Source organism: Streptomyces kanasensis (assembly GCF_043077165.1).
Lineage (GTDB): Bacteria > Actinomycetota > Actinomycetes > Streptomycetales > Streptomycetaceae > Streptomyces > Streptomyces changanensis.
Genome location: NZ_JBIBSF010000002.1, coordinates 1 through 115343 on the forward strand (window position 1 = coordinate 1; position 115343 = coordinate 115343).

Consider the following 115343-nt stretch of genomic DNA (forward strand, 5'->3'; position numbering starts at 1 on the left):
GTTGATAGGCCGGATATGGAAGCCCAGTAATGGGTGGAGTTGACCGGTACTAATAGGCCGAGGGCTTGTCCTCAGTTGCTCGCGTCCACTGTGTTAGTTCTGAAGTAACGAACTCCCAATCTGCCGGTTGGTTGTAGGTCGATATCTTCATAGTGTTTCGGTGGTCATAGCGTTAGGGAAACGCCCGGTTACATTCCGAACCCGGAAGCTAAGCCTTTCAGCGCCGATGGTACTGCAGGGGGGACCCTGTGGGAGAGTAGGACACCGCCGAACAATTTGTTGGGGAAGCCCCGCACCGTATGGTGCGGGGCTTTCCTCATTTCCGGACCCTATTTTGCCGACGGCCAGCCGGCACGGGGGCCTGAGAATCCGCGGAGGGATTCCCAGGCCACCCGAATCAGAGGCGGCCCGCTGCCTTCAGCTCCAGATAGGCGTCGGCGAGAGCCGGAGCCAGGTTCTCCGGGGTGGCGTCCACGACGGTGACGCCGTGGCGTTGCAGTTGCTCCGCCACAGTGCGGCGCTGGGCCTGTGCCTGGGCGCCGGCAGCGGCCTCGTACACCGCGCGGGCCGAGCCGCGCGAGCGCGCCATCTCCTGCACGTGCGGGTCCCCCACGGACGCGACGACGACCGTGTGGCGCTGGGTGAGCTGTGGCAGTACCGGCAGGAGGCCCTCCTCGACAGGAGCGGCGTCCAGGCTCGTCAGGAGCACGATCAGCGAACGGCGCGGCGCGCCGGTGAGCGCCGCCGCGCCGAGGGCGCGTGCGTCCGTCTCGACCAGCTCCGGTTCCAGAGTCGCCATGGCGGCCACCATGGCCGGCAGGACGTCGCCGGCGGCGCGACCCTGCACCCGGGCTCGGACACGGCGGTCGTACGCCAGCAGGTCCACCCGGTCACCGGCGCGCGAGGCCAGCGCGGTCAACAGCAACGCCGCGTCCATCGCGGCGTCCAGCCGAGGAACGTCACCGACGCGGCCCGCCGATGTCCGGCCCGTGTCCAGGACCAGCAGGATGTGCCGGTCGCGCTCCGGGCGCCACGTGCGGACCGCGACGCTCGACTGCCGAGCCGTCGCCCGCCAGTCGATCGACCGGGTGTCATCGCCCGGCACGTACTCGCGGAGACTGTCGAACTCGGTGCCCTCACCACGCGTCAGCACGCTCGTGCGCCCGTCCAGCTCCCGCAGGCGCGCCAACCTCGACGGCAGGTGCTTGCGGCTGGTGAAGGGAGGCAGGACGCGGACGGTCCACGGCACCCGGTGGCTGCCCTGGCGTGCGGCCAGGCCCAGCGGACCGAAGGAGCGGACGGTGACCCGATCCGCCTGCCGGTCACCGCGGCGCGAGGGACGCAGCCGCGTCGTCAACCTGCGGCGTTCCCCCGCTGGGACGGTGACCTCATGCCGGGACGCCGCCTCCTTCGACCCGTCCCGCCAGCTACTCGGTGGCCACGCGTCGCGGACGTGCGCCCGCAGGCGGCGGCGCGAGGGGTTGCCCACCATCAGCTCCACCGCCGCAGCCTCACCGAGTCGAACACTCGTATCACCACTTCGGGTGAACTGGAGCGTTCGCACTGGCGCGGCCAACGCGTAGTCGCACAGAATTGCGAGCGAGAGGGGGGCGTTGACTGCCAGCATCCCCGTCCAGCTGGGGGCCAGGATCCCGACGGGCAGCGAGCCGATCGCCGCCAAGAGCGCGGTACGTCCGGTCAGGGCCATGGGTCACTGCCTCAGCGAGGGCGCGGGTACGTGGGCGAGGATCGCATTGATGACGGAGTCGGCCGTCACGCCTTCCATCTCCGCCTCCGGGCGCAGCTGCACCCGGTGGCGCAGTGTGGGCAGGGCCAGGGCCTTCACGTCGTCCGGGAGGACGTAGTCACGGCCCGTGAGCCAGGCCCAGGCACGGGCAGTGGAGAGCAGGGCGGTGGCGCCTCGGGGGGAGACGCCGAGGGCGAGCGAGGGGGATTCACGCGTGGCACGGCAGATATCGACCACATAGCCGGCGATCTCGGCGGACACCGAGGTCGTGGCGACCGCACGGCGGGCGGCCTCCAGATCCGCGAGGCCGGCGACGGGGCGCACCCCTGCGGCGCGTAGATCCCTCGGGTCGAAGCCGTCCGCGTGGCGGGTCAGCACGTTGATCTCGTCGTCGCGGGATGGCAGAGGCACCGTCAGCTTCAGCAGGAAGCGGTCCAACTGCGCTTCCGGCAGCGGATAGGTGCCCTCGTACTCGACCGGGTTCTGCGTCGCGGCGACCAGGAACGGCTCCGGGAGCGGACGCGGGGTGCCGTCCACCGTGACCTGCCGCTCCTCCATGGCCTCCAGCAGTGACGACTGGGTCTTCGGCGGGGTGCGGTTGATCTCGTCGGCGAGCAGCAGGTTCGTGAAGACCGGGCCCGGCTGGAAGGAGAACTCCGAGGAACGGGTGTCGTAGACGAGTGAACCCGTCACGTCGCTCGGCATGAGGTCCGGGGTGAACTGCACGCGCTTCGTGTCCAGTTCCAGGGACGCCGCCAAGGCGCGGACCAGGAGCGTCTTGGCGACACCCGGCACGCCCTCCAGCAGGACGTGGCCCCGGCAGAGCAGCGCGACGACGAGCCCGGTGACAGCGGGGTCCTGCCCGACCACGGCCTTGGCGATCTCGGTGCGCAGCGCCTCCAGGGAGGCACGGGCACGGTCCGAGTTCTCAGCGGTCTCGGGGGTCGGGGCAGTCATGAGGTGCGTACCTCTCTTTCGAGGGCGTCGAGTTGGTCGGCGAGGAGGACGAGCGCGGCGTCACTGACGGGAGCCGGGCCGAAGAGCAGATCCCGCGGATCCGCCCCACCAGCGGTGAGACGGGTCGACAGGGCGGGGAGCAGGGCGTCGGGGGAGTGGGCCTCCCTCGTCGGAACGCCCACGAGAGGTGCGAGCCGGACACGGGCCGCCGAGCGGAGCACGGCGGCGGCCCGGTCGCGGGCGTCGGCGCGGAAGTACAGGCGGGCGCGGCCCTCCGTCGCCTCCGAAGCGCGGACGGCCACCGGCAGCCGCTCGGTGACGAGCGGCCCGAGGCGCCGGGCACGCCAGACCGCGGCGAGGACGGCGGCCACGGCGAGCTGCAACGTGCCCCACAGCCAACCCGACGGGACCAGGCTGAGGAAGTCCCCTTCCTCCTCCACACGGTCTCCGTCACCCGGCCCACCGCCCTCGGCGGCGGACGGGTCCGACAGCGAAGGGAGGTACCAGACGAGATGCGTCCGGGAACCGAGCAGTTGCAGGGAGAGCGAGGCGTTCCCCTCGTGGGCGAGACGCTGGTTGAACAGCAGGTCCGCGGCGCCCAGCAGGACGGTGTCGCCGCCGGCGGAGTTCCGCACCCGCACCAGTGTGGGCAGGCCGTCACGGAAGTAGCAGGACTCCGCCGACACCGAGCCGGCCGTCACGTACCGCCGGCCGCCGAGGTGCACCGCGCCCGCGCGGCGGGCCTCCGGCAGGGCACAGCCCGGGTCCAGGACCCTGAGCGTGTCGGGAAGGTCCGTGGACACCCCCGGGGCCAGGGCGGCCAGCGCCGGCGCGTCCGGAGCCAGCAGGACGGTACGGCCGCCGGAGGTGTCGGCGAGACCGCGCAGCACCGTCCGCTGCCGGCCGCTCAGCAGGTTCGGAGCCGTGACCAGGACGGTCGAGTCCGGGCCCGCCGCGGCGGTGACCTCCGACAGGGTCGTGGCGACCTGGACGGAGACGCCCCGCTCCCGCAGCAGCTCGGCGACCGCCATGCTGCCGTTCGGATCCGCGGACCGCGGGTCCAGCCGGCCGTGCTGCCCACCCGTCTGCACCAGCGCCAGCGCGACACCCGCCACGATCAGCAGCGCCACGGCGAACAGCAGACCCCGCGCCCGCACCCACACGTGCCGGGGGTCCCGGGCGAGGGACGTACGGGCGGAGGTCACTCGGCACCTCCCCGGGCCGCGGCGCTCCACTCGGGCTTCGCCCGCTCCAGCGCGGCGTCGAGCTCCTTGACGCGCTGGTACGCGCGCCGGTCGGCGGTGCGCCCGCCGTACGTGACGTCGTCGAACTCGCGGGCCGCCGCGCGCAGCGCGTCGAAGTGGACGGGCAGGGCCCGACCCGCCTCCGCGGCGGCCTCGTCGGCCGTGCGGCCCGGCCTCGGGTCGAGGAGCGTGCGCTCCTCCAAGGAGCGCACCACGGCGCGCATCCGCTCCTGGACCGCCTGGTTCCAGCGGCCAGCCGCTGCATGCCGGTCCGCGGCGGCGCGATGGGCGGCCGCGGTGCGCGGCCCCTCCTCGAACAGCGAGTCCGCCACCGGAGCGACCCGGTACGGCCTGCCCAGCCGCCACCACAGGGCGGCCACCAGCCCCACCACGATGACGACGATCACCACGACGCCCAGCCACCCGCCCGGAGCGGCGCCCGCGGCGGCGTCGAAGAGACCGCCGATCCAGTCGAAGAAGGCGTCCATGGCACGCAGCAGGACGTTCGGCTCCTCCTGGCCGTACACCGGCCGGGACAGCTCCCGCTCCGCCGCCTCACGGGCGGGCAGCCGCGGCACGTCCAACGGCGGCCCGTCACCCGTGCCGGCCGCCCGCCACGCCGCCGCACCCCCCGTGATCGGCACCGCATCAGCTCCCAGGGGTCGCGTCGCCCGGTGCGGCCGTGCCGTAACCGGGCACACCCGCCGCGCGGGCCAGTTCGAGGTCCAGTGCCTCACGCCGGATGCGCTGGTCCACGTAGAGGAGGACCGCCACACCCGCCGAGATCGGGTACATGATCGCCGACGCGAGGACCGAACCGATACCCGTGATGATCAGGAACGACCAGCCGATCGGCTCGCCGCCGCCCGAGAACAGGGAGCTGATCCCGTCACCGTCCACCGCGTACGCGAGGATCCCGAACGGCAGGGCGACGATCATCGTCACCACGATCGTCAGGAGCGCCGTCAGGATCAGGATGCCGAAGATCCGCCACCAGGCGCCCCGCACGAGCTTCGCGGAGCGTCGCAGCGACGCCACCACGCCCTGGCGCTCCAGCATCAGCACCGAGTACGAGAGGCTGAAGCGCACCGTCAGCCACAGCGTCACCAGCATGGCGCCCAGGCCGCCCAGGAACACCAGCAGCGCGCCCACGCCGGACCCGATCAGCAGCCCCGGGACGATACCGACCGCCACGATCGCCACGACGATCAGCGGCACCAGCAGCGTCAGCCCCAGCAGCGGCAGCAAGCGCGGCCGGGCGTCCCGCCACACGTCGGAGAAGGACACGGGACGGCCCAGCACCGACCGGCTCACCACGAAGGTGAGGAGCGCCGTGGTCACGAAGGTCGCCATCAGCCCCAGCAGCGTCGCCGGCGCGGCGGAGATCATGCTCACCCGCAGCGACTCGCCCAGCTGCTCCAACTGCTCCGACGGGCTCGCCTCGGCGTTGATCTGCGGCTGCCGCGGCAGGACGAAACGCTGCAGGAGGATCTGCGTCAGCTGCACGAACGCGGACACCGTGAGGGTGATGCCCAGGACGGTCCGCCAGTGCGCGCGCAGGGTGGACACCGCTCCGTCGAGGATCTCCCCCACGCCCAGCGGGCGCAGCGGGATCACCCCGGGCTTCGGCGCCGCCGGCCGGCCCCAGCCGCCGTACGGCGCGCCACCCCAGCCCGGCGGGGGACCCTGCGGCGGGACCGGCCCACCAGGGACCGGCCCGGCGGGACCGAATCCGCCCGGACCCGGCGCGGCCGGCGGCGACCACTGGCCGGCCGGCGGCTGGTTCCCGGACCAGCCCGGAGCGGGATCCGGTTCACCGGCGGGACGCGGCACGCCGCCGTCACGGTCGTCGGACGGGGAGGGAGATCCGGGCGAGGCCCAGCCCGGAGAGTCGTTCACGGTCGTCCACCTCGTGGCTTGGTCGCGGGGCCCGCTGATCGAGCCGTCTCGGTCACGGCGCCTGGCCGCCGCAGCCGGCGGCAGGTCGGCAGCCATCGTGTCACGCACCACCTGCCCCGGGGCCAGAGCCCTGGCGACTTCAATGCCCCAGTCGAGACCTTCATTGTCGCCGACTCAGCGGGCAGACTGGGCGAATGGCTGATCAGTACGCAGGAACGGACCTCGGCGAACAGCCGCCCGCCCCGCCCGCGCTGCCCGTGTTGCGCTGGGCGGAGCCACCGGAAGGCCCCGTCGTGGTGCTCCTCGACCAGACCCGACTGCCCGCCGAGGAGGTCGAGACCGTCTGCACCGACGTGCCGGCGCTCGTGCGGGCCATCCAGACGCTCGCCGTGCGCGGAGCACCCCTCCTCGGCATCACCGGCGCCTACGGGGTGGCCCTCGCCGCCGCCCGCGGCTTCGACGTGGACGCCGCCGCCACCCAGCTCGCAGAAGCCCGACCCACCGCCGTCAACCTCGCCCACGGCGTCCGACGCGCCCTCGACGCCCACCGGGCCGCCACCGACAAGGGCGCCACGCCCGAAGAGGCCGCCACCGCCGCCCTCACCGAAGCCCGGCGACTGCACACCGAAGACGCCGAGGCCAGCGCCACCATGGCCACCGCGGGCCTCGCCCTCCTCGACGAGCTGCTGCCCGGAGGCAGCCACCGCGTCCTCACCCACTGCAACACCGGAGCCCTCGTCTCCGGCGGCGAGGGAACCGCCTTCGCCGTCGCCCTCGCCGCACACCGCGCCGGCCGGCTCCGCCGGCTCTGGGTCGACGAGACCCGACCCCTCATGCAGGGCGCCCGCCTCACCGCGTACGAAGCGGCCCGCAACGGCCTGCCGTACACCCTGCTCACCGACAACGCCGCCGGCAGCCTCTTCGCCGCCGGTGAGGTCGACGCCGTCCTCGTCGGCGCGGACCGCGTCACCGCCGACGGCTCCGTCGCGAACAAGATCGGCACCTACCCGCTCGCCGTCCTCGCCAAGTACCACCACGTACCCTTCATCGTCGTCGCCCCCGCGACCACGATCGACCCCCACACCCCCGACGGGGCGGCCACGGAGATCGAACACCGCCCCGGAAGCGAGGTGACGCAGTTCACAGTCCCCACCCCGGGAGCCCCCGCCGGCACGGGCACCGCCGGAGGAACACTCCTCGCCCCGCTCGGAACGCAGGCCTACAACCCCGCGTTTGACGTCACGCCGCCCGAGTTGGTCACCGCACTCGTCACCGAGGCCGGAGTGGTCTCACCGGTGACCCGAGGAGGAATCGAAGAGCTGTGTGCCAGGTCACGCCAGGTAACGATTAGCTAATGGGATGATGTCGATTATGAAGGGACGCGTCCTTGTCGTCGACGACGACACCGCACTCGCCGAAATGCTCGGCATCGTGCTCCGTGGTGAAGGGTTCGAGCCGTCGTTCGTAGCGGACGGCGACAAGGCACTCGCCGCTTTCCGGGAGACCAAGCCCGACCTGGTCCTCCTCGACCTCATGCTGCCCGGACGGGACGGCATCGAGGTGTGCAGGCTCATCCGCGCCGAGTCCGGCGTGCCGATCGTCATGCTCACCGCCAAGAGCGACACCGTGGACGTCGTCGTCGGCCTCGAATCCGGCGCCGACGACTACATCGTCAAACCGTTCAAACCCAAGGAGCTCGTCGCCCGCATCCGGGCCCGCCTCCGCAGGTCCGAGGAGCCCGCCCCCGAACAGCTCACCATCGGCGACCTCGTCATCGACGTCGCCGGCCACTCCGTGAAGCGCGACGGCCAGTCCATCGCCCTCACCCCCCTCGAGTTCGACCTCCTCGTCGCGCTCGCCCGCAAGCCCTGGCAGGTCTTCACCCGCGAGGTCCTCCTCGAACAGGTCTGGGGCTACCGGCACGCCGCCGACACCCGCCTCGTCAACGTCCACGTCCAGCGGCTCCGCTCCAAGGTCGAGAAGGACCCCGAGCGGCCCGAGATCGTCGTGACCGTCCGAGGCGTCGGCTACAAGGCGGGACCGAACTGACATGACCCGAGGCAGCGCTGCTCCGCAGCCCGGGAAGCCGGGAGTCCGCGCGGAGCGGGCTGCCGGACCGGAGAACGGCCCCACCCGCCGGGGCCGCCTCCTCCACGGCGGACGACTGCTCCAGGACGGAGCACCGGGAGGCCCGGTGCTCCGCCTCCTGGCGCGCTGGATCCGCCGCCCCCTCCTCCCCGCCCTGCGCCTGTGGCGCCGCAACATCCAGCTGCGCGTCGTCGTCGCCACCCTCCTGATGTCCCTCGGCGTCGTCCTGCTCCTCGGGTTCGTCGTCATCGGCCAGGTCCGCAACGGCCTCCTCGACACCAAGGAACGCGCCGCCCAGAGCCAGGCCGCCGGAGGGTTCGCCGCCGCCCAGGACGAAGCCGCCGCCGCCACCGGCTCCGGTCCCGCCGGCGGAGACGGCACCGGCACCTCCCGCTCCCTGCTCAACTGGCGCTCCGACCTCGTCGTCCAGCTCGCCAGCGGCGGCGCCGGCGCCTTCGACGTCGTCGCCCTCAGCTCCGACACCACCGGCACCGCGCCCAGCCGCGGCGCCCGCGCCTCCGGCGGCGTCAAGGTCGAGAGCATCCCCCTCGACCTCCGCCGCGACGTCGCCCAGGGCACCGGCACCTTCCAGACGTACACCCGCATCAAGTACGCGGACGGCCAGCACTCCGAAGCCGGACTCGTCATCGGCAAACGCCTCAACGACGTCGAGGGCAACACCTACGAGCTGTACTACCTCTTCCCCTTCACCCAGGAAGAAGCCTCCCTCGCCCTCGTCAAGACGACCATCGCCACCGCCGGGCTCTTCGTCGTCGTCCTCCTCGGCGCCATCGCCTGGCTCGTCGTCCGCCAGGTCGTCACCCCCGTCCGCATGGCCGCCGGTGTCGCCGAACGACTCTCCGCCGGACGCCTCCAGGAACGCATGAAGGTCACCGGCGAGGACGACATCGCCCGCCTCGGCGAAGCCTTCAACAAGATGGCCCAGAACCTCCAGCACAAGATCCAGCAGCTGGAGGACCTCTCCCGGATGCAGCGCCGCTTCGTCTCCGACGTCTCCCACGAACTGCGCACCCCCCTCACCACGGTCCGCATGGCCGCCGACGTCATCTACGAGGCCCGCGAGGACTTCGACCCCGTCACCGCACGCTCCGCCGAACTCCTCGGCGACCAGCTCGACCGGTTCGAGTCCCTGCTCGCCGACCTCCTCGAGATCAGCCGCTTCGACGCCGGAGCCGCCGCACTCGAAGCCGAACCCATAGACCTCCGCGACGTCGTCCACCGCGTCATCGGCGGCGCCGAACCCCTCGTCCAGCACAAGGGCGGCCGCATCCGCGTCGTCGGCGACGAACAGCCCGTCATCGCCGAAGCCGACGCCCGCCGCGTCGAACGCGTCCTGCGCAACCTCGTCGTCAACGCCGTCGAGCACGGTGAGGGCCGCGACGTCGTCGTCCGCCTCGCCTCCGCCGGCGGCGCCGTCGCCGTCGCCGTGCGCGACTACGGCGTCGGCCTCAAGCCCGGCGAAGCCACCCGCGTCTTCAACCGCTTCTGGCGCGCCGACCCCGCACGCGCCCGCACCACCGGCGGCACCGGCCTCGGCCTGTCCATCGCCCTCGAAGACGCCCGGCTCCACGGTGGCTGGCTCCAGGCATGGGGCGAGCCCGGCGGCGGCTCACAGTTCCGCCTCACCCTGCCCCGCACCGCCGACGAACCCCTCCGCGGCTCCCCCATACCGCTCGAACCCGAGGACTCCCGCCGCAACCGGGAACGCGCCGCGACCGACGAGCCCCACCCCACCACCCGGCAGACCGGCGCCCCCGGACAGACCCAGGCCGGCAGCGGCACCGCCCACACCCTGCCCGTACCGCCCCGCTCCGCCGTACCCCCACGCCAGACCCGCGCCGCCACCGCCGACCCCACCGCCCTCCCCGGCAACGGCACCCGCGTCGTCCCCCGCGGCCACACCGACCCCACGGACCCCGCCCAGCGGGCCGACCGGGCCGAGCGAGCCGAGCACGCGGCCGACCGGGTCGAGCACGCGGCCGGTACCGGCACCTCGCCCGACCACGACCCCACGAAGCGGAAGGACACCACCCGTGGCCGCTGACCGCCGCCGCTCCCACGGCCGTCACCACCACGGACGCACGGCACCCGGCACCCCCCGCGCCACCGCCGCACGCGCCACCGCCACCCTCGCCTGCGCCGCGCTCCTCGCCGGCTGCGCCTCCATGCCCGACAGCGGCGACGTCAGCAGCGTCAAAGCCACCCGGCAAGGCGACTCCCAGGTACGCGTCTACCCCGTCCCGCCCCGCGAGAGCGCCGACCCCGCCGAGATCGTCGAGGGCTTCCTCGAAGCCATGACCGGCGACGACCCCGACTTCGCGACCGCCCGCAAGTACCTCACCAAGCAGGCCGCCCGCACCTGGAAGCCCGAGGAACGCACCACCGTCCTCAGCTCCGCCCCCGTACCCCGGCAAGGCGGCCCCGCCCGGCAGGACCACGGCGCACCCGCCGACACGCAGACCCTCGTCTACCGCCTGTCCGGCCAGAAGGTCGCCACCGTCGACGACCGGCACGCCTACCAGCCGCTCGGCGCCGTCGCGTACAACGAGACCATCCGCCTCGTCCAGCAGCGCTCCACCGACGGCAAGCACAAGGAGTGGCGGATCGACGGCCTCCCCCAAGGGCTCCTCCTCAGCGAATCCGACTTCCAGCGCAACTACCGCTCCGTCAACAAGTACTACTTCGCCGCCGGCCGGACCTGGGTCGTCGCCGACCCCGTCCACATCCGCAAACGCCAGGACCCCGTCACCGGAATGGACTCCCTGACACAGACCGTGCAGGCGCTCCTCGAAGGACCGACGAACTGGCTCAAGCCCGCCGTCGACTCCCGCTTCCCCGCCGGAACGGCGCTGAAGAAGGACACCACCTCCCTCAGCACCGACGACCGGGACACCCTCAAGGTGCCGCTCAACGGCAAGGCCGACACGGTCGACCGCGACCAGTGCCGCAAAATGGCCGCCCAGATCCTCTTCACCGTCGGGGACCTCACCTCCACCCGCGTCCAGCAGGTCGAACTCCAACGCTCCGACGGCCGCTCCCTGTGCGTCCTCGGCGAGGACCAGAAGGCCGACTTCACGGCCGACCCCACCCCCGGCCTCCGCGAGACCCCCTACTACGTCGACGCCAACGGCAGACTCACCCAGCTCCACACCGCCACCAAGGACACCGTCGAGCCCCGCCACGTCTACGGCCCGTTCGGCACCGGAGCGGCCAAGGTCGAGACCGTCGCCGTCGCCCGCGACGAACAGCACGCCGCCGCCGTCTCGCAGAACGGCCGCAGCCTGCGCGTCGCCTCCATCGAGAGCGACGCCGAACTCCCCGAACCCCTCGTCACCAGCCGCGGCCCCCAGCCCGCCGACCGCCTGTCCGCCCCCAGCTGGGACGGACGGGGCGACCTGTGGATCGCCGACCGCAACCCCCAGGCGCCCCGCCTCCTCCTCGTCCCCGGAGGAACCGGCAAGGCCACCACCGTCACCACACCCTGGCTCACCGACCGCGTCCGCATCGAGGAACTCCGGCTCTCCGAAGACGGCGTACGCATCGCCCTGCGCCTCACCGAGAACGGCCGGACCACCCTCCAGATCGGCCGCGTCGAACGCCAAGGCACCGGCGACCGGCAGAAGGCCTCCGTCGTCGACCTCCAAGCCGTCGCACCCCACATGGAGTCCGTGACGTCCGTGTCCTGGGCCGGCCCCAGCCGCCTCGTCGTCCTCGGCAAACAGGCCGGCGGCGTCCAGCAGGTCCGCTACCTCCAGACCGACGGCTCCGCCTCCGCCTCCACCATCCCCGGTCTCAACCAGGTCAAGGCCGTCGCCGCCGCCAACGACGAACGCGCACCCCTCGTCGCCGCCGCCGACGACGGCATCGTCCGTCTCCACTCCGGCGTCAACTGGCAGCCCGTCGCCGACAAGGGCACCTCACCCGTCTACCCCGGCTGACCACTCCGACCGGCCCCCTGGCCGCGCCTCCCGGTGCCCTTCGGTGCCCTCCTCGGGCTGCAGCACCACGGTTATCCACAGGGGTGGCCGACCCCGCCCCCGTCACGACACAGTGGACCCATGCGGGGATGGTGGCAGGAGATCACCGGGCTCGTACTCCCCGTGGCCTGCGCAGGCTGCGGCCGACCGCGCACCACCCTGTGCGACACCTGCACCACGTCGCTCCACGGGCAGCCGGCCACACGAGTACGACCCGAACCGGAACCCGCCGGGCTCCCCGACGTGTGGGCAGCCGCGCCGTACGCCGACGCCGTACGTGCGGCCCTGCTCGCGCACAAGGAGCGCGGCGCACTCGCCTTGGCCGAGCCCCTCGGCCGCGCCGTGGCAGGCGCCGCCCGGGCCGCCACGGCGAACGACGGCGAGGAGCGGGAGGAGCGGGGGGAGGGGGCGGGTGGGGGAGGGGAGGGGGCCCCTCCCCTGGTGCTGGTTCCCGTGCCGTCGGCGCGCCGGGCAGTGCGGGCGCGGGGCCACGACGCGGTGCGGCGCGTCGCCTGTGCGGCGGCGAGGGAGCTGCGGCGTACCGGGACGGCCGCGCGGGCAGTGCCCGCTCTGCGGCACCGGCGCGCCGTCGCCGACCAGGCAACGCTCGACGCCCGGCAGCGCCAGGCGAACCTCGCCGGCGCCCTGGAGGTGGTCCCCGGCGCCGCCCGGCTGCTGATGGGCGCCCGGGTGATCCTGGTCGACGACCTCATGACCACGGGTGCGTCCCTGGCCGAGGCGGCGAGGGCGCTGCGCGCCGCGGGCATCGGTGCCGCTCCGGCATTGGGCGCCGCGGGTGTCGACGGTGCCGCGGGACCGGGCGGCGCGGGTGGCGGTGCCGCTCCGGGACCGGATGCCTCCGGTGTCGAGGGTGCCGTGGGGCCGGGCGGCGCGGGTGGGTTCGCCCTCGGATCAGGCGGCGCGGACGGGGCTGCTTCGGGCCGGGGTGCCGCCGGAGCCGGCGCCGCTCCGGGACCGGGCCCCTCGGGTGTCGACGGCGTTCCAAGAGCGGGTGCCGCGGGTGTCGGCGGCGCTTCACGGCCACCCGGTCCGGTCGGTCCCGTCGGTCCGGTCGGTGCGGGAGTCGGGGCTACGGGGGCGGGGAGCGCGCCCGTACCGGCCGGTGTCCCACGCCCTCCCGGCACTTCGGCGGCCTGCGCGGGCAGGGAAGGCCCTGGTGGTTCGGTGCGCCGCGGATCCTGTGGCGCGGCCGGTGGCGCCTCCGGGGCACGGGACGGGGCCGGCGTGCCGGTTGTTCCTCCCGTCTCGGGGGCGCACGGGACGTACGGGGCGCGCGGGGTGGTTCCGGCCGGAGGGTACGGCGCTCGCGCGGAACGGGACGGGCTTGGCGTTCCCGGGTGTCGTCGGACCGCACCGGGGGTACCCGAGCGGGGCTCGAACGCGTCAGTCGTCGGGACGCGGGCGGGCAGGGCATCCGGTAGGAAAATGCGCCGATCGGAGGTGGGCGGAGTGGTCGGCCATTCAGTGACGGATCATGCCGCAGTCGCGAATCGGCGCGCGGAAGTGGCGCTGCGGGTCAGCGCCGTTGTCGTTGCTGCTTCTCCACAATCGTTTGAAATAAACCGGAACTCGCACGGAAGTTGCAACGTTGCAGGTAGTGAGGGCGCGTGAAACGCCTGAACGGAGGTTTGTGCTGGTAGCGGGTGCCGACATCCGTCCGAACGAGCTATGTTCGGTGGTACAGGAATGGCGAATGCCGCCCTTCACCGAATGCGCAGTCCTGCGTCCGCACTGAATCCGGAGCCGGTCGGCACATCGACGTTTGCGGGGTGGGGATCTTGTCGATTGGGGAGGAGGACGTCTAAGTCGCCAAGTCCGAGGCTCCGGCGCTCACCGGGGCCTGGTGCAAAAGGGAAATGCTCACCAGCGGCTGCGCTGGTTGGAGCGATCCGGGAACGGAGTTCTGCGTGGACATCGTCGTCAAGGGCCGCAAGACCGAGGTGCCCGAGCGGTTCCGCAAGCACGTGGCCGAGAAGCTGAAGCTGGAGAAGATCCAGAAGCTCGACGGCAAGGTGATCAGCCTCGACGTCGAGGTGTCCAAGGAACACAACCCGCGGCAGGCCGACAGGTCTGACCGCGTGGAGATCACCCTTCACTCCCGCGGCCCGGTGATCCGGGCGGAGGCGGCAGCGGCCGACCCGTACGCAGCGCTCGACCTCGCGACCGCCAAGCTCGAGGCGCGGTTGCGCAAGCAGCACGACAAGCGTCACACCCGCCGCGGTGCCGGCCGTACCACGGCCGCCGAGGTGGCTGACGTGGTGCCGGGCGTCGCCCGGCTCAACGGGGCGGGAGTCGCCGTCCTGGAAGAGGAGCAGGAGACGGTCCCCACGACCAGGATCGGGTCGCTGGAGGTCCAGGGCGAGGGCCCGCTCATCGTGCGCGAGAAGACGCACAGCGCGGCCCCCATGTCGCTCGACCAGGCGCTGTACGAGATGGAGCTGGTCGGGCACGACTTCTACCTGTTCGTCGACGCGGACACCAAGCAGCCCAGCGTCGTGTACCGGCGCCACGCCTACGACTACGGCGTCATCCACTTGGAGAACGACCCGCTGGCCGGGACCGAGGGTGGCGGCGCGGGCGGAGCGCTCGGCGGCTGACGGGCCACCAACCGTCGAGGTGCCCCCGGAAAGCGCCCCCTGCGCCCCCGGGGGCACCCCCGTGCCACCGAAGGATCACCGCGCGGGGGCCGGGGCATGGAATCATGGCGGCGCGTGGTCAACCCGTCCCGTGTGGGGCGGGGTTGGTGTGACGACCGTGAACTTCAGGGCCCCGGCCTGCAGGGGGAGGAACGATGGCGGACAGCTTCGGCCCGGTGCATCATCCGGGCGGCTCCGGCGCCCCGGACCGGGGGGGCGCCGGGGGCGGCGACCCCGGCGACAGGGGGAGCGGCGCGCCCCGGAAGGAGCCCATCAGGGTCCTCGTCGTGGACGACCACGCGCTCTTCCGTCGTGGACTGGAGATCGTCCTCGCCCAGGAGGAGGACATCCAGGTCGTGGGAGAGGCCGGTGACGGTGCGGAGGCCGTCGACAAGGCGGCCGACCTGCTGCCCGACATCGTGCTGATGGACGTCCGCATGCCGAAGCGGGGCGGGATCGAGGCGTGCACCTCCATCAAGGAGGTCGCTCCGAGCGCGAAGATCATCATGTTGACGATCAGCGACGAGGAGGCCGACCTCTACGACGCGATCAAGGCGGGTGCCACGGGCTACCTGCTCAAGGAGATTTCCACCGACGAGGTGGCGACGGCGATCCGGGCGGTCGCCGACGGACAGTCGCAGATCAGCCCGTCCATGGCGTCGAAGCTGCTCACCGAGTTCAAGTCGATGATCCAGCGCACCGACGACCGGCGGCTCGTGCCGGCGCCGCGGCTCACCGACCGTGAGCTGGAGGTGCTGAAGCTGGTCGCCACGGGGATGAACAACCGCGACATCGCCAAGGAGCTGTTCATCTCCGAGAACACCGTGAAGAACCACGTGCGCAACATCCTGGAGAAGCTCCAGTTGCACTCCCGGATGGAGGCCGTGGTGTACGCGATGCGGGAGAAGATCCTCGAGATTCGGTAGCCGGGCGCGAGGAGCCCGCCGGAGCCCTGGGGGCTCGGGCGCGTCCCGACATCCCGAGGTCCCGGCACCCCCGGGTCACCCCGTGTCCCGGCTTACCCGGAGCCCGGAGCGGAGCCCGGAGCTCTGAACCTCGGGGCCCCGGGCCTCGGAGCCCGGAGCCCCGGCGCCGCGCGCCCCCGCGCCCGGCGACCCCTGAGAGCCCTGTCCCCCCGCCCGAGCGCGGGGGCGCGGGGCGAGCCGGCCGGGGTCTCAGGCGCCGAGTGCCGCCGTCAGTGCCGGGGTCAGGTCCGGGCGGTCCGACCGCTCCACCCGTACCGTGTCGCAGCCCACCCACTCCGCGGCCTCGCGCAGCGCCCGGGCCATCGGGTCCACGGCCTTGGGGCCGGCCAGGGACAGCTGCCGGGCCACCAGGGTCGTGCCCTCGCGGGCCGGGTCGACGCGGCCCAGGAGCCTGCCGCCCGCCAGCAGGGGCATCGCGAAGTAGCCGTGGACGCGCTTCGGCTTCGGTACGTACGCCTCCAGCCGGTGGGTGAAGCCGAAGATCCGCTCCGTGCGGGCCCGCTCCCAGATCAGCGAGTCGAACGGCGACAGCAGCGTCGTGCGGTGCCGCCCGCGCGGCTCGCTCGCCAGCGCCTCCGGGTCCGCCCACGCCGGCTTGTCCCAGCCCTCGACGCGCACCGGTACGAGTCCGGAGTCGGCGACGACCGCGTCGAACTCCTCGCCCCGGATGCGGTGGTAGTCGGCGATGTCCGCCCGGGTGCCCACGCCGAGGGCGCGCCCGGCCAGCAGGACCAGCCGCCGCAGGCACTCGTGGTCGTCCAGCTCGTCGTGGAGGAGGTCCTGCGGGACGGCGCGCTCGGCCAGGTCGTACACGCGCTTCCAGCCGCGCCGCTCGGTGCAGACGACCTCGCCGTACATCAGGGCCCGTTCGACGGCGACCTTCGAGGCGGACCAGTCCCACCACTCGCCGCCGTTCTTCGCGCCGCCCAGCTCCGTCGCCGTCAACGGGCCTTCGGCGCGCAGCTGGGCGATGACCGCCTCGTAGGAGCCGTCCGGCAGGTCGTGGGACCACTGCGGGCGGCGGCGGTAGGAGCGGCGGCGGAACGCGAAGTGCGGCCATTCCTCGATGGGCAGGATGCACGCGGCGTGTGACCAGTACTCGAAGGCGTGCCGGTCCGTCCAGTACGCGGTCTCGACGGTGGTACGACCCACGGCGCCGAGGCGGGCGTACGGGACGAGTTCGTGCGAGCGGGCCAGGACCGAGATGGTGTCCAACTGGACGGCGCCCAGGTGCCGCAGGACGCCGCGCACCCCGGCGCGCCGGTCCGGGGCGCCCAGGAACCCCTGGGCGCGGAGCGCGATGCGGCGGGCTTCGTCGGCGGAGAGCTCCGTCATGGGACGCGGCGTCGTCGTCATGACCCGCACGATAGAACCCCCCACTGACACCCCTGCTGACACCCCCACCGACACCTCCCCCGATGCCCCGGCGACACTCCCGCCGGACGTCTCCACCGGGCCCCTCCGGCTACCCCGTGGCGCTCGGCCCGCGCCGAGCCGGACCCGCCGGCGGAGCGGGTGAGGGGGAGGAGGCGAGAGGGGGAGGGGCGGGGGAGAGGGGCAGAGGCGGGGGGCAGAGGCGGGGGGAGGGTATGGAGGCGGGGCGCCAGGCCGGCCGTGGAGGGGGAGGGGCCTGTTCTGTCGGCGGCCGGTCGGCCGGTTCCCGGTCGGAGAGGCGGCCGGTCGGTCCCCCGTACCCGCTCGGCGGGTCGGCGGGTCCCCGGTCGGCCGGTCGGGTGCCGCGGTGCGGGCGTCACGGGTCTCAGGGGCCGGGCGGCGGCAGATGCGGTACGGGGCCGGGGAGGCCGAGGTCGGAGGGGAGGAGGGCGGCGACCCAGCAGTCACGGCGGGTGCCGCGGTGGTCCAGGCCCGCGCGCAGGACGCCCTCCACGGTGAACCCGGCCTTCTCGGCGACGAGGCGGGAGGCGGTGTTGCCGACCTCGGCGCGCCACTCCAGGCGGGAGCAGCCGAGGGCGGTGAACGCCCAGTGCGCCAGGGCGAGGGTGACCTCGGTGGCGTAGCCGTGGCCGCGGTGCTCGGCGACCGTGTAGAAGCCGATCTCCCAGGTGCCGGAGCGGGGGTGGTGGAGGCTGGTGGAGGCGACGAGCGGGGCGTCGTCGCGGTCCCGGGGGCGGGCGGCGAAGGTGTACTCGGTGTCGTCGCGCCACGCCTGGGGGACGTACCGGCCGACGAAGTCCTCGGCCTCGGCGGGGCCGTACGGGTCGGGGAGGGGTATCCAGCGGCGGATCTGCGGGTCCTGGACGGCGGCCCGCACCTCCTCGGCGTCGGAGGGCGTGAAGGTGCGCAGCTCCAGGCGCTCGGAGAACAGGGTGACGGGTTCCATGACGGGATTCTGGTGGGTCCCGGGCGCCGGGAACGAACACTTTTCGTGAGAGGCGGCACCTTCGGCGCGTCCCGCGCGTTCTCCTTGAGGGCGGCGCCGGCCCCGGCAATCGTTCCTCGGAGGTGTGGACCTCCCGGCGTGGCGGGGTCCTCGCTTACGATGACCGTTGCGGTGGGGTCCACCTGCCGTGCCCGTGCCAGTGTCCATGACAAGACCCAGTGCCAGGCCCGACCGGCAAGGAGACCAGCCTCAGTGTCCGTCTTCAACAAGCTCATGCGTGCAGGCGAAGGCAAGATCCTGCGCAAACTGCACCGCATCGCGGACCAGGTCAACTCCATCGAAGAGGACTTCGTCAACCTCTCCGACGCCGAGTTGCGCGCCCTCACCGACGAGTACAAGCAGCGGTACCAGGACGGTGAGAGCCTCGACGACCTCCTCCCGGAGGCCTTCGCGACCGTCCGCGAGGCGGCCAAGCGCGTCCTCGGCCAGCGTCACTACGACGTGCAGATGATGGGTGGCGCCGCCCTGCACCTGGGGTACGTGGCCGAGATGAAGACCGGTGAGGGCAAGACCCTCGTCGGCACGCTCCCGGCGTACCTGAACGCGCTGTCCGGCAAGGGCGTGCACCTGATCACGGTCAACGACTACCTCGCGGAGCGCGACTCCGAGATGATGGGCCGGGTCCACCAGTTCCTGGGCCTGACGGTCGGCTGCATCCTGGCGAACATGTCGCCGGCGCAGCGCCGCGAGATGTACAACTGCGACATCACGTACGGCACGAACAACGAGTTCGGGTTCGACTACCTGCGCGACAACATGGCGTGGTCGAAGGACGAGCTGGTGCAGCGCGGCCACAACTACGCGTGTGTCGACGAGGTCGACTCCATCCTCGTCGACGAGGCCCGTACGCCGCTGATCATCTCCGGTCCGGCCGACCAGGCGACCAAGTGGTACGGCGACTTCGCGAAGCTCGTGCAGCGCCTGAAGCGCGGCGAGCCGGGCAACCCGCTGAAGGGCATCGAGGAGACCGGCGACTACGAGGTCGACGAGAAGAAGCGGACCGTCGGCATCCACGAGTCGGGTGTCGCCAAGGTCGAGGACTGGCTGGGCATCGACAACCTCTACGAGTCGGTGAACACCCCGCTCGTCGGGTACCTGAACAACGCCATCAAGGCCAAGGAACTGTTCAAGAAGGACAAGGACTACGTCGTCATCGACGGCGAGGTCATGATCGTCGACGAGCACACGGGCCGTATCCTCGCCGGCCGCCGGTACAACGAGGGCATGCACCAGGCGATCGAGGCGAAGGAAGGCGTCCCGATCAAGGACGAGAACCAGACGCTCGCCACGATCACGCTGCAGAACTTCTTCCGCCTCTACGACAAGCTGTCCGGCATGACCGGTACGGCGATGACCGAGGCCGCCGAGTTCCACCAGATCTACAAGCTGGGCGTCGTGCCGATCCCGACGAACCGGCCGATGGTCCGCATGGACCAGTCCGACCTGATCTACCGCACCGAGGTCGCCAAGTTCGCGGCGGTCGTCGACGACATCGCGGAGAAGCACAAGAAGGGCCAGCCGATCCTCGTCGGTACGACGTCGGTCGAGAAGTCCGAGTACCTGTCGCAGCAGCTGTCGAAGCGGGGCGTCCCGCACGAGGTGCTGAACGCGAAGAACCACGAGCGTGAGGCGTCGATCGTCGCCCAGGCGGGCCGCAAGGGCGCCGTCACGGTCGCGACGAACATGGCCGGCCGCGGTACGGACATCAAGCTCGGCGGCAACCCCGACGACCTCGCCGAGGCGGAGCTGCGCCAGCGCGGCCTGGACCCGGTGGAGCACGCCGAGGAGTGGGTCGCGGCCCTGCCCGCCGCCCTGGAGAAGGCGGAGCTGGCCGTGAAGGCCGAGTCCGAGGAGGTCAAGGAGCTCGGCGGCCTCTACGTGCTGGGCACGGAGCGGCACGAGTCGCGCCGCATCGACAACCAGCTGCGCGGCCGCTCCGGCCGTCAGGGCGACCCGGGCGAGTCCCGCTTCTACCTGTCGCTGGGCGACGACCTGATGCGGCTGTTCAAGGCGCAGATGGTCGAGCGCGTCATGGCGATGGCGAACGTGCCGGACGACGTGCCGATCGAGAACAAGATGGTCACCCGCGCCATCGCGTCCGCCCAGTCGCAGGTCGAGCAGCAGAACTTCGAGACCCGCAAGAACGTCCTCAAGTACGACGAGGTCCTCAACCGGCAGCGCGAGGTCATCTACGGCGAGCGCCGCCGCGTCCTGGAGGGCGAGGACCTGCACGAGCAGATCCGCCACTTCATGGACGACACCATCGACGCCTACATCCAGGCGGAGACGGTGGAGGGCTTCGCCGAGGAGTGGGACCTGGAGCGGCTGTGGGGCGCGTTCAAGCAGCTCTACCCGTGCAAGGTCACCATCGAGGAGCTGGAGGAGGCCGCGGGCGACCGCGCCGGCATCACGGCGGAGTTCATCGCGGAGTCCGTCAAGGACGACATCCACGAGCAGTACGAGGCGCGCGAGAAGCAGCTCGGCTCCGAGATCATGCGTGAGCTGGAGCGGCGGGTCGTCCTGTCGGTCCTGGACCGCAAGTGGCGCGAGCACCTCTACGAGATGGACTACCTCCAGGAGGGCATCGGCCTGCGCGCCATGGCGCAGAAGGACCCGCTGGTCGAGTACCAGCGCGAGGGCTTCGACATGTTCACCGCCATGATGGACGGCATCAAGGAGGAGTCCGTCGGCTACCTGTTCAACCTGGAGGTCCAGGTCGAGCAGCAGGTCGAGGAGGTCCCGGTGGAGGCGGCCGCGCAGCGCCCGTCGCTGGAGAAGGAGGAGGCCGTCCCCGCGGGCGCCGGCCGCCCCGAGATCCGCGCCAAGGGCCTCGACGCCCCGCAGCGTCCGAACCGGCTGCACTTCTCCGCGCCGACCGTCGACGGTGAGGGCGGTGTCGTCGAGGGCGACTTCGACAACGGCGGTGCCCCCTCCGAGGCGGACGGCATGACGCGCGCCGAGCGCCGCAAGGCCCAGAAGGGCGGCCGCCGCCGCAAGAAGTGACCACCGGCCGTCCGGACGGCCGCGGTCCACGTCGTGAGGCGGGGCCGGTACGCGCACCCGAGCGCGTACCGGCCCCGCCTTCCGCGTGTACCGGGGCGGGCCGCCGCCCGCCGTGCCCGTGCCGCCGCCCGCCGCCCGCCGCGCCGCCGTGCCCGCGCCCGTGCCGCCGTGTCCGAGAGCGCCGCGCCCGTGTCCGTGCCGGGGCTGTCCGTGGCGAGGCTGTCCGTGGCGGGGGCTCACGTGCGGGGAGTCGGGGCCGGAGGCCGTGCCGTCGCCCGTCCCGGCCGGGCGCGGCCCGATCCGGGGCCTGCCGCGGCCTGTCCCCGGGGACTGCCGCAACCCGCTCCCCGCCCTGCCGTACGCCTGGCTCCGGAGCTGCCCGGGGGCGGTCCGGGAGCCAGGACGGCGTTGTGGGCCCGGGAGGGGCGCCATGCGGGCGGCACGGGGCCGGCCGGAGTGGGTCAGGCGGTCGGGCCCAGTTCGACGGCCGCGCAGCGCCAGCGGCGGTCCGCGCCCAGCTCCAGCCGGAACGCCATCGCCCGGACCCGGCCACCCGCCGTCACGCTGGCGTACGCCTCCACCACACCCGGCCGGAGCGGCGAACCCGCGCAGTGGCGCAGCACCGGGCGCGCGTGGCGGCCCGGTGAGGGGCCTGCGACACCGGTGGCGCGCAGGGGGTTCGCGGGAGCGAGGCGGATCAGCTGCTCGTACGCCTCGCCGATCGTCTGCCCCAGCATCCAGTGCACGGGCCGCTCCCCGGTGAGGACGGCCAGCAGGCGCTCCGCGAACAGCACGTGCGGCGGCAGCGCGCGAGGACGGGTGTCACCCGGCCGCGTCCCTTCCCCCGGGCGCACGCCCCCGCCGGGCCGGGAGCCCCCACCGGGCCGCACGCCCCCAGCGGACCGCACGCCCCCGCCGGGCCGGGTGCCCCCGCCCGGGCGGCGGGCGTCGCCGGGGCGGCGGGCGTCCCGGCGACCACCCGGCCTGCCCGCCGCGCGGGACGGGCGCGCCCCCGCGCCGGCCTCCCGCGCCCGGGGAACCCGGGGCTCCTCGGCCGCCGGGCCCCCGGACCCGCGCGCCTCCGCCGGGTCGCTGTCGTCGGGGCGGGGGCGTACGGGAACGGGCACGGCAGCGTGTGCGGACACGGGGGTGCTGGTCATCGGCGTGGTCCTTCCGTCGACCGGACTACCCGGAGGTAGTACCGGGAGGTAACTTCGCGGTGGGCCACTTCTACGGGGGCCGCAGACCGCGTCGCAACGCGTCTCGGCACCCGTCCCGACCTCGTGCGACGATCACCTATCCGGGTGATGCGGGCCCCGGCACGACGGGCCCGACGCGTGTCGCGCGGGGCGCGGAGTGGACCGCGGGGGAGGGGGACACCGGCCCCCGAAGGGGTACCGGCGCACGTATCCTGAGGGCGTCTTCCGACTACGAAAGCGGCCTGTCATGCGCGTGTACGTTCCCCTGACCCTCCCCGGTCTCGCACAGGCGCACCGTACGGGCACCCTCGGCAGCGGTCCCCTGACCGCCTACGCCGTCACCCCCGGGCTGCGCGAGTGGTACGTCTCCGACGACATCGAGGAGCTCGAGTACGCGGCCCTCAGCCGCGCCGCCGCCGCCTCGCTGCGTCTGCTGGCCGCCGACCCGGCCGCCGCGCGCCGCCGCGTCGTCGTCGCCGTGGACGTCCCCGACGGCGCGGCCACCGCCGACCCCGACGGCGGCCTCGACCCGGACTCGGTGGGCGAGGTGCGCGTCGCCGGCCCCGTGCCGCTCTCCAAGGCCGCCGCGGTGCACGCCGACTCCGACGAGGCCGAACCGGACGTCACCGCCGCCGCGGCCGCGCTCGGCGCGGCCGACATGGGCGACGACGACGCGCAGTTCACCGTGGACGGCGCGGAGGACCACGAGCTGCTCTGGTACGGCCTGCAGGAAGTCCCGCACCTCATCGGCTGACGGCGGTCGGGAGCGCGCGCCGCATGATCCGCCCTGGCCGGGGGCATCACCCGTGTCCGGGACCGTGCCGTCGGGCGCGGCCCCGCCGCCGGGGGCGCAGGCGTTGCGCACAGCACGACAGCACGACAGCACGACAGCACGACAGCACGACAGCACGGCAGGGCACAGGCACGGTCCGACGCAGGCACGGCACGGTACGAGACAGGACACAGCAGGGCCCGGCGCGGCACGACACACGGACAGGGCCCGGCACGCGGGCAGCGGCACGGGGGAGAGCATGGACAGGCGCAGGACGCATCTCGTCTGGGACTGGAACGGGACGCTGCTCGACGACATCTCCGCCGTCATCGAGGCGACGAACGCCGCGTTCGAGGAGCTCGGCATCGCGCCGATCACGCTGGAGCGCTACCGCGAGCTGTACTGCGTCCCCATCCCCGTCTTCTACCAGCGGCTGCTCGGACGGCTGCCGGACGAGGCCGAGTGGGAAATCATGGACGGGACGTTCCACCGGCACTACTGGGCCCGCGCCGAGGGCTGCGGGCTGACCGACGGCGCCGCGGAGCTGCTCGCCGCCGCGAGCGGACTGGGCCGGACGCAGTCGCTGCTGTCGCTGGCGCCGCACGAACGGCTGCTCCCCCTGGTGCGGCGGCACGGCATCGAGGAGTGGTTCGTCCGCGTCGACGGCCGGACGGACCGGTCGACGGCGGGCAAGGCCGAGCACATGGTGCGCCACCTGCGGGCCCTCGACGGTGTCCCGCCGGAGCGGATCGTGGTCATCGGGGACGCCGCGGACGACGCGCTCGCCGCGGCGCACGTCGGGGCGCGGGCCGTCCTGTACACGGGCGGCTCCCACAGCAGGGCCAGCCTCCAGTCGGTGGGCGTCCCGGTCGTGGACACCCTCGCGGAGGCCGTCGCCGTCGCGGAGGACCTGATCGCCTGACCCGCCCGACCCGCCCGACCCGCCTGACCCGCCTGACCCGCCGGCCGCCCAGTCCGGCGAGGCCGTGGCGGGCCCGCGAGGTCCCGCCCCCGAGCCACCCTCGCCGCGGACCGCCGGAAGAGCCCGCGTCCTGCTCGCCACCCGGTACCGCCGACCCCGGCCACCCCCGCCACCCCGGCCACCCCGGCCACCCCCGCCGCCCCGGCGCGACCGGCCCCGCCACCCCGGCGCGGCCGGGGTCCTCCCGCCCCCGGCGTCGCGCCCCGGTGCGCCCCGCCCGTCCTCCGCCGCCCCGCCGGCGGGCCCCCGCGGGCCCCCTGTCCCCTGCCGCCCCACCCCCGCCACCCCCGCCCGTCCCCGCGTGAGCGTGGTCCCGGGCGTTCTGTCGCTGTCCGAAGTGTCAAATTCGGCCACCGTCTTTTGTACTCCACCGGCCCATGACGACCGGGGGGTGAGGAGCGATAGCCTGGACCCGTGATCAGCGCTATACGCCGTGGGGGCAGCGGAGCCCCCGGCCGGCGCCCGGTGTGCCACCGTGCCCGGGCGGACGCTGGTCCTTCCTGCCCGGTTCCCCCGCCGCACGCGGCGTCCTCGCCGAGAGTGGCCGAGATGGGACCGGGATTTTCACGTAGAGGCATGACGACCCCTCCGAGCGGATACCCCGCGTGGGGGCGCAGTCCCGCCACACCTTTCCCCCTACGTCACGCAATGGCGCGCGACAGGAGCCGAGGACATGCAGACCAAGCTGGACGAAGCCAAGGCCGAGCTGCTCGAACGGGCCGCCCGGGTAGCTGAGAACGAGCCCGGCGACCGGCCCGACCCGGAGACCGTGCTCGAGTACCTCCAGCGCTACTACCTGCACACGGCTCCCGAGGACCTCACCGACCGTGACCCGGTCGACGTGTTCGGCGCGGCCCTCTCCCACTACCGGCTGGCCGAGAACCGCCCCCAGGGGAAGGCGCGGGTGCGCGTCCACACGCCCACCGTCGAGGAGAACGGCTGGACGTGCAGCCACTCCGTCGTCGAGGTGGTCACGGACGACATGCCGTTCCTCGTCGACTCCGTCACCAACGAGCTGTCCCGGCAGAACCGCGGCATCCACCTCGTGGTGCACCCGCAGGTCGTCGTCCGCCGCGACGTGACCGGAAAGCTCATCGAGGTCCTGCCCTCCGCCCCCGGTCCCGCGGGCCGGGAGCGCCCGCACGACGCGCTCGTCGAGTCCTGGATCCACGTGGAGATCGACCGCGAGACCGACCGCGCCGACCTCCAGCAGATCACCACCGACCTGCTGCGCGTCCTGTCCGACGTCCGCGAGGCCGTCGAGGACTGGGAGAAGATGCGGGACGCGGCGCTGCGCCTCGCCGACGACCTCACCGACGAGCCCGTCGCCGAGGACCTGCACCCCAGCGAGCCGGAGGAGGCGCGCGAGCTGCTGCGGTGGCTCGCCGACGACCACTTCACCTTCCTCGGCTACCGCGAGTACACCCTCGTCGACGGCGACGCCCTCGCCGCCGTCCCCGGCACCGGCCTCGGCATCCTGCGCTCCGACCCGCACCACGCCGGTGACGACGACGCCCACGGCCACCCCGTCTCGCCGTCGTTCAACCGGCTGCCCGCCGACGCCCGCGCCAAGGCGCGCGAGCACCGGCTGCTCATCCTGACGAAGGCCAACAGCCGCGCCACCGTCCACCGGCCGTCGTACCTGGACTACATCGGCGTCAAGAAGTTCGACGCCGCCGGCAACGTCGTCGGCGAGCGGCGCTTCCTCGGACTGTTCTCCTCCGCCGCCTACACCGAGTCCGTGCGGCGCGTCCCCGTCATCCGCCGCAAGGTGGCCGAGCTGCTGGAGGCCGCCGGGTTCTCGCCCGCCAGCCACGACGGGCGCGACCTGCTGCAGATCCTGGAGACCTACCCGCGCGACGAGCTGTTCCAGACGCCCGTCGACCAGCTGCTGGCCATCGTCACCAGCGTCCTGTACCTCCAGGAGCGCCGCCGGCTGCGCCTGTACCTGCGCCAGGACGAGTACGGCCGCTACTACTCCGCCCTCGTCTACCTGCCGCGCGACCGGTTCAACACCACGGTCCGCGAGCGGCTCACGGACATCCTGAAGGAGGAGCTCGGCGGCACCAGCGTCGACTTCACCGCCTGGAACACCGAGTCGGTCCTCTCCCGCCTCCACTTCGTCGTGCGCGTCCCGCAGGGCTCCACCCTCACGCCGCTCACCGACGCCGACGCCGACCGCATCGAGACGCGGCTCGCCGAGGCCGCCCGCTCCTGGGCCGACGGCTTCGCCGAGGCCCTCGACGCCGAGTCCGGCGAGGAGCGGGCCTCCGACCTGCTGCGCCGGTACGGCAGCGCCTTCACCGAGGGGTACAAGGCCGACCACTCGCCGCGGGCGGCCGTCGCCGACGTCCTGCAGCTGGAGCAGCTCGGCCACGGCGGCGAGGACTTCGCGCTCTCCCTGTACGAGCCGGTCGGCGCCGCCCCCGGCGAACGCCGGTTCAAGATCTACAAGTCGGGCGCGCAGGTGTCGCTCTCGGCGGTGCTGCCGGTCCTCAACCGGCTCGGCGTCGAGGTCGTCGACGAGCGGCCGTACGAGCTGCGCTGCGCCGACCGCAACCACGCCTGGATCTACGACTTCGGCCTGCGCATGCCCACCACGGGCAACGGCGCGGACTTCCGCGACGACGCCCGCGAGCGGTTCCAGGAGGCGTTCGCCGCGACCTGGACCGGGCAGGCGGAGAACGACGGCTTCAACGCCCTCGTCCTCACCGCCGGGCTGACCTGGCGGCAGGCGATGGTGCTGCGCGCCTACGCCAAGTACCTGCGGCAGGCCGGCCTGACGTTCAGCCAGGACTACATGGAGGACACCCTCCGCGACAACGTCCACACCACGCGGCTGCTCGTCTCGCTGTTCGAGGCGCGGATGGCGCCGGAGCGGCAGCGGGCCGGGACCGAGCTGATCGACGGGCTCCTGGAGGAGCTCGACGGCGCGCTCGACCAGGTCGCGTCGCTCGACGACGACCGGATCCTGCGGTCGTTCCTCACCGTCATCAAGGCGACGCTGCGCACGAACTTCTTCCAGAAGGACGCCGACGGCCGGCCGCACCCCTACGTGTCGATGAAGTTCGACCCGCAGGCGATGCCCGACCTGCCCGCCCCGCGCCCGGCCTTCGAGATCTGGGTGTACTCGCCCCGCGTCGAGGGCGTACACCTGCGCTTCGGCAAGGTCGCGCGCGGCGGTCTGCGCTGGTCCGACCGGCGCGAGGACTTCCGTACGGAGATCCTCGGCCTGGTCAAGGCGCAGATGGTGAAGAACACCGTCATCGTCCCCGTCGGCGCGAAGGGCGGCTTCGTCGCCAAGCAGCTGCCCGACCCGTCCGTCGACCGCGACGCGTGGCTCGCCGAGGGGATCGCCGCCTACCGGACGTTCATCTCCGCGCTCCTCGACATCACGGACAACCTGGTCGCGGGCGAGGTCGTGCCGCCCGCCGACGTCGTCCGCCACGACGAGGACGACACCTACCTCGTCGTCGCCGCCGACAAGGGCACCGCGACGTTCTCCGACATCGCCAACGAGGTCGCCGTCGCCTACGGCTTCTGGCTCGGCGACGCCTTCGCCTCCGGCGGCTCCGCGGGCTACGACCACAAGGGCATGGGCATCACCGCCCGCGGCGCGTGGGAGTCGGTCGAGCGGCACTTCCGGGAGCTCGGCCACGACACCCAGACGCAGGACTTCACGGTCGTCGGCGTCGGCGACATGTCCGGTGACGTCTTCGGCAACGGCATGCTGCTCTCCGAGCACATCCGGCTCGTCGCCGCCTTCGACCACCGGCACATCTTCGTCGACCCGAACCCCGACGCGGCCGTCTCCTACGCCGAGCGGCGCCGCCTGTTCGAGCTGCCCCGCAGCTCCTGGGCCGACTACGACGCCGGGCTGCTCTCCCCGGGCGGCGGCGTCCACTCCCGGCAGGCCAAGTCCATCCCGGTCAACGCCCACATGCGGGCCGCCCTCGGCATCGAGGACGGCGTCACCAAGCTGACCCCCGCCGAACTGATGAAGGCCATCCTCAAGGCCCCGGTGGACCTGCTGTGGAACGGCGGCATCGGCACGTACGTCAAGGCGACCACCGAGACGCACGCCGACGTCGGCGACAAGGCCAACGACCCGATCCGCGTCGACGGCGAGGAGCTGCGCGTCAAGGTCGTCGGCGAGGGCGGCAACCTCGGCCTCACCCAGCTCGGCCGGATCGAGTTCGCCCGCAGGGGCGGCCCGACCGGCGACGGCGGCAAGATCAACACCGACGCCATCGACAACAGCGCCGGCGTGGACACCTCCGACCACGAGGTGAACATCAAGATCCTGCTCAACGGGCTGGTCGCCGACGGCGACATGACCGTCAAGCAGCGCAACAAGATCCTCGCCGAGATGACCGACGAGGTCGGCTCCCTCGTCCTGCGCAACAACTACGCGCAGAACGTCGCCCTGGCCCTCGCCGTCGGCCAGTCGAGCTCCCTGCTCCACGCCCACCAGCGGTTCCTGCGCCGGCTGGAGAGCGTCGGGCGGCTGGACCGGGGCCTGGAGTTCCTCCCCACCGACCGGCAGATCCGCGAGCTGCAGAACAGCGGCAGGGGCCTGAGCCAGCCCGAACTGGCGGTCCTGCTCGCCTACACCAAGATCACGGTGGCGGAGGAGCTGATCGCGACCGACCTGCCCGACGACCCGTACCTGCGCAGCCTGCTCCACGCGTACTTCCCCTCGAAGCTGCGCGAGGAGTTCCCCGAGCAGATCGACGCGCACGCCCTGCGCCGCGAGATCATCACCACGGTGATGGTCAACGACACGGTGAACACCGGCGGCTCGACCTACCTGCACCGGCTCCGCGAGGAGACGGGCGCGTCGATCGAGGAGATCATCCGCGCGCACACCTGCGCCCGGACCATCTTCGGACTCGGCGCCGTCTGGGACGCCGTCGAGGCCCTCGACAACCAGGCCCCGGCCGACGTGCAGAGCCGGATCCGGCTGCACTCCCGGCGCCTCGTCGAGCGCGGCACGCGCTGGCTGCTCAACAACCGGCCGCAGCCGCTCCAGCTCGCCGAGACGATCGACTTCTTCGGCGCCCGCGTGGAGCAGGTGTGGGGCGAGCTGCCGAAGATGCTGCGCGGCGCGGACCTGGAGTGGTACGAGGGGCTGGTCGCCGAGCTGACCGGGGCGGGCGTCCCCGTGGAGCTGGCCGCCCGGGTCGCCGGGTTCTCCTCCGCCTTCCCGACGCTCGACATCGTCGCCATCGCGGACCGCACCGGCAAGGAGCCGCTGGCCGTCGCCGAGGTGTACTACGACCTCGCCGACCGGCTGCGGATCACGCAGCTGATGGACCGCATCATCGAGCTGCCCCGCGCGGACCGCTGGCAGTCCATGGCCCGCGCCGCCATCCGCGAGGACCTGTACGCGGCGCACGCGGCGCTCACCGCCGACGTGCTCTCCGCCGGGAACGGCACGTCGACGCCCGAGGAGCGGTTCGCCGCCTGGGAGCGGAAGAACGCCTCGCTCCTCGGCCGCGCCCGCACCACGCTGGAGGAGATCCAGAACTCGGACGCGTTCGACCTGGCGAACCTCTCGGTGGCCATGCGCACCATGCGGACCCTGCTGCGCGCGCACAGCTGACGGCCGGCACCACGGACGGGGCGCCCACCGCGACACCGCGGTGGGCGCCCCGCCCTCGTCCGCGGCCGGCCACGGCACCGCCCGCCGCGGGGGAAACGCCGGCCACGGCACGCGCGGCCCCGCCGCGGGAACGCCGGCCACGGCACCCGCCGTGTGGGGGACGCCCGGCTACGGCACGCGCAGCACGTCCGGCGCCGACTCCTCCCACAGCAGCCGGCACGACAGCAGCGCCGCCGCCACCAGCAGCCCGTTGCGCAGCAGCAGCACCGCGCAGCCCACCGGGGTGACCAGCAGGACGTCGACGTACAGCAGCGGGTAGGCGAGCGCGGTGAGCGCGGCGGCCGGCAGCAGGAGCACGGCGACCGGGCGCTGGGTGGTGGTGCGGAACGTCAGGCACACCGCCGCCAGGGCGAGCAGCCACACCAGGTACTGGGGACTGATCACCCGGCTGGTGACGGTGAGGAGCAGCACCGCCATGAGCGCCGCGTCCGCCGGGGTCGACGCCGACCAGTGCAGCGACCGCACCCGCCACAGCACCAGCCACACCAGGACGGCGCCGGTGAGCACCAGCGACGCGCCCGCCACCGCCGCGACGTGCGGGCCGGTGAACTCGAACGCCCCGTACCGGTAGACGACGCGGCCCGGCCAGCCGGCGAGGTGCGCCACCGACAGCAGGGTGCCGCCGACCGACTCGACCTGCACGCCCCGGTCGCCCTGGTGGCGCAGGAAGTCCAGGGTGTGCGGGAACATCACGGAGAGCAGCGCCGCGCCGCCCGCGCCGGTGGCGAGTGCCGCCGTCCAGGAGCGGCGGGTCGCCGCCCCGGGGGGCGTGCCGGTGAGGGCGAACAGCGGCCAGCCCTTCACCAGGGCGCCCAGCCCCGCCAGGACGCCCGCGAGCCGGGTCCGGCCGGCGGGCGCGGCGAGGAGGGCGCCCACCGCCAGCGCGGTGACCAGCAGGTCGTAGCGGGCGAGCGGGACGTGCAGCAGCAGCGGCAGGGCGCACGTCCAGTACCAGGAGCCGGCGCCGCCGGCCCAGTACAGGAGCAGCAGGACGGCCGCGTCCGCGAGCAGGGCGAGCGCCACGAACGCCTGGAAGTACGACAGGCCGGGCACCGCGCCGGGCGCCAGGAGCGCGAGGGCGGCGCCGGGCGGGTACTGCCACGTGGCCTCGTCCGACGGGAGCACGCCGTGGGCGAGCCGCCCGTACCAGTGCTCGTACAGGACGTGGACCTCGCGGCCGACGCCGCCGATGCCGAGGGTGTCGTGCGCCAGCAGCCACAGCATCCCGGCACGGGTGAGGGCCCAGACGGCGACGAGGGGAACGGGACCCGGCCGGCGCTGCTCCCGGAAGCGGAGCTGGTGCCGGTGGGTACGCGGGGTGCTGAGCCGGTACGTGGTCATCCCCGCGAACATAAGTCAGCTTCGCGTACTTCGTCCCGTATTGCGGGCAAGGGGGTGACGGGCGGGCGTCAGCGGGCGTGCCGTTCGTAGGCGGCGACGACCTCGTCGGAGGGGCCGTCCATGAGGATCCGCCCCGACTCCAGCCAGATCGCCCGGTCGCAGGTCTCGCGGATGGTGGAGTTGCTGTGGCTGACCAGGAAGACGGTGCCGGCCTCGGCGCGCAGCTCGTTGATGCGCTGCTGGCTGCGCTGCCGGAACGCCGCGTCGCCGGTGGCCAGCGCCTCGTCGACGAGGAGCACGTCGTGCGACCGCGCGGCGGCGATGGAGAAGCGCAGCCGGGCGCCCATGCCGGAGGAGTACGTGCGCATGGGCAGCGAGACGAAGTCGCCCTTGTCGTTGATGCCGGAGAACTCGACGATCCGGGCGTAGCGCTCCTTGATCTCGGCTCGGGTCATGCCCATCGCGAGCCCGCCGAGGACGACGTTGCGCTCACCGGTGAGGTCACCCATGAGGGCGGCGTTCACGCCCAGGAGGCTGGGCTGGCCCTGGGTGTAGACGCTGCCCCGGCTGGGCGGCAGCAGGCCGGCGATGGCCTTGAGCAGGGTGGACTTCCCCGAGCCGTTGGTGCCGATCAGCCCGATGGCCTCGCCCTTGTACGCGGCGAAGCTGACGCCCTTGACGGCGTGCACGGTACGGGCGGCCGGGCGGGCCTTCCCCCGGGCGAGGACCCGGCCGAGCAGCGACCCGCGGTCGCCGCCGCGGGCGGGCGCCGCGCCCTGCACGGTGTAGGTCACGTGGACGTCGTCGACGACGACGGTCGGGACGCGCTCAGCCACGGCCGTAGGTCTCCTCTGCCTGCCAGAACCAGATGAACCCGCCCACGGAGGCGGCCAGTGCCCAGGCCGCGGCCGCGGCCCACACGTGGGGCGGCAGCTGGGCGGCCGTGAAGCTGTCGACGAGCGCGAAGCGCATCAGGTCGATGTAGAGCGCCGCCGGGTTGTACTGGAGCGCGAGGACCAGCGCGTGCGGCAGGTCCCGGCCCGCGAGGACGTGGTTCAGGCTGAACATCACGCCCGAGGCGTACATCCAGGTGCGCAGGACGAACGGCATGAGCTGCGCGACGTCCGGGGTGCGGGCCGCGACCCGGGCGAGGACGAGCGACAGGCCGGTGTTGAACAGGGCCTGCAGGGCGAGGGCGGGCACGGCGAGCAGCCAGGAGGCGCCCGGGGTGATGCCGAAGCCCAGCAGGATGACGACGAGCGCGGCGAGCGAGAACACCAGCTGCTGGAGCTGCTGCAGGGCGAGCGCCACGGGCAGGCTCGCGCGCGGGAAGTGCAGGGCCCGGACGAGGCCGAGGTTGCCGCTGATGGCGCGGGTGCCGGCCATCAGGGAGTTGGCGGTGAACGTCCAGATGAAGACGCCCGTCACCAGGAACGGCACGAAGTCCGGGACCTGCGCGCGGGTGTTCATCAGGACGCCGAAGATGAAGTAGTACACCGTTGCGTTGAGCAGGGGCGTCATCACCTGCCACAGCTGGCCCAGCTTCGCCTGGCTGTACTGGGCGGTGAGGCGGGCCGTCGCGAAGGCGGTGACGAAGTGGCGCCGCGCCCACAGCTGCCGCACGTACCGGGGGAGGGAGGGGCGGGCGCCGCTCACGGTCAGGCCGTGGCGCAGGGCGAGGGCGCGCAGCTCCTCCTCGGGCAGCTGCCAGGTCGGCGGGGCGCCCGGGCCGGCGAGGGCGTCCGGGGCGGTGGACGGGCCCGGGGCCGCCGCGGTTCGCGGGGTCCCGGAGCCGCCCGGGGCGGGCCCGGTGGGCGGCGGGGCCGCGGCGGGTGGCGCGATCGTGCTCACAGGACTCACCGGGCGCTCGCCTTTCGTCGGGACGGATCCGTATCGTCGCTACGGGGAGACTAGGACGCCCGTACGCCGGAACGCAACCGTTCCGTCGTGACGCGGGCGCCGCGCTATGATCCCCGGCATGACGCCACCGCCCCCCGGAACCCCCCGCCGCGCCCCCGCGGGAGCCGCCGTGCTCCGGGAGGACGTGACCGAAGCGATCCGCGCGGCGGTCTTCGAGGAGCTCGCCGCCGTCGGCTTCGCCCGCATGTCCATCGAGGGCATCGCCCGCCGGGCCGGCGTCGGCAAGACCGCCGTCTACCGGCGCTGGAAGTCCAAGCTGTCGCTCGTGCTCGACCTGCTGACCGCCTTCGCGGTCAAGGGCCTGCCCGCCCCCGCGACCGGCTCCCTCCACGGCGACGTCCGCGCGCTGCTGGAGGTCGCCTCGCACGCCCTGCGCCACCCGGTCGCCTCGCAGGTCATCCCCGACCTGCTGGTGGAGGCCGCCCGCCACCCGGAGATCGCCGAGACCGTCCGGGCGACGCTCCTGGACGGTCAGCGGGGCGTCGTCGCGCAGGTCGTCCGGGCGGCGGTCGACCGCGGCGAGCTGCCCGAGGGCGCCGACGCCGACCGGGCGCTCGACCTGATCGTCGGCCCGCTGTACTGGCGCCTCGTCGTGGTGCGCGACGGCGCCCCCACCACCGCGTACCTCGACGACCTCACCACCGCGGCCGTGGCCGGCCTCCGGGCTCTGGCCTGAGCACCGCCCGCCGGCGTCCGCGTGCCGGCGGTTCACCCGAACGGTGGCGCACGCGGTGACGTGACGCCGCTCGATCGGTTGGGTCTGCCGACACGAAAGGACGGTGGGCCACCAGTGCGAGAGCTCAGCATCGAAGGCGCGTGGGTGAGGGAACCGCAGGTGTTCGAGGACGACCGGGGAACCTTCCACGAGTGGTTCCGGGCACCCGACCTGGCCGAGGCCGCCGGGTACGGGCTCGGCCTCGCCCAGGCGAACTGCTCCGTGTCCAGCCGCGGCACCCTGCGGGGCGTCCACTACGCCGACGTGCCGCCCGGGCAGGCCAAGTACGTCACGTGCGTGCGCGGCGCCGTGCTCGACGTCGTCGTCGACCTGCGCACCGGCTCCCCCACCTACCGGGCCTGGGAGGCCGTCCGGCTCGACGACCGCGACCGGCGCGCGCTGTACCTGGCCGAGGGGCTCGGGCACGCCTTCATGGCCCTCACCGACGACGCCACCGTCGTCTACCTCTGCTCACGCGGCTACGCCCCCGCCCGCGAGCACGCCGTCCACCCCCTCGACCCGGCGCTCGGCATCGACTGGCCCGCCGGGCCCACACCCCTCCTCTCCCCCCGGGACGCCGCGGCCCCCACGCTCGCCGAGGCGGAGCGCGGGGGCCTGCTGCCGTCCTACGAGGACTGCCGGCGCTGGTACGAGACCCTGCGGGGCGTCACCTTCGCCCGGCACTGACCAGCGCGGGGAACGCCTCCGCCAGCGCCTCCCGCCACGCACGCGGCGGCTCCAACCCCGCCGCGTGCCAGCGGTCGTGCCCCAGCACGCTGTACGCGGGGCGCGCCGCCGGGCGGGGGAAGGCGGCGCTGGACGTCGCGCGGACCCGCTCCGGGTCGCTGCCGAGCAGCCGGTACGTCTCGCGGGCCAGCTCGCACCACGTGCCGTCGCCGCCGTTCGTGCCGTGGTAGACGCCCGCCGGCGCCCGCCCGGCCAGCGCGGCCCGGCCCAGCGCCCGCAGCCGGTCGGCCAGGTCGACGGTCCAGGTCGGCTGGCCGCGCTGGTCGTCGACGACCTCGACGGTCTCCCGCGCGGCCTCCGTCCGGATCATCGTGCGGACGAAGTTGCCGCCGCCCGCCCCGTACAGCCACGCCGTGCGCACCACGTACCCGCGCTCCGGCAGCAGCTCCAGGACGGCCCGCTCGCCGACCAGCTTCGTCCGCCCGTACGCGGTGCGCGGGCCGGGCAGGGCGCCCTCGGCGTACGGGACGCAGGCGTCGCCGCCGAAGACGTAGTCGGTCGACACATGGAGCAGGACGCACCCCAGCTCGGCGCAGGACTCCGCGAGGTACCGCGCCGCCGTGCCGTTGACGAGCAGCGCCTCGCGCTCGCGCGTCTCGGCGTCGTCGACCGCCGTCCACGCCGCGCAGTTGACCACCACCGCCGGCCGGTGCGCGGTGAGCGCCGCCCGCACCGCGACCGGGTCCGTGACGTCCAGCGCGCGCCGGTCCAGGCCGACGGCGCGGGCGCCGAGCCGGGCGACGACGTCCCGGCCCAGCAGCCCGCCCGCGCCGGTGACCAGCCACCGCCTCCGTACCCGTCTCACCGGTCGGCCCGTCCGCACAGCGGCTCCCACCACGGGCGGTTGTCGCGGTACCAGGCGACCGTCGCGGCCAGCCCCGTCGCGAGGTCCGTCCGGGGCCGGTACCCCAGCTCGGCGCGGATCTTCGCGTCGTCCAGCGCGTACCGCCGGTCGTGCCCCTTGCGGTCGGCGACGTGGTCGACGCGGGACCAGTCGGCGCCGCAGGCGGCCAGCAGGAAGTCGAGGAGCTGGCGGTTGGTCAGCTCCGTGCCGCCGCCGACGTGGTAGACCTCGCCGGGCCGGCCGCCCCGCCGGACCAGCTCCACCCCGGCGACGTGGTCGCCCACGTACAGCCAGTCCCGCACGTGGGAGCCGTCCCCGTAGAGCGGCACCCGGCCGCCGGTGAGCAGGCGGGTGGTGAAGAGGGGGACGGCCTTCTCCGGGTGCTGGCGCGGGCCGTAGTTGTTGGAGCAGCGCGTCACCCGTACGTCCAGGCCGTGCGTGCGGTGGTAGGCCAGCGCCATCAGGTCCGCGGCCGCCTTCGACGCCGCGTAGGGCGAGTTCGGCTGCAGCGGCGCGTCCTCGGTCCAGGCGCCCGTGTCGACCGACCCGTACACCTCGTCGGTGGAGACCTGCACGAACGTGCGGACGCCGCCGTGCAGGGCCGCGTCGAGGAGCGTCTGCGTGCCGAGGACGTTGGTGCGGACGAAGGGGGCGGCGCCGGCGATGGACCGGTCGACGTGCGACTCGGCGGCGAAGTGGACGACCTCGTCGTGCTCGGAGAGCACCTTGCCGACGAGCTCGGCGTCGCAGACGTCGCCGTGCACGAACGCGAAGCGGCGGTCGCCGCGGACCGGGTCGAGGTGGGCCGGGTCGCCGGCGTAGGTCAGCGCGTCGAGGACGGTGACCTCGACGGGCGCCGCCGGGTCCGCCAGGAGGGTGCGCACGTAGTGGGAGCCGATGAAGCCGGCGCCGCCGGTGACCAGGATGCGCGTCACGGTGTTCATGCTGAGATCTGCACCTTGCTGTGATCGCCGAGCACCAGGCGGTGGGCGGCCGGGATGGGCGGGGCCGGGGTGATCTCGACGTTACGGCCGATCAGCGACGCCTCGACGCGCCCCACGCCGAGCAGCGACGAGCCGCTGAGCACGATGGAGTACTCGATCTCGCTGTCGGTCACCCGGCAGTTCTCCGCGATGGACGTGGACGGGCCGATGTAGGAGTTCTCCACCACCGTGCCCGCCCCGATGACGACCGGGCCGACGATCCGCGATCCGCGCACCGTGGCGCCGGGGCCGATCTGCACCCGGCCGATGATCTCGGTGGCCGCGTCGACCGAACCCTCGTTGAGCGGGGTCAGCAGCTCCAGCACCGACCGGTTCACCTCCAGCATGTCCGCCACGTTGCCGGTGTCCTTCCAGTAGCCGGAGACGATGGTCGACTTCACGGTGCGGCGCGCGTCGATGAGCCACTGGAGCGCGTCGGTGATCTCCAGCTCGCCGCGGGCCGACGGCTTGATGGCCCGCACCGCCTCGTGGACCGCGGGGGAGAACAGGTACACGCCCACCAGGGCGAGGTCGCTGCGCGGATTGACCGGCTTCTCCTCCAGGCGGGCCACCCGGCCGTCGACGTCCAGCTCCGCCACGCCGAACGCGCGGGGGTCGGCGACCTTGGTGAGCAGGATCTGCGCGTCGGGCCGGCGCGCCCGGAACTCCTCCACCAGGTCGGTGATGCCGCCGACGACGAAGTTGTCGCCGAGGTACATCACGAAGTCGTCCTCCCCGAGGAACTCGCGGGCGATGAGGACGGCGTGCGCGAGGCCGAGCGGGGCGTGCTGGGGGATGTACGTGACGTCGAGGCCGAACCGCGCGCCGTCGCCGACCGCCGCGCGGATCTCCCGTTCGGTGGTGTCGCCGACGATGAGACCGACCTCCCGGACCCCCGCCGCGGCGATCGACTCCAGGCCGTAGAAGAGGACCGGTTTGTTGGCCACCGGCACGAGCTGTTTCGCCGATGTGTGGGTGATCGGACGGAGCCGGGTACCGGCGCCGCCCGAGAGTACGAGTGCTTTCACTGGACTCAACCTGACCTGATCTGGAACGTGACCGGGACCGACGCGCCGGGCGCGCGGACAAGGGGCAGGTTGTGAACGACAGTCGAACGCCACGAATTACGTCGGATCATGGGCCATACGTGTGATTCGGCAATTCACCCGCGCGGCCAGAACGGGCGCCCGGGAACTCCGGCGCGGATTAAGTGTGTTAATCGGTGCTTCGCTCGTCCCCGGTGCGTTGCTACGTTCGTCAACCATGTACGGACGAATGTCGTCTCTGTCCTGGGGCGCGAGGAAAGCCCGGATCGTCGTCCTGGGGGTCGCGGCGGTCGCGTTCCTCTCCAAGATGGCGCTCGCCGCCGCCACGCAGGGCCCCGCTGACGTGCGGTTCTTCTATGGATTCGCGCGTGCCATCGCCCTGGCGGGACCCGTGCGCATCTACGCCGAACCCCTCCCGCACCTGCCGGTCTACAACCATCCGCCGTTGGCGAGCTGGATGCTCCTCGCCATGGAGAAACTCATGGGGATCGGGGTTCCGTTCGCCCCGATGATCCGTTTCCCGGCGTGTCTCGCGGATTTTCTCACCGTCCTTCTCGTGTTCGAGGTCGTACGGCGCAGGAGAACCCTCCGGACGGCCACGGCGTGCGCGCTCGGCGCCGCCCTGTGCCCCGTCCTCTTCGGAACGTCCGGCTACCACGGGAACACCGATTCCGTCGCCGTCATGTTCGCCCTCGCCGCCGCCTGGCTGCTCGCCGACCGCGCCCGGTTCGCCACGGCCGGTGTGGCGGCGGCCCTGTGCATCAGCGTCAAGTTCGTCCCCGTGGTGGTCGTCCCGCTGTTGTTCGTCGCCGCCTGGCGGGTCGGACGCCCGGCCTTCGCCCGCTTCACGGCCGGCTTCGCCGCGCTGTTCCTCGCCGTGTGGGGCCCCGTCCTGGCGACCGTGCCGGCCGGGCTGAAGGCGAACGTCCTCGAGTACGCGGGCGGCAACTTCAGCTTCTGGGGCGTCGTGCAGTTCGCGCGCTGGGCGGAGGTCCCCGAGCCGTACATCGCCCTCGTCCGCGGCCCCGGCCACTACCTCGTCGTCGCCGCGATCGTCACCCTCGGCGCCTGGCTCGCCTGGCGCCGCCCCGCCGACACGCCCGTCGCGGTCGCCGTCACCCTCGGCACGCTGCTGCTGCTCAGCACGGCCTCCGGGGTGCAGTACCTCGCCTGGCCCGCCGCCGGACTCTTCGTCATCGGCCTGTGGCCCGGCCTCGCCTACGCCCTCGTCGTCGGCGGCGTCACCACCTCCGTCTACGGGATGCAGCGGCCCGTCCACTGGACCGACACCGAGATGGCGTTCGGCGCCCTCGGCTGGGCCCTGCTCGGTGTCTCCGTCGCCGTCGGCGTCCACCGGATCCTCACCGCCGCGCCCCTCGACATCGCCCGCCCGCGCACCGAACCGGGGCCCGGACCCGCCGCCCACCCGGCGGCCGCCGCGCCACCGGGACCGCACCCCCCGGCCGCCGAGCGGCCGGCACCGCGGCCCCCGGCCGCCGCCCCCGACCAGACCGCCCGCCCCGCAAGAGTGGAGAAGCACCCGTGACGGAAGGCCAGAGCCCCAGCCGCACGCCCCGCATCGGCATCCTGGTGGTGGCGTACAACGCGGAGTCCACCCTGGAGAGGACGCTCGACCGGATCCCGGACGACTTCCGCCCGAGGATCGCCGAGATCCTCGTCCTCGACGACGCCAGCCAGGACGGCACCTTCGCCGCCGGCCGCCGCTGGTCGCAGCGGCCCGGCCGGCCCCCCACCGTCGTCATGCGGCACACCAAGAACCTCGGCTACGGCGGCAACCAGAAGGCCGGGTACGCCCTCGCCGCCCGCCGCGGCCTGGACATCGTCGTCCTCCTCCACGGCGACGGCCAGTACGCCCCCGAACTCCTCCCGCAGCTCGTCGCCCCGCTGGAGCGCGGCGAGGCCGACGCGGTGTTCGGCTCGCGCATGATGCACCCCCGCGACGCCCTGCGCGGCGGCATGCCGCTGTACAAGTGGGTCGGCAACCGCGTCCTGACCCGCGTCGAGAACGGGCTGCTCGGCACCGACCTGAGCGAGTTCCACTCCGGCTACCGCGCCTACCGCGTCGACGCCCTCGACCGCCTGCCCCTCGCCCACAACAGCGACGGCTTCGACTTCGACACGCAGATCATCGTCCAGCTCGCCGACGCCGGCCTGCGCATCCGCGAGATCCCCATCCCCACCCACTACGGCGACGAGATCTGCTACGTCGACGGACTGCGCTACGCCAAGGACGTCGTCAAGGACGTCCTGTCGTACCGGCTCGCGAAGAAGGGTTTCGGCACCTGCGAGTGGATCCCCCAGCCCGCCGGTTACGCCTTCAAGGAGGGTGACGGCTCCTCGCACGCCCTCCTCCTCGACCGGCTGCGCGGTCTGCCGCCCGGCCGCGTCCTCGACGTCGGCTGCTCGGGCGGGCTCTTCGCCGAACGCCTCGAAGCCCTCGGCCACCAGGTCACCGGCATCGACGCCGTCGAGGTCGACGGCGTGCGCGACCGCTGCTCCCGCTTCCTCCTCGCCGACCTGGAGCAGGGCCTGCCCGAGGGCGTCGGCGACGGCTACGACTACGTCGTCGCCGGCGACGTCATCGAGCACCTGTCCCGGCCCGAACGGCTCCTCACCCAGCTCCAGGACGTCCTGCGCCCCGAGGGGCTGGTCCTGCTGTCCGTGCCGAACATCGGCCACTGGTACGCCCGGCTGCGCATCGCCCTCGGCCTGTTCGACTACGACCGGCGCGGCATCCTGGACGCCACCCACCTGCGCTTCTTCAGCCGGGCCAGCCTCCGGCGCACCCTGCGCTCCGCCGGGTACGACGAACTGTCCCTCACCGCGACCGGCGCCCCCTTCTGGTCCGTCCTCGGCGGCGGGCCCCTCGCCCGGGTCCTCGGCCTGCTGTCCAGGGGCCTCACCCGGCTCCGGCCCACCCTCTTCGGCTACCAGTACGTCGCCCAGCTCACCCCGCACGCGGCCCGCACGGTCGTCGCCGGGCAGCACGTGCCCGTCCAGGACATCCTCAACCGCCAGTTCGTCCCCGTCGACCGGCCCACCGACCGGCCCGCCGACCGCGTCGCCGTCTGAGCGCCCGCCCACCGCACCGCCCCCCGACAAGGACCGCCCGTCCCCATGCTCAAGCTCAGCGTCATCGTGTCCGGCCGGGGCCCGCTGCCCCACCTGCGCGCCTGCCTGGACAGCGTCACCGGGCAGGCGTACCCCGGGCTCGACGTCGTCGTGGCCGCCCCCGAGGGCGGCACCGGCGACGACCCCGCCGCCCGCGCCCTCGCCGAGGCCCACGCCCTGCGCGACCCGCGCGTCACCGTCGTCCCCGTCCCCGCCCACGCCCCGGCCGCCCGCGCCCGCGCCGCCGCCGCCCGCGCGGCGAGCGGCGCCTACCTGCACTTCCTCCACCCCTCCGACCGGCTGCCCGCCGGCGCCGCCGAAGCCCTCGCCGACCGCCTCGCCCGCCACCCCGAGCCGCCCGACGTGCTGCTCTGCGACCACCACCGGGCCACCTGGTGGGACGACGCCGCACCCGGCGGCGACGCCCCCGTCCTCACCCGCGGCCACGGCGCCCCCGCCACCGGCCCCGCCCGGCGCCCCGACCTCCTCGACGTGACGCCCCTCCTCGGCAACCGCCTCGTCCGCGCCGGCCTCCTCACCGACCACCCCGGGCTCCTCGACGGCGACGACCCCGACGAGCTGTACCTGGCGTACGCCGTGCTGCTCCTCGCCCGCCACGTCGCCTGCTGCGACACCGCCGCGGTCGTCCACCGCCAGGAGCGGCCCGCGCAGCACCGCGCCGCCGGACCGGACCGGCACTTCGCGGTGTTCCCCCAGTACGAGCGGCTCCACCGGCTCGCCGCCGCCGTGTCCGCCCCGGCCGCGGTCCGGGCCCGGCTGTACGACCGCATGGTCGACGACCACCTCGCCGTGCTGGGCCGCCGCGACGGGCTCACCGCCGCCGAGGCCGCCGCGTACTTCCGCCGCGCCGCCGACCAGACCGCCCGCTTCCGCCCCGAGGGACACCGCCGCCCGGCCGGCGCCGACGGCGTCCGCCACGTGCTCCTTGGCCACCACGCCCACCTGTGCCACCGGTTGCTGTGCCTCGCCGACGAGGGCCGCCGCGCCCTGCGCGCCACGGGCGCCCGCCACCTCCGGCGGGCCGCCGACGCCCGCGACCGGCTCCGCTACCGGCGGGCCCTGCGCCGCCCCGTCGACGAGGACCTCGCCGTCTTCTCCGCCTACTGGGGCCGCGGCGTCCACTGCAACCCGGCCGCCGTCGCCGCCGAACTCGCCGAGCTGGCGCCCGACATCCGGCAGGTCTGGCTCGTCGAACCCGACCGCGTCCCCCTGCTGCCGCCCGGCACCGACCACGCCGTCAACGGCACCGCCCGCGCCTGGGACGTCCTCGCCCGCGCCAAGTACCTGGTCAACAACGTCAACTTCCCCGACCGGGTCGTCAAGCGCCGCGGGACCGTCCACCTCCAGACCCACCACGGCACCCCGCTGAAGGCGATGGGCGTCGACCAGGTCGGCCGCCCCGCCGTCGCCCGCGGCGTGGACTTCGAGGCGCTCCTCGCCCGCGTCGACCGCTGGGACTACAGCCTCTCCGCCAACGCGCACTCCACCGAGACCTGGCAGCGCGCCTACCCCTCCGGCTACCGCACGCTCGCCTACGGCTACCCCCGCAACGACGTGCTGTACCGGGCCACCGCCGCCGACGTGCGCGCCGCCCGCGCCGCCCTCGGCCTCGCCCCCGGGGCCCGCGCCCTGCTCTACGCCCCCACCCACCGCGACCACGAGGACCGCTGGCGCCCCCGCCTGGACCTCGCCCGCCTCGCGGACCGGCTCGGCGACGACACGGTCCTCCTCGTGCGCGGCCACTACTTCCACGCCGACGGGCCCCGCGTCGTCCCCCGCCACCCGCGCGTCCTCGACGTCACCCGCTACGAGCCCGTCGAACGGCTCCTCCTCGCCGCCGACGCCCTCGTCACCGACTACTCGTCGATCATGGTCGACTACGCCAACCTCGACCGGCCGATCGTCGTCCACGCCGACGACTGGGACGTCTACACCGCCACCCGCGGCGTCTGCTTCGACCTCACCGCCGAACCGCCCGGACCCGTCGCCCGCTCCCAGGAGGACCTCACCCGCCTCCTCCTCGACCCCGACGAGTGGGCCGGCGAACCCGCGGCCAAGCTCCGCCACGACTTCCGGCTGCGGTTCTGCCAGTACGACGACGGGCGCGCCGCCGAGCGCGTCGTGCGCCGCGTCTTCCTCGGCGAGGGCGAGGAGAGCCTCCCGCCCGTCCTGCCCCTGGACCGCCGCACCCCCGCCCCGAGCCCGCAGGAGGCCACCCGCCGATGACCACCACCCCCACGGTCACGGTGATCGTCATCGTCCACGACGACGCGGCCCGCCTGCCGCGCGCCGTCGCCTCCGTACGCCACCAGACCCACCGCGCCCTCGAGATCGTCATCAGCGACGACCACTCCACCGACGACACCCCGAAGGTCGCCGCCGAGCTCGCCGCGCGCGACCGCCGCATCCGCGTGCTGCGCCTGGAACGCAACAGCGGCGGCTGCTCCGCCCCCCGCAACCGCGCCCTGGACCTGGCCCGCGCGCCGTTCGTCATGTTCCTCGACAGCGACGACGAACTGCCCCCGAAGGCCGTCGAGCTGCTCCTCGCCGCGCACGACGAGGACGACGTCGACTTCACGATGGGCGCCGTCGAACGCGTCCGCACCGACACCGGCGCCCGCGGCAGGTGGATGCCGTCGTTCTTCGACCGCCGCCGCACCGTCCACGGCCTCGCCGAGGAGCCGCGGCTGCTGTTCGAGCCGCTGTCCACCAACAAGCTGTACCGCAGGGAGTTCCTCGACCGGCACGCCCTGCGCTTCCCCGAGGGCCTGCACTACGAGGACCAGCTGTTCTCCGCCCAGGCGTACACCCTCGCCCGCGCCTTCCGGATCATCACCGAACCCGTCTACCGCTGGTACTACGCCCCGCACGCCCCCGCCGACGCGGCGACCCTCTCCAACCGCCGCCACCTGATCGCCAACGTCCGCGACCGCGTCGAGATCGCCCGGCGCATCGACGCGTTCCTCGCCGCGCACGGCGCCCCCGCCGGCTCCCCGCTGCGCGAGGAGAAGGACCACAAGTTCCTCGCCCACGACCTGCGCCTCTACGCCGGGGACCTGCCCCACCGGGACACCGCCTGGGTCACCGACTTCGCCGCGGAGGTCGTCCCGTACGTCACCGGGCTCGCCCCCGCGGCGTTCGACCGGCTCGGGCGGGTCGACCGGGCCGTGGTCGGGCTGCTCCGCGAGGGCCGGTACGAGGAGGCGCGCAGCGCCGCCCGGGGCCTCGCCCACGGCGTCGGCCCCCGCCGGGTCACCACGGCCGGCGGGCGCGTGTACTGGGGCGGTGCGGTCCCCGCGACGGAGGCGGCCCGCCGCGACCTGGACCTGACCGCCGCGGACCTCACCGGCTGCCCGTTCCACGCGGCCTGGTTCCGCCACGAGATCCTCGACGTCACCCCGGGGCCCGGCGCCACCGCCGACCTCACGGTGCGCACCCACGATCCGGGCGGCCGTCTGCCGCTCGCCCCGGTCCCCGCCCGCGTCCACCTCTCGCCGGCCGGGCGCCGCACCACGGTGCGGCTGCGCCTGGACCCGGCGGGCCGGGGCGTCCACGAGGGGCGCCTGCGCCTGGACCTCGCGGCGGTCGCCCTGCCCGCCTACGGCTTCCGGGGCGTGCGCCACCCGGTGCTGGAGCTCGCGCAGGACGGCGCGGCGAACACCGGCGTCCTGCTGGCGCCGCTCCACTTCGTGCCGTTCACGGTGCCGGGGCCGGGGAACCACCGTGTCACGGTGGAGGCGGAGGGCCGCGACGCGGGCCGCCTCCAGATCCGCTGGGAGCCGCGCGGTCTGGTCGGGCGGCTGCTCGGCCCGGTCGCGCAGCGCGGCCCGGTACGCCGCGCGGCCCGGGCGCTCCGCCACGGCTGACGGCAAGGCCGGGGTGCGTCGCCCCGGCCACGGTGCACCGGCCGGCGACGGGCCCGACGCACCGCCCCGGTGACGGGCCGACGGCCGACGGCGATGGGCCCGACGCACCAGCCCGACGCACCGCCCCGGCGGCGGGCCCTGCGGCCGGCCGACGGCCGTCCGGTGACGCGCCCGACGCACCGCCCCGACGGCCGGCCCTGCCCCGGCCCGGCGCGTCGGGGCCGGCGGGCGTCAGGAGACGGCGGGCGACCCGGCCCCCGTCCGCTGCGGGACCAGCGGGCCGCCCGCGCCGGGCGGCGTCCCCGGCGCGGGCGCGGGCCGCCGCTCTCCCGGCGGGACGACCGCCGGCAGCGCCTCCGGGGGCTCGCCGAGGAACACGTGCCGCACCACGCGCTCCGCGGCGTGCCCGTCGTCGTACGGGCAGAACCGCGCCCGGAACGCGGCGCGCAGCCGCGCCGAGCGGGAGCCGCGCCAGTGGCCGCTCGCGAAGATGTCGATCAGCTCGTCCTCGCAGCGGGCGACCGCGCCCGGCGGGCATTCCCGCACGTCGAAGTAGGTGCCCCGGGCCGCCTGGTACGCCTCCCAGTCCGCCGTGTGGAGCACGATCGGCCGATCGAGGGCCGCGTAGTCGAACATGATCGACGAGTAGTCCGTGACGAGCGCGTCGGAGGCCAGGCACAGTTCCTCCACCGACGGGTGGGCCGACACGTCGAGGATCCGCGGGTGCTCGGGGAACCGGCCCGGGTCGCCGTGGGTCGGGTGGCTGCGGGCGAGGAGCGTGAAGCGCGGCCCGAGCGCCGTCACCACCCGCTCCAGGTCCACCATCCGGGGCTGCGGCGTGACGTAGTCGCGGTGCGTCGGCGCGTACAGGACCGCCGTGTGGCCCTCGGGGACGCCGAGCGCCGCGCGCAGGGCGGCGACGTCCTCGGCGGTGGCCCGGTGGAACACGTCGGTGCGCGGCGAGCCGTACTCCAGCGTCCGGTACGCCGCCGGGTAGACCCGCTCGAACACCGTCGTCGAGTGCCGGTTGCCGGACACCAGGTAGTCCCACTTGTCGACGGACCGCAGCAGCTCGGCGAAGTCCGTCGAGCCGCCCGCCGCCGGCCGGTGCCGGAGGTCCAGGCCCATGTGCTTGAGCGGCGTGCCGTGCTGGGTCTGCACCAGCACCTGGCCGCGCCGCTTCACCAGCCGCCGGTCGAGGTTGACGTTGCTCACCAGGTACCGGGAGCGGGCCAGCGCCGTCCAGTAGGCGGCGGTGCCGGGCCGCAGCGGGCGCGGGCCCGGCGGCAGGGTGTGGGCGTGTTCGGGGGCGCACACCCAGGCCGTGCGCATCCCCGGCACCAGCTCCCGCACGCGCTGCTCCAGGGCGGCGGGGGAGCAGGCGTACCCCCGGTTCCAGTACGCGCTGAACACGGCGTGCCCCGGCCGGACCGGCAGCAGCAGCTGGATCCGGTAGTGGACCTGGAGGAGCGCCGCGCGCAGCCCGCGCAGCACGGCCCGGCCGCGCCGGGTGGCGCGCGTCCGCAGGCCCCGCGCGGCGGTGATCGCCCGGAAGGCGCGGTGCGCCCCCAGCCGGACCAGCGCGTGCCGCAGCCGGGTGGTGGCCTTCGGCGCGGGGCCGGGCGTGCGGTAGCGCCGGTAGTGGGCGCGGGCGCGGCGGAAGAACGCGGCGCGGGTGCCCCGGGGCAGCCGGCCGCGCGCGGTGAACACGGACGTGAAGTGGTCGGCCATCCGCCGGAACAGCGGCGCCCGCCACCGCTCCAGGTCGGGCCGCGCGTCGAGGAAGGCGAACAGCCGGTCGTACTGGTCGAAGATCTCGAAGTGCCGCCGCGAGGTGGTGCGCAGGATGCTCCCGGCGCGCCGCTGCCGGTAGTGGACGCAGACCCGGTCCAGCGTGGCGAGGGACCGCGCGGTCATCAGCACCGGGTAGGTCCACGGCGTGTCCTCGTAGAAGCCGGGGAAGAAGCGGAACCCCTCCCGCGCCAGGAACTCCCGCTGGTACGCCTTGTTCCACACCACCATCAGGACGTGCAGCAGCCCGGGGCGGTCGTCGAGGGTGAACGGCACGGGCCCCGTCTCGGCGAGGTGGCGGCGGAACTCGTGGCCGACGGTCTCCCCGGACCAGTAGGTGCGGGCGTAGTCGTAGACGAGGACCTCCGGCGAGCCGGTCTCCTCCAGCCGGTCGGCGATCGCGCGGAAGGCACCCGGCACGAGGGTGTCGTCGCCGTCGAGGAAGAGCACGTAGTCGCCGGTGGCGCGGTCGAGGCCGGCGTTGCGCGCGGGCCCGAGCCCGCGGTGCCCGGGCAGGTGGAGGGCGAGGACCCGGCCGTCCCGGGCGGCGAACTCGTCGATGACGGCACCGCTCCCGTCGGGCGAGCAGTCGTCCACGGCGATGAGCTCGAAGTCCTCGAACGACTGCGAGAGCACCGACTCCAGGCACGCGTGCAGGTAGGACTGGACGTTGTACGCGGGGACGATGACGCTGAACCGGGGCATGGCCCGGGAACGTCCGATGGACCGACCGGGTTACGCGGCGCGTGGCATCCGGGGGACGTCCCCGCCACCGCCCCCGCGATCACCGGCCGGCGGCCGCGCGGGCGGGGTGGGGCGCCGGTACGGGTGGTGACCGGGTGTCAGTACCGCGCCGCCGGCGCCACTGCGCGCGTCACCCCCCTGCGGAGGTGGGGCGACCCGGGGTGGCGGCCCAGGCGTGGGGTGGCGGCTCAGGCGTGGGGTGGCGGCTCAGGCGTGGGGCGCGGCGCAGATGACGTCGTACGGGCGGCCGATGGCCAGGGTCAGCTCCATCGGCTCGGTCGTGCCGGCGGGGCAGTTCTCCTTGCCCTCGACGAGGCCCAGCACCCGGTACGTGCCGGACCCGCCGGAGGCGCAGGCCACCTCCTGGGCGGTGGACGTCACGCAGTCGCCCTTCACCAGCTGACCCCCGCCGGCGCCCGCGTCGCCGGGGTGGTCGCCGGAGAGGTTGCGGCCGCAGACCGTCTTGGTGGGGATGCCGCCGCCCTTGTCGGGGTCACTGCCGTACGAGACGCTCACCCGGATGATCAGGTCCGTCCCGGCCGGGCACTGCACGGAGCCGGGCAGGAAGCTCGCCGGCATGACCTTCAGCGCGCTGAACGTCGCCCCCGGGTCGTCGCAGGCGAACGCCCGGTAGCCGTCGGGCCGGTCGTCCGGGTCGGGACCGCCGCAGTCGCCGACGTCCCACGACCCGCCCGGACCGCCGGAGGCCGGCGCGGCGGACGACGACGGGGGCGCGGAGGAGGCGCCGCCGCCGTCGTCGCCGAAGAGCTTCGACGCCCCGTACCCGAGGCCGAGCATCACGGCGACCACGACCACGAACGCCAGGCACCCGGAACTCCCGCGCCCCGCGTCCGCTGTTCCGCCTCGCGTGACCATGGTCCGGCTCCTTCGCGTCCGACAGGGGTGGCCCGTACCGAGGGGGACGCGCCGCGCCCGGCGCGCGGTTCCGGCGCCGGGCCCCCGACGCGCCCCGCCCGGGCCGTCACTTCACCGCGCCGGCCATCACCCCCGACACGAACTGCCGCTGGAACGCGAAGAACACCGCCAGCGGGATCACCATCGACACGAACGCGCCCGGCGCGAGCACGTCGATGTTGTTGCCGAACTGGCGGACCTGCTGCTGGAGCGCCACCGTGATCGGCGGCGAGTCCGAGTCGGCGAAGATCAACGCGATCAGCATGTCGTTCCAGACCCACAGGAACTGGAAGATGCCGAGCGAGGCGATCGCCGGACCGCCCAGCGGCAGCACCACCCGGGCGAACAGCCGGATCTCGCCCGCCCCGTCGAGCCGGGCCGCCTCCAGCAGCTCCCGGGGGATCTCCGCGAAGAAGTTGCGCAGCAGGAAGATGGCGAAGGGCAGCCCGAACGCCGTGTGGAACAGCACCACGCCGAGCGTCGTCTCGAAGATGCCGACCTCGCCGAAGAGCTTCGACACGGGCACCAGCGCCACCTGCACCGGCACCACCAACAGCCCCACCACCGCGAGGAACCACCAGTCCCGGCCCGGGAACTCCATCCACGCGAAGGCGTACCCGGCGAACGAGCCGATCAGCACGACCAGCACCGTCGCCGGAACGGTGATCAGCGCGGTGGAGAGGAGCGAGTCGGTGATCGTCTCGTTGCGCAGGATCGCCGCGTAGTTGTCGGCCGTCAGCTGCGCCGGCGCGGTGAGCGCCCGCCACCAGCCGCTGGAGTTGATGTCGGAGGGCGAACGCAGCGAGGACAGCAGCAGCCCGACCGTCGGCATCAGCCAGAACAGGGCCACCACCACCAGGAACACCTGCACGGCCCCACCGGCCAGCCGCGACACGACCCGCGCGGCCGTCCGGGGTGCGGGCCGCGGCGACGGGGCCGGGGCGGAGGCGGGGGTGGAGGCCGGTGGCGGGACCGCGGACGGGGCCGGCGCCGGGGCGTCATGAGAGGTCATCGCCGCGTCTCCCTCCGGATGCGCCGGACGTTGCTGTGTGTGCCCGGGGGGCGACCCCCGGACCCCCGGCAGGAGTGGGTCATCGCCGCGTCTCCCTCCGGATGCGCCGGACGTTGCTGTGTGTGCCCGGGGGGCGACCCCCGGACCCCCGGCAGGAGTGGGTCATCGCCGCGTCTCCCTCCGGATGCGCCGGACGTTGAAGAACATCACGGGGATCACCGACAGCAGCAGCAGGACCGAGATGGCGCTGCCCACGCCCAGGTGGGCGTCGGTGCCGAACGACGAGCGGTACAGCTGGAGCGCCAGGACGTTCGCGTCGTCCTGGACCGAGCCCGGCGCGATGATGAAGACCAGGTCGAAGATCTTCAGCACGTTGATCATCAACGTCACCAGCACCACCGCGAGTACCGGCGCGAGCAGCGGCACGGTCACGCGGCGGAACACCTGCCACTCGCTGGCGCCGTCCACGCGGGCCGCCTCCAGCAGCTCGCGCGGCAGCCCGGCGAGGCCCGCCGCGATGAGGACCATCGCGAAGCCCGCCCACATCCACACGTAGCTGCCGATGACGGCGGGCGTGACGAGGGTCGGGCCCAGCCAGTCGACGCCGTTGTACGGCTCCCGGAAGTTCGACGCCGGCAGGCGCAGCAGCGCGCCGTCCGCCGCCGCGGGCAGGGTGAACGAGCCGTCCGCCGCCGCCTTCGCCGTGGCGACGACCCGCCCGTCCTTCACCGCCTCGATCGTCAGCCCCTTCAGCCCCAGCTCCCGGGGGTCGACGGTGTTCGCCGTGCCCCCGCCGCCGCGGCTGAAGTCCAGCCACGCCGTACCGGTCACCTTCCCCGGCTCCGCGGCGGGCTCGCGCGCCGGGCGGGCGTCGTCCGGCATCTTCGCGGGCGCCACGCCGATCAGCGGCAGCCGCGCGGGCGTCCCGGCCCGTACCGGCTCCTCCGTGACGAACGCGCCGCCACCCGCCGCCTCCAGCGGGTGGACCGGGAGCGGCCGCGCCTTCGGGTAGCCGGCCGACTCGGCGAACGTGTCGTGGACGCCGACCCACACCGCGTTCGCCACACCGCGGTCCGGGTCCTGCTCGTACACGAGCCGGAAGATGATCCCCGCGGCGAGCATCGAGATGGCCATCGGCATGAAGACGACCAGCTTGAAGGCGGTGCCCCAGCGGACCCGTTCGGTGAGGACGGCGAAGATCAGGCCGAGTGCCGTGGCCACGGCCGGGGCGACGACCACCCAGACCACGTTGTTCCGCACGGCCGTCATGATCGTGTCGTCGGTGAAGATCTCGACGTAGTTGTCCAGGCCGGCGAAGCCCGCGCCGGACCGGTCGAAGAAGGACCGCTGGACCGAGTACCCGATCGGGTAGACCACGAGCGCGCCCAGCAACGCCAGCGCGGGGAGCAGGAAGCCCGCCGCGACGAGACCGCGGGTCCCGGTGACGCCCTTCCGCGAGGCCCGCCGGGACCCCCGCCGCGGCGCGCCGGGCGGTCCGGCGGGCGGCGGGAGGGCGTCACCGGGCGGGGGAGCGGTGCCCGGAGGGGGGACGGTTGCCACGGCGTCAGCCCCCGTTCTCGTACGCCTTGGCCGCGTCGGCCTCCAGCCGTGCCTGCGTCCCCGCGATGTCCTTCGGGTTCTTCAGGAAGTCCTGCAGCGCCTTCCACTCGCCCTTGCCGGGCGTGCCGCCGAAGGACTGCGGCATCTGGTCCGACATGTCGAAGCGGAAGTCGTCGCCGGCGGCGATCAGCGCCTTCGCGATGGAGCGCTGCACGTCGTTCGGGTACGCGGCCGGGTCCAGCGACTTGTTCGGCGACAGGAAGCCCCCCTCGCCCGCCCAGACGGCGGCCGCGTCGGGGGAGGCGAGGAACGTCAGCAGCGCCTGCGCGGCCGGCTTGGCCGTCAGCGCGACCGCCACGTCGCCGCCCGTGACGACGGGCGCCTCGCCGTCGCCGACGGCCGGGAACGGGAAGACCTTCGCGTCCGTACCGACCTTCGCCTCCGTCTGGGCGATGTTGATCGACACGAAGTCGCCCTCGAAGACCATGGCCGCCTTGGGCGCGTCCCCACCGGTGAACGTCTGCGTCACCGAGGCGGGGAACTCCGTCTGGAGCGCCCCGGCCGCGCCGCCCGCGATCAGCTCCGGCCGGCCGAACAGCTCGCCGAGCGTCCCGAGCGCCCGGGCCACGGACGGGTCGGTCCACTTGATGCGGTGCTTGGCCAGCTGGTCGTACTTCTCCGGGCCCGCCTGCGACAGGTAGACGTTCTCGAACCAGTCCGTCAGCGTCCAGCCGTCCGCGCCGCCGATGGACACGGGCGTGACGCCGGAGGCGGAGATCGTCTCGGCGGTGGCGAGGAACTCCTTCCACGTCTTCGGCTCGGACGCGCCCGCGTTCTCGAAGACGGCGGCGTTGTACCAGACGAGGGACTTGTTGGCGGTCTTGAAGTACACGCCGTACTGCGTGCCCTCGACCGCGCCGAGGTCCTGCCAGCCACGGGAGTAGTTCCGGGTGAGCTGCGCCTTCGTCGCGGCGTTCACCGGTTTGGCCCAGCCCCGCTCGACCGCCTGGTGGAGGGCGCCCACCTGCTGGAGCATCGCCACGTCGGGCGGAGCGCCACCGGCGATCTTCGTGCCGATGTAGTTGAGCATCGCGTCCTGGGTGGGCACGTAGGAGACGCGCGCGCCGGTGCGCTTCTCGAACTCCTTCAGCACCTTGGTGAACGCCTCCTGCTCCGGCCCCGTCCACACCGCGACGACCTGGAGCGTCTGGCCGTCCAGCTTCGGCAACCGGACCGTCTCCGCCGGCCCGGTGGCGCTCGCGCCCCCGGACGGGCCGTCCCCGTCCCCGTCGTTCCCGCCGCAGCCCGCCAGCGCGAGGGCGAGGGCCCCCGTGGCGGCGACGACCGCGACGGCCGTGCGCATGCGCGCAGTTGTCCGCATCACTGCCCCGTCTCTCCCGTGTGCGTCGTCCTTCGTGATCCGGTCTACGCCGGGTGCGGGGGCCCCGCAATACCGCCTTCCGCCCCTCCTCCCCGATCGTGATGGCCTCGTGACGTGCCGTCACGGGCGCGTCGCGCCCGTCCTGACGCTTCGAGGAAATTCGAAAGGCTTCGGGGGCGGTGGCCCGGGCCCGACGATGAGGAGGGTCCGAGCCGGGGGTCCTCCTCCGGTCGCGGCGACGCGCTGCTCCTCGGACGGAAGGCCGCACGTTCCCCACGACAGAGGGAGAAAGATGTCACGGCTCGACTCCTCGACGGCGCGCCCCGGAAGGCTGTGGGCAGCCGTCGTGTCGCTCTTCGCCCTGTCCTTCGCGTTCGCGCCGGGCGCCCACGCGGTGACGGCGGACCGGCCGGCGGCCACCGCCCGGCAGGGCAGCGCCGCGCCGGCCGCCGACCGTGCCTCGGGCGACCGCTGGCTGGCGTTCTCACCGGACGGCGAGGTGACGGTCCAGGGCGCCGACAACTGCCGGCCCGACTGGTCCACGGTGGGCGTGGTCTGCGTCAACGTGGGCGGGAACGGCTTGTTCGTCTCCCGCGTGAGCGGGATCTACGACCGGCTGAGCTACTGGATCTGCAACAAGGAGTTCCACCTCTGGGGTTACTACGAGAACGGTCAGCAGTGGCACCGCAACGGTGTCGCGGGGTGCGGTGTCGGGCGGGTGTGGGTCGACTTCGACCTCAACGCCAACATGAAGCACGGCTCCCAGATCTGCGCCGACATGAAGGAGTACAACCAGGGCTCCTGGCACGCCAACGGCTTCCCGTGCGTGACGATCTCCCGCTGACCGGACGGAAGGGGAAGAACGATGTTCAAGAGCAGACTGGCCTCCGCCACCGCGGCCCTCGCGTTGACGGCCGCGGTCACCGGTGGACTCACGACCGGGACCGCGGTGGCCGACAGCAAGCGGGCGGGCGTCGGCAGTCCGGCCTCGGTGGCGTCCCTGGACTGCGGGTACGACACCGACTTCTTCGGGATCATGGCGTACTACACCCACTGCGACCCCGTCACCCGGGTGCAGGTCTGGGTGGAGGTGTCGGGGTCGACCGGGGGCCCGCGGCTGGGGTGCTTCGGGCCGGGTGAACACAAGCTCGGCCTGGCCAGCGTCTACACCAACGCCTGGTACGCCGGCGCGCGCTGCTGACGACTCCGGGCGCGGGTCGACGCGCCCCGGCCGGTGATGTCGCCCGTGCGGGTGCGGGGGCCCGTGCGGGTGCCGGGGCTGGGGCCGTCGGGGTGCCGGGCGGGTGCCGGGGGCCGGGGGCCGGGTGCCGGCGGGTGCCGGGGGGCGGAGGCCGATGCCGGTCCGGGAGTGCCGGGGGCCGGTGCCGGTCCGGGCCCTGCGCGCTGCCCGCTCGGGTCGATCTCCGCGCACGTGATGACGGCGGACCCCGGCGGCCACGGATCCGTGGCCGCCGGGGTCCGCGCGCGTCACCGCGCGGTGCCCGCCGTGCCGGAGGTGGGGGCGAGCGGCGGCACCGGGAGCGCCTCGACCGAGCGGGCCGCCCGGTCCAGCGCGCTCGCCAGCAGGGCCAGGTCCGTCGGGCCGTTGCCGAGCTCCCGCAGCGGGCGGCGGGCCGGCGGGTCGCCCATGCGCTCCCACTCCAGCGGGACGACCGTGGGCCGCAGCGTCGCCGTGCGCGGGATGCGCCCGGTGACCCGGCCCGCCTGGAACGGCGTCACCCGCCCGTCGGGGTGGCCCAACCGCCCCCGGCCCGGGGCGGGGTCGTCCGGCCCCGGGGCCGCCGGCGGCGCGTCCAGCACCACCCGCAGCCGAGCCCGGCGGGCCAACTCCGTGTCCGCCGTGCGCTCCGGGCTCGCCGAGGACGCCACCAGGTGGACGCCCAGCCGCTCGCCGTCCCGCGCCACCGCCTCCAGCGCCCGGACGACCGAACCGGCTGCCGGCCGGCCCGGGCTGCCGAGCGCGGGGGCGACCAGCGCGTCGTAGTCGTCGACCAGCACGACGAGACGGGGGAGCGGCGGGGGCGCCCCGCTCCCGGCCCGGTCGGCCGGCCCCCCGGCGGCGCGCGGCCGGGGCGGGCCGCCGGCCGCCGGGGGCCGCGCCTCCCCGCCGCGCTGCTCCGGCAGTGCCGGTTCGCCCGGCGGCCGGCCCACCGGCACGGCCTGCCCCGTCGGGCCGGCCGGCCCGGGCTGCCCGGGCACCCCGGGGTGCGTGCGCTCGCCGGGGCGCCCCGGCTCGGACCGCTCGCCCGGCCGGTTGCCGAACCACTCGTCCTGCCGTCCGCCCGGTCGGCCTTCGGGGCCGGTGTACCGGTCCGTGAAGTCCTCGTGCCCCAGCAGCTCGGCCCGGCGCTTCAGCTCCGCGCCGAGCGACTGGGCGAAGGCCCGCATCCGTACCGGGTCGGAGGCGACCAGGTGCTCCGTGACGTGCGGCAGGTCCGTGCACGGACCGAGCCCCTCGCCCCGCTCCCCGCCTGCGCCGTCCACCAGCAGCAGCCCCAGCAGGTCGGGGCGGGACGCCGCGGCCAGCGAGGCGGCGACCGCGCGCAGCAGCTCCGTACGGCCGCTGCCCGCCGGGCCCTCCACCAGGAGATGCGGGCCCTCGGCCGTCAGGTCCACCCGGACCGGGCCGCGCGGACCGGTGCCCAGCACCGCCGTACCGTCCGGGGCGGACGCCCAGCGGGCCATCAGGGACGCGGGCGTGGCCCGGGCCAGCTCCAACTCGTCGAGGAGGCGCGACGACCGCGGCAGCGCCGCCGACGCGGCCCGGCCGCGCGGGGCGGGGCCCTCCGCCCGCAGCGGCGCCAGGGACCGGGCGAACCGTTCGGCCCACGCCCCCGACACCGCGTCGACCGTCGCCACCGTGCCGTGGCCCACCGGATGCCCACCCGCCGCGCGCAGCACGCGCAGCGCCGTCGCCACGTCCCCCGTCAGCAGGCCGACCGCGCCGCACTCCCGGAAGGGCAAGGACGCGGCGCACGCCGTCTCGTACGCGGCGGCGACCGGGAACACCGCCGACGCGGGCGCCGTCTCGGCCAGGCAGACCAGGTGGATGCCGGCCGCCGCGCCCGCCCCGGCGAGCCGGGCCGTCGTCTCGCGCAGCGCCGCCGTGCCCGGGTCGCCGTCGACGACCACCACCGTGTACGGCCCGGGCGCCTGCGCGCCCCCCGCGGCGTACGCCCGGTCGAACCGCTCCGCCGCCTCCGCGACCGTCCGGGCGTCGGCGTCGGCCCAGCCGGGCCCGAGGAGCCCGTCGTCCAGGCGCCGGGTCAGCTCGGCGGCGCGGGCCGCCGCCTGGTCGCGGTCGTACGCCAGGAGAAGCCGGCAGTCCTGTCCGTGTGCCGGCCGCGTGTGCGGCAGCCAGCCGAGCCACGACCAGTCGCGCCTGCGCTCCTCGACGGGCCGCGCCCGGTCCGCGCTGATCAGCACGATCTCCAGGTCGGCCGGGGCGTGCAGGGCGGCCAGCTGCGCCACCACCGAGCGGGTCAGGCCGATCAGCCGGGCGCGCGGCCCGGCCAGGCCGAGCGACCCGGCCTCGCGCAGCCCCACGGTCACCGGGACCGCCGCCAGCTCGGCCCGGTCGGTGGTGCCGAGCCGGACCACGAGCGACTCGGGGTGGCCGGGCGCCCGCTCCCAGACCCGGGGGCCGGGCCCGAGGGCGGTCAGCAGCACCGCGGCCGGGTCCGGCCACGCCTCGGCGGACCGCCCGTACGGAACGGCGCCCTCCCGGCCGGGGGCCGCCCCTTCGCTCGCGGCGCCCTCGCGGCCGGTGTCGCCGTCCGTACGGCCGCCCGCCAGGCGGCGCGCCCACGCCCCTATGCCGCGCCGGCGCTGCGGTTCACCGGGCAGCACCGTGCCCCGCGCGGGCGTGGCCTGCGCCGGCGCCGCCGGTACGTCACCGCCGGGCGCCGCGGACCGGCCGTGCGGCGCCGTGCCCCCGGGCGGTACCGCGCCCGGGGCGAACTCCTGGTCGCGGGCCAGCCCGTCGTACGGCTGCCGCGCCCCGGGCACCATGCCCGGCGGCCCATCGCCGTACCCGGCGGCCGTGCCGTACGCGGGCCCGCTGCCGCTGCCGCTGCCGCTGCCGGTGCCCGCCCCGCCGCCGCGCCCGGTCGTCGCCCCGCCGCCGTCCGGCGTCCCGGGGCCGCCCGGGCCGCTCCGGCCGTACGCGGGGGCGCCCGCCGCGCCGCCGCCCGCGGCCGCCACGGACCCCGCCGCCGGCCCCGCAGCCGACGGACCGGCCCCCGCGCCGGCGGCCACGGACCCCGCGCCGGGCGCGCCGGCCGCGCCCGCGTCGCCCGCGTCCCCGGGTCCCGCCGCGCGGGCCGGCAGCGTCACCCGTACGTGCCCCTCGCCGTCCGGCACCGTGGCCGGCCCCGGCCCGCCGGCCGCCGCACCACGCCCGCCGCCCGGCGCACCGCCGCGGGCGTCCGCGCCCGGCGCCACCGGCCCGGCGGCGCCCACCACGAGCCGCAGCACCGACTCGCCCACCCGCAGCAGCGCGCCCGGGACGAGCCGCACCGGGCGGTCGCCGACGGGCTTGCCGTCCAGGGTCGTGCCGTTCGTCGAGCCCAGGTCCGCGACGGCCACCCGGCCGTCGTCGCCCACGCGCACCACGCAGTGCAGACGGGACACGTCGGGATCGTCCAGCGGGACGTCGGCGTCGGCGGACCGTCCCACGCGGACGTCACCCGGATGGAGCAGGTGCACCCCGCCCGCGTCCGGCCCCGCCACCACGTGCAGACGGGCCGCGGTGTCGTCCGGGGCCACCGCGTCCTCCGCGGGCACCTGGAGCGCCAGGACCGCGCCGTCCACCAGCGGCGGTTCGCCCAGGGCGCTGCGCTGGAGGTCGAGCCGGTCGCGCCCGGCGTACAGCACGACGGGCCCCGCGCCCGCCGCGCCGTCCGGCCCGGCGACGGCGGTGGCGAGGCCGGACGCCACGGCGGCCAGCGCGGTGCCCGCGGGGGCGGTGACGAGCACGTCGCACGCGCGCCGCGCGGTCTGCCCGCCGGGCGGCGCAGCGAGGACGGTCAGCCGGATCTGCATCGCCGTCAGCGGTCCCTTCTGCGCGGCGCGCCCGGCGGCAGGGGGACGGGGCCCTCGGTCTCCCCCCACCCGCGCGCGGACGCGTCGTCCGGTACAGGTCGGCACGGCCCGCGGGGCTCCCGACCCCGCGGTGCGCCGTGCAGGTGCATCCTCGCACCTGCCACCGACACCGCGCCCGCGTCCCGGCATCAAATGATCTTGAATTTTCGCGGCCGATCGGCGAAACGCCTGCTTGTGCCCGTCTTGGGATCATGTGTGCGCCAGGCAACCGGGGGCGCGGGCCGCACGTCTTCCCTGCCGTCACCCCTGGAGGGGGAACGTTCGAAGGACAATCGCCGGACATTCGAAGGAAGCGGAACGGCACTAGAGTGGGCCGGACGCAAGCTTCGGGACCACGATCGCAGGGAGCGCATGACCGTGCGGCCAGTCGGCAGCAAGTACCTGCTCGAGCAGCCGCTCGGACGCGGCGCCACGGGCACCGTCTGGCGCGCGCGCCAGAGGGAGACGGCGGGCGCCGAGGCGGCCGTGCCGGGTCAGCCCGGGGAGACCGTCGCGATCAAGGTCCTCAAGGAGGAGCTCGCCAACGACGCGGACGTCGTGATGCGCTTCCTGCGGGAGCGCTCCGTCCTCCTGCGCCTGACCCACCCCAACATCGTCCGCACCCGCGACCTGGTGGTCGAGGGCGATCTCCTCGCCCTGGTCATGGACCTCGTCGACGGCCCGGACCTCCACCGGTACGTCCGGGAGAACGGCCCCCTGACGCCGGTCGCCGCCGCCCTGCTCATGGCCCAGGTCGCCGACGCGCTCGCCGCCAGCCACGCCGACGGCGTCGTCCACCGCGACCTGAAGCCGGCCAACGTCCTGCTCGCCGAGCGGGACGGGCGGATGCACCCGATGTTGACCGACTTCGGCATCGCCCGCCTCGCCGACTCCCCGGGCCTCACCCGCACCCACGAGTTCGTCGGCACCCCGGCCTACGTGGCGCCCGAGTCCGCCGAGGGCCGCCCGCAGACCTCCGCCGTGGACGTCTACGGCGCCGGGATCATGCTGTACGAGCTGGTCACCGGCCGTCCCCCGTTCGCGGGCGGTACGGCCCTGGAGGTCCTCCACCGCCACCTCAGCGAGGAACCGCGCCGCCCCTCCACGGTGCCCGCCCCGCTGTGGACGGTCATCGAGCGGTGCCTCAGCAAGGACCCGGACGGCCGTCCCGGCGCGGAGAACCTCGCGCGCGCCCTGCGCACCGTCGCCGCCGGCATCGGCGTGCACGCCTCGGTCGCCGAGATCGAGGCGGCGGACGGCGTCGGCGCGCTGCTCGCGCCCGACCCGGCGCCCGCGCCCGTGCCGGACACGCCCGCCCCGCCGGTCCCCGGCGCCTCCGACGCCACCCAGGTCCTGCCGAGCACCGGCCAGGGCGCTCCGGGGGCACCCCACTACGACCCGGCCGCCGCCACCAGCGTCCTCCCGGCGACGGGCCCCGGCGCCGGCCGGCCCGGAGACGCCGCCGACCCGACGGCGGTGATGCCGCCCGTGCCGCCGGGGCAGCCCGAGGACCCGCACCCGTGGCAGACGCAGCTGCGCGCCGCCCGCGACCGCAACGAGCAGACCCAGGTGCAGTACCTGGACCCGGGTGAGGACCCGCTGCGCCGCCGCCCCCAGCGCCGGCCCCAGCAGCCGCCCCCGCCGCAGCAGCAGCCGCCGCAGTACCGGCCGCAGCACCAGCAGTACGGCGGCCGGCAGGCGCCGCACCAGCAGTACGGGCAGCAGCCCCAGCCGTACGCCCCGCAGCCGCCGCAGCACCAGCCCCAGCCGCCGCAGCACCAGCCCCGGCCGCCCCAGCGCCGGCAGCAGCGCCCACCCGCGCCCCAGCCGCCGCGACAGCAGTACGCCCCGCAGCCGCAGGCGCCCCAGCCGCCGCCGCCCGCCCCGCGGGCGCCCCGGCAGCGCAGCGCCAACCCCATGCGCATCCCGGGCCTCGGCTGCCTCAAGGGCTGCCTGTTCACGATCGTGCTGTTCGTCGTGGCCGGATGGCTCATCTGGGAGCTCACGCCCCTCCAGGGCTGGGTCGCCCAGGGCAAGGGGTACTGGGAGGCCATCGGCGACGCCATCGCCTCCGTCAGCGACTGGATCTCCGGGCTCGGCAGCGCGAGCGGCGGCGGGACGGACACCCCCGCGCCGTGACCGGCGGCGGCCGCCGAGTCGCTTTGTCGACTTCGGAGGGGTGATTTCCCCTCCGGCGTGAATGCCGGCGCCCGCACCCGCGTAACTTGGTCGGGAACGCCAGCCGCTGAGGGAGCAGTCTTGGCACGGAAAATCGGCAGCCGGTACACGGCTCACCAGATCCTGGGGCGGGGCAGCGCCGGCACGGTGTGGCTCGGCGAGGGTCCCGAGGGGCCCGTCGCGATCAAGCTGCTCCGCGAGGACCTGGCCTCGGACCAGGAGCTCGTCGGGCGCTTCGTCCAGGAGCGCACCGCCCTGCTCGGGCTCGAACACCCCCGCGTGGTCGCCGTGCGCGACCTGGTCGTCGACGGCAACGACCTCGCCCTCGTCATGGACCTCGTGCGCGGCACCGACCTGCGCAGCCGCCTCGACCGCGAACGCCGGCTGGCCCCGGCCGCCGCCGTGGCGATCGTCGCCGACGTCGCCGAGGGCCTCGCCGCCGCGCACGCCGCCGGCGTCGTCCACCGCGACGTGAAGCCGGAGAACATCCTCCTCGACATGGAGGGGCCCCTCGGACCGGGCGGCGCCCACCCGGCCCTGCTGACCGACTTCGGCGTCGCCAAGCTCATCGACACCCCGCGTCGCACCCGCTCCAACCGCATCATCGGCACGCCCGACTACCTCGCCCCCGAGATCGTGGAGGGCCTGCCGCCCCGCGCGGCCGTGGACATCTACGCCCTCGCGACCGTCCTGTACGAGCTGCTGGCCGGCTTCACCCCGTTCGGCGGCGGCCACCCCGGCGCCGTCCTGCGCCGCCACGTCACCGAGACCGTGGTCCCGCTCCCCGGCATCCCCGACGAGCTGTGGCAGCTGATCGTCCAGTGCCTGGCGAAGGCGCCCGCCTCCCGGCTGCGCGCCTCCGAGCTCGCCGCCCGCCTCCACGACCTCGCCCCGCTCGTCGCGGACATGCCGCCGCTCGACGTCGACGAGCCGGGCGCGGAGCCCGCGTCGGAGTCGTACGAGGACGACCCGTACCCGACCGTCCCCAACGGCCCGCGCAGGTCCGCCGTCCCCCTCGTCCCCGGCTCGGCCACGGACTCCAGCCGCGACACCCACACGTCGATGCGCGTCCCCGGGCCCGACGAGCTCTCCGGCGGCCCCCTCGGCACCGCCCGAGCCCCCCGCGCGCCCGGCCAGCGCCGCCCCGGCTCGGCCCGCAACAAGCCCTCCGCCGTCCGCAGGCGCCGTCTGGTCGTCTCGGTCGCCGGTGCCGCCCTGGCGGCCGCGGTCGGCGTCGGGGGCTGGTTCGCCACGGCGGGCGACGACACGGAGGCACCGCCGCAGGACTCCCGGCGCTCCGCCCCGGAGACGGTTCCCGACACGGCCCCCGCACGGCCCTGACCTCGCCCCCGGCCCCGGGAAGCGTCCCGCCGGCGGGGCTGCCGGCGCCTCGGGGAGGGGCCCCGACCTCACCGGGGAGGGGCGCCGGGGACCGCGCCAGACCGCTGCCGGGGCCCCGGGGGACGGCGTCCGCCGGCCCCCGGAGGGAGTCGCCGAGCGCCCGGGGGAACGGCCGGCCCGCCCTCGGGGGAGGGGGCTGCCGCGGCCAGCCGTTACGCTGGACCCGTGGCAGTCGTCGACGTATCCGAAGAGCTCAAGTCCCTCGCCTCGACCATGGGGTCCATCGAGGCGGTCCTCGACCTCGACAAGATGAGGGCGGACATCGCCGTGCTCGAGGAGCAGGCGGCCGCCCCGTCCCTCTGGGACGACCCCGAGGCGGCACAGAAGATCACCAGCAGGCTGTCGCACCTCCAGGCGGAGGTGCGCAAGGCGGAGAGCCTGCGCGGTCGGATCGACGACCTCGCGGTGCTCTTCGAGCTCGCCGAGGCGGAGGACGACCAGGACACCCTCGCGGAGGCCGAGGCCGAGCTGACCGACGTCCGCAAGGCCCTCGACGAGATGGAGGTGCGCACCCTCCTGTCCGGCGAGTACGACGAGCGCGAGGCCCTCGTCACCATCCGCGCCGAGGCCGGCGGCGTCGACGCCTCCGACTTCGCCGAGCGCCTCCAGCGCATGTACCTGCGCTGGGCCGAGCGGCACGACTACAAGACGGAGATCTACGAGACGTCGTACGCGGAGGAGGCGGGCATCAAGTCGACCACCTTCGTCGTGCACGCCCCGTACGCCTACGGCACGCTCTCCGTCGAGCAGGGCACGCACCGCCTGGTCCGCATCTCCCCCTTCGACAACCAGGGCCGCCGCCAGACGTCCTTCGCCGGCGTCGAGGTGCTCCCGGTCGTCGAGCAGACCGACCACATCGACATCCCGGAGAACGAGCTCCGCATCGACGTGTACCGGTCCTCCGGCCCCGGCGGCCAGTCCGTGAACACCACGGACTCCGCGGTCCGCATCACGCACATCCCGACCGGCGTGGTCGTCTCCTGCCAGAACGAGAAGTCGCAGATCCAGAACAAGGCGTCCGCGATGCGCGTCCTCCAGGCCCGCCTGCTGGAGCGCCAGCGACAGGAGGACCGCGCCAAGATGGACGCCCTGAAGGGCGACGGCGGCAGCTCCTGGGGCAACCAGATGCGCTCCTACGTCCTGCACCCGTACCAGATGGTGAAGGACCTGCGCACCGAGCACGAGGTCGGCAACCCGCAGGCCGTGCTCGACGGCGAGATCGACGCCTTCCTGGAGGCGGGCATCCGCTGGCGCAAGCAGCAGGAGAAGTAGCCCGCACCACCGCACCACCGCACGACGGCGCCGCCCCACCTCCGGGGCAGGCGCCGTCGCCGTTTCCCCGTGCCCGCGCACCGTCCTGACGTGCCCTCAGCGACGCGGCCGCGTCGGGGACGGGGCGGGGCGCGGGCGTTGGCGATTCGCTGTCGCAAGGGATCACTGTCGCGCTCTCTCGCTTTGTCGACATGCCAACCGCCCTTGTGGGGGCCGCCCTCCGGGGTTTCGTCACAGTTGCATCCCCGCACCTCAGGCAAGGCCGTCCATTCCGGACATCGCGTGCGCAACGAGCTTGACGGTGCATCGAAAACTGGGAAAGCTGACGCGCGGCATGCGCATGTCCGGGGCGCGTGTGACCGGGGGAACGGCACGAAGCCCCCAGCGTCCGTTGCCCCTGAGCGCGCTGCCCTACTGACGAGAACGGCTACTGGGGGTAGCAGCTATATGACGAAGAAGATGCGAGTCAGGGTCGCGCGGATAGCCGCGGGCGCGGTGATCGCCGCGGGTGCGTCCCTGACCGCCGCCGGGGCCGCGCAGGCCACGGGCGTCGAGTTCGGGTTCTCGATCGAGAACGAGTGCCCGCCGATCGACCCGACCTGCGACGACCCGTCCGACCCGGACCCGACCGAGCCCACCACGGGCGGCACCACGGGCGAGACCGGCACCACGGGCACCACGGGCACCACGGGCACCACGGGCACCACGGGCACCACGGGCACCACCGGTGAGACCGGCACCACGGGCACCACCGGCACCACGGGTACCACGGGCGAGACCGGCACGACCGGTACGACGGGAACGACCGGCGCCACGGGCGAGACCGGCACCACCGGTACGACCGGCACCACCGGCAGCACGGGCACCACGGGTGAGACCGGTACCCCCGGCACCACGGGTACCACGGGTACGACCGGCAGCACCGGCACCACGGGCGAGACCGGCTCCACCGGCTCGACGGGCACCACGGGCTCGACCGGCACCACGGGCTCCACCGGGTCCACCGGCTCCACCGGCTCGACGGGCACCACGGGCTCGACCGGCAGCACGGGCACCACCGGGTCCACCGGCTCCACCGGCTCGACGGGCACCACGGGCTCGACCGGCACCACGGGCACCACGGGCACCACCGGCGGTGACAGCACCACCGGCACCACCGGCACCACCGGCGGCGACAGCACCACCGGCGGTAACGCCGGCACCACGGGCTCCGCCACCACCGGGGGCAACGGCGGCTCCACCGGCGGCTGCGCCGTGACCGTCGACGGGGCCGAGTGCGCCGACACCAACAACCCCGACACCAACAACGTCGGCTCGCAGCCGGTGCAGCAGGGCGAGGCCAAGGAGGAGCTGGCCGAGACCGGCGCCGGCGAGACCACGTTCCTGCTGCTCGGCGCCGCGACGATGATCGCCGGTGGCGTCGGCTTCCGCCTGCTGCCGCGTCTGGTCGCCGGCGGCCGCACCGTCGCCTGAGGCCGTACCGCCGGCTGAGGCACCGCGGGCAGTGCGCCCGCTCCACCCGCGCCGGCCGGCGGGAGGGTCCACGGCCCTCCCGCCGGCCGGCCCGCGGGAGGGCAAGCGGAAGGGCCCGGACCACCGTTTCCACGGTCGTCCGGGCCCTTCCGCTTGCTTCCGCGCGCTCGCGGCCCGCTAGGCGGGCTGGTGGGCCACCGCCAGCGCCGCCGCGGCCGCCACCAGGAGCAGGAGGAGCGCCAGCAGCGCTGCGGGGCTCAGGGCGCCCCAGGGGCCCTGCTGCATGCGCTCGCGGTTCGCCCGGCACACGGGGCAGCGGCCCTCGCTCACGGGCGCCGCGCAGTTGGCGCACACCAGTCGGTCATAGGTCATGCGCTCTCCTCCTCCCGCGCGGCGGAGCCGCTGGACGCGGAATGTCCACCCAGTTCTCTCCGCACAACGCTCAGGGAAACGCGTCCGTTCCCCCCACCACTGTGCCAGGTCCCACGACTTTAGGCGCGCGCCCCCGGATCCCGGCCGGTCAGGGCCCCTACCACGACCGGCGAGATCGGACAATCCGGGCAAGGCCGGACGGTGCCTGCACGGGACATCCCGGTTCGCGTATGGTCACGCTCACCTACTCCTCCCGGCCGACCGTGGGTGCACCCGTGATCCGATTCGACAACGTCTCCAAGTCCTACCCGAAGCAGAACCACGCCGCTCTCCGAGACGTCTCCCTGGAGATCGAGAAGGGCGAGTTCGTCTTCCTGGTGGGGTCCTCCGGTTCCGGGAAGTCCACCTTCCTGCGGCTGGTCCTGCGCGAGGAGCGCGCCAGCACGGGAACGGTGCACGTCCTCGGCAAGGACCTGGCCCGCCTGTCCAACTGGAAGGTGCCGCACATGCGCCGCCAGCTGGGCACCGTCTTCCAGGACTTCCGCCTGCTGCCGAACAAGACCGTCGCGCAGAACGTGGCGTTCGCGCAGGAGGTCATCGGCAAGCCGCGCGGCGAGATCCGCAAGGCCGTCCCCCAGGTCCTCGGGCTGGTCGGCCTCGCGGGCAAGGAGGACCGGATGCCCGGCGAGCTGTCCGGTGGTGAGCAGCAGCGCGTGGCCATCGCCCGCGCCTTCGTCAACCGGCCGATGCTGCTGATCGCCGACGAGCCGACCGGCAACCTCGACCCGCAGACGTCCGTCGGCATCATGAAGCTGCTCGACAAGATCAACCGCACGGGCACGACCGTCATCATGGCGACGCACGACCAGAACATCGTCGACCAGATGCGCAAGCGCGTCATCGAGCTCGACAAGGGCCGACTCGTCCGCGACCAGGCCCGCGGCGTCTACGGCTACCAGCACTGACCGGCGGCCGGCGGCGGCGGCAGTCCGCGGCGGCAGTCCTCACGCACGGCAAGGAAAGGCTCAACGCACCCGATGCGCGCCCAGTTCGTACTCTCGGAGATCGGTGTCGGCCTCCGTCGCAACCTCACGATGACCTTCGCCGTCATCGTCTCCGTGGCCCTGTCGCTGGCCCTGTTCGGCGGCGCCGTGCTCATGGGCCAGCAGGTCAACGCGATGAAGGACTTCTGGTACGACAAGGTCAACGTCACGGTCTACCTCTGCAACAAGAACGACGCCGAGGTCTCGGAGACCTGCTCCAAGGGCGCGGTCACCGCCCAGCAGAAGGAGCAGATCGAGTCCGACCTGAAGAAGCTCGACCTCGTCGAGTCCGTGCACCACGAGACGGCGGAGGAGGCGTACCGGCACTACCGGGAGCAGTACGGCGACACCGCCATCGCCAGCGTCATCACGCCGGACCAGATGCAGGAGTCGTTCCGGGTCAAGCTGAAGGACCCGGAGAAGTACGAGGTCGTCGCCACCGCGTTCTCCGGCCGGGCCGGCGTCCACTCGGTGCAGGACCAGCGGGGCATCCTGGAGAACCTCTTCAACATGATGCGCGGCATGAACGTCGCCGCCCTCGTCGTCATGGGCCTGATGCTGCTCATCGCGCTGATGCTGATCGTCAACACGGTGCGCGTGTCGGCGTTCAGCCGGCGCCGCGAGACCGGCATCATGCGGCTGGTGGGCGCGTCGAGCTTCTACATCCAGATGCCGTTCATCATGGAGGCCGCCTTCGCCGGCCTCCTCGGCGGCCTGGTCGCCTGCGGACTGCTGCTCGTCGGCCGGTACTTCCTCATCGACGCGGGGCTCTCGCTCGCCGAGCAGATGCCGCTGGTCCAGTTCATCGGCTGGGACGCGGTGTTCTCCGTCCTGCCCCTGGTGCTGGTCATCGGCCTCCTGATGCCCTCGCTGGCCGCTGCCGTCGCCCTGCGCAAGTACCTGAAGGTGTGACGAGCGCCCCTGGCGCCGTACGGCCGACGCCCGTACGGCGCCGCCCGGTTGTCCTAGAGTGGGCGGCATGTCGCTGCCGGGTCCCGAGTCCGTGCCACGGCCCCACCGCATCCGGCGCGGGGCGGCGCTGACCGTACTCTTCGCGACCGTCCTCGCGACGGCCGCCGCCACCGACTCCCTCCCGCACGACGACGCCGGGGGCCCGCGCCCCGCCACCGGCGGTGCCGCGCACGCCGGTGCCGCGCACGCCGGTACCGCCGTACGGGCGCCCGCCGAGACCGGCCGGGACGTGCCGGCCCCGCGGCGCGGCGGCACCGTGCGCGACGAGGTGGCCCGCGCCGCCGCCGAGGCGGCGGCCGACGGCAAGTCGGGCGCCGAGGCCGCCCAGGAGGTCGTCAGCCGCAGCGGGGACCGCTGGGGCGCCGTCTACGACCGGCGGGAGTACGAGGAGTTCCAGCGCGCCCTGGACGGGTCGTACACGGGCGTCGGGCTGTGGGCCCGCCGTACCGCCGAGGGGCACGTCGAGGTGGACCGGGTGCAGTCCGGCGGTCCCGCGGCCCGGGCCGGGCTGCGTCCCGGGGACCGGATCCGCGCGGTCGACGGCCGCGCCGCGCGCGGGCACACCGCCGCCGAGGTGGTCGCCCTGCTGCGCGGCGACGGCCCGGACGGCGGGGCCGCGGCCGCCGGGGCCGGCTCCGCCGTCGTCCTCGACCTCCAGCGCGGCACGCGTGCCTGGACCGCGACCCTGCGCCGGGCCCGGCTCGCCACCGAGCCCGTCACCGTGCGGAGGCTCGACGACGCCGTCGTGATCCGCGTCACCGCCTTCACCCGGGGCAGCGGCGCACTCGTCCGCAGGGCCGTCGACCGCGCGCCCGAGGGCGCCGGCGTCCTGCTCGACCTGCGGGGCAACGGCGGCGGGCTCGTCACCGAGGCGGTCGCCGCCGCGTCGGCCTTCCTCGACGGCGGCCTCGTCGCCACCTACGACGTGCACGGCACGGAGAACGCCCTGTACGCCGAGTCGGGCGGGGACACCGACCGGCCCCTCGTCGCCCTCGTCGACGGCGGGACGATGAGCGCCGCCGAGCTGCTCACCGGAGCCCTCAAGGACCGCGGCCGGGCCGTCACCGTCGGCTCGCGGACCTTCGGCAAGGGCTCGGTGCAGATGCCGAGCCGGCTGCCCGACGGATCGGTCGCGGAACTGACCGTCGGCCACTACCGCACCCCTGCCGGCGTCCGCGTCGACGGGCGGGGCATCACCCCCGACGTCCCCGCGCCCACGGGGACCGTGGAGCGGGCGCGCACGGTATTGAGTGGCCTCGGGGCGGGCACCTAGTGCGAAAATGACCGCACTATGGCTAAGGAAACAGGGCGCAAGATGATCGCGCAGAACAAGAAGGCGCGGCACGACTACCACATCATGGACACCTACGAGTGCGGTCTGGTCCTGACCGGCACCGAGGTGAAGTCGCTGCGCCAGGGGCGGGCCTCGCTGGTGGACGGCTTCGTCCAGATCGACGCGCACGAGGCGTGGCTGCACAACGTCCACGTCCCGGAGTACAGCCAGGGCACCTGGACCAACCACTCCGCGCGGCGCAAGCGGAAGCTGCTCCTGCACCGGGCCGAGATCGACAAGCTGGAGTCGAAGTCGCAGGAGACGGGTCACACGATCGTGCCCCTGGCGCTGTACTTCAAGGACGGCCGGGCCAAGGTCGAGATCGCGCTCGCGCGCGGCAAGAAGGAGTACGACAAGCGGCAGACGCTGCGGGAGAAGCAGGACCGGCGCGAGACCGACCGGGCCGTGTCGGCGGTCCGCCGCCGCCAGCGCGCCTGATCCGCCGCCCGGGCGGGAATGCGCTGGCATCCGCGGGCGTCGGTCACGTACGATGGCACCTGCCCCGCCTGGCGGGCGCACTTTGAAAAATCAACATGGGGATGATCGGTTTCGACAGCGGCTGTCGAAGCAGGGGAAGCGTGTCGAGGAAGCGGCAATGATCTCGTAAACCATATGTCGCAACCAATAATCGCCAACACCAAGCGCGATTCCTTCGCCCTCGCTGCCTGAGTAGCGAGCTTGCGAAGTGTCAGCCCGGGGCTGTTCCCGACCCGGATCCTGGCATCAGCTAGGGAACTAAACCTCTAGGCCCGGTCACGGGGCGTAGAGGGAAACCACACAGTGACTGAGCCCGTCGGAGACTTGTCCGCGTGATCTCCGGGGCCGAGAAAATCGCAGCGGACTGCACACGGAGAAGCCCTGGTTCCGCACCGTTGGACGCGGGTTCGATTCCCGCCATCTCCACTCATCCCATGTGGGCGAGGGCCCGGCAGCCATCAGGCGGCCGGGCCCTTGTCGTACGCCCGGCCCGGCGTGAGCCCGAGCCGCCCCGCCCCGGCGTGCCCGCCCCGCCGTGGTCGGGGGCCGCCGGCCGCGGTCGGTCAGGGCGGGGTGAGCAGGCGCCGGTAGCGCAGGCCCGGACGGCCGGTGAGGGTCAGGGTGCCGACGGTCTCGAAGGCGTTGCGCTCCAGCACGGCGCGGGAGGCCCGGTTGTCGACCGTCGTCACCGCCCGCAGCTCCGTGAGGCCGTACGCGTCGGCGGCGAGCCGGCACACCTCCGCGACCGCCGCCGTCGCCACCCCCCGGCCCGCCGCCCGCTCGGCGACGCGGTAGCCGAGCTCGTGGCCGTCCTCATCGGCGCGGACCAGGTTGACCCGGCCGACCAGCTCCCCGTCACCGTCCAGGACGACATGGAAGTGGCGCAGACCGGCCTCCTGCTCGGCGAGGAGCACGCGGTGCCGCTCGTCGAACTCCGCGAAGTACGCGTCGCCCCGGTCCGGAATCGACCGGGCGAACCAGGCGCGGTTCTCCCGCTCGAACGCCAGCAGGGCGGGCGCGTGGTCAGCCCGCAGTCGCTCCACCGTCACCATGCGCCGGATGATACGGCAGGGCCCGACGGGGCGTGCCCGCCACCGCGAGGCACAGCGCCAGCCCCGCTGCCGCCACCGGCAGGGCGTACGCCGTGCCGGCGCCCGCGTGCTCCACGAGCCAGCCGCCCGCCGCCGCGCCGGCCGAGACGCCGCCGAGGAGGGCCGTCACCGCGAGGGTCATCCCCTCGTTCAGCTGCCCGGCGGGGGTCAGGCGCTGCACCAGCGTCGTGCCCGTCACCATCGTCGGCGCCGTCGCCATCCCGGCCAGGAGCAGGGCGCCCGCCAGGACCGGGAGCGAGCCGGTGCCGGAGGCGAGCAGCGGGCCCGCCATGAGGACGGTCATCGCCACCAGGCACACCGGCAGCCGGCGCCCAGGATCCGCGGCCGGGCGCGCGGAGCCGTAGGCGAGGCCCGCCAGGAACGAACCGAACGCCTGGAGTGCCATGACCGGGCCCGCCACCGGCCCGTCGACGAACGCCAGGGTCACGATCTCCAGGGAGCCGAAGACCGCGCCCGTCGCCAGGAACACCACCAACAGCGCGGGCATCCCGGCCGTGCGCAGCGGGGAGCGGGGGCGGTGCCCGGCGCGGCGCGGGGCGGCCGGCGGTTCGGTGGCCCGCTGCGCGGTGAACAGCAGCATCCCGGTGAGCAGCAGGACCGCCCCGACGAGGGTGCCCGCCTCCGGGAAGAGCGCCGCACACAGGAACGCGGCGAGCACCGGGCCGAGCACGAAGCACAGCTCGTCCACGGCCTGCTCGAAGGCGTTCGCGGCGTGCACCGCCTCCGGGTCGCCCCGGTACAGGTGCGCCCAGCGGGAGCGGGACATGCCGCCGATGTTCGGGGTGGTCGCCGTCGCGGCGTACGCGGCGAACAGCGTCCAGGGCGGCGCCTGGTGACGGACGCACAGCAGCAGGGCGAGGGAGCCGAGCACCGCGAGCACGGTGGCGGGGACGGCGACGCGTGCCTGCCCGTACCGGTCGACGAGCCGGGCCGTGAACGGCGCCACGACCGCCGTCGCGGCCAGCCCCGTCGCGGTGACCGCCCCGGCGAGGGCGTACGAACCCCGGGTCTCCGCGATCATGATGACCGCGCTGACGGTGAACATTCCCATCGGGATCCGCGCGACGAGGTTCCCCGCGGTGAACGCGCGCGTGCCGGGCAGGGCGAAGAGCCGGGCGTACGGGTTGCGGACACGGGGCCGGCGGCCGGGGCGGGGCCCGGGGCCGGATCCGGTGCCGTGGGGGCGGGAGGTGCGCGCCGGACGGTCGAGGCCGGTACCGGGCCCGGGAGCGGGCGGGCGGCCCGGGTCGGGGCCGTGCGGGCGGTCGGGTCCGGTGCGCCGCGGCCGGTCGGGCCCGGTGCCGCGCGGGCGGGACGGGGTGCCCGGCTCGGTGTAGCGGGGGGCGAGGGCGAGGACGCCGGGGGAGAGGGCCGGCACGGGGGCGGCCTGCGTCGGGTGCGGGGACATGGCCCCACCCTCCGTGCCGCCCCCTCCCGGGGTCCAACACCTGATCAGCGGCGATTGACACACCTGTGTTGTAGGTTCCCGGTCGTGGTCCCCGACATCGATCCCCGGCTCCTGCGCGCCTTCACCGCCGTCGCCGACGAGCTGCACTTCACCCGCGCCGCCGCCCGCCTGTACGTCGCCCAGCAGGCCCTCAGCCGGGACATCCGGCGCCTGGAGCGGGACCTCGGCACGGAGCTGTTCGTCCGCACCACCCGGCAGGTCTCCCTCACCGCGGCGGGCGAGCGCCTGCGGCCGTACGCCGAGGCCGTCCTCACCGCGTACGACGACCTCGCCGCCGCCTTCACCGGGGCCGGCCCGCGCCCGCTGCTGGTCGACCTCAACACCCCGGCGATCTCCACCGGCCGGGTCCTGGAGCACGCCCGGCGCCTCGCGCCCGACTGCGAGCTGATGGCCCGCTACGAGAGCGGCCTGACCGGCGCCGCCGCCGAGATGCTCGCCGGCCGCCTCGACGTCTCCTTCGGCCGCGTCGCCGGCCTCGACCCCGCCGTCCGCGCCCGGCTCGCCTGGCAGCCCGTGCGGTACGAGCCGATGGCGGTGATCCTCCCGGTCGGACACCCGCTCGCCGACCGGGACGAGGTCGAGCTGTCCGCGCTCGCCGGGGAGGCGCTGTACGCCGGGGCGGGCAACCCCCGCACCCGCGAGTGGACCGACCTCGCCGCGCTGCTCTTCGCCGGCCACGGTGTCCGCGTCGCCCCGCCCGCCCCGCTCGCCGTCGGCGTGGAGGAGTTCCGCCGCGTCATGGCCAAGGGCCGTACGCCGGTGCTCGCCGTGGTCGACTTCCAGGCCATGCCGGACACCGTCCGCAGACCGCTGGTCCGGCCCGTACCCCTGTCACCCGTGGCGATGGTGTGGCGCAGGGGGCTGAAGCACCCCGGTCTCGACGCGCTGCGCACCGCCGCCGCCGAGCTCGCCGCCGCGGAGGAGTGGCTGGTCGTCCCGGACGGCGCCTGGCTCCCCGAGGCCGACGCCGCCCTCATGCGCGCCGGCGGCTGAACGGGCGCTCACAGCTCGCCCACGCCCCGGGTGAGAGCAAGGTTTCCGGCCGGTCACGTCGGATGACCCGGCTGAAACGCGCCCCGCCTAGCGTCGGCCCCCGGACGGCGTTCTGGGACCGACACAGCGGAGGTGCGCGATGGGCGGACGGTGGATCGATGAGTGGGATCCGGAGGACGAGGTCTTCTGGCGGGAGAAGGGCGAGCGCGTCGCCAACCGCAACCTGCTCTTCTCCGTGGTCTCCGAGCACATCGGGTTCTCCATCTGGACGCTGTGGTCCGTGATGGTCCTGTTCATGGGGCCGGAGTACGGCATCGACCCGGCCGGGAAGTTCTTCCTCATCGCGGTCGCCACGCTCGTCGGCGCGGTCATCCGCGTCCCGTACAGCTTCGCCGTCGCCCGCTTCGGCGGACGGAACTGGACGGTGATCAGCGCGCTGCTGCTCCTGCTGCCGACGGGCGCCGCCTACGCGGTGATGGAACCCGGCACGTCGTACACGACCTTCGTCCTCGTGGCCGCGCTCACCGGGGTCGGCGGCGGCAACTTCGCCTCCTCCATGACGAACATCAACGCCTTCTTCCCCCTCCACCGCAAGGGCTGGGCCCTGGGCCTCAACGCCGGCGGCGGCAACATCGGCGTCCCCGTCGTCCAGCTGGTCGGGCTCGCGGTCATCGGCACGGCCGGCGCCGCCCACCCGCGGATCGTCCTCGGCCTCTACCTCCCGCTGATCGTCGTCGCGGCGGTCTGCGCGGCGCTCTTCATGGACAACCTCGCGCCCGTCAGGAACGACACCGGCGCCGTGAAGGAGGCCGCCCGCGACGCCCACACGTGGATCATGGCGTTCCTCTACGTCGGCACCTTCGGCTCGTTCATCGGCTACAGCTTCGCCTTCGGGCTCGTCCTGCAGACTCAGTTCGGGCGGACCCCGCTGGAGGCGGCGTCGCTCACCTTCGTCGGCCCGCTCCTCGGCTCCCTCATCCGGCCCGTCGGCGGCTCGCTGGCCGACAAGTACGGCGGCGCCCGCATCACCCTCGGCACCTTCGTCGCGATGGCCGCCGCGACCGGCGTCGTCGTGCTCGCCTCGCTCGCCGAGTCGTTCGCGGTCTTCCTCGTCGGCTTCACCTCCCTGTTCGTCCTCAGCGGCCTCGGCAACGGCTCGACGTTCAAGATGGTCCCGGCGATCTTCAAGGCGAAGGCGCACGCCGCGGGCCTGACCGGCGAGGAGGCCGACGCCTACGGGCGCCGCATCTCCGGCGCCTCCATGGGCCTCATCGGCGCGCTCGGCGCCGTCGGCGGACTCGGCATCAACCTCGCCTTCCGCCAGTCCTTCCAGACCGCCGGGACCGGCACGGCCGCCTTCGTCGCCTTCCTCGCCTTCTACGCCGCCTGCATCGCGGTGACGTGGGCGGTGTACCTTCGCAAGCCGGCGACGACCCGCGCGACCGCCACGGCCGGCACGGCGGAAGCGGCCGCCACGGCCGGCACGACCGGCCCCGCCGGTACGTCCGTCACGGCCGGTCAGGGCGGCCCGGTGGACGCGGTCGACGCCGCCGACGCCGGCGTCCCGGCGCGGAGCCGGTTCGGCTACTCGGAGGTGTGAGCGCACATGGTCCGTAACGGCGGGGAAACCTCGGCGAACCCCGACTGTCACGCACCCTTGTCAGGCTCGGGCCCCATGCACGAGCAGCAGCAGGAACACGGCCCCCTCGCGGGCTTCACGGTCGGTGTCACCGCGGCCCGCCGCGCGGACGAACTGGGCGCGCTGCTGCAGCGCCGGGGCGCGGCGGTACTGCACGCCCCCGCGCTGCGGATCGTGCCGCTCGCCGACGACGCGGAGCTCCTCGACGCGACGAAGGCCCTCGTCGCCGACCCCCCGGACACCGTCGTCGCCACCACGGCGATCGGCTTCCGCGGCTGGCTGGAGGCCGCCGACGGCTGGGGGTACGGGGAGGACCTCGTCGACTGCCTGCGGCGCGTACGCGTCCTCGCCCGCGGTCCCAAGGTCAAGGGCGCGGTACGGGCGGCGGGGCTGACCGAGGAGTGGTCGCCCGGCAGCGACTCCATGGCCGAGGTCCTCGACCGCCTCCTCGACCAGGGCGTCGCCGACAGCCGCATCGCCCTCCAGCTCCACGGCGAACCGCTGCCGGGCTTCGTGGAGGCCCTGGAGGACGCCGGGGCGGACGTGGTCGTCGTACCGGTGTACCGGTGGATGCCGCCCGAGGACCCGGCGCCCCTGGACCGGCTCCTCGACGCGACGCTGGCGCGGTCGCTGGACGCCGTGACGTTCACCAGCGCCCCCGCCGCCGCGTCCCTGCTGGCCCGGGCCCACGGCCGCGGCCTGCGCGCCGAACTGCTCGACGCCCTGCGCCACGACGTGCTGCCCGCCTGCGTCGGCCCGGTCACCGCCGTACCGCTGCAGAGCCACGGCGTGGACACCTACCAGCCCGCCCGCTTCCGGCTCGGCCCGCTGGTCCAGCTCCTGTGCCAGGAGCTGCCGGCCAGGGCGCGGACCCTGCCCGTCGCCGGGCGCCGCGTCGAGATCCGCGGCCACGCCGTCCTGGTGGACGGGGCGCTGCGGCCGGTGCCGCCGGCCGGCATGTCGCTGCTGCACGCCCTGGCCCGGCGCCCCGGCTGGGTCGTCCCCCGCGCGGAGCTCCTGCGGGCGCTGCCCGGCGCCGGCCGGGACGAGCACGCCGTGGAGACCGCCATGGCCCGGCTGCGGTCCGCGCTCGGCGCGCCGAAGCTGATCCAGACGGTCGTCAAGCGCGGCTACCGCCTGGCCCTCGACCCGACGGCGGACCCGGGCACGGACCCGGTGGCGGACGCGGGCGGGGAGCCTGCGGCGGACCCGGGCACGGACCCGGTGGCGGACCCGGGTGCGGACACCGCCGACTGACGTCGCCTGACCGCTCGTCACGGGCCGCGCGCCCGCCGCCGGCCGGCCCCCGGCCGCGTCCTCCCGCCCCGCCCGGCGCGTCCCGTCCGGCCCGGCGGCGGGTGGATGCCGCGCGCGGCCTTCCCGGGGGCGCTCCTGACGGGCACCCTGGGGACGGACGGTGGACGACGGACGACTCCGCGGTGACCCCAGGCGGTGACTGGCACATGGACGGCGACGAACGGCGGTTCGATCCCGGGCGGCGCTGCCTGGCCTTACTGGCCGAGCCGCCCACAGACCCCGGGCGGCTCGCGCGGTGGCTGCTCGGCTGCGGGCTCGTACCGCCCGGCACGCCGCTCACCGCCGTGGACGACGACTGGGTCGAGCGCTTCGCCGAACTCCGCGTCCACATCGGCGTCCTGGTCCGCGCCGAGCTGGGCGCCCACACCCCCGACGTGCCCGCGGCGCTGGACCGGCTCAACGCCCTCGCGGCCGCCGCCGCGCCGCCCGCCCCCCGCGCCGTGCGCGGTGTCGACGGCCGGCTCGTACGGGCCCTGGGCGCGGCCCCGCGCTGCGCCCCGCTCGTCGCCACCGTCGCCCGCGACGCCGTCGACCTGCTGACCGACCCCGAGGCGCGCGCCCTGCTCCGCCAGTGCGAGGGCGACCACTGCCACCGCGTCTACCTGGACACCTCCCGCGGCGGGCGCCGCCGTTGGTGCTCCAGCGAGACGTGCGGCAACCGCGAGCGCGTGGCCCGCCACCGGGCGCGCGCCGTCCGCACCACGGAACCCTCCGGAGGAAAATCCCGGCGGCGTTGAGACGTTCGGCTCCCCGCTCCGTAGTCATGGGGGCAAGGAGTCGGACAGGGTCTCGACCGGGAGGTTCGGGTGCGCAAGGATGCCGCCGTGGCCGATGACCGCCGTGGGGCGCGTCGGGCCCGGCACCGCGCGGAGTCGCCGCACGTCAACGCCCCCGGACCCGACGAGGAGTTGATGCGGTCGCTCTACAGCGAGCACGCCGGACCGCTGCTCGCCTACGTGCTGCGCCTCGTCGCCGGCGACCGCCAGCGCGCCGAGGACGTGGTGCAGGAGACGCTCATCCGTGCCTGGAAGAACGCCGGTCAGCTCAACCGGGCCACCGGCTCCGTCCGACCCTGGCTGGTGACGGTCGCCCGGCGCATCGTCATCGACGGCCACCGCAGCCGGCAGGCCCGGCCGCAGGAGGTCGATCCGTCGCCGCTGGAGGTCATGCCCGCGGAGGACGAGATCGACAAGGCGCTGTGGCTGATGACGTTGTCGGACGCACTCGACGATTTGACCCCCGCCCATCGGGAAGTCCTCATCGAGACGTACTTCAAGGGGCGTACGGTCAACGAGGCCGCGCAGACCCTGGGGATACCGAGCGGGACCGTGCGGTCCCGGGTGTTCTACGCACTGCGGTCGATGAAGCTGGCACTGGAGGAGAGGGGGGTGTCGGCATGACGACGCACGGCTACGGCGAGGAGTACGCCGAGGGGTCCGTGCACGACGCCGTCGGCGCGTACGTGCTCGGGGTGCTCGACGACGCCGACGCCACCGCCTTCGAGGCCCACCTCGCCGGCTGCGGCGTGTGCGCGGCGCGTCTGGACGAGCTGGCCGGCATGCCGCCGATGCTGGCGCTCCTGGCGGAGGGCCCCGGCCCGGCGGAGCGGCCGGTGACCGCGCCGCCCCCACCGCCGCCCGTGCCCCACGCGCCCGGCGGACCGCCCGGCCCGCCCCTGCTGAACCGGCTCGTCGACGAGGTGTCCGTGCACCGCGCCCGCCGCCACCGCAAGGCCCGGTACCTCGTCGCGGCCGTCGCGGTGCTGGTGATCGGCGGGCCGGCGCTCGCCGTGGGCGCCCTGTCCGGCGACGCGCCGACCACCACGCGCGTCACGGCGGAGGACGTCTTCTCCGGGCTGGCGCAGAAGGTCTCGGCGACCGACGCGACGACCCGGGTCAGCGCCACCGTCGGCATGGAGGCGAAGGGCTGGGGCACGGACGCCATGCTGGAGCTCAGGAACGTCACGGGCCCGCTGAAGTGCCGCCTCGTCGCCGTCTCCAAGGAGGGCGAGGAGGAGGTCGTCACGTCCTGGTCCGTCCCGAAATGGGGGTACGGCATCGCGGACAGCCCGAACGAGACGGCGCGCAAGCCGCTGTACGTCCACGGTGCCGCCGCCATGGCCCCCGGCGCCATCGACCGCTTCGAGGTGCGCACCTTCGACGGACGGAGCCTGGTCACGATCCCCACCTGAAGCGTCCCGCCGGGACGGTCCGCCTGACACCGCGGCCCCCCGTGGCGTACCCTCGACGGCTGCCCAGTGCACGTCAGAAGGGGGCCCCTGGTGGCCGCGCAGGAAGCCGACCGTGTGGTCGTCGACACGATTCGGGACCGCGAGATCGGTGTCGAGCAGGACCACCTGGACCAGGTGTACCGCCGCCTGGAGGAGAAGATCCACGAGGCGGAGTTCCTCATGCGGGACGCCGCCCGGCAGGGGCAGGTCGGCACGCCCGGCGCGCTCGCCGAGCGGGACGCCCAGGTGTTCCGGGCGGGGGTCCACCTCAACCGCCTGAACAGCGAGTTCGAGGACTTCCTCTTCGGCCGCATCGACCTGCTGCGCGGCAAGGACGGCCAGAAGGGCCCGGACGGCGCCTACACCTCCGTCGAGCCCGCCGACGACGCGGTGCGGCCGGACGCCACCGCCGAGATCGCCGAGACGCTGCACATCGGCCGCATCGGCGTCCTCGACACCGACTACAGCCCGCTCGTCATCGACTGGCGCGCCCCCGCCGCCGCGCCGTTCTACCGGGCCACGCCCGTCGACCCCGGCCGCGTGGTGCGCCGCCGCGTCATCCGCTCCAAGGGCCGCAGGGTCCTGGGCGTCGAGGACGACCTGATGCGCCCCGAGCTGACCGCGACCCTCGGGGGCGCCGAACTGGCGGTGGTCGGCGACGGCGCCCTGATGGCCGCGCTGGGCCGGGCCCGCGGCCACACCATGCGCGACATCGTCGCGTCCATCCAGGCCGAGCAGGACCTGGTCATCCGGGCCCCCGCCGCGTCCGTGACGTACGTCGAGGGCGGCCCCGGCACCGGCAAGACCGCCGTCGCCCTGCACCGCGCCGCGTACCTGCTGTACCAGGACCGCCGCCGCTACGCCGGCGGCATCCTCGTCGTCTCGCCGACGCCGCTGCTCGTCGCGTACACCGAGGGCGTCCTGCCGTCCCTCGGCGAGGAGGGCCAGGTCGCGGTCCGCGCCGTCGGCAGCCTCGTCGACGGCGTCGAGGCCACCGCGTACGACGACCCGGCCGCCGCCCGCGTCAAGGGCTCCTCGCGGATGCTGAAGGTGCTGCGCAAGGCCGCCCGCGGCGCCCTGGAGCTCGGCGGCCCCCCCGACCGGCTGCGCGTCGTCGCCTTCGGGCGGCGCGTCGAGCTGGAGGCCGCCGAACTCGCCCGCATCCGGCACGACGCCCTCGGCGGCACCGCGCCGGTGAACCTGCTGCGCCCGCGCGCCCGCCGGCTCCTCCTCGACGCCCTGTACGCCAAGACCGGCGCCGGCACCCGGCACGCCGACCCCGAGCTCGCCGCCGAGCTGCGCTCCTCCTTCGACGAGGACGTCACCACCGAGGACTCCTTCACCGGCTTCCTCGACGCCTGGTGGCCCGAGCTCACCCCCCGCGCGGTGCTCGCCGCCATGGCCGACGAGAAGCGCCTCGGCCGCTGGGCGCGCCGCGACCTCAACCCCGGCGAGGTGCGCCGGGTGGCCCGCTCGCTGCGCCGCGACGGGTACTCCGTGCACGACGTGGCCCTCCTGGACGAGCTCCAGACCCTCCTGGGCGCCCCGGCCAGACCGCGCCGCAGACGCGAGCTGGACCCGCTGGACCAGCTCACCGGCCTGGAGGAGCTGATGCCGGTACGGGAGGAGACGCAGCGCGAGCGCGCCGAGCGGCTGGCCCAGGAGCGCACCGAGTACGCCCACGTCATCGTCGACGAGGCGCAGGACCTCACGCCCATGCAGTGGCGGATGGTCGGCCGCCGCGGCCGGCACGCGACGTGGACGGTGGTCGGCGACCCGGCGCAGTCGTCCTGGTCGGTCCCGGACGAGGCCGCCGAAGCGCGCGACGAGGCCCTGGGCCGCCGTCCGCGCCGCCGCTTCACCCTCACGGTCAACTACCGCAACCCCGCCGAGATCGCCGAGCTGGCCGCCCGCGTCCTGGCGCTGGCGATGCCGGGCGCCGAGTCGCCGCGGGCGGTCCGCTCGACGGGCGTGGAGCCGCGCTTCACCGCCGTCGGCGACCGGGGGCTGGCGGAGGTCGTGCGGGACGAGGCGCGCCGCCTCCTGGAGCGGGTGGACGGCACCGTGGGCGTCGTCGTCGCGATGAACCGCCGCGAGCAGGCCGCCGGCTGGCTGGCCGGGCTCGGCGACCGGGTCGTGGCGCTGGGCAGCCTGGAGGCCAAGGGCCTGGAGTACGACGCGACGGTCGTCGTCTCGCCCGCCGAGATCGCCGACGAGTCCCCGGCCGGACTGCGGGTGCTGTACGTGGCGCTGACCCGGGCCACGCAGCAGCTCACGGTCGTCTCCGGCCACCGGGACGAGCCGGACGCGGCGGGGGTCCCGGACCTCCTGCGGGACTGAGCCGGGGCCGTTCGGGGTGGATCCGGCCGTGTGGGGACCGCTTCCCGGAGGGGTTTGTTAGCCTGGATACGGCACCGGCTCGATCCAAGCCCCCGGGCCCAACCTTAGTCGCTCAGAGCGACCACTTGCCGCGAGGCGAGCATGGCGGGCCGGTGTCTCATACGTGGGAAGCGGGCCCACGTCATCCGAGGTGATGGCGTGGGCCCGCTTCCTTTTTCGCTGCGTCCTCTCGTATGGTGGAAAACACTTTCCGAAAACAAAACGACCGTATTACCTGCTACTCGCAGGTAGGTGCGACCATCGGAGGGCCCCCTCACGGTCACCGCCGCGCCGGGGGTAGCAACGGAGCTAGGGAAAGCAGAGGAACTCGGTCATGGCAACGGCGCCCAGCGTCTCGTACTCGATGACGGTCCGGCTGGAGGTGCCCGCGAGCGGAACCGCGGTCTCCCAGCTCACCACGGCCGTGGAGTCCTCCGGCGGTTCCGTCACCGGCCTCGACGTGACCGCGTCCGGCCACGAGAAGCTGCGGATCGACGTCACCATCGCGGCGACCTCGACCGCGCACGCCGACGAGATCGTCGGCAAGCTCCGCGGCATCGAGGGCGTCGTCCTCGGCAAGGTCTCGGACCGCACGTTCCTGATGCACCTCGGCGGCAAGATCGAGATGGCGTCGAAGCACCCCATCCGCAACCGCGACGACCTGTCCATGGTCTACACGCCGGGCGTCGCCCGCGTCTGCATGGCCATCGCCGAGAACCCCGAGGACGCCCGCCGCCTCACCATCAAGCGCAACTCCGTCGCGGTCGTGACGGACGGCTCCGCCGTGCTCGGCCTGGGCAACATCGGCCCGATGGCCGCGCTGCCCGTCATGGAGGGCAAGGCGGCGCTGTTCAAGCGGTTCGCCGGCATCGACGCCTGGCCGATCTGCCTGGACACCCAGGACACCGACGCCATCGTCGAGATCGTCAAGGCCATCGCCCCCGGCTTCGCCGGCATCAACCTGGAGGACATCTCCGCGCCGCGCTGCTTCGAGATCGAGGCCCGGCTCCGCGAGGCCCTCGACATCCCCGTCTTCCACGACGACCAGCACGGCACCGCGATCGTCGTGCTCGCCGCCCTCACCAACGCCCTGCGGGTGGTCGGCAAGGCGATCGGGGACGTGCGGGTCGTCATGTCCGGCGCCGGCGCGGCCGGCACGGCCATCCTCAAGCTGCTCATCGCGGCGGGCGTCAAGCACGCCGTCGTCGCCGACATCCACGGCGTCGTCCACGCGGGCCGCGAGGACCTGGTCGACGCGGCCCCCGAGTCGCCGCTGCGGTGGATCGCCGACAACACCAACCCCGAGGGCGTCACCGGCACCCTGAAGCAGGCCGTCGTCGGCGCGGACGTCTTCATCGGCGTCTCCGCCCCGAACGTCCTCGACGGCGACGATGTCGCCGCCATGGCCGACGACGCCATCGTGTTCGCGCTCGCGAACCCGGACCCCGAGGTCGACCCGGCCGTCGCCCGCCAGACGGCCGCCGTCGTGGCCACCGGCCGGTCCGACTTCCCCAACCAGATCAACAACGTGCTGGTCTTCCCGGGGGTGTTCCGCGGCCTGCTGGACGCCCAGTCGCGTACGGTCAACACCGACATGATGCTCGCGGCGGCGACCGCGCTGGCCGACGTCGTCACCGACGGGGAGCTCAACCCCAACTACATCGTCCCGTCGGTCTTCAACGACAAGGTCGCGGGTGCCGTGGCCGGTGCCGTACGCAACGCAGCGAAGGCGGCCCTGGCGGAGCAGCCCTCCGTCTGACGGCCCCGTCGGGCGGCGTGGTGTGGCGCAACGCACCCCGCGCCGCCTCCGGCGCGTCGCGGAGCGCGGGCGTCCGCCCCCGCCCGTAGGGTGGCGCTTCGTCGCCGGCAGGTCTCCAGGACGTCTCCGCGCGGCCGGTGCACGGCCGCGCGGACGTCACCGGGACCGGGCAGTGGCGCTCTTCGTGTGACTCCGGAGGGTGCCGGATTGGCTTTCCCGCCGCTGGTGGGGGCAGGATGCGTATTCGGGCGCGAGGGTCTGACGGCAGACCCGGGTCCGAGCACTGTCCTAGGGCCCTGGCAGCATCGGCTTCGATCTCACGCCTCACAGGCAAGAAGAACACGGGAGTAACAACATGAACCGCAGTGAGCTGGTGGCCGCCCTGGCCGACCGCGCCGAGGTGACCCGCAAGGACGCCGACGCCGTGCTGGCCGCGCTCGCCGAGACCATCGGTGAGGTCGTCGCCAAGGGCGACGAGAAGGTCACCATCCCCGGCTTCCTGACCTTCGAGCGCACGCACCGTGCCGCTCGCACCGCTCGTAACCCCCAGACCGGCGAGCCGATCGACATCCCGGCCGGTTACAGCGTGAAGGTCTCCGCGGGCTCGAAGCTCAAGGAAGCCGCGAAGGGCAAGTAAGGCCCCCAGGCGCATCGGAAGGGCGGTCACCCTGCAGAGGGTGACCGCCCTTCCGTTCGCCCGCCTACGGCCCCTTCCAGGGCCTGTCGTCGGCACCCGCCACGACGACGGCCCCCCGTGGATCACGGGGGGCCGTCGTCGTACGTGCGGGGTGACGCCGGGTCAGACGGTGGTCGCGCCCGGGAGTTCGACCTTCGCGCCCAGCTCGACCAACTTCTGCATGCTGTGTCTGCCCGGGGGCGACCCCCGGACCCCCGGCCGGGGGCCCTGGGGGCGGCCGGTCAGACGGTGGTCGCGCCCGGGAGTTCGACCTTCGCGCCCAGCTCGACCAACTTCTGCATGAAGTTCTCGTAGCCGCGGTTGATCAGCTCGATGCCGTGCACCCGGGACGTGCCCTGCGCCGCCAGGGCGGCGATCAGGTACGAGAAGCCACCGCGCAGGTCCGGGATGACCAGGTCGGCGCCCTGGAGCTTCGTGGGGCCCGAGACGACCGCGGAGTGCAGGAAGTTGCGCTGGCCGAAGCGGCAGTCGGAGCCGCCCAGGCACTCGCGGTACAGCTGGATGTGGGCGCCCATCTGGTTGAGCGCGGAGGTGAAGCCCAGCCGCGACTCGTACACCGTCTCGTGGACGATCGACAGGCCCGTGGCCTGCGTCAGGGCGACCACCAGCGGCTGCTGCCAGTCCGTCTGGAAGCCGGGGTGCACGTCCGTCTCCAGCGCGATGGACTTCAGCCGGCCGCCCGGGTGCCAGAAGCGGATGCCCTCGTCGTCGATCTCGAAGGCGCCGCCCACCTTCCGGTAGGTGTTGAGGAAGGTCATCATCGAGCGCTGCTGCGCGCCGCGCACGTAGATGTCGCCCTCGGTCGCCAGCGCGGCGGACGCCCACGACGCGGCCTCCAGGCGGTCCGACAGGGCGCGGTGGGTGTAGCCGCCGAGCTTGTCGACACCGGTGATCCGGATGGTCCGGTCGGTGTCCATCGCGATGATGGCGCCCATCTTCTGCAGGACGCAGATGAGGTCCTCGATCTCGGGCTCGACGGCCGCGTTGGAGAGCTCCGTCACACCCTCCGCGAGGACCGCCGTCAGCAGCACCTGCTCGGTCGCGCCGACCGACGGGTACGGCAGCCGGATCTTCGTGCCGCGCAGCCGGCGGGGAGCCTCCAGGTACTGGCCGTCGTCGCGCTTCTCGATCTTCGCGCCGAACTGCCGGAGCACCTCGAAGTGGAAGTCGATCGGCCGGCCGCCGATGTCGCAGCCGCCCAGGCCCGGGATGAAGGCGTGGCCGAGCCGGTGCAGCAGCGGGCCGCAGAAGAGGATCGGGATGCGGGAGGAGCCCGCGTGGGCGTCGATGTCGGCGACGTTCGCCGACTCGACGTGCGTCGGGTCCATCACCAGCTCGCCCGGCTCGTCACCGGGGCGCACGGTCACGCCGTGGAGCTGGAGCAGACCGCGGACGACCCGGACGTCACGGATGTCGGGCACGTTGCGCAGCCGGCTCGGCCCGCTGCCGAGCAGTGCGGCGACCATCGCCTTGGGCACGAGGTTCTTCGCGCCGCGGACGCGGATCTCGCCCTCCAGCGGGGTTCCGCCGTGGACAAGCAGTACATCGTCGGTGCCGGTCATGTATCTCGCGTTCCGGTCGGGGGTGCCCCCGGGCGGACCGCGGGGGTGGTTCGGGCAAGGGCCAAGGGAAAAGGGTAAGGCGCTTCCACCCGTGCCCCGTAAGGGCGGGGAGCGGGGGAGCGTGTAATGAATTCGCCACAACACCCTGTGTTCTCCGGACCTCGCGGAGGGTCACCGTCCGTTTGCGTGCCGGGGCGTGCACGGCCCGTGTCGGGCGCCCGTGCGGAGCCCCCGGCGGCGCGCCCTTCGGCCGACCGGCCCGCCCGCCCTCCGCGCGGGCCCGGCATGCGGGATCATGTCTGGCATGACCGAGGTGTCCTCGCTCGCAGGGCGGCTGCTCGTCGCCACCCCCGCGCTGTCCGACCCGAACTTCGACCGCGCGGTGGTGCTGCTGCTCGACCACGACGACGAGGGGTCCCTCGGCGTGGTCCTCAACCGCCCCACGCCGGTCGGCGTCGGTGACGTCCTGGAGCCCTGGGCGGCGCTCGCCGGCGAGCCCGGCGTGGTGTTCCAGGGCGGCCCCGTCTCGCTCGACGCGGCGCTCGGCCTCGCCGTGATCCCCGGCGACGAGGGCCCGCTCGGCTGGCGCCGCGTCCACGGGGCGATCGGCCTGGTCGACCTGGAGACCCCGCCCGAACTGCTCGGGCCGGCGCTCGGCTCCCTGCGGATCTTCGCCGGGTACGCGGGGTGGGGTCCCGGTCAGCTGGAGGACGAACTGGGCGACGGCGCCTGGTTCGTGGTCGAGTCCGAACCGGGTGACGTGTCCTCCCCGCACCCCGAGGGGCTGTGGCGCGCCGTCCTGCGCCGCCAGCGCAGCGAACTCGCCATGATCGCGACGTACCCGGACGACCCGACCCTGAACTGAAGCCGTGCCGGGTGAGTACCCTTGGCTGTTATGAGCACTCTCGAGCCCGAGCGCGGGGCAGGTACGGGGACCCTCGTAGAGCCGACGCCACAGGTGTCGCACGGTGACGGCGACCACGAGCGCTACGCCCACTACGTCCAGAAGGACAAGATCATGGCGAGTGCCCTCGACGGCACTCCCGTCGTGGCGCTCTGCGGCAAGGTGTGGGTACCGGGCCGGGACCCGAAGAAGTACCCCGTCTGCCCCATGTGCAAGGAGATCTACGAGTCCATGGGCGCGGGCGGCGACAAGGACAAGGGCAAGGGCGGCAAGGACAAGAAGTAGTCCACGGGCCCCGGCCCGCGGGCCGGGACCGAGTGCCACGGCGCGGGTCACCGGGCCGGCAGCCACGGCTCACGGGCCACCGCCGGCAGTCACGGCCCACGGGCCACCGGGCCTGCAGTCACGGGCCACGGGCCACCGGGCCGGCAGTTCACGGGCCACGGGCCACCGGGCCGGCAGTCACGGGCCACGGGCCACCGGGCCGGCAGTCACGGGCCACGCGTCACCGGCCGGCACGGGCTGAAGGGTGACCGCCTACGGGCGGCTCACGAGCGCGGGTTCGGGCCACGGGCCGCGGCCCCGGCTTCGGCCTGAGGGACCGGCGGGCCGCAGGCCGGGGGCGCGGGCTCACGGTGACCGGGTCACGGGCCACCGCCGGGAACCGTGCCGGGCCCCCGGGAGGCGGCGGCGCACCACGCGTGCGCGCCCCTCCCGGGGGCCCTGCGCCGTTCCCGGGGCCTTGCCGGTCGTCGGCGGGCCGCCCTAGGCTCCTCGCCGTCGTCCGCTGCGAAACGTCCGTTGCGCAGGGTGCAACGGAGCTGGAGGGTCGAGTCGACATGATGGACCCCATTCCGGACCTCGTTCCGGCACCCGCCTCCCACGCCCACCGCCCGGACCGCACCGGGGTCGTGCTCGACGCCTCCACCGTGCTCGCCGCCGCCCCGGGGACCGGGACCGCCGAGCGCTGGCTGCGCACGACGCTCGGCGCCGCCTTCGGCCTCCCGCTGCCCCCCGCACCCGACGGCACCGCACCCGACGGCACCGCACCCGACGGCACCGCACCCCTCGGCACCGGACCGGGCGGCGCGCACGCGGGCGGCACGGGGCGGGGCACCGGTCCGGGCGGCGTCGTGGCCCTCCGGCTCGACCCGGACCTCGGCCCCGAGGCGTACCGGCTCACGGCGGCCGACGGGGCCGTCGACATCGCGGGCGGGGACGCGGCCGGCGTCTTCTGGGGCGCCCAGACCCTCCGCCAGCTCCTCGGCCCCGACGCCTTCCGCCGCGCCCCCGTCCGCCCCGGTACCGCCCCCGGCCTCGCCGCCACCCGGATCGAGGACCGCCCGCGCTTCGCCTGGCGCGGGCTCCTCCTCGACGTGGCCCGGCACTTCCTGCCCAAGGACGACGTGCTGCGCCAGCTCGACCTGCTCGCCGCGCACAAGCTCAACGTCCTCCACCTGCACCTCACCGACGACCAGGGCTGGCGCGTCGAGATCCGCCGCCACCCCCGCCTCACCGAGGTCGGCGCCTGGCGGCCCCGCACGAAGCGCGGGCACCGCGCCTCACCCCTGTGGGACGACACCCCGCACGGCGGGTTCTACACGCAGGACGACCTCCGCGAGATCGTCGCGTACGCCGCCGACCGGCACGTCCGCGTCGTCCCCGAGATCGACCTGCCCGGCCACTCGCAGGCCGCCATCGCCGCCTACCCGCACCTCGGCAACACCGACGTCGTCGACACCGCGGCGCTCGGCGTCCGGGACACCTGGGGGATCAGCCCCCACGTCCTCGCCCCCACCGAGGAGACCCTCCGCTTCTACGAGGGCGTGCTGGAGGAGGTCCTCGACATCTTCCCGGCCACCACCTCGCCGTTCGTCCACATCGGCGGCGACGAGTGCCCCAAGGGGCAGTGGCGGGCGTCCGCCACCGCCCAGGCCCGCATCAGGGAGCTCGGCGTGGGCGACGAGGACGGCCTCCAGGCGTGGTTCGTCCGGCACTTCGACCGCTGGCTCGCCGACCGCGGCCGGCGCCTCATCGGCTGGGACGAGATCCTGGAGGGCGGCCCGGTCCGCCCGCCCCCCGCCACCGCCCCGCCCGGCGCGCCGCCCGCGGTCCTTCCCTCACCCGGCACCGCCGTCTCCTCCTGGCGCGGGTACGCGGGCGGGGTGGCCGCCGCGCGGGCCGGCCACGACGTCGTCATGTGCCCCGAGCAGCACGTGTACCTGGACCACCGGCAGGACGGCGGCCCCGACGAGCCCGTGCCCATCGGCTACGTGCGCACCCTGGAGGACGTGTACCGCTTCGACCCGCTGCCGCCCGGCCTGCCCGCCGACGCGGCCGCGCACGTCCTCGGCGCGCAGGCCAACGTCTGGACCGAGGTGCTGGACAGCCGTTCCCGCGTCGACTACCAGACCTTCCCCCGGCTCGCCGCCTTCGCCGAGGCCGTCTGGTCGACGGGCCTCCCCGCGCCCGCCGACCGCGACTTCCCCGACTTCGCGCGGCGCATGGCCACCCACTACCGGCGCCTCGACGCACTCGGGGTCGCCTACCGCCCGCCCGGGGGACCGGCCCCCTGGCAGCGCCGCCCCGGGGTGCTCGGACGCCCGATCGAGGGACCGCCCCCGAACGTGTGAGCCGTGAGCCGGGTCGCCCGCCACGGCGCGACCCGCACGTGTCCGGGGACGGGAGGCGGGGCCGGGCGGGTTCGCCCCCGCAGGGGTCGGCGGAGAAGCGCGGGTGCCCTGACCGGGACCCGAGCCCGCCGACCCCGAGGAGGTGAGCCCGCCCGGCCCCGCCGCACCCACCACCGCGGGGCCGGCACGGCCGACCTGAGGCGCCCAGCCCGGCGGCGCAACCACCCCGCGGCGCCCACCATCGAACCGGTGAAGGCCCTTCAGGAGCCATCCATACGCGGGGATTGGGGGACCGCCTGCCTCCTGTGCCGACAAAGCAGCCAAATCGGGCCATCCGCACGGTCCCGGGAGTTCACGGGAGGTCGGGGGCGGATCCGTCCTTCGTGGACCCTCGCGCCGGTCGTCCCCGAAGATGTGCCACAGTTTCCACGTCCGGGCCGTGAGCACGTACGGTACGGCAACACAGGCGGGACAGCCGGGACAGCCGGGACACCGGGAAGGGGCAGCTGGGTTGACCACGCACGCACCGCGGACGGCGCACTCCGTCACGCTGCCGGCCTCGCTCGACGAGGCCGTGGCGGCACTCACCGCCATGCCCGCCGCCGTGCCCGTCGCCGGCGGCACCGACCTGATGGCCGCCGTCAACAAGGGGCAGCTGCGCCCCGCCGGCCTCGTCGGCCTCGGCCGCATCAACGAGCTGCGCGGCTGGCAGTACCAGGACGGCCACGCCCTCCTCGGAGCCGGCCTGACCCACGCCCGCATGGGCCGCCCCGACTTCGCCGCGCTCATCCCCGCCCTGGCCGCCGCCGCCCGCGCGGCCGGACCGCCGCAGATCCGCAACGCGGGCACCCTCGGCGGCAACGTCGTCACCGCCGCGCCGACCGGCGACTCCCTGCCCGTGCTGGCCGCCCTGGAGGCCGACCTCGTCGTCGCGGGCCCCGCCGGCGGCCGCGAGATCCCCGTCTCGCACCTCCTCGCCGGGCGCGAGATGCTCCAGCCCGGTGAGCTCGTCGCCTTCGTCCGGGTCCCGCTGTTGCACGCGCCGCAGGTGTTCCTCAAGGCGACCGGGCGGACGGGACCCGGCCGCGCCCTCGCCTCGGTGGCGGTCGTCCTCGACCCGGCGCGCCGCGCGGTGCGCTGCGCGGTCGGCGCGATCGCCCCGATGCCGCTGCGCCCGCTGGAGGCCGAGCACTGGATCGCCTCGCTCGTCGACTGGGACGGCGAGCGGGGACTGACGCCGGAGGCCCTGGTGGCGTTCGGCGAGTACGTCGCGGCCGCGTGCGTCCCGGACCAGCCGCCGGCCGCCGACGGCGAGGAGCCGCCCCCGCTGCCGCCCGCCGTACTGCAACTGCGCCGCACGGTCTCCGTGCTGGCCCGACGAGCACTGGGGAGGGCCCTGTCGTGACCACCGACGAGACGGGGAACGAGGAGCAGCGGCGGGGCGGCGGCTGGCAGCCGACCCCGCAGGGGGAGTACGACGGCGACGCCACCGCGTTCGTCCAGCTGCCGCCCGACGTGGGCCTGGACGGCATCCCGCTGGAGGCCCCCGGCCACGGGTACGTACCGCCGCACATCCCCGACCCGCACGCCACGGCGCAGTGGAACTTCCAGGACGCCCTGGGCTCCGGCCCCGCGCAGACCGGCGGCTCGGAGCCGACCGGGCAGTGGGCCGTGCCCGTCGCCCCGGGCGACCTGCCCGAGGAGTCCGGCGAGTACGCCCTCGGGCCGCGGGAGCAGACGCAGACGTACGGCGGCGGGCAGCCGCTCGCCGCCTGGGCCGACGGCACCGCCCCGGCGACGCTGCCCGGCGGCGCCGCGGCGCCCTGGGCGGTCCCCGCCCCGCCGGAGCCCACGACGGACACGGCCCCGCCGGAGGGACCGTCACCGGACGCCGGGTACGCCTACGGCACGGACTACGGCGCCGACTACGGCACGGGCCACGACGCCGGCTACGGCACGGGCCACGGCTCCGACCACGACAGGGACCGGGGCGCCGACCACGACAGGGACCGGGGCGCCGACTACGGCACCGGCCACGGCGCCGACTACCTCCCCGGCCACGGCACCGACGACGGCGCGGGCTACTTCGGCGGCCGTGGCGCCGGGCACGGACCACAGGCCCCCGGCACGCCGGAGCCGCCCACCGCCGAGCCGCCCACGAGCGAGTCGCCCACCGCCGGGACCGCGCCCCACGCGCAGGTACCGGGGGAGTCGGGCCACGCCGCGCCGGATTACGGCCTGCCCGAGCACGGCGCACCGGACCACGGCCCGTCCGACCACGGCGCACCGCACCACGGCCCGTCCGAGCACGCCGCCGAGTTCCACGACGTCCCCGGCCCGGACGCGGCCGATCCCGTGGCCGCCCCCGTCGCCGGGCCCCCCGCGACCGCCGGCCCCGAGCAGCACGCGCCGGCGGCCGACCCGGCGTACCCGCACCATGACGCGGACCCGGCCCAGGCCGCCGCCCCCACCGGTACGACGGCCGACGCCCCCGCCACCGCGGACGGCCACGCCACCGCCGACGGCCCCGCCACGGACGGTGACCCGGCACCCGAGGCCCAGGACCTGGCCGAGGCCGAAGCCCTGCCGGAGACCCAGGCGCTGCCGGAGCCGGAGCCGGATCCCGTCCCCGTGGCGACGGGTGACGAGCACCCGCACGTCTCGTACGTCCTGCGCGTCAACGGCGCCGACCGCCCCGTCACCGACGCGTGGATCGGCGAGTCCCTGCTCTACGTCCTGCGCGAGCGCCTCGGCCTCGCCGGCGCCAAGGACGGCTGCTCGCAGGGCGAGTGCGGCGCGTGCAACGTCCAGGTCGACGGACGGCTCGTCGCGTCCTGCCTGGTGCCCGCCGCGACCGCCGCCGGGAGCGAGGTCCGCACCGTCGAGGGCCTGGCCGCCGGCGGCGAACCCTCCGACGTGCAGCGCGCCCTCGCCCGCTGCGGCGCCGTCCAGTGCGGCTTCTGCATCCCGGGCATGGCCATGACCGTGCACGACCTGCTGGAGGGCAACCACGCGCCCAGCGACGTGGAGGCCCGCCAGGCGCTCTCCGGCAACCTGTGCCGCTGCACCGGCTACCAGGGCGCCCTCAGGGCCGTACGGGAGGTCGTCGCCGAGCGCACGGCCGCCCAGCGGACCGGCGGCACCGCGGGCGGCCCCGACGAGCCCCCCCACGAGGTCCGCATCCCGCACCAGCTCCCCCACGCGCACGACGGAGGCACGGCGTGAGCAACGACGCGGCCACCGCCATCCCGGCGGTCGATGCACCCCCGCAGGAGCAGCCCCGCCAGGGCCTCGGCACGTCCCTGACGCCGGCCGACGCCCGCGCCAAGACGGAGGGCACCTTCCCGTACGCCGCGGACCTGTGGGCCGAGGGCCTGCTGTGGGCGGCGATCCTCCGCTCCCCGCACGCCCACGCGCGCATCCGGTCGATCGACACGTCCGCCGCCGCGGCGATGCCCGGCGTGCGCGCCGTCGTCACCCACGCGGACGTGCCCGGCGACGCCGCGTACGGGCGGACCGTCGCCGACCGCCCCGTCTTCGCCGCCGACCTCGTCCGCCACCACGGCGAGGCCATCGCGGCCGTCGCCGCCGACCACCCGGACACCGCCCGCCTGGCCGCCGCGGCGATCATCGTCGACTACGAGGTGCTCGACCCGGTCACCGACCCCGAGCAGGCGTTCTCCGCGCCGCCCCTGCACCCCGACGGCAACCTCATCCGGCACATCCCGCTCCGCTACGGCGACCCGGACGTGACGGGCGAGGTGATCGTGGAGGGCCTGTACCGCATCGGCCGGCAGGACCCCGCGCCCATCGGCGCCGAGGCGGGCCTCGCCGTGCCCCGCCCGGACGGCGGCGTGGAGATCTACACCGCCTCCACCGACCCCCACACCGACCGCGACCTGGCCGCCGCCTGCTTCGGCCTGCCGCCGGACCGGGTGAAGCTCGTCGTCACGGGCGTCCCCGGCGCGACCGGCGACCGCGAGGACCCCGGCTTCCAGATCCCGCTCGGCCTGCTGGCCCTGCGCACGGGCGCGCCGGTGAAGCTGGCCGCGACCCGCGAGGAGTCGTTCCTCGGCCACGCCCACCGCCACCCCACCCTGCTGCGCTACCGCCACCACGCGGACGCGGACGGCCGGCTGGTGAAGGTGGAGGCGCAGATCCTCCTCGACGGCGGCGCCTACGCCGACTCGTCCGCCGAGACGCTCGCGGCGGCCGTCGCCTTCGCCTGCGGCCCGTACGTCGTGCCGCACGCCTTCGTCGAGGGCTGGGTCGTCCGGACGAACAACCCGCCCTCCGGCCACGTGCGCGGCGAGGGCGCCCTGCAGGTGTGCGCGGCGTACGAGGGCCAGATGGACAAGCTCGCGGCGAAGCTGGGCCTCGACCCGGCGGAACTGCGCCTGCGCAACGTCCTCGCCACCGGCGACCTCCTGCCCACCGGCCAGACCGTCACCTGCCCGGCGCCCGTCGCCGAACTCCTCGAAGCCGTACGGGAACACCCGCTGCCGCCGCTGCCCATGGACACCGCCGAGGAGGACTGGCTCCTGCCCGGCGGCCCAGAGGGCGCCGGCGAACCCAGCGCGGTCCGGCGCGGCGTCGGCTACGCCCTCGGCATGGTGCACATGCTGGGCGCCGAGGGCACCGACGAGGTCTCCACCGCGACGGTCAAGGTCCAGGGCGGCGTGGCGACGGTGCTGTGCGCGGCGGTCGAGACCGGGCAGGGCTTCACGACCCTCGCCCGCCAGGTCGTCCAGGACGTCCTGGGCGTGGAGGACGTCCAGGTGGCGCCCGTGGACACGGACCAGCCCCCGGCGGGCCCCGCCACGCACGGCCGGCACACGTGGGTCTCCGCCGGGGCGGTGGAACGGGCCGCCAAGATGGTCCGCACCCAGCTGCTCCAGCCCCTCGCCCACAAGTTCGGCATGTCGACGGAGCTCCTCCAGATCGCCGACGGCAAGATCACGTCGTACGACGGCGTCCTGTCGACGACCGTCGCCGAGGCGCTGGAGGGCAAGGAGCTGTGGGCCACCGCCCAGTGCCGCCCCCACCCCACGGAACCGCTCGACGAGGCCGGGCAGGGCGACGCGTTCGTCGGCCTGGCGTTCTGCGCGATCCGCGCGGTCGTCGACGTCGACGTGGAGCTGGGCTCCGTCCGCGTCGTCGAGCTGGCCGTCGCGCAGGACGTGGGCCGCGTCCTCAACCCGGCCCAGCTCGCCACCCGCATCGAGGCCGGCGTGACCCAGGGCCTCGGCGCGGCCCTCACCGAGAACCTCCGCACCCCGCGCGGCCTGGTCCGCCACCCCGACCTCACGGGGTACGCCCTCCCCACGGCCCTCGACGCCCCGGACATCCACGTCGTCAGACTGGTCGAGGAACGCGACGTGGTCGCGCCCTTCGGCGCGAAGGCCGCGAGCGCGGTCCCCGTCGTGACGTCCCCGGCGGCCATCGCCTCCGCCGTCCGCGCCGCCACCGGCCGCCCGGTCAACCGCCTCCCGATCCGCCCCCAGTCAGCGGTGGTCCCCGCCACCCCGTGACGCCCCCGCCCCGCCCGGCCACGCGGCCGGACCCGTTCGGGTGACCACCCGCCGGTCCCGGCCGCGACCCCGGCCCGCGCACGGTTCCGGCCGGTGACCGCGCGCTTCCGGTCATCCCCGCCGCGACACCACACCGGCGCGCGGGAATCCCCGCGGGCGGTGGTTCCGAGGTCACCTAGGGTGGAGAACTCCAGTTGATCAAGGGGGGCGGATGGCGTTCGAGGAAGAGTGGGACGACCTCAAGCAGGCGGCGGCGGAGCGCCGGACCGGCATGAGGCTCAACCAGCTGGCGCCCGAAGCGGGGGGCGGCGGAGCGGCGGACCTGAAGTCCGCGCCGGCGAGGAAGCGGGCGTTCGCCGACACGATCGAGACCCGGCTGGAGAAGCCCACGCGCGAGGCGGGGGACACCGTGGACGAGGCGACGGGCGCCGCCGCCCGGGCCTTCGCCGGCTGGGACACGGCCGCCGGCCTGAGGAAGTCCCACGAGAAGTGGGAGGACCAGGTCAACCGCCTCGTGGGGCGGCTGGTGACGAACAAGACCCAGCTGCGCAACGCCGCCACACAACTGGTGGGCACCGACCTCGATGTCGGACACACCCTGCAGCGACCGCAGTCGAACATCTCGGGACTGTAGGGGGAGCCGTGCCGACGTACCAGCAGATCCTGGACATGGACTTCTCCGTCCTCACCAGCGCCGCCGACAGCTGGAAGACCACCGCCGCGCGGTACAAGTCGCTCGCGGACGTCTTCGACGAGGGGGTGCGGAGCCTCTCCGTCGGGACCGAATGGCGCGGGCTGAGCGCCGACGCGTCCCTCCAGCCGCTGGGGGTGACGAGCCGCGAGTACGCGGCGGCGCAGAAGCAGGCCCGCGCCATGGAATCCCTCCTCCGCGACGCCCACAGCACGTTCGTGCGGCTGAAGGCACAGCTCAAGTCGGCGGTGGCCGATGCCGTCGCCGCCGGCATGAAGGTCTCCGAAGGCGGCGTCGCGACGTACGACTTCAGCAAGGTCGACGCCGCCACGGCGCACAGCGTGCGCCACCAGCCGGACCTCCGCGAGGTCGAGCAGTCCTACACGCGGAACATCACGGCCGCGGTGAAGGCGGTCGACGACTTCGACGGGTACGTGAAGCGCGCCCTGATCAGCGAGACCGCGTCGGACGGCACCTCGCCCTTCGGGTTCAACGCCACGCCGGTCGGCGACATCGAGGCCGCGGCCGCCGTCGGCCTCGCCGAGAAGGTCCGTTCGGGGAAGGCCACGCCCGAGGAGCTCCGGGAGTTCCAGGGCCTGGTCCGTCAGCACTCCGGCGACAAGCACTTCAGCGAGGCGTTCCTGCATGCGCTGGGCGCCAAGGAGACCGTCCTGCTGTCCGACCAGATGAACCTGGCGGCACACGAGCGCGGGGCGTCCGCGAGCGACCGGAAGCTCTACGAGTCCATCACCACGGGCCTCGCCGCGACGCTCGCCTCCGGCACGAAGGACCCGAACAGCTACGCCTACCGGCCCTTCGTCGACGGCCTCAAGGCGTTCGGCGACGACTCCTGGGGCGGGACCACGCCCCTGCGGGGACACCAGGCGCTCGCGACGCTGATGTCCCACGGCGAGGGGTACGGCAAGCAGTTTCTCAACGAGATGGGCGAAGCCGTCATCGCGACGGAGAAGGCCAACCCCCACATCTGGGACCACGCCTACGACGCCGAGCGCCCCGACCTCGTGACCGACCCCCTGGACGGCCTGCTGAAGACCATGAGCAAGGACCCGGCCGCGGCGGAGTACTTCCTCGACCCGGCCGCGGAGGGGAACAAGAACGACCACCTCAAGTACCTGCTCACCGAACGCGAGTGGAGCACCCCGTACATGGCGCCGCTGTACGGGACGCCGAGGGAGCTCGACGACCCGTACCGCGCCTCGGGCCTCGGCGCCGCCATCCAGGCCGCCGCGACGGGCCACGAACCCGGCGAGAAGCTCGGCCCTCCCGGCCCCCACACCGAGGGCCAGGCCCGCGTGATGCACGAGGCGATCCGTCTGCTGGACAAGGACGCGGGCGGCGACGAGTTCCCGGAGCACCTGGAGAACATCCGCCAGCCGATGGCCAGGGCACTCGCGGACTATGTGGCGGACACCCACCTCATTCTGGGCGGGCAGGAGTCCCGCCTCGGCGGCGTCGGCGGCAGCGAGTCCATCCACGTGGACGGGGACAAGGCCCATCTGGCCGTCGGCCAGGCGAGCCTGGTCCGGGTCATGCGCGGGATCGCCGACGACGCGCCGGCCTTTGCGCTCGTCTGCGAAGCCGAACGGGCCTTCGCAGCTCGTGAACTGGCCACCACCGGATCCTTCGAGGGTGACCCGGTACACGGGGAGAGTGCGCAATGGAACACCCGCGCCTCGGACATCGGAGCGGCCCTCGGTGCCCTCAACGGCATCGGAGCCGATGTCTACGTGGACAAGCAGGCCGACAAGGAACAGTGGGCCGATCAGATGTCCACCTACTCGGCCGCCGGAGCCAACGGACTCGTCGGTGAGATTCCCATCGTGGGGACTGTCGCCGGTGCGCTGATCGACGTCACCGCGTTCGACTGGGCCGAGGATGTCAAGGAGTCGGCCGAGCAGCAGGGCAAGAAGGACTCCAGCAACAACTACGCCAGTGGCATGGACGGAGCGAATGCGCTGGTGAGCGCGTGGGGCGAGCAACGAAAGGTCGATCACCTCAATGCCTTCGACGAGGCTCAGGACAAACTGCGGGAGGGTTTCACCTCCGGACGCATCGCAACCACGACACACCTGCGACAAGGGGGGTCGTAGATCCGTGCGGCGGTTCGTCGGGCTCGTCCTGTGTGCAGCGCTCGCAGTGACTTCGTGTACCGACGGTGGCGCTGAAACCCCTCAGGCAGAGGGCGGGAATCCGTGCCGCGTGGCGGACTCCTCGAACGAGGAGCGGTTGCTCCGGACGCTCCTGGGTGGCGGATCAGTCGAGACCGTCGTCTACAACAGCCCGGTGGGCGTGGGAGAGCGGCTGAGGAAGAACCTGCTCGGTTCGGGTGGCGCCAAGGCAACTCCATACGTGTACGGGTGCTCGTTCGCGCAGGATGCGCGTCCGGACGGCGGCGAGATCCGACTCGGCTTTTCTTGGGTGTCTCGTGACGACCCGCATGAGAAGGAGAAGCCGCCTGCCCCAGGCCGACGGTTCGACGTCAGCGGGACGCTCGGGGAGAGTGGCGGCAATTACTCGAAGCTCTACTTGCGGTGCGACCTGCCCGGCGACCTCGGGCCGCCCTCCGGACGCGTACTCCTGCGTGCCCGCGCGTCGAACACTTCGAACTCCGAGCAGAAGGGCAGCGAGGAGGCGATGAAGCAGCATCTGGCGTTCCTGTACCTCATGACGCAGCGGGTGACGGCCGCGCTGGGGTGCGAGAACAAGCCGCTGCAGGGCGAGCCCGTGGTCAAGCCCGGCAAGGGGTGAGCCGAGGGGCCTTCCTCCTGGGCCGGAGGAAGGCCCCGGCGGTGGTCAGGTGTCGTGGCAGGTGCAGGTGCACGTGATGGAGAAGAGCGGCCGCTCGTCCGGGCCCGGGGTGTCGGACTCGTAGACCTCCATCGGGGTGCAGAAGCCGTGCTCGCCCGACTCGCACTCCTGCGTGCGGCCGGATTCCCTCGCGGCCGCGGCGATCTGCTCCGCCGTGTGTTCGGACGTCATCGCCCACCGTCCAGGAGGTCCAGTACGTCGGGGACCGGCGGGAACAGCGGTGCGCACGCGGCGCACGCGTACACGGTGTATCCGGGCCCGCTGGCCGAGTGCACCTCGCAGACCACCACGGGCTCGTCCGTGATCCGGCCGCACCGGACGCACATCCGGACCGGCCTCCGCGCCGACGTGCTCACCGCGCCGCCCCTGCCCCGTGCAGGACCCGCGTGTCCAGGTCGATGCCGAAGTCGGCGGCGAGGACGAGGGTGAGCCTGCGCCGGGCCTGGTTCTCCTGGCGCTCGTGCGCCAGGAGGTAGGGGCGGACGAGGAGTGAGGCGCGACCGTCGAGCGGTTCGGTCGACCCGTACGGGGAACGGAGTCGGGGGAGGGGGTCCCGAGGGGCTGCCCGGCGGATGGGGGTCGGGGCGCATGAGGGTGCGGCCCGGTGGGAGCCCGCGCGCCGTCGGCCGGAGCCCGGGGTGACCGCACCCAGCAGCCCGCCCACGAGGGCATGGATAATGCCCACTGTCATCAACCTCCATGGGGTTGGTGGCCACGCCCCGGGAGTCCTGGCCGACTCGCCGGGGTCTTCTGTGTGCGCTCAAGGTAGCCGATGTCGAAAGCGGTCGGCAGTGGTAGACAGTGGTTGACAGCGGTTGACCACTGTTGGAGATGCGCGGCTGTTGCTGGACGTTTACGTTCGCTTCCGTGACGGAGAAGATCAACCCCGGTGCGGCCGCCTATCACTACGAGCAGCTCGCGAACATCCTGGAGCGCAAGATCAGGAGCGGAGAGTTCGCACTCGGCTCCCGACTGCCCGGGGAGATGCTCCTCTCCCAGGAGTACGGCGTGGGTTCCAACACCGTGCGTCGGGCCCTCGACATCCTCCGCGAGCGCAAGCTCGTCGTGACGGTGCGGGCCAGGGGCTCGTTCGTGGTCGAGGAGCTGCCCGACTCCTCCGACAGCTGATCGGCGCGGGCATCCGGCCTACTGCGCGATGAGTTCCGGAGCTCCCGTGGGTCTACTCGTGTGAAGGCACACGGAGCGAAGGGACCCCGACATGCAGCAGAAGATCACGCCGTTCCTGTGGTTCGACACCCAGGCGGAAGAGGCGGCCGAGCACTACACGTCGATCTTCGAGGACTCACGGATCGTGAAGGTCGACCGCTACCCCGAGGGGACCCCGATGCCGGCGGGCACGGTCATGACCGTCGAGTTCGAGCTGGCGGGGCAGCGCTACGTGGCGATGAACGGCGGGCCCGAGTTCACGTTCAACGAGGCGATCTCCCTGTCCGTGGCGTGTGAGGACCAGGAGGAGGTCGACTACTTCTGGTCCCGGCTCGGTGAGGGCGGCGAGGAGGGCCCCTGCGGGTGGCTCAAGGACAAGTACGGGCTGTCGTGGCAGATCACCCCACGCGTCCTGGACGCGATGATGACCGACCCGGACCCCGACAAGGCCAGGCGCGCCGCCGAGGCGATGATGGGCATGAAGAAGCTCGACATCCAGGCCCTCCGGGCCGCGTTCGAGGGGTGAGACCGGGGCGGGGGCCCATGGTCGTACGACCATGGGCGGAGCCCGTTCCCGTCGCGCGACAGGGGTCAAGTGCCCCGACGCCTCTTACTCTGGAGGTCATGAGCGCCCTGGATCCCCCCGACACCGACTCCGACACCGGCAGCGACAACGGCCCCGCCGCCCCCTCCCTCCCCCCGCGGGAGCGGGGCGGCGGTGGCGTGCTCGACCGTGAGTACCGGGCGCTGAGCATCGGCATCGTCTCCGTCGTCCTGCTGATCGCGTTCGAGGCGACCGCCGTCGGCACGGCGATGCCCGTCGCCGCCCGGGAGCTGGACGGGGTGGCGCTGTACGCGTTCGCGTTCTCGGCGTACTTCACGACCAGCCTCTTCGGCATGGTCCTGGCCGGTCAGTGGGCCGACCGGGACGGGCCGCTCGGACCGCTCGCGGCGGGGATCGCCGCGTTCGCCGCGGGCCTGCTGGTGTCCGGGACGGCCGGCACGATGTGGCCGTTCATCCTGGGCCGCGCGGTGCAGGGGCTCGGCGGCGGTCTGGTGATCGTCGCGCTGTACGTGGTCGTCAGTCGCGCGTACCCGGAGCGCCTGCGACCCGCGATCATGGCGGCGTTCGCGGCGTCCTGGGTGATCCCGTCCGTCGTGGGTCCGCTCGCCGCGGGGACGGTGACCGAGCGGCTCGGCTGGCGGTGGGTGTTCCTCGGCATACCCGCGCTGGTCGTGGTGCCGCTCGTCCTGGCGCTGCCGGCGATCCGCCGTACCGCCTCCGGCCCGGCCGACCCCGGGGCGCCCGCCCCGGCGTTCGACCGGCGCCGGCTGCGGCTGGCGCTCGGCATCTCGCTGGGCGCGGGGCTCCTGCAGTACGCCGGGCAGGACCTGCGGTGGCTGTCCGTCGTCCCCGCCGTCGCGGGCGCGGCGCTGCTGGTGCCGGCCGCGCTGGGACTGCTGCCGCGCGGGACGTACCGGGCGGCGCGCGGCCTGCCGTCCGTGGTGCTGTTGCGCGGGGTGTCGGCGGGCGCGTTCATCGCCGCCGAGTCGTTCGTGCCGCTGATGCTCGTCACCCAGCGGGGCCTGAGCCCGACGCTCGCCGGGCTGTCCCTCGCCGTGGGCGGGGCGACCTGGGCGCTGGGCTCCTTCGTCCAGTCGCGGCCCCGGCTGGAGCCGTACCGGGAGCGGCTGATGGTGGTCGGGATGCTCCTGGTGGCGGCGTCCATCGCGGTGGTGCCGCTGGTGCTGCTGCCGGCGGTGCCGGTGTGGATCGTGGGGGTGGCCTGGGGCTTCGGCTGCCTCGGCATGGGCATGGTGATCGCCTCGACGAGCGTGCTGCTGCTGAAGCTGTCCGCGCCGGAGGAGGCCGGGACGAACTCGGCCGCGCTCCAGATCTCCGACGGCCTGTCGAACGTCCTGCTCCTGGCGGCCGGCGGCGCCGCGTTCGCCGCGCTGGGCGGCGGCGCGGTCGCGGGCCACTCCGTGGCCGGTGCCGGGGCGTCCGGCTCGCACCCGGTCGCCTTCGCGGCGGTGTTCCTGCCGATGGCGGTCGTGGCGCTGTTCGGCGCCTGGGTCGCCACGCGCGTACGGGAGGGGACGCCGGTCCGCTAGGCGGCGGGGCGCGCGGTGTACCAGAGCGGTCCGAGGGGGTGGCACCGTTTCGGTACCGCCATGACCCTGCGTCTTCGCGACGACCGGACCGACGCCCTGAAGCAGCGCGCGGAACCGGAGGGGACCACCCTGCACGCCATCGTGCTCAAGGCCGTGGACGACCTCCTGGCGCGCACCGCCCAGGAGGCCGTCGTCCGCCGGACCGCCCTGGCACAGGCGGCCAAGTGGCACGAGCTCATGGAGCGGCTCACGTGACGTGCGTCCACCTGGGTGCCCAGGACATCCCGGTCATCGCGGGCCTCGCCATCAACGGCTGGACCTCCCTCCGGCCCGACATCGACGCGGCGGAACGGCTGGTCGTCGATGTGGCCACGGGCCGGGCGGACGAGGCGGAGAACATCGCCGAGAGGCTCCGCGCGCTCGTGGTGTGACGCCGCTCGCACTCCGCGAGGTCACGGCGTCGTCCCGCCCGGGGGCGGGGCGGGGCACCGGTAGGGTGGCCCGGTTGTCGTACGCGAACCGCGCGCACCCCCCTGCGTCCGAGAGCCCCGAATCGGAGACCGTGACTACTACCGCCTCCCATCACCTCTCTCCCGCCTTCCCCGGCCGGGCCCCCTGGGGCACCGCGAACAAGCTGCGCGCCTGGCAGCAGGCGGCCATGGACCGGTACGTCCAGGAGCAGCCGAGGGACTTCCTGGCGGTCGCCACGCCCGGCGCCGGCAAGACGACCTTCGCGCTGACGCTGGCGTCCTGGCTGCTGCACCACCACGTCGTCCAGCAGGTGACCGTCGTCGCGCCGACCGAGCACCTGAAGAAGCAGTGGGCGGCCGCCGCCGCACGGATAGGCATCAAGCTCGACCCGGAGTACAGCGCCGGGCCGCTGAGCAAGGAGTACCAGGGCGTCGCCGTCACCTACGCCGGTGTCGGCGTGCGGCCGATGCTCCACCGCAACCGCTGCGAGCAGCGCAAGACGCTCGTCATCCTCGACGAGATCCACCACGCCGGCGACTCCAAGTCGTGGGGCGAGGCGTGCCTGGAGGCGTTCGAGCCCGCGACGCGGCGCCTCGCGCTGACCGGTACGCCGTTCCGCTCCGACACCAACCCCATCCCCTTCGTCACGTACGAGGAGGGCAACGACGGCATCCGGCGCTCCTCCGCCGACTACACCTACGGCTACGGCAACGCCCTCGCCGACGGCGTCGTCCGCCCGGTGATCTTCCTCAGCTACAGCGGCAACATGCGCTGGCGCACCAAGGCCGGTGACGAGGTGGCCGCCCGGCTCGGCGAGCCGATGACGAAGGACGCCGTCTCGCAGGCGTGGCGCACCGCCCTCGACCCGCGCGGCGACTGGATGCCGAACGTGCTGCGCGCCGCCGACCAGCGGCTCACCGAGGTCCGCAAGGCGATCCCGGACGCCGGCGCGCTGGTGATCGCCTCCGACCAGGACTCCGCCCGCGCGTACGCCAAGCTGATCCGCGAGATCACCGGGCACGGCGCGACCGTGGTCCTCTCCGACGACGCGGGCGCGTCGAAGCGGATCGACGAGTTCAGCGAGGGCGACGACCGCTGGATGGTCGCCGTCCGCATGGTGTCGGAGGGCGTCGACGTACCGCGCCTCGCGGTCGGCGTGTACGCCACGACGATCTCCACGCCGCTCTTCTTCGCACAGGCCGTCGGGCGCTTCGTCCGGTCGCGGCGGCGCGGCGAGACCGCGTCGGTCTTCCTGCCGACCATCCCCATGCTCATGGGCTTCGCCAACGAGATGGAGGTCGAACGCGACCACGTCCTCGACCGGCCGAAGAAGGAGGGCGAGGAGGACCCGTACGCCGAGTCCGAGAAGGAGCTCGACGAGGCGAACAAGCAGCAGGACGAGGACACCGGCGAGCAGGACATGCTGCCCTTCGAGGCACTGGAGTCCGACGCCGTCTTCGACCGGGTCATGTACAACGGCGCCGAGTTCGGCATGCAGGCCCACCCCGGCAGCCAGGAGGAGCAGGACTACCTCGGCATCCCCGGCCTGCTGGAGCCCGACCAGGTGCAGCTGCTGCTGCAGAAGCGGCAGGCCCGGCAGATCGCGCACAGCCGGCAGAAGCCCTCGGAAGAGGCCGACCTGCTGGAGCTGCCCGCGGAGCGGCGGCCCGTCGTCTCCCACAAGGAGCTGATGGAGCTGCGCAAGCAGCTGAACACCATGGTCGGCGCGTACGTCCACCAGAGCGGCAAGCCGCACGGCGTCATCCACACCGAGCTGCGCCGGGTGTGCGGCGGCCCGCCGAGCGCGGAGGCCACGGCCGGGCAGATCCGCGAGCGGATCAAGAAGGTCCAGGAGTGGGCCACGCGGATGCGCTGACCCGCCGGTCCCGGCCGGTCCCGGCGGGTCCCGTACGTTCCCGGCGGGTCCCGTACGTTCCCCGGTCGGTCTCGTACGTGTCCGGTCGGTCTTCGGCAGGCCCCGGTCGGTCTCGGGCAGGCCCGGGCAGGAATCGCTCAGGCCCCGAGTGGTTCCGTACGCCTCCGGCCGGTCCCGGAAGGCCCCGGGCCCGGCGGGTTCGGGGGCCGCTCGCGTCCGGTCCCCGGCAGGTCCCGGGCAGGGGCACGCGGGTTCCGGCTCGTGCGGCCGGGGTCCGGCAGCACCCGGCACAGCCACCGCAGGTCCGGGCAGGCGCCCCGAAACCGCCCGTTTTCGGGTACGGCTTCGGGGCGCTCCCGCAGGGAACCGCGCATTCCCGGATCAAGCCCCCATGGGCGCCCGGATTCTGGACGAGGTCTTCCGCTGAGCGGAGCCGCTCGCTACTGTCCCGGGCACATGCAAACGCCCCGTGGCAGCGCCGCCGCGGAGCGCAGCCGGTGTGCCATGGCCTGCCGGCGGCCTCTCGGTGCGTCGCTCAAGGGACGGGTGTCGCAGCAGCGTTGGGAGTGTCCGCCGTCACTCACTCCGAAGGAGGGGGCGTCGTGACCGCGGAAACCTCCCAGACGCTCGATCGGGGACTTCGCGTCCTCAAGCTGCTCGCCGACACCGACCACGGGCTGACCGTCACCGAGCTGTCCCACCGGCTCGGCGTCAACCGCACGGTCGTCTACCGTCTGCTCGCCACGCTGGAGCAGCACGCCCTCGTCCGCCGCGACCTGGGCGGCCGGGCCCGCGTGGGGCTCGGCGTGCTGCGGCTCAGCCGCCAGGTGCACCCCCTCGTACGCGAGGCGGCGCTGCCGGCGCTGCGCTCCCTCGCCGAGGACATCGGGGCCACCGCCCATCTCACCCTGGTCGACGGGGCGGAGGCGCTGGCCGTCGCCGTCGTCGAGCCGACCTGGACCGACTACCACGTGGCCTACCGGGCCGGCTTCCGCCACCCGCTCGACCGGGGCGCCGCGGGCCGGGCCATCCTCGGCGCCCGCCGGGCGGGCGGCCCCGGCGAACCGGGCTACACGCTCACCCACGGCGAGCTGGAGGCGGGTGCCAGCGGAGCCGCCGCGCCGCTGCTGGGCGTGACGGGCGTCGAGGGCAGCGTCGGGGTGGTGATGCTGACCGACGCCGTACCGGAGCGGGTCGGCCCGCGCGTCGTCGACGCCGCCCGCGAGGTCGCCGACGCCCTGCGCTGAAGGCGGCGCCCTGGGCCGAGGCGGGCCGGGGCGGCGCCGGGGGGCGGAGGGCCGGTGCGCTCCGCGCCGACGGTGGCGCTCAGGGGGAGGGCCGCCGGTGCCCCGTGTGTGCCGCGGCCCGGTGCGCGGTGTCCGTGTCCCATGTGCCGGTGCCGGTGCCGGTGCCGGGACCGTGGGTCGGTGTGCCCGTACCGTGCGGGCCGCGCCCCGAGCCGTACGGGGGCGCCGGGGCGGGCGCCGGTAGATTGATCCCGTGCTCTCCCGTCTCACGCGCCCCCGCGTCCTCGCCCTGTGCGCCCTGCCGATCCTCGCGCTCTTCGCGGTGGCCGCGTTCGCGCCGTTGCCGTTCACGATCGCGCACCCGGGATCGACGGCGGACGTGCTCGGCGTCGACAAGGGCCGACCGGTGATCACCATCTCCGGCGCCCCCGTCCGCCGGACGACCGGTCAACTGCGGATGGTCACGATCGTGGCGACCGCGCCCCGCAGCGACATCGGCTACCGGGACGTCGTCCGCGCCTGGTTCCGCACCGACCAGGCCGTGCTGCCGCACGACTCGGTCTACCCGGCCGGCAAGTCCGACGGCGAGATCGAGAAGCGCAACCTGGGGCAGATGCGGCAGTCGCAGGACGACGCCGTCGCCGCCGCCCTCGACCACCTCGGCAGGAGCGGGGACGACATCGACGTCCGGCTCCACCTGGCCGACATCGGCGGCCCCAGCGCCGGTCTGCTCTTCTCCCTCGGCGTCATCGACAAGCTGGCCGGCGACGGCGAGGGCGGCGACCTCACGGGCGGCCGGATCGTCGCCGGTACGGGGACCATCTCGCCGGACGGGAAGGTCGGCGCGGTCGGCGGGGTCTCCCTCAAGACGCAGGCCGCCGCCCGCGACGGGGCGACGGTGTTCCTGGTGCCCCGCGCGGAGTGCGAGGACGCCGAGGCCACGCGCCCGGAGAAGCTGCGGCTGGTCCCGGTGACGACCCTCAAGGACGCGGTGGCCTCCCTGGAGGCCCTGGCGGACGGCGGCCGGGTCCCCAGCTGCTGACCGCCCCGCGCCACCCCCGCCCCGCGCCACCCCCGGCGGGCGGACGCCCACCGCGGGCGGGCCGGGCGGGCGGCGCCGTGCCGTACGCGCCCCCGCCGGCGGGTGGCGCCGTGCGTACGCGCCCGCCGCCCCCTTACCGCCCGGGGGACCGGGCTTCCCGCCCCCGCCGTCACGCGCGGCGCGGCGGGGCCGGGTCCTCGTCCGTCGCCGCCTGCTCCACCAGCGGGATGAGCCGCAGCGGTACCGGGTTCTCCATCACGATCGCCGTCGACGCGCGCATGATCCCCTCGAAGCCCACCACGCGGTCGATCACCCGCTGGAGGTCGGCGTTCGACCGCGCCACCAGCCGGCACAGCATGTCACCGTGGCCCGTCGTCGTGTGCAGCTCCAGCACCTCCGGCACGCCCGCCAGGTGCTCGCGCACGTCCGCGCCCTGCCCCTGCTTGATCTCCAGCGTCGCGAACGCCGTCACCGGGTAGCCCAGCGCGGCCGGGTCCACCTCCGGGCCGAAGCCCCGGATCACGCCGTTCGCCTGGAGCCGGTCCAGGCGCGCCTGCACCGTGCCGCGCGCCACCCCGAGCCGCCGGGATGCCTCCAGCACCCCGATGCGGGGTTCGCGCGCCAGCAGGGCGATGAGCCTGCCGTCCAGATGATCGATCGCCACGGCCGTCTCCCAGTGGTCATCCTGTACAGAACGCCCCCCCATAGTGGGGCTCGGCTGTGCACATTGACCAGGGGAGGCGCGAACTATTGCGCAGCTTGTGGAACGGAGAGAACCTGCCGCCATGACTGAGATCCTGCATGAGACCCCCGGCACCGCACGGCAGGCGGACCCCTTCCCGGTGAAGGGCATGGACGCGGTCGTGTTCGCCGTCGGCAACGCCAAGCAGGCCGCGCACTACTACTCCACGGCCTTCGGCATGAAGCTCGTCGCCTACTCCGGACCGGAGAACGGCAGCCGTGAGACGGCCAGTTACGTGCTGACGAACGGCGCGGCCCGCTTCGTGCTGACCTCCGTCATCAAGCCCACCACCGACCGGGGCCGGTTCCTCGCGGACCACGTCGCCGAGCACGGTGACGGCGTCGTCGACCTCGCCATCGAGGTCCCCGACGCCCGCGCGGCCTACGCCTACGCGGTGGAGCAGGGCGCCACCGGCGTCACCGAGCCGTACGAGATCGAGGACGAGCACGGCACCGTCGTCCTCGCCGCCATCGCGACCTACGGCAAGACCCGCCACACGCTCGTCGACCGCTCCCGCTACAGCGGCCCGTACCTGCCCGGGTTCGTCGCCGCCCGACCGCTGGTCGAGCCGCCGGCCAAGCGCACCTTCCAGGCGATCGACCACTGCGTCGGCAACGTCGAGCTCGGCCGGATGAACGAGTGGGTGGCCTTCTACAACAAGGTCATGGGCTTCACCAACATGAAGGAGTTCGTGGGCGACGACATCGCCACCGAGTACTCCGCCCTCATGTCGAAGGTCGTCGCCGACGGCACGCTGAAGGTGAAGTTCCCCATCAACGAGCCGGCCATCGCGAAGAAGAAGTCGCAGATCGACGAGTACCTGGAGTTCTACGGCGGCGCCGGAGTCCAGCACATCGCGCTCGCCACGAACGACATCGTCGCCACCGTGCGCACCATGCGCGCCGCGGGCGTGCAGTTCCTCGACACCCCGGACTCGTACTACGACACCCTCGGCGAGTGGGTGGGCGACACCCGCGTGCCCGTGGAGACCCTGCGCGAGCTGAAGATCCTCGCCGACCGCGACGAGGACGGCTACCTCCTGCAGATCTTCACCAAGCCCGTCCAGGACCGCCCGACGGTCTTCTTCGAACTCATCGAACGGCACGGTTCGATGGGCTTCGGGAAGGGCAACTTCAAGGCCCTGTTCGAGGCGATCGAGCGCGAGCAGGCGAAGCGCGGCAACCTCTGACGCCGTACGCCCCCCGGTACTTGTGGCCCCGCGGACCTGACCCGCGGGGCCACAGGCCGTCCCGGCCCCCACCGCCCGTCCCGGCCCCCCCCGACCCGCCCGGCCCCCGGCCCCCACCGGCCGTCCCGGCCCCGCAGTCCGCCCGGGCCGCCCGGGCCGCTCCCGATCCGTCCGCCCCGGTCCGGCCCGCCGGTCGACCCGCTCCCGTCCGCCCCGGCCGCTCCCCGGCCCCGTCCGCTTGCCCGTCCCGTCCCGTCCCGCCCCGCGCGGCCAGGGCCTCACCGGCGCGGTGGCGGTCCCGACGGCTCGCCCAGCGCCTCCAGCGCCCGCCGCGCCTGCGGGGCGTACAGCGGCGAGAAGCGCGGGTTGGTCCGCAGCGCCTCCGCCAGGTGGCGGCGCGCCTCACCGGTCATGCCGAGCGCCCGCTCCACCTCCCCCCGGTGGTACGCGAACAGCGCGCTGCGCAGCCCCTGTTCCGTGGCGAGCCGCGCGTACGGCAGCGCTTCCCGGGCCCGGCCCGCCCGCAGCAGCGCCCACCCCAGGGCGTCCGCCACCTCCGCGGACCGGTGCCCGCGCCGCCACTCCGCGCGCAGCCACGCCACCGCGGTGAGCGGCCGGCCGTGGTCCGCCTCGTACCGGGCCAGCACCAGCGACTGGTCCACCCCGTGCGCGAACGCCTCCGCGGCCCGCGCGTGCAGCAGTTCGTACCCGGCCCGCGCCTCCGCCTCCCGGCCCAGCGCCGCGTACAGCTCGCCCGCCTCCAGCGCGTACTCCGGCACCGGCCGCAGGTCCAGCGCCGCCCGGTAGTCCCGCACGGCCTCGTCGGCGCGGTCCAGCGCCGCGAGCGTCCGGGCCCGGCCCGCCAGCGCGGGCGCGTCCCGCGGAGCCAGCTCCAGCGCCGCCGCGTACTGGCGGAGCGCCTCCTCCGGCTCGCCCCGCTCCCACGCGAGGTCCCCCAGCCGCCGCAGGCACGCCGCCTTCTCGGTGGGCGTCCCCGCCCGCCCCACCGCGTCGTACGCCACCGCCGAGGCGTCCTCCCGCCAGCCCCGGTCCCGGTACACCTCCGCCGCCCGGGTCAGCGCCGCCGTACCCGTGTGCATCTCCCGCAGCCGGGCCAGCGCCTGCTGGGCGGCCGTCTGGTCGCCGAGCCCCCGGTACGCGTCGACCAGCACCGCCTGGACCCGCCACCGGCGCGGCGCCCGCTGTCGCGCCTCCTCCGCCCACCGCCGCGCCGCCGCGAAGTCGCCGCGCGCGTGGGCCAACGCCCCCATGCCGAGTGCCGCGTCGACGTTGCCCTCGGCCACCGGGTGCGCGTCCAGCGAGCGCCGCAGCGCCCTCTCCGCCTTCGGGTACGCCGCCGGGTCCCCGGTCCGCGCGCCCCGCTCCGCGTACGCGGCGCCCAGCACCGCCCACGACGCGTCGTCACCCGGATGGCCGCGCAGCCACGCCTCCCGGTCCCCGATCAGCGCGGTCAGCTCGGGCAGGGACGCCGGCGCGCCCGCCCGCACGGCCACCGCCGCCCGCGCCGCCGGTCCCGGGGCGGACGGCACCCCGCCACCACCGCGCAACCCCGTCATCCCGTCGGCCAGGAACAGCGCCACCGCGCCCGCCAGCACCGCGCCCGCCCCGGCGAGCAGCACCACCTGAGAGACCCGTTCCGTCTTCATGCCGCTCACTGTGCGCGCGCGCCCGGCGGGGCCCCGCGCGCCGGCGGCCGGTACACGCCCGGTTCACACCGATGGCCCCCGGGTGCCACGCTGGGATCATGGACGATCTGCTGCAGCGGCTGCGCGCCGGTCTCCCCGCCGAGGCCCTGATCACCGACCCGGACGTCACCCCCTCCTACGCCCGCGACATGGCGGGCTTCTGCGACGCCGGCACCCCGGCCGTCGTGGTCCTGCCCCGTACCGTCGAACAGGTCCGGCACGTGATGCGCACCGCCTCCGCGCTGCGCGTCCCCGTGGTGCCCCAGGGCGCCCGCACCGGCCTGTCGGGCGCCGCCAACGCCACGGACGGGTGCATCGTGCTGTCCCTCGTCCGGATGGACCGCATCCTGGAGATCGACCCGGTCGACCGGATCGCCGTCGTCGAGCCGGGCGTCGTCAACGCCGTCCTCTCCCGCGCCGTCGCCGCGCACGGCCTGTCCTACCCGCCGGACCCGTCGAGCTGGGAGACGTGCACCATCGGCGGCAACATCGGCACCGCCTCCGGTGGGCTGTGCTGCGTCAAGTACGGCGTCACCGCCGAGTACGTCCTCGGCCTGGACGTCGTCCTCGCCGACGGGCGGCTGCTGTCCACCGGCCGCCGGACCGCCAAGGGCGTCGCGGGATACGACCTCACGCGGCTGTTCGTCGGCTCCGAGGGCAGCCTCGGCGTCGTCGTCCGGGCCGTGCTCGCGCTCCGGCCGAAGCCGCCGGAGCAGCTCGTCCTCGCCGCCGAGTTCGCCTCCGCCGCCGACGCGTGCGCCGCCGTCTGCGCCATCATGGAGAACGGCCACACCCCCTCCCTGCTGGAGCTGATGGACCGCACCACGGTCCACGCCGTCAACCGCCTGGGCCGCATGGGGCTGCCCGACACCACGGCCGCGCTGCTCCTGGCCGCCTTCGACACCCCGGACCCGGCCGCCGACCTGGCCGCCGTCGCGAAGCTGTGCACCGGGGCGGGAGCCACGCAGGTCGTCCCGGCCGAGGACGCCGCCGAGTCCGAACTGCTCCTGAACGCGCGGCGGATGTCCCTGCCCGCCCTGGAGACCGTCGCCAGCGCCACGATGATCGACGACGTGTGCGTGCCGCGCTCACGGCTCGCCGAGATGCTCGACGGGACGGCCGCCATCGCCGAGGAGTACGGCCTGACGATCGGCGTGTGCGCCCATGCCGGCGACGGCAACACCCATCCCGTGGTGTGCTTCGACCACACCGACGCGGACGAGTCCCGGCGCGCCCGTGCGTCCTTCGACGCCATCATGGCCCTCGGTCTGGAGCTCGGCGGCACCATCACCGGGGAACACGGGGTCGGCGTCCTCAAGAAGGAGTGGCTCGCCCGCGAACTCGGTCCCGTGGGGCTGGAGCTCCAGCGCGGCATCAAACAGACCTTCGACCCGCTCGGCATCCTCAACCCGGGCAAACTCTTCTGACCCCCGACATCCCTCCGGCGACCGGCCCCCCGTCACCCCTCGGGCGGGCGGCCGGGCGGCCGGGCGCGGCCGCCCGCCCGCCGGTCGTCGGCCCTCGCCCACACACGACGTTTTCCGGCCCTTCCTCACCCCGGTCCAGCCCGGCCACGCCTCACCCCCTCACGCCTCATCCCCTCGCGCCTCCGCGCCTCACGCCTCCGCCGACAGCAGCGCGGTCAGCTCCTCGTCGATGTCGAGCCGCTCCGACTCCGTCCCCGGCGGCACCGCCCGCAGCGTGTGCTCCAGCCACGCCGACACCTGCGCCGTCGGCGCCTCCAACAGCGCCTCGCCGTCGGGGGACGACAGCGCCATGAGCACCACGCCGCCGCCCTCCGTCTTCGACGGCCAGATCCGCACGTCGCCGTCGCCGCACGGCCGGAACACCCCCTCCACCAGCAGCTCCCGGGCGAACGTCCAGTACACCGGGTGCTCCGAGCCGATGTGGAAGGCGATGTGGACGGCGTAGGGGTCGGCCGCCCGGTAGGTCAGCCGGGCCGGCACCGGCACGCTGTGGTCCGGGGACAGCACCAGCTTCAATTCCAGTTCCCGCTCCACCACCGTGGTCTCCTCCATGGTCGGTCCTCCCTCTCGGCGTGCGGACGAGCCCACCACCGGACCCGCGCGGAAGGAGGGAGCTGTTTTCCTCCCCGCCATTACGCGACTTTCACCGGCGAACTTCTGTTACTTTGCGTGACACCGCTGTGACCGGATGGTGGCCCTGGCGATCGGATCGGCCCGGGGGCATCCGGCGGTCTGATAGATGTGGTGCCTTGAATTGAGGCCCTCGAGGAGATACGGGACCACGGTGATGAGCGCCCCAACCCCGGCAACCGGCGACGGCAGCCCCGAAGCCGGTTACTACCCAGATCCCTCCATTCCCGGATACATCCGGTACTGGAGCGGTGCCGCCTGGGTCCCCGGTACGAGCCGCCCCGCGCCCGGGGACGGTGAGGCCATGCCGGCGCCCCCGGTCCCGGCGGCTCCCGTGCCCGCCGTCGCGCCGGCCGCGCGGGCGAACCCGGGTCCGTCGGTGGAGGAGACGGGCCCCGTCTTCCTCGACGAGGACCCCGAGTTGGCCTCGGAGGCCGGCCCCGCCACCGGCCCGCAGCCGCGGGCGGAACGCGAAGCGGAACGGGGCGCCGAGCCCGCGTCCGCGTGGCAGGCCGACCTCTCCCGCCAGCGCGGCTTCGGCGACCACCGCGACGAACGGGTCTCGTGGGGCACGTCCGGCCGCCGGGACCCCCGCGTGGCGGACCCGGCCGACCCGACGGGCGGCGCCCTCCCCGGGGTGCGCCGGGTGGACCCGGAACCGGCGGCGCGGCCCGCCCCCGAGGGCACGATGACGATCCGCCCGTCGACGTCCGCGCCCTCGGACACCTCCCGGGCGGCGGACGTCCCGGCGCAGCAGGGCCCGCGCACCCAGCAGCCCGCCCCCGCCCCGGCCCCCTCCACCGCCGCGGCGCACGACGACCCCCGGCACCAACTCCCGTCCCAGCAGGCCCAGCAGGCCCACCGGGTCCAGCCCCAGCAGACCGACCAGGCCCTCGCGCCGCACCAGGCCCAAGCCCTGGCCCGGCCCGCGGCGCAGCAGGCCGGCGCCCATCCCGGCGCGCCCGCCCGGCCGGAGCCGTACGCGCCCGTGCGGGAGCAGTCGGCGCCCGCCGGGGCCGTACCGCCGCAGGCGGCGGCCACGCCGCACGCGCAGGGCCCGGTGGCCGGCGCGCCCGTCACGGCCGGCGCCGGGGGCGGCGCCGCGTCATGGGCGCAGCAGGTCCACCAGCTCGCGCAGCAGCAGCCCGCCCAGGCGGCGTCCGCCCCGGTGCCCCCGGGGGCGCCGGCCGCCGCCGGACCGGACGCGGCGGGGCAGCCGGTCGTCCCGTGGAAGCCGCCGGTCAGCGACCCGTTCCTGCGGGCCGCGCAGGAACGGGCCTCCGCCCGCCCCGCCGGGCTCGGCAGGCGGCTCGCCGCCCGCGTCGTCGACACCCTCGTCCTCGGCGGGCTCGCCGGCGCGGCCGCCGCGCCCTTCGTGGCGAACGGCGTCGACCACATCCTGGACAAGATCGAGCAGGCCAAGCGGTCGGGCGAGACGGTCACCGTGTGGCTCGTCGACGGCACGACGTCCGTCCAGTTCGGCATCGCGCTCGGCATCCTGCTGGTCCTCGGCGTCCTGTACGAGGCGGTGCCCACCGCCCGGTGGGGCCGCACCCTCGGCAAGAAGCTCTGCGGACTCCAGGTGCGGGGCATCGAGTCCCACGAGCCGCCGACGTTCGGCGCCGCGCTGCGCCGCCGTCTGGTCTACTCGGTGCTGGGGCTGCTGGTGATCGGCGTGCTGAACGTCCTGTGGTGCCTGGTCGACCGGCCGTGGCGGCAGTGCTGGCACGACAAGGCGGCCGGGACGTTCGTGGCGCGGCACTGACGCCGTCCCCCGAACGGCACGCGACCGGATGCGGCCCCGGTCGCGGCGGGATGCACTGCCCCCATGAGCCACGAACCGCCGACGCCCGGTCAGCCGCCCGAGGACGACCCGTTCCGCAAGCGCCCGCAGGAGCCGTCAGAGCCCCCGCAGGGCGGCGGCACCCCGCCTCCGCCGCCCCCGCCGGGCGGTGAGGGCCCCTACCCGGGCGGCCCGCCCGGCGGTGGCGATCCGTACGGCGGTGGCCCCTACGGATCGCCGCCGCCCCCCGGTGGGGGCGGGCCCTACGGATCGCCCCCGCCCGGTGGTGGCGGACCTTATGGTGGCGGGCCCTATGGCGGAGGCCCGTACGGCGGCGGCCCCCATGGTTACGGCGGAGCCGACCCGCTCGGCGGGATGCCGCCCCTCGCCGAGACCGGCAAGCGGGTGCTCGCGCGCCTCGTCGACTGGTTGGTCATCGCGGTGCCGTTGGCCATCCTCGGCATCCCGTTCGGCGTCTACGACCGGGTGAACGAGGACTCCGGCGACTTCGGCGCCGTGTGGACCGCGAGCGCGGAGGGCGGACAGTGGGCCTTCCAACTCATCACCCTGGTGGCGTACATCGCCTACGACACCCTCATGACGGCCAAGGCGAACGGGCAGACGCTCGGCAAGCGGATGACGGGCCTGCGCGTCGCCATGCTGAACGACGGGACCACTCCGCCGACCAGCGCCGCGCTCATGCGGGCGCTGGTGCTCTGGCTGCCCGCCCTGATCTGCTGCGCGTGCCTGTGGCCGCTCCTGCTGCTCATCCTGATCCTCGTGGACAAGCCCTACAAGCAGGGCCTCCACGACAAGGCGGCCAGGACCGTGGTGGTGTCAGCGACGCAGTGACGGCTGCCGGTCGGGCGCCGCGGCGGGCGTCGGCGCCGCCCCGGCCCCCCGGCCCCGGCCGCGCGCCCGGGCCGGCGCGCCCAGGGCCACCCGCACGCCGAGGAGCAGCGCGACCGTCCCGACCAGGGCGGTCCAGGCGCCCTCGGCCGCGGGGAACAGCAGGAGCAGGACGACGGTGGAGCAGACCACAGTGGCCGAACCGTAGGCGAGCCGTACGGCGGTCGGACGCGGCATGGCGGTGTTCCGTCCTCGTGGTGGAGTTCGCGGCGCGGTCGCACAGGTGGACGACCCTACGACGCTGGATGCCCGGGCGGGACCGTCGGTAAGCGTGACCTGACCCACCGTGCGGAGCACGGGGGGCGCACCGGTTCACGGGAGCACAGGGGAGGACATGCAGGGGATGTCGCGCACGTTACGCGGGTGGAGCGTCGCCTCCGCCGTACTCGCCGCCCTCGTCGCGGCCGCCGCGCCGGCCGCCCACGCCGCGCCGCGCGCAGGGACCCCCGCCCCGCCCGCGACCGCCTCCGCCCCGCCCCCGCCCGCGACCGCCTCCGCCCCACCCGCGACCGCCTCCGCCCCGCCTGCGGGCGCCGCCGTGCCACCCGCCGGCCCGCTGTCCCCCGGGCGGCCACCGACGGCCACGCCAGCCCCAGCAGGGCCCGCCCCACCACCGCCCGCACCGCCCGCCGCCCCCGCCCCGCCGCCCGCGGCGGCGCCGGTGCCCGCGCGGGGTCCGGGGGACGGGCACGTCATCGACGGCCCGTACAGCGCCGTGACGCGGCTGCACCGCCAGGCCGCGCTGGAGCAGGTCCTCACGGGGCGGGCCACGGCCGAGCGGCGGGGCGCCTCCCGCGTGGTGCGGCTGGGCGACGGCAAGTACGCGGAGCTGGGCCGCGAGCGGACGGACCGGATCCTCACCGTCCTCGTCGAGTTCGGCGACGAGGTGGACGACACCACCCTGTACGACCCGGACGGGCCCCGCGGCCCCAAGCCGCCCGTCGTGAAGTACGGTGGCACGCCCGGCCCCCGGCACAACGAGATACCGCGGCCGGACCGCACCCGGGACAACTCCACCGACTGGCGCCCCGACTACGACCGCGCGCACTACCAGCGGCTCTACTTCGGCGAGGGTCCCGGCACCGAGTCGCTCCGGACGTACTACGAGAAGGTCTCGGCGGGCCGCTACTCGGTGGAGGGCGAGGTCTCGGACTGGGTCCGCGTCCCGTACAACGAGGCCCGCTACGGCTCGAACTACTGCGGCGCCCACAACTGCCCCAACGTCGAGGACCTCGTGCGGGACGCCGTCGCCGCCTGGGTGGCGGGGCTGCGGCGGGACGGCTGGACGGAGGAGCGGATCGCCGCGCACGTGGCGACGTTCGACGTGTGGGACCGCACGGACCACGACGGCGACGGCGACTTCGACGAACCGGACGGCTACGTCGACCACTTCCAGCTGGTCCACGCCGGCGAGGACGGATCGGCGGGCGGCGGCGCCCAGGGCGGCGACGCGCTGTGGGCGCACCGGGGCTACGCGTACGGCCACGACGACGGCGAGACCGGGCCCGCGCGGTTCCGGGCGGGCGGGGTGCGCGTGGGGGGCACCGACGTCTGGGTCGGCGACTACACGATGCAGCCGGAGAACGGCGGCCTCGGCGTCTTCGCCCACGAGTACGCGCACGACCTCGGCCTGCCCGACCTGTACGACACCAACAACGTGCCCGGCGCGGAGAACTCCGTCGGGTTCTGGTCGCTGATGGCGTCCGGGTCCTGGCTGGGCACCGGCGGTGACGCGATCGGCGACCTGCCCGGCGACATGACGGCCTGGGACCGGCTGCAGCTGGGCTGGCTCACCTACGAGAAGGCGGCGGCGGCCACGCCGTCCCTGCACCACCTGGGCGCCTCCGCGCACGGCACGGGCCGGCCGCAGGCGCTCGTCGTGGAGCTCCCGCGCAGGACGGTCACCACGCCGGTGGTGCGGCCGGCGGCCGGCGCGCGGCAGTGGTGGAGCGGCCAGGGCGACAACCTCTCGCAGACCCTGACCCGCACGCTCGACCTGCGGGACGGCACCCGGGCGTCGCTGGAGCTGGACGGCTGGTGGGACATCGAGAAGGGGTACGACTTCCTGTACGCGCAGGTCTCCGTGGACGGCGGCGCCGCCTGGCGGACCCTCGACGGCACCGCCGACGGCGAGGCGCTCCCGCGCGACGGCGGCGGCAGGCCGGCCCTCACCGGCGCGTCCCGCACCCACCGCAGGCTGGTCTACCCGCTGGACGCGTACGCGGGGCGGGAGGTCGCGCTGCGCTTCCGGTACCGGACGGACGGGGGCGTGGCGGGGCGGGGCTTCACGGCGGACGGCATCACCGTGCGGGTGGACGGCGAGGTGGTCCTCACCGACGGGGCGGAGGACGCCCCCGGCGGGGGCGGGACCGGCGGGGACGGTCCCGACGGTGCGGGCGGCGGGGACGGCTCCGGGTGGCAGGCGCGCGGCTTCACGCGTGTCGGAGCGTCGGTGACCGGCGCGTACCCGCGGTTCTACCTGGTGGAGAACCGCCAGTACGCGGGCTTCGGGCGGACGTTGGAGGCGGGCCCGTACCACTTCGGCTTCGCGGCGCCGCTGGAGCGCAGGGTGGAGCACTACGCGTACCGGCCGGGGCTGCTGGTGTGGCAGTGGGACACCTCGCAGCGGGACAACAACGTCAGCGACCACCCGGGGGAGGGGCTGCTGCTCCCGGTCGACGCGCACCCGGAGCCGATGCGGTGGGCGGACGGGTCGCCGATGCCGAACCAGGTGACCCCGTACGACGCCGCGTTCGGGCCGTGGCCGGTGCCCGGTTTCACGCTGCACAAGGCCGGCGCACCGACGCGCATCCCACCGCACCGGGGCAACCGGGTGTTCGACGACCGTACGGGCGTCTACTGGTTCGACGAGAGCCCCTACGCCAGTGTGCGGACGGTGGACACCAACACCCGGATCGATGTGGTCGCGCAGTCGCCCAGCGGCTCGTGGATGACGGTCCGGGTGGGCCCCTCCACCCCGTCGACCGGCTGATTCCCGCGTCCGCTATACGGATCGGGGTGTCCACATAGGGCACTTGGCCTGTGCAAGTCAAGACTGTCTTTTCTCGCGTAAGTCCGGTCGAATGTCGTCACTTGTGGCGCGACACCGCACGCGGATAAACACGTGACCCCCCATCCGCGGCTGCGGTGCGCAGGGGAGGAAACGTACAAGTGACCAGCAGACGACGGGCGTTCCGCGCCTCCGCGGTGATCGTGGCCCTGGCCGCGACCGCCGCGACCGCCGGGGCCCTCACCACGGCCCAGGCCGACAACCGCCCGGACACGGGCATCGAGCGCCACGACCCCGCGCCGGGCGCGGACCATGGCCACGGCCATGGCCACGACAAGGCCGCCGGTGTCGACCACGACCTCGAAGGCCCCTTCAGCAAGCAGCAGGACAAGGAGCGCCAAGCCGCCCTGGAGCAGGTGCTCTCCGGCGAGTCCACGGTGGAGCGCCGCGGCGCCTCCAAGGTCGTGAAGCTCGACGCCAAGAAGTACGTCGAGCTCGGCCGCGAGAAGACCGACAAGATCTTCACCATCCTCGTCGAGTTCGGCGACAAGGTCGACAACGAGACGCTGGTCGACCGCAAGGACGACGACACCGACGAGCTGAAGCCGAAGTTCGGCGGCACGCCCGGTCCGCTGCACAACCGGATAGCCAAGCCGGACCGCACGAAGGACAACTCCACCGCCTGGCAGCCCGACTACGACCGGAAGCACTTCCAGGACCTGTACTTCGGCACCGGCAAGGACGCCAAGGGCAAGCAGAAGCACTCGCTCAAGACCTACTACGAGCGCACCTCGTCCGGCCGCTACTCGGTCGACGGCACCGTCTCGGACTGGGTCAAGGTCGAGTACAACGAGGCCCGCTACGGCTCCAACTACTGCGGCCAGACCAACTGCTCCAACGTCTGGGACGCCGTCCGCGACGGCGTGACCGCGTGGGCCGCCGACCAGAAGGCCAAGGGCCAGACCGACGCCCAGATCAAGGCCCA

The 115343-nt window shown here is 74.3% G+C and carries 88 protein-coding genes, 1 rRNA gene, 1 other RNA gene and 1 pseudogene (1 of these 91 running past the window's edge); 61 read left to right on the forward strand and 30 right to left on the reverse strand.

Annotation, left to right across the window (positions count from 1 at the left end):
• The first annotated feature begins 156 nt into the window (after positions 1-156).
• Positions 157-273 (forward strand): 5S ribosomal RNA (rrf, locus tag ACF053_RS05420).
• 124 nt (positions 274-397) lie between these two features.
• Here the strand turns inward: rrf and ACF053_RS05425 are convergent.
• Genes ACF053_RS05425 through ACF053_RS05445 form a run of 5 tightly spaced genes read right to left on the reverse strand, consistent with a single transcriptional unit; the run spans position 398 to position 5847 of the window.
• Positions 398-1708 (reverse strand): DUF58 domain-containing protein, encoded by a 1311-nt coding sequence (locus tag ACF053_RS05425; protein WP_391952649.1) that lies wholly within the window; start codon positions 1706-1708, stop codon positions 398-400.
• A 3-nt stretch (positions 1709-1711) separates the two neighbouring features.
• Entirely contained in the window at positions 1712-2704 is a 993-nt protein-coding gene (locus ACF053_RS05430; RefSeq protein WP_391952650.1) for an AAA family ATPase, read from the reverse strand.
• Positions 2701-3909 carry a DUF4350 domain-containing protein gene (locus ACF053_RS05435; RefSeq protein WP_391952651.1) on the reverse strand — a complete coding sequence of 403 codons (1209 nt, stop codon included), beginning with the start codon at positions 3907-3909 and terminating at the stop codon, positions 2701-2703. The genes ACF053_RS05430 and ACF053_RS05435 overlap by 4 nt, the downstream gene beginning before the upstream one ends.
• Positions 3906-4592 (reverse strand): DUF4129 domain-containing protein, encoded by a 687-nt coding sequence (locus ACF053_RS05440; RefSeq protein ID WP_391952652.1) that lies wholly within the window; start codon positions 4590-4592, stop codon positions 3906-3908. The genes ACF053_RS05435 and ACF053_RS05440 overlap by 4 nt, the downstream gene beginning before the upstream one ends.
• Positions 4593-4596: 4 nt before the next feature.
• Entirely contained in the window at positions 4597-5847 is a 1251-nt protein-coding gene (locus tag ACF053_RS05445) for a DUF7544 domain-containing protein (protein WP_449336529.1), read from the reverse strand.
• 194 nt (positions 5848-6041) lie between these two features.
• On the opposite strand from ACF053_RS05445, the gene mtnA reads away from it, so the two are divergent.
• From mtnA to ACF053_RS05480, 7 genes and pseudogenes are all read left to right on the forward strand, one after another.
• Positions 6042-7202 (forward strand): S-methyl-5-thioribose-1-phosphate isomerase, encoded by a 1161-nt coding sequence (mtnA, locus tag ACF053_RS05450; RefSeq protein WP_391952654.1) that lies wholly within the window; start codon positions 6042-6044, stop codon positions 7200-7202.
• Between the two features lie 4 nt (positions 7203-7206).
• A complete protein-coding gene (mtrA, locus tag ACF053_RS05455; RefSeq protein ID WP_187703247.1) occupies positions 7207-7896 on the forward strand; it encodes a two-component system response regulator MtrA in 690 nt (229 codons plus the stop codon).
• 1 nt (position 7897) lies between these two features.
• Positions 7898-10000: an MtrAB system histidine kinase MtrB gene (gene mtrB, locus ACF053_RS05460; protein ID WP_391952655.1), complete on the forward strand. Its 2103-nt coding sequence runs from the start codon at positions 7898-7900 to the stop codon at positions 9998-10000.
• 121 nt (positions 10001-10121) lie between these two features.
• The gene (locus ACF053_RS05465; RefSeq protein ID WP_391953185.1) at positions 10122-11894 is read left to right on the forward strand and encodes an LpqB family beta-propeller domain-containing protein; all 1773 of its coding nucleotides are present in this window, start codon (positions 10122-10124) and stop codon (positions 11892-11894) included.
• A gap of 120 nt (positions 11895-12014) precedes the next feature.
• A pseudogene (locus ACF053_RS05470) lies at positions 12015-12698 on the forward strand (ComF family protein); the annotation flags it as partial.
• A gap of 1163 nt (positions 12699-13861) precedes the next feature.
• Complete coding sequence (hpf, locus tag ACF053_RS05475) at positions 13862-14551, forward strand: ribosome hibernation-promoting factor, HPF/YfiA family (protein ID WP_391952656.1); 690 nt, start codon at positions 13862-13864, stop codon at positions 14549-14551.
• A gap of 194 nt (positions 14552-14745) precedes the next feature.
• Positions 14746-15516 carry a response regulator gene (locus ACF053_RS05480; protein ID WP_391952657.1) on the forward strand — a complete coding sequence of 257 codons (771 nt, stop codon included), beginning with the start codon at positions 14746-14748 and terminating at the stop codon, positions 15514-15516.
• 249 nt (positions 15517-15765) lie between these two features.
• Here ACF053_RS05480 and ACF053_RS05485 read toward each other — a convergent pair whose 3' ends face one another.
• Both ACF053_RS05485 and ACF053_RS05490 read right to left on the reverse strand, forming a co-directional pair.
• Complete coding sequence (locus tag ACF053_RS05485; RefSeq protein ID WP_391952658.1) at positions 15766-16932, reverse strand: winged helix-turn-helix domain-containing protein; 1167 nt, start codon at positions 16930-16932, stop codon at positions 15766-15768.
• A 403-nt stretch (positions 16933-17335) separates the two neighbouring features.
• Positions 17336-17917: a GNAT family N-acetyltransferase gene (locus tag ACF053_RS05490; protein ID WP_391952659.1), complete on the reverse strand. Its 582-nt coding sequence runs from the start codon at positions 17915-17917 to the stop codon at positions 17336-17338.
• A gap of 252 nt (positions 17918-18169) precedes the next feature.
• Between ACF053_RS05490 and secA the strand changes: the two genes are divergently transcribed.
• Positions 18170-20980: a preprotein translocase subunit SecA gene (gene secA / locus ACF053_RS05495; protein WP_391952660.1), complete on the forward strand. Its 2811-nt coding sequence runs from the start codon at positions 18170-18172 to the stop codon at positions 20978-20980.
• 461 nt (positions 20981-21441) lie between these two features.
• Here the strand turns inward: secA and ACF053_RS05500 are convergent, their stop codons facing one another.
• The gene (locus ACF053_RS05500) at positions 21442-21834 is read right to left on the reverse strand and encodes an Rv3235 family protein (RefSeq protein WP_391952661.1); all 393 of its coding nucleotides are present in this window, start codon (positions 21832-21834) and stop codon (positions 21442-21444) included.
• A 592-nt stretch (positions 21835-22426) separates the two neighbouring features.
• On the opposite strand from ACF053_RS05500, the gene ACF053_RS05505 reads away from it, so the two are divergent.
• The 3 genes from ACF053_RS05505 to ACF053_RS05515 all read left to right on the forward strand — a co-directional run bounded on the left by ACF053_RS05505 (position 22427) and on the right by ACF053_RS05515 (position 29538).
• Positions 22427-22933 carry a DUF6912 family protein gene (locus tag ACF053_RS05505; RefSeq protein ID WP_391952662.1) on the forward strand — a complete coding sequence of 169 codons (507 nt, stop codon included), beginning with the start codon at positions 22427-22429 and terminating at the stop codon, positions 22931-22933.
• A 277-nt stretch (positions 22934-23210) separates the two neighbouring features.
• Positions 23211-23873 carry an HAD family hydrolase gene (locus ACF053_RS05510; protein ID WP_391952663.1) on the forward strand — a complete coding sequence of 221 codons (663 nt, stop codon included), beginning with the start codon at positions 23211-23213 and terminating at the stop codon, positions 23871-23873.
• A 733-nt stretch (positions 23874-24606) separates the two neighbouring features.
• Positions 24607-29538 (forward strand): NAD-glutamate dehydrogenase, encoded by a 4932-nt coding sequence (locus tag ACF053_RS05515; protein WP_391952664.1) that lies wholly within the window; start codon positions 24607-24609, stop codon positions 29536-29538.
• Between the two features lie 168 nt (positions 29539-29706).
• On the opposite strand, the gene ACF053_RS05520 is transcribed toward ACF053_RS05515, so the two are convergent.
• The 3 genes from ACF053_RS05520 to ACF053_RS05530 form a co-directional block, all read right to left on the reverse strand.
• Positions 29707-30939, reverse strand: a complete 1233-nt coding sequence (locus ACF053_RS05520) for a glycosyltransferase 87 family protein (protein ID WP_391952665.1) — start codon at positions 30937-30939, stop codon at positions 29707-29709.
• A 68-nt stretch (positions 30940-31007) separates the two neighbouring features.
• Positions 31008-31775 carry an ABC transporter ATP-binding protein gene (locus ACF053_RS05525; protein ID WP_391952666.1) on the reverse strand — a complete coding sequence of 256 codons (768 nt, stop codon included), beginning with the start codon at positions 31773-31775 and terminating at the stop codon, positions 31008-31010.
• Positions 31768-32643, reverse strand: coding sequence for an ABC transporter permease (locus tag ACF053_RS05530; RefSeq protein ID WP_391953186.1), 876 nt, complete (start codon positions 32641-32643; stop codon positions 31768-31770). Before ACF053_RS05530 ends, ACF053_RS05525 begins: the two co-directional genes overlap by 8 nt.
• 274 nt (positions 32644-32917) lie before the next feature.
• Here ACF053_RS05530 and ACF053_RS05535 point away from each other — a divergent pair, with 274 nt between their 5' ends.
• The gene (locus tag ACF053_RS05535; RefSeq protein ID WP_391952667.1) at positions 32918-33535 is read left to right on the forward strand and encodes a TetR/AcrR family transcriptional regulator; all 618 of its coding nucleotides are present in this window, start codon (positions 32918-32920) and stop codon (positions 33533-33535) included.
• A gap of 114 nt (positions 33536-33649) precedes the next feature.
• The gene (gene rfbC, locus ACF053_RS05540) at positions 33650-34261 is read left to right on the forward strand and encodes a dTDP-4-dehydrorhamnose 3,5-epimerase (RefSeq protein ID WP_391952668.1); all 612 of its coding nucleotides are present in this window, start codon (positions 33650-33652) and stop codon (positions 34259-34261) included.
• Here the strand turns inward: rfbC and rfbD are convergent.
• The 3 genes from rfbD to ACF053_RS05555 are packed head-to-tail and all read right to left on the reverse strand — an operon-like array spanning position 34242 to position 37176.
• A complete protein-coding gene (gene rfbD / locus ACF053_RS05545; RefSeq protein ID WP_391952669.1) occupies positions 34242-35126 on the reverse strand; it encodes a dTDP-4-dehydrorhamnose reductase in 885 nt (294 codons plus the stop codon). The genes rfbC and rfbD overlap by 20 nt on opposite strands.
• Complete coding sequence (gene rfbB / locus ACF053_RS05550; protein WP_391952670.1) at positions 35123-36109, reverse strand: dTDP-glucose 4,6-dehydratase; 987 nt, start codon at positions 36107-36109, stop codon at positions 35123-35125. The genes rfbD and rfbB overlap by 4 nt, the downstream gene beginning before the upstream one ends.
• Positions 36106-37176, reverse strand: coding sequence for a glucose-1-phosphate thymidylyltransferase (locus tag ACF053_RS05555; protein WP_391952671.1), 1071 nt, complete (start codon positions 37174-37176; stop codon positions 36106-36108). Before ACF053_RS05555 ends, rfbB begins: the two co-directional genes overlap by 4 nt.
• A gap of 247 nt (positions 37177-37423) precedes the next feature.
• Here ACF053_RS05555 and ACF053_RS05560 point away from each other — a divergent pair, with 247 nt between their 5' ends.
• Genes ACF053_RS05560 through ACF053_RS05575 form a run of 4 tightly spaced genes read left to right on the forward strand, consistent with a single transcriptional unit; the run spans position 37424 to position 44213 of the window.
• A complete protein-coding gene (locus ACF053_RS05560; protein WP_391952672.1) occupies positions 37424-38740 on the forward strand; it encodes a glycosyltransferase family 39 protein in 1317 nt (438 codons plus the stop codon).
• Positions 38741-38787: 47 nt separating this feature from the next.
• Positions 38788-40287, forward strand: a complete 1500-nt coding sequence (locus tag ACF053_RS05565) for a glycosyltransferase (protein ID WP_391953187.1) — start codon at positions 38788-38790, stop codon at positions 40285-40287.
• A 45-nt stretch (positions 40288-40332) separates the two neighbouring features.
• Positions 40333-42573 carry a CDP-glycerol glycerophosphotransferase family protein gene (locus tag ACF053_RS05570; RefSeq protein WP_391952673.1) on the forward strand — a complete coding sequence of 747 codons (2241 nt, stop codon included), beginning with the start codon at positions 40333-40335 and terminating at the stop codon, positions 42571-42573.
• Positions 42570-44213, forward strand: a complete 1644-nt coding sequence (locus ACF053_RS05575) for a glycosyltransferase family 2 protein (protein WP_391952674.1) — start codon at positions 42570-42572, stop codon at positions 44211-44213. Before ACF053_RS05570 ends, ACF053_RS05575 begins: the two co-directional genes overlap by 4 nt.
• 231 nt (positions 44214-44444) lie before the next feature.
• On the opposite strand, the gene ACF053_RS05580 is transcribed toward ACF053_RS05575, so the two are convergent.
• The 5 genes from ACF053_RS05580 to ACF053_RS05600 all read right to left on the reverse strand — a co-directional run bounded on the left by ACF053_RS05580 (position 44445) and on the right by ACF053_RS05600 (position 51616).
• Positions 44445-46709 carry a bifunctional glycosyltransferase/CDP-glycerol:glycerophosphate glycerophosphotransferase gene (locus ACF053_RS05580; protein ID WP_391952675.1) on the reverse strand — a complete coding sequence of 755 codons (2265 nt, stop codon included), beginning with the start codon at positions 46707-46709 and terminating at the stop codon, positions 44445-44447.
• A 246-nt stretch (positions 46710-46955) separates the two neighbouring features.
• The gene (locus ACF053_RS05585; RefSeq protein ID WP_391952676.1) at positions 46956-47624 is read right to left on the reverse strand and encodes a hypothetical protein; all 669 of its coding nucleotides are present in this window, start codon (positions 47622-47624) and stop codon (positions 46956-46958) included.
• 106 nt (positions 47625-47730) lie between these two features.
• Positions 47731-48675, reverse strand: coding sequence for a carbohydrate ABC transporter permease (locus ACF053_RS05590; RefSeq protein ID WP_391952677.1), 945 nt, complete (start codon positions 48673-48675; stop codon positions 47731-47733).
• A 162-nt stretch (positions 48676-48837) separates the two neighbouring features.
• Positions 48838-50235, reverse strand: a complete 1398-nt coding sequence (locus tag ACF053_RS05595; RefSeq protein ID WP_391952678.1) for a carbohydrate ABC transporter permease — start codon at positions 50233-50235, stop codon at positions 48838-48840.
• A gap of 4 nt (positions 50236-50239) precedes the next feature.
• On the reverse strand, positions 50240-51616 hold the full coding sequence (locus ACF053_RS05600; RefSeq protein WP_391952679.1) for an ABC transporter substrate-binding protein: 1377 nt from the start codon (positions 51614-51616) through the stop codon (positions 50240-50242).
• Positions 51617-51908: 292 nt separating this feature from the next.
• Between ACF053_RS05600 and ACF053_RS05605 the strand changes: the two genes are divergently transcribed.
• Together ACF053_RS05605 and ACF053_RS05610 are read left to right on the forward strand one after the other, a co-directional pair.
• Positions 51909-52460: a hypothetical protein gene (locus tag ACF053_RS05605; protein WP_391952680.1), complete on the forward strand. Its 552-nt coding sequence runs from the start codon at positions 51909-51911 to the stop codon at positions 52458-52460.
• A 21-nt stretch (positions 52461-52481) separates the two neighbouring features.
• On the forward strand, positions 52482-52817 hold the full coding sequence (locus tag ACF053_RS05610) for a DUF6355 family natural product biosynthesis protein (protein ID WP_391952681.1): 336 nt from the start codon (positions 52482-52484) through the stop codon (positions 52815-52817).
• A 287-nt stretch (positions 52818-53104) separates the two neighbouring features.
• Here ACF053_RS05610 and ACF053_RS05615 read toward each other — a convergent pair whose 3' ends face one another.
• On the reverse strand, positions 53105-56680 hold the full coding sequence (locus tag ACF053_RS05615; RefSeq protein ID WP_391952682.1) for an FHA domain-containing protein: 3576 nt from the start codon (positions 56678-56680) through the stop codon (positions 53105-53107).
• 417 nt (positions 56681-57097) lie between these two features.
• Here ACF053_RS05615 and ACF053_RS05620 point away from each other — a divergent pair, with 417 nt between their 5' ends.
• From ACF053_RS05620 to ACF053_RS05635, 4 genes are all read left to right on the forward strand, one after another.
• Positions 57098-58858, forward strand: coding sequence for a serine/threonine-protein kinase (locus tag ACF053_RS05620; protein WP_391953188.1), 1761 nt, complete (start codon positions 57098-57100; stop codon positions 58856-58858).
• A 120-nt stretch (positions 58859-58978) separates the two neighbouring features.
• Complete coding sequence (locus ACF053_RS05625; RefSeq protein ID WP_391952683.1) at positions 58979-60238, forward strand: serine/threonine-protein kinase; 1260 nt, start codon at positions 58979-58981, stop codon at positions 60236-60238.
• A gap of 225 nt (positions 60239-60463) precedes the next feature.
• On the forward strand, positions 60464-61570 hold the full coding sequence (gene prfB / locus ACF053_RS05630; RefSeq protein ID WP_391952684.1) for a peptide chain release factor 2: 1107 nt from the start codon (positions 60464-60466) through the stop codon (positions 61568-61570).
• 447 nt (positions 61571-62017) lie between these two features.
• Entirely contained in the window at positions 62018-63043 is a 1026-nt protein-coding gene (locus ACF053_RS05635) for a hypothetical protein (protein ID WP_391952685.1), read from the forward strand.
• 177 nt (positions 63044-63220) lie between these two features.
• On the opposite strand, the gene ACF053_RS05640 is transcribed toward ACF053_RS05635, so the two are convergent.
• Positions 63221-63415, reverse strand: a complete 195-nt coding sequence (locus ACF053_RS05640) for a hypothetical protein (protein WP_391952686.1) — start codon at positions 63413-63415, stop codon at positions 63221-63223.
• 275 nt (positions 63416-63690) lie between these two features.
• Between ACF053_RS05640 and ftsE the strand changes: the two genes are divergently transcribed.
• The 5 genes from ftsE (at position 63691) to ssrA (ending at position 67669) form a co-directional block, all read left to right on the forward strand.
• Positions 63691-64380: a cell division ATP-binding protein FtsE gene (gene ftsE, locus ACF053_RS05645; RefSeq protein WP_058945500.1), complete on the forward strand. Its 690-nt coding sequence runs from the start codon at positions 63691-63693 to the stop codon at positions 64378-64380.
• Positions 64381-64452: 72 nt separating this feature from the next.
• A complete protein-coding gene (gene ftsX, locus ACF053_RS05650) occupies positions 64453-65370 on the forward strand; it encodes a permease-like cell division protein FtsX (protein ID WP_058945497.1) in 918 nt (305 codons plus the stop codon).
• A 67-nt stretch (positions 65371-65437) separates the two neighbouring features.
• The gene (locus ACF053_RS05655) at positions 65438-66703 is read left to right on the forward strand and encodes a S41 family peptidase (RefSeq protein WP_391952687.1); all 1266 of its coding nucleotides are present in this window, start codon (positions 65438-65440) and stop codon (positions 66701-66703) included.
• Positions 66704-66721: 18 nt separating this feature from the next.
• Positions 66722-67201 (forward strand): SsrA-binding protein SmpB, encoded by a 480-nt coding sequence (smpB, locus tag ACF053_RS05660; protein WP_391952688.1) that lies wholly within the window; start codon positions 66722-66724, stop codon positions 67199-67201.
• Positions 67202-67298: 97 nt separating this feature from the next.
• Positions 67299-67669: a transfer-messenger RNA gene (gene ssrA, locus ACF053_RS05665) on the forward strand.
• 134 nt (positions 67670-67803) lie between these two features.
• On the opposite strand, the gene ACF053_RS05670 is transcribed toward ssrA, so the two are convergent.
• Positions 67804-68292, reverse strand: a complete 489-nt coding sequence (locus ACF053_RS05670) for a GNAT family N-acetyltransferase (protein WP_391952689.1) — start codon at positions 68290-68292, stop codon at positions 67804-67806.
• Positions 68264-69760: an MFS transporter gene (locus ACF053_RS05675; protein ID WP_391952690.1), complete on the reverse strand. Its 1497-nt coding sequence runs from the start codon at positions 69758-69760 to the stop codon at positions 68264-68266. The genes ACF053_RS05670 and ACF053_RS05675 overlap by 29 nt, the downstream gene beginning before the upstream one ends.
• An 84-nt stretch (positions 69761-69844) precedes the next feature.
• Between ACF053_RS05675 and ACF053_RS05680 the strand changes: the two genes are divergently transcribed.
• From ACF053_RS05680 to ACF053_RS05720, 9 genes are all read left to right on the forward strand, one after another.
• Positions 69845-70813, forward strand: a complete 969-nt coding sequence (locus tag ACF053_RS05680) for a LysR family transcriptional regulator (RefSeq protein WP_391952691.1) — start codon at positions 69845-69847, stop codon at positions 70811-70813.
• A 139-nt stretch (positions 70814-70952) separates the two neighbouring features.
• Positions 70953-72413, forward strand: coding sequence for an MFS transporter (locus ACF053_RS05685; RefSeq protein ID WP_391952692.1), 1461 nt, complete (start codon positions 70953-70955; stop codon positions 72411-72413).
• A 75-nt stretch (positions 72414-72488) separates the two neighbouring features.
• Positions 72489-73709: a uroporphyrinogen-III synthase gene (locus ACF053_RS05690; protein ID WP_391952693.1), complete on the forward strand. Its 1221-nt coding sequence runs from the start codon at positions 72489-72491 to the stop codon at positions 73707-73709.
• 206 nt (positions 73710-73915) lie between these two features.
• A complete protein-coding gene (locus tag ACF053_RS05695) occupies positions 73916-74506 on the forward strand; it encodes a CGNR zinc finger domain-containing protein (protein WP_391953189.1) in 591 nt (196 codons plus the stop codon).
• Between the two features lie 69 nt (positions 74507-74575).
• Positions 74576-75169, forward strand: a complete 594-nt coding sequence (locus tag ACF053_RS05700) for a sigma-70 family RNA polymerase sigma factor (protein ID WP_391952694.1) — start codon at positions 74576-74578, stop codon at positions 75167-75169.
• Positions 75166-75960, forward strand: a complete 795-nt coding sequence (locus ACF053_RS05705) for an anti-sigma factor family protein (RefSeq protein WP_391952695.1) — start codon at positions 75166-75168, stop codon at positions 75958-75960. Before ACF053_RS05700 ends, ACF053_RS05705 begins: the two co-directional genes overlap by 4 nt.
• A gap of 90 nt (positions 75961-76050) precedes the next feature.
• Positions 76051-78339 (forward strand): HelD family protein, encoded by a 2289-nt coding sequence (locus tag ACF053_RS05710; RefSeq protein WP_391952696.1) that lies wholly within the window; start codon positions 76051-76053, stop codon positions 78337-78339.
• 373 nt (positions 78340-78712) lie between these two features.
• Positions 78713-80137 (forward strand): NAD-dependent malic enzyme, encoded by a 1425-nt coding sequence (locus tag ACF053_RS05715; protein WP_391952697.1) that lies wholly within the window; start codon positions 78713-78715, stop codon positions 80135-80137.
• 355 nt (positions 80138-80492) lie between these two features.
• Positions 80493-80774: an HU family DNA-binding protein gene (locus tag ACF053_RS05720; RefSeq protein WP_058944816.1), complete on the forward strand. Its 282-nt coding sequence runs from the start codon at positions 80493-80495 to the stop codon at positions 80772-80774.
• Between the two features lie 281 nt (positions 80775-81055).
• Here ACF053_RS05720 and murA read toward each other — a convergent pair whose 3' ends face one another.
• Positions 81056-82396: a UDP-N-acetylglucosamine 1-carboxyvinyltransferase gene (murA, locus tag ACF053_RS05725; protein WP_391952698.1), complete on the reverse strand. Its 1341-nt coding sequence runs from the start codon at positions 82394-82396 to the stop codon at positions 81056-81058.
• Positions 82397-82700: 304 nt separating this feature from the next.
• Here murA and ACF053_RS05730 point away from each other — a divergent pair, with 304 nt between their 5' ends.
• The 9 genes from ACF053_RS05730 to ACF053_RS05770 all read left to right on the forward strand — a co-directional run bounded on the left by ACF053_RS05730 (position 82701) and on the right by ACF053_RS05770 (position 94924).
• Entirely contained in the window at positions 82701-83261 is a 561-nt protein-coding gene (locus ACF053_RS05730) for a YqgE/AlgH family protein (RefSeq protein ID WP_391952699.1), read from the forward strand.
• A 30-nt stretch (positions 83262-83291) separates the two neighbouring features.
• Entirely contained in the window at positions 83292-83585 is a 294-nt protein-coding gene (locus ACF053_RS05735) for a DUF3039 domain-containing protein (protein ID WP_329870294.1), read from the forward strand.
• Positions 83586-84139: 554 nt separating this feature from the next.
• Entirely contained in the window at positions 84140-85933 is a 1794-nt protein-coding gene (locus tag ACF053_RS05740; protein WP_391952700.1) for a beta-N-acetylhexosaminidase, read from the forward strand.
• 511 nt (positions 85934-86444) lie between these two features.
• The gene (locus ACF053_RS05745; RefSeq protein WP_058944821.1) at positions 86445-87338 is read left to right on the forward strand and encodes an FAD binding domain-containing protein; all 894 of its coding nucleotides are present in this window, start codon (positions 86445-86447) and stop codon (positions 87336-87338) included.
• The gene (locus tag ACF053_RS05750) at positions 87335-89158 is read left to right on the forward strand and encodes a 2Fe-2S iron-sulfur cluster-binding protein (protein WP_391952701.1); all 1824 of its coding nucleotides are present in this window, start codon (positions 87335-87337) and stop codon (positions 89156-89158) included. Before ACF053_RS05745 ends, ACF053_RS05750 begins: the two co-directional genes overlap by 4 nt.
• Positions 89155-91464: a xanthine dehydrogenase family protein molybdopterin-binding subunit gene (locus tag ACF053_RS05755; RefSeq protein WP_391952702.1), complete on the forward strand. Its 2310-nt coding sequence runs from the start codon at positions 89155-89157 to the stop codon at positions 91462-91464. Before ACF053_RS05750 ends, ACF053_RS05755 begins: the two co-directional genes overlap by 4 nt.
• 211 nt (positions 91465-91675) lie before the next feature.
• Entirely contained in the window at positions 91676-92098 is a 423-nt protein-coding gene (locus tag ACF053_RS05760) for a hypothetical protein (RefSeq protein WP_391952703.1), read from the forward strand.
• 8 nt (positions 92099-92106) lie between these two features.
• Positions 92107-94266, forward strand: coding sequence for a hypothetical protein (locus tag ACF053_RS05765; RefSeq protein ID WP_391952704.1), 2160 nt, complete (start codon positions 92107-92109; stop codon positions 94264-94266).
• 109 nt (positions 94267-94375) lie between these two features.
• Positions 94376-94924 carry a hypothetical protein gene (locus ACF053_RS05770; RefSeq protein ID WP_391952705.1) on the forward strand — a complete coding sequence of 183 codons (549 nt, stop codon included), beginning with the start codon at positions 94376-94378 and terminating at the stop codon, positions 94922-94924.
• A gap of 45 nt (positions 94925-94969) precedes the next feature.
• Here the strand turns inward: ACF053_RS05770 and ACF053_RS05775 are convergent, their stop codons facing one another.
• Entirely contained in the window at positions 94970-95155 is a 186-nt protein-coding gene (locus ACF053_RS05775) for a hypothetical protein (protein ID WP_391952706.1), read from the reverse strand.
• 181 nt (positions 95156-95336) lie between these two features.
• Positions 95337-95675 (reverse strand): hypothetical protein, encoded by a 339-nt coding sequence (locus tag ACF053_RS05780; protein WP_391952707.1) that lies wholly within the window; start codon positions 95673-95675, stop codon positions 95337-95339.
• Between the two features lie 176 nt (positions 95676-95851).
• Here ACF053_RS05780 and ACF053_RS05785 point away from each other — a divergent pair, with 176 nt between their 5' ends.
• From ACF053_RS05785 to ACF053_RS05820, 8 genes are all read left to right on the forward strand, one after another.
• A complete protein-coding gene (locus ACF053_RS05785; protein WP_391952708.1) occupies positions 95852-96112 on the forward strand; it encodes a GntR family transcriptional regulator in 261 nt (86 codons plus the stop codon).
• Positions 96113-96203: 91 nt separating this feature from the next.
• A complete protein-coding gene (locus ACF053_RS05790; RefSeq protein ID WP_391952709.1) occupies positions 96204-96677 on the forward strand; it encodes a VOC family protein in 474 nt (157 codons plus the stop codon).
• Positions 96678-96775: 98 nt separating this feature from the next.
• Positions 96776-98266 carry an MFS transporter gene (locus tag ACF053_RS05795; protein WP_391952710.1) on the forward strand — a complete coding sequence of 497 codons (1491 nt, stop codon included), beginning with the start codon at positions 96776-96778 and terminating at the stop codon, positions 98264-98266.
• Positions 98267-98326: 60 nt separating this feature from the next.
• Complete coding sequence (locus ACF053_RS05800) at positions 98327-98521, forward strand: CopG family transcriptional regulator (protein ID WP_391952711.1); 195 nt, start codon at positions 98327-98329, stop codon at positions 98519-98521.
• A complete protein-coding gene (locus ACF053_RS05805; RefSeq protein ID WP_391952712.1) occupies positions 98518-98697 on the forward strand; it encodes a hypothetical protein in 180 nt (59 codons plus the stop codon). Before ACF053_RS05800 ends, ACF053_RS05805 begins: the two co-directional genes overlap by 4 nt.
• Before the next feature lie 131 nt (positions 98698-98828).
• Positions 98829-100613 carry a DEAD/DEAH box helicase gene (locus ACF053_RS05810; protein WP_391952713.1) on the forward strand — a complete coding sequence of 595 codons (1785 nt, stop codon included), beginning with the start codon at positions 98829-98831 and terminating at the stop codon, positions 100611-100613.
• Between the two features lie 602 nt (positions 100614-101215).
• Positions 101216-101860 (forward strand): IclR family transcriptional regulator, encoded by a 645-nt coding sequence (locus ACF053_RS05815; RefSeq protein WP_058944568.1) that lies wholly within the window; start codon positions 101216-101218, stop codon positions 101858-101860.
• A 253-nt stretch (positions 101861-102113) separates the two neighbouring features.
• On the forward strand, positions 102114-102902 hold the full coding sequence (locus tag ACF053_RS05820) for a S16 family serine protease (protein WP_391952714.1): 789 nt from the start codon (positions 102114-102116) through the stop codon (positions 102900-102902).
• Positions 102903-103071: 169 nt separating this feature from the next.
• On the opposite strand, the gene ACF053_RS05825 is transcribed toward ACF053_RS05820, so the two are convergent.
• Entirely contained in the window at positions 103072-103566 is a 495-nt protein-coding gene (locus ACF053_RS05825; protein ID WP_058944566.1) for an Lrp/AsnC family transcriptional regulator, read from the reverse strand.
• Between the two features lie 121 nt (positions 103567-103687).
• On the opposite strand from ACF053_RS05825, the gene hppD reads away from it, so the two are divergent.
• Entirely contained in the window at positions 103688-104833 is a 1146-nt protein-coding gene (gene hppD / locus ACF053_RS05830; RefSeq protein ID WP_391952715.1) for a 4-hydroxyphenylpyruvate dioxygenase, read from the forward strand.
• A 278-nt stretch (positions 104834-105111) separates the two neighbouring features.
• Here the strand turns inward: hppD and ACF053_RS05835 are convergent, their stop codons facing one another.
• The gene (locus ACF053_RS05835) at positions 105112-106500 is read right to left on the reverse strand and encodes a tetratricopeptide repeat protein (protein ID WP_391952716.1); all 1389 of its coding nucleotides are present in this window, start codon (positions 106498-106500) and stop codon (positions 105112-105114) included.
• Positions 106501-106598: 98 nt separating this feature from the next.
• On the opposite strand from ACF053_RS05835, the gene ACF053_RS05840 reads away from it, so the two are divergent.
• Positions 106599-107966 carry an FAD-binding oxidoreductase gene (locus tag ACF053_RS05840; protein WP_391952717.1) on the forward strand — a complete coding sequence of 456 codons (1368 nt, stop codon included), beginning with the start codon at positions 106599-106601 and terminating at the stop codon, positions 107964-107966.
• A gap of 189 nt (positions 107967-108155) precedes the next feature.
• Here the strand turns inward: ACF053_RS05840 and ACF053_RS05845 are convergent, their stop codons facing one another.
• Positions 108156-108578 (reverse strand): SsgA family sporulation/cell division regulator, encoded by a 423-nt coding sequence (locus tag ACF053_RS05845; RefSeq protein WP_391952718.1) that lies wholly within the window; start codon positions 108576-108578, stop codon positions 108156-108158.
• A 235-nt stretch (positions 108579-108813) separates the two neighbouring features.
• On the opposite strand from ACF053_RS05845, the gene ACF053_RS05850 reads away from it, so the two are divergent.
• Together ACF053_RS05850 and ACF053_RS05855 are read left to right on the forward strand one after the other, a co-directional pair.
• A complete protein-coding gene (locus ACF053_RS05850) occupies positions 108814-110421 on the forward strand; it encodes an RDD family protein (protein ID WP_391952719.1) in 1608 nt (535 codons plus the stop codon).
• Between the two features lie 63 nt (positions 110422-110484).
• The gene (locus tag ACF053_RS05855) at positions 110485-111291 is read left to right on the forward strand and encodes an RDD family protein (protein ID WP_391952720.1); all 807 of its coding nucleotides are present in this window, start codon (positions 110485-110487) and stop codon (positions 111289-111291) included.
• Here the strand turns inward: ACF053_RS05855 and ACF053_RS05860 are convergent.
• Complete coding sequence (locus ACF053_RS05860; RefSeq protein ID WP_391952721.1) at positions 111277-111525, reverse strand: hypothetical protein; 249 nt, start codon at positions 111523-111525, stop codon at positions 111277-111279. The genes ACF053_RS05855 and ACF053_RS05860 overlap by 15 nt on opposite strands.
• A gap of 484 nt (positions 111526-112009) precedes the next feature.
• Between ACF053_RS05860 and ACF053_RS05865 the strand changes: the two genes are divergently transcribed.
• Positions 112010-114340, forward strand: a complete 2331-nt coding sequence (locus ACF053_RS05865) for an immune inhibitor A domain-containing protein (RefSeq protein WP_391952722.1) — start codon at positions 112010-112012, stop codon at positions 114338-114340.
• A gap of 179 nt (positions 114341-114519) precedes the next feature.
• Positions 114520-115343, forward strand: the 5' end (the start) of a protein-coding gene (locus ACF053_RS05870; RefSeq protein WP_391952723.1) for an immune inhibitor A domain-containing protein. The gene runs 1621 nt beyond the window's last position; the window shows 824 of its 2445 coding nt (coding positions 1-824); the start codon lies at positions 114520-114522; its stop codon lies beyond the right edge, outside the window.

Coding starts and splice junctions, on each gene's coding strand:
- ACF053_RS05510 (WP_391952663.1), top strand. CDS start 23,211: ATGGACAGGCGCAGGACGCATCTCGTCTGGGACTGGAACGGGACGCTG.
- ACF053_RS05690 (WP_391952693.1), top strand. CDS start 72,489: ATGCACGAGCAGCAGCAGGAACACGGCCCCCTCGCGGGCTTCACGGTC.
- rfbB (WP_391952670.1), bottom strand. CDS start 36,109: ATGAACACCGTGACGCGCATCCTGGTCACCGGCGGCGCCGGCTTCATC.
- ACF053_RS05610 (WP_391952681.1), top strand. CDS start 52,482: ATGTTCAAGAGCAGACTGGCCTCCGCCACCGCGGCCCTCGCGTTGACG.
- ACF053_RS05655 (WP_391952687.1), top strand. CDS start 65,438: ATGTCGCTGCCGGGTCCCGAGTCCGTGCCACGGCCCCACCGCATCCGG.
- ACF053_RS05835 (WP_391952716.1), bottom strand. CDS start 106,500: ATGAAGACGGAACGGGTCTCTCAGGTGGTGCTGCTCGCCGGGGCGGGC.
- ACF053_RS05600 (WP_391952679.1), bottom strand. CDS start 51,616: ATGCGGACAACTGCGCGCATGCGCACGGCCGTCGCGGTCGTCGCCGCC.
- ACF053_RS05760 (WP_391952703.1), top strand. CDS start 91,676: ATGGCGTTCGAGGAAGAGTGGGACGACCTCAAGCAGGCGGCGGCGGAG.
- ACF053_RS05640 (WP_391952686.1), bottom strand. CDS start 63,415: ATGACCTATGACCGACTGGTGTGCGCCAACTGCGCGGCGCCCGTGAGC.
- ACF053_RS05480 (WP_391952657.1), top strand. CDS start 14,746: ATGGCGGACAGCTTCGGCCCGGTGCATCATCCGGGCGGCTCCGGCGCC.
- ACF053_RS05795 (WP_391952710.1), top strand. CDS start 96,776: ATGAGCGCCCTGGATCCCCCCGACACCGACTCCGACACCGGCAGCGAC.
- smpB (WP_391952688.1), top strand. CDS start 66,722: ATGGCTAAGGAAACAGGGCGCAAGATGATCGCGCAGAACAAGAAGGCG.
- ACF053_RS05675 (WP_391952690.1), bottom strand. CDS start 69,760: ATGTCCCCGCACCCGACGCAGGCCGCCCCCGTGCCGGCCCTCTCCCCC.
- ACF053_RS05780 (WP_391952707.1), bottom strand. CDS start 95,675: ATGACAGTGGGCATTATCCATGCCCTCGTGGGCGGGCTGCTGGGTGCG.
- ACF053_RS05585 (WP_391952676.1), bottom strand. CDS start 47,624: ATGGTCACGCGAGGCGGAACAGCGGACGCGGGGCGCGGGAGTTCCGGG.
- ACF053_RS05720 (WP_058944816.1), top strand. CDS start 80,493: ATGAACCGCAGTGAGCTGGTGGCCGCCCTGGCCGACCGCGCCGAGGTG.
- ACF053_RS05520 (WP_391952665.1), bottom strand. CDS start 30,939: ATGACCACGTACCGGCTCAGCACCCCGCGTACCCACCGGCACCAGCTC.
- ACF053_RS05560 (WP_391952672.1), top strand. CDS start 37,424: ATGTCGTCTCTGTCCTGGGGCGCGAGGAAAGCCCGGATCGTCGTCCTG.
- ACF053_RS05740 (WP_391952700.1), top strand. CDS start 84,140: ATGATGGACCCCATTCCGGACCTCGTTCCGGCACCCGCCTCCCACGCC.
- ACF053_RS05425 (WP_391952649.1), bottom strand. CDS start 1,708: ATGGCCCTGACCGGACGTACCGCGCTCTTGGCGGCGATCGGCTCGCTG.
- ACF053_RS05705 (WP_391952695.1), top strand. CDS start 75,166: ATGACGACGCACGGCTACGGCGAGGAGTACGCCGAGGGGTCCGTGCAC.
- ACF053_RS05580 (WP_391952675.1), bottom strand. CDS start 46,709: ATGCCCCGGTTCAGCGTCATCGTCCCCGCGTACAACGTCCAGTCCTAC.
- ACF053_RS05855 (WP_391952720.1), top strand. CDS start 110,485: ATGAGCCACGAACCGCCGACGCCCGGTCAGCCGCCCGAGGACGACCCG.
- ACF053_RS05535 (WP_391952667.1), top strand. CDS start 32,918: ATGACGCCACCGCCCCCCGGAACCCCCCGCCGCGCCCCCGCGGGAGCC.
- ACF053_RS05775 (WP_391952706.1), bottom strand. CDS start 95,155: ATGACGTCCGAACACACGGCGGAGCAGATCGCCGCGGCCGCGAGGGAA.
- ACF053_RS05685 (WP_391952692.1), top strand. CDS start 70,953: ATGGGCGGACGGTGGATCGATGAGTGGGATCCGGAGGACGAGGTCTTC.
- ACF053_RS05515 (WP_391952664.1), top strand. CDS start 24,607: ATGCAGACCAAGCTGGACGAAGCCAAGGCCGAGCTGCTCGAACGGGCC.
- ACF053_RS05790 (WP_391952709.1), top strand. CDS start 96,204: ATGCAGCAGAAGATCACGCCGTTCCTGTGGTTCGACACCCAGGCGGAA.
- hppD (WP_391952715.1), top strand. CDS start 103,688: ATGACTGAGATCCTGCATGAGACCCCCGGCACCGCACGGCAGGCGGAC.
- ACF053_RS05800 (WP_391952711.1), top strand. CDS start 98,327: ATGACCCTGCGTCTTCGCGACGACCGGACCGACGCCCTGAAGCAGCGC.
- ACF053_RS05490 (WP_391952659.1), bottom strand. CDS start 17,917: ATGGAACCCGTCACCCTGTTCTCCGAGCGCCTGGAGCTGCGCACCTTC.
- ACF053_RS05840 (WP_391952717.1), top strand. CDS start 106,599: ATGGACGATCTGCTGCAGCGGCTGCGCGCCGGTCTCCCCGCCGAGGCC.
- ACF053_RS05605 (WP_391952680.1), top strand. CDS start 51,909: ATGTCACGGCTCGACTCCTCGACGGCGCGCCCCGGAAGGCTGTGGGCA.
- ACF053_RS05735 (WP_329870294.1), top strand. CDS start 83,292: ATGAGCACTCTCGAGCCCGAGCGCGGGGCAGGTACGGGGACCCTCGTA.
- ACF053_RS05670 (WP_391952689.1), bottom strand. CDS start 68,292: ATGGTGACGGTGGAGCGACTGCGGGCTGACCACGCGCCCGCCCTGCTG.
- ACF053_RS05570 (WP_391952673.1), top strand. CDS start 40,333: ATGCTCAAGCTCAGCGTCATCGTGTCCGGCCGGGGCCCGCTGCCCCAC.
- ACF053_RS05715 (WP_391952697.1), top strand. CDS start 78,713: ATGGCAACGGCGCCCAGCGTCTCGTACTCGATGACGGTCCGGCTGGAG.
- mtnA (WP_391952654.1), top strand. CDS start 6,042: ATGGCTGATCAGTACGCAGGAACGGACCTCGGCGAACAGCCGCCCGCC.
- ftsX (WP_058945497.1), top strand. CDS start 64,453: ATGCGCGCCCAGTTCGTACTCTCGGAGATCGGTGTCGGCCTCCGTCGC.
- ACF053_RS05845 (WP_391952718.1), bottom strand. CDS start 108,578: ATGGAGGAGACCACGGTGGTGGAGCGGGAACTGGAATTGAAGCTGGTG.
- ACF053_RS05575 (WP_391952674.1), top strand. CDS start 42,570: ATGACCACCACCCCCACGGTCACGGTGATCGTCATCGTCCACGACGAC.
- ACF053_RS05485 (WP_391952658.1), bottom strand. CDS start 16,932: ATGACGACGACGCCGCGTCCCATGACGGAGCTCTCCGCCGACGAAGCC.
- ACF053_RS05430 (WP_391952650.1), bottom strand. CDS start 2,704: ATGACTGCCCCGACCCCCGAGACCGCTGAGAACTCGGACCGTGCCCGT.
- ACF053_RS05695 (WP_391953189.1), top strand. CDS start 73,916: ATGGACGGCGACGAACGGCGGTTCGATCCCGGGCGGCGCTGCCTGGCC.
- ACF053_RS05465 (WP_391953185.1), top strand. CDS start 10,122: ATGCCCGACAGCGGCGACGTCAGCAGCGTCAAAGCCACCCGGCAAGGC.
- ACF053_RS05615 (WP_391952682.1), bottom strand. CDS start 56,680: ATGCAGATCCGGCTGACCGTCCTCGCTGCGCCGCCCGGCGGGCAGACC.
- ACF053_RS05635 (WP_391952685.1), top strand. CDS start 62,018: ATGACGAAGAAGATGCGAGTCAGGGTCGCGCGGATAGCCGCGGGCGCG.
- ACF053_RS05860 (WP_391952721.1), bottom strand. CDS start 111,525: ATGCCGCGTCCGACCGCCGTACGGCTCGCCTACGGTTCGGCCACTGTG.
- mtrA (WP_187703247.1), top strand. CDS start 7,207: ATGATGTCGATTATGAAGGGACGCGTCCTTGTCGTCGACGACGACACC.
- ACF053_RS05505 (WP_391952662.1), top strand. CDS start 22,427: ATGCGCGTGTACGTTCCCCTGACCCTCCCCGGTCTCGCACAGGCGCAC.
- ACF053_RS05730 (WP_391952699.1), top strand. CDS start 82,701: ATGACCGAGGTGTCCTCGCTCGCAGGGCGGCTGCTCGTCGCCACCCCC.
- murA (WP_391952698.1), bottom strand. CDS start 82,396: ATGACCGGCACCGACGATGTACTGCTTGTCCACGGCGGAACCCCGCTG.
- ACF053_RS05850 (WP_391952719.1), top strand. CDS start 108,814: ATGAGCGCCCCAACCCCGGCAACCGGCGACGGCAGCCCCGAAGCCGGT.
- ACF053_RS05590 (WP_391952677.1), bottom strand. CDS start 48,675: ATGACCTCTCATGACGCCCCGGCGCCGGCCCCGTCCGCGGTCCCGCCA.
- mtrB (WP_391952655.1), top strand. CDS start 7,898: ATGACCCGAGGCAGCGCTGCTCCGCAGCCCGGGAAGCCGGGAGTCCGC.